The 93,243-nt window shown below is 47.2% G+C and carries 98 protein-coding genes; 52 read left to right on the top strand and 46 right to left on the bottom strand.

Annotated elements, in window-relative coordinates; genetic code table 11:
• Positions 1–102 precede the first annotated feature (102 nt).
• Positions 103–357, top strand: coding sequence for a hypothetical protein (locus ACQ4M5_RS29725; RefSeq protein ID WP_430679405.1), 255 nt, complete (start codon positions 103–105; stop codon positions 355–357).
• 7 nt (positions 358–364) lie between these two features.
• Here ACQ4M5_RS29725 and ruvX read toward each other — a convergent pair whose 3' ends face one another.
• From ruvX to ACQ4M5_RS29710, 3 genes are all read right to left on the bottom strand, one after another.
• A complete protein-coding gene (ruvX, locus tag ACQ4M5_RS29720) occupies positions 365–820 on the bottom strand; it encodes a Holliday junction resolvase RuvX (protein WP_430679404.1) in 456 nt (151 codons plus the stop codon).
• Positions 820–2,064, bottom strand: a complete 1,245-nt coding sequence (locus ACQ4M5_RS29715) for a GNAT family N-acetyltransferase (RefSeq protein WP_430679403.1) — start codon at positions 2,062–2,064, stop codon at positions 820–822. Before ACQ4M5_RS29715 ends, ruvX begins: the two co-directional genes overlap by 1 nt.
• A 76-nt stretch (positions 2,065–2,140) precedes the next feature.
• On the bottom strand, positions 2,141–3,355 hold the full coding sequence (locus ACQ4M5_RS29710) for a F420-0:Gamma-glutamyl ligase (protein ID WP_430679402.1): 1,215 nt from the start codon (positions 3,353–3,355) through the stop codon (positions 2,141–2,143).
• A 243-nt stretch (positions 3,356–3,598) separates the two neighbouring features.
• Here ACQ4M5_RS29710 and ACQ4M5_RS29705 point away from each other — a divergent pair, with 243 nt between their 5' ends.
• The 4 genes from ACQ4M5_RS29705 to ACQ4M5_RS29690 all read left to right on the top strand — a co-directional run bounded on the left by ACQ4M5_RS29705 (position 3,599) and on the right by ACQ4M5_RS29690 (position 6,508).
• A complete protein-coding gene (locus ACQ4M5_RS29705; protein WP_430679401.1) occupies positions 3,599–4,015 on the top strand; it encodes a hypothetical protein in 417 nt (138 codons plus the stop codon).
• Positions 4,005–5,657: a caspase, EACC1-associated type gene (locus tag ACQ4M5_RS29700; RefSeq protein ID WP_430679400.1), complete on the top strand. Its 1,653-nt coding sequence runs from the start codon at positions 4,005–4,007 to the stop codon at positions 5,655–5,657. The genes ACQ4M5_RS29705 and ACQ4M5_RS29700 overlap by 11 nt, the downstream gene beginning before the upstream one ends.
• A 183-nt stretch (positions 5,658–5,840) precedes the next feature.
• The gene (locus ACQ4M5_RS29695; RefSeq protein ID WP_430679399.1) at positions 5,841–6,161 is read left to right on the top strand and encodes a DUF433 domain-containing protein; all 321 of its coding nucleotides are present in this window, start codon (positions 5,841–5,843) and stop codon (positions 6,159–6,161) included.
• On the top strand, positions 6,158–6,508 hold the full coding sequence (locus tag ACQ4M5_RS29690) for a DUF5615 family PIN-like protein (RefSeq protein ID WP_430679398.1): 351 nt from the start codon (positions 6,158–6,160) through the stop codon (positions 6,506–6,508). The genes ACQ4M5_RS29695 and ACQ4M5_RS29690 overlap by 4 nt, the downstream gene beginning before the upstream one ends.
• A gap of 68 nt (positions 6,509–6,576) precedes the next feature.
• On the opposite strand, the gene ACQ4M5_RS29685 is transcribed toward ACQ4M5_RS29690, so the two are convergent.
• Complete coding sequence (locus ACQ4M5_RS29685; protein WP_430679397.1) at positions 6,577–7,497, bottom strand: DNA-methyltransferase; 921 nt, start codon at positions 7,495–7,497, stop codon at positions 6,577–6,579.
• Between the two features lie 61 nt (positions 7,498–7,558).
• Here ACQ4M5_RS29685 and ACQ4M5_RS29680 point away from each other — a divergent pair, with 61 nt between their 5' ends.
• Positions 7,559–8,032, top strand: coding sequence for a hypothetical protein (locus ACQ4M5_RS29680; protein ID WP_430679396.1), 474 nt, complete (start codon positions 7,559–7,561; stop codon positions 8,030–8,032).
• On the opposite strand, the gene ACQ4M5_RS29675 is transcribed toward ACQ4M5_RS29680, so the two are convergent.
• From ACQ4M5_RS29675 to smc, 3 genes are all read right to left on the bottom strand, one after another.
• Positions 7,939–8,340 (bottom strand): hypothetical protein, encoded by a 402-nt coding sequence (locus ACQ4M5_RS29675; protein ID WP_430679395.1) that lies wholly within the window; start codon positions 8,338–8,340, stop codon positions 7,939–7,941. The two genes, ACQ4M5_RS29680 and ACQ4M5_RS29675, sit on opposite strands and share 94 nt — an antisense overlap.
• 5 nt (positions 8,341–8,345) lie before the next feature.
• A complete protein-coding gene (locus tag ACQ4M5_RS29670; RefSeq protein WP_430679394.1) occupies positions 8,346–9,464 on the bottom strand; it encodes a PRC-barrel domain-containing protein in 1,119 nt (372 codons plus the stop codon).
• A gap of 91 nt (positions 9,465–9,555) precedes the next feature.
• Positions 9,556–13,227, bottom strand: a complete 3,672-nt coding sequence (gene smc / locus ACQ4M5_RS29665) for a chromosome segregation protein SMC (RefSeq protein ID WP_430679393.1) — start codon at positions 13,225–13,227, stop codon at positions 9,556–9,558.
• A 186-nt stretch (positions 13,228–13,413) separates the two neighbouring features.
• Here smc and ACQ4M5_RS29660 point away from each other — a divergent pair, with 186 nt between their 5' ends.
• Positions 13,414–13,626, top strand: a complete 213-nt coding sequence (locus ACQ4M5_RS29660; RefSeq protein ID WP_430679392.1) for a type II toxin-antitoxin system HicA family toxin — start codon at positions 13,414–13,416, stop codon at positions 13,624–13,626.
• Complete coding sequence (locus tag ACQ4M5_RS29655) at positions 13,626–13,835, top strand: type II toxin-antitoxin system HicB family antitoxin (RefSeq protein WP_430679391.1); 210 nt, start codon at positions 13,626–13,628, stop codon at positions 13,833–13,835. The genes ACQ4M5_RS29660 and ACQ4M5_RS29655 overlap by 1 nt, the downstream gene beginning before the upstream one ends.
• Before the next feature lie 52 nt (positions 13,836–13,887).
• Here ACQ4M5_RS29655 and ACQ4M5_RS29650 read toward each other — a convergent pair whose 3' ends face one another.
• From ACQ4M5_RS29650 to ACQ4M5_RS29640, 3 genes are read right to left on the bottom strand one after another with little or no spacing between them, the layout of a single operon-like run.
• Positions 13,888–14,505, bottom strand: coding sequence for a cytochrome c oxidase subunit 3 (locus ACQ4M5_RS29650; protein WP_430679390.1), 618 nt, complete (start codon positions 14,503–14,505; stop codon positions 13,888–13,890).
• A gap of 53 nt (positions 14,506–14,558) precedes the next feature.
• Positions 14,559–16,319: a cytochrome c oxidase subunit I gene (gene ctaD / locus ACQ4M5_RS29645; RefSeq protein ID WP_430679389.1), complete on the bottom strand. Its 1,761-nt coding sequence runs from the start codon at positions 16,317–16,319 to the stop codon at positions 14,559–14,561.
• Positions 16,320–16,374: 55 nt separating this feature from the next.
• Positions 16,375–17,442 carry a cytochrome c oxidase subunit II gene (locus ACQ4M5_RS29640; protein WP_430679388.1) on the bottom strand — a complete coding sequence of 356 codons (1,068 nt, stop codon included), beginning with the start codon at positions 17,440–17,442 and terminating at the stop codon, positions 16,375–16,377.
• Between the two features lie 412 nt (positions 17,443–17,854).
• On the opposite strand from ACQ4M5_RS29640, the gene ACQ4M5_RS29635 reads away from it, so the two are divergent.
• A complete protein-coding gene (locus tag ACQ4M5_RS29635; protein WP_430679387.1) occupies positions 17,855–18,781 on the top strand; it encodes a COX15/CtaA family protein in 927 nt (308 codons plus the stop codon).
• A 35-nt stretch (positions 18,782–18,816) separates the two neighbouring features.
• Positions 18,817–19,788 (top strand): heme o synthase, encoded by a 972-nt coding sequence (locus ACQ4M5_RS29630; protein ID WP_430679386.1) that lies wholly within the window; start codon positions 18,817–18,819, stop codon positions 19,786–19,788.
• Positions 19,789–19,918: 130 nt separating this feature from the next.
• On the opposite strand, the gene ACQ4M5_RS29625 is transcribed toward ACQ4M5_RS29630, so the two are convergent.
• From ACQ4M5_RS29625 to ACQ4M5_RS29610, 4 genes are all read right to left on the bottom strand, one after another.
• A complete protein-coding gene (locus tag ACQ4M5_RS29625; protein WP_430679385.1) occupies positions 19,919–20,689 on the bottom strand; it encodes a WecB/TagA/CpsF family glycosyltransferase in 771 nt (256 codons plus the stop codon).
• 37 nt (positions 20,690–20,726) lie between these two features.
• Positions 20,727–21,830 (bottom strand): glutamate 5-kinase, encoded by a 1,104-nt coding sequence (gene proB, locus ACQ4M5_RS29620; protein ID WP_430679384.1) that lies wholly within the window; start codon positions 21,828–21,830, stop codon positions 20,727–20,729.
• Positions 21,831–21,870: 40 nt separating this feature from the next.
• The gene (locus ACQ4M5_RS29615) at positions 21,871–25,788 is read right to left on the bottom strand and encodes an NB-ARC domain-containing protein (RefSeq protein WP_430679383.1); all 3,918 of its coding nucleotides are present in this window, start codon (positions 25,786–25,788) and stop codon (positions 21,871–21,873) included.
• Positions 25,789–26,293: 505 nt separating this feature from the next.
• Positions 26,294–27,232: an RNA polymerase sigma factor gene (locus ACQ4M5_RS29610; protein ID WP_430679407.1), complete on the bottom strand. Its 939-nt coding sequence runs from the start codon at positions 27,230–27,232 to the stop codon at positions 26,294–26,296.
• A gap of 375 nt (positions 27,233–27,607) precedes the next feature.
• On the opposite strand from ACQ4M5_RS29610, the gene ACQ4M5_RS29605 reads away from it, so the two are divergent.
• From ACQ4M5_RS29605 to ACQ4M5_RS29585, 5 genes are read left to right on the top strand one after another with little or no spacing between them, the layout of a single operon-like run.
• Complete coding sequence (locus ACQ4M5_RS29605; RefSeq protein WP_430679382.1) at positions 27,608–28,306, top strand: hypothetical protein; 699 nt, start codon at positions 27,608–27,610, stop codon at positions 28,304–28,306.
• A 17-nt stretch (positions 28,307–28,323) separates the two neighbouring features.
• Positions 28,324–28,767 (top strand): hypothetical protein, encoded by a 444-nt coding sequence (locus tag ACQ4M5_RS29600; protein ID WP_430679381.1) that lies wholly within the window; start codon positions 28,324–28,326, stop codon positions 28,765–28,767.
• Entirely contained in the window at positions 28,754–29,059 is a 306-nt protein-coding gene (locus tag ACQ4M5_RS29595) for a hypothetical protein (RefSeq protein WP_430679380.1), read from the top strand. The genes ACQ4M5_RS29600 and ACQ4M5_RS29595 overlap by 14 nt, the downstream gene beginning before the upstream one ends.
• On the top strand, positions 29,043–29,549 hold the full coding sequence (locus ACQ4M5_RS29590) for a hypothetical protein (RefSeq protein ID WP_430679379.1): 507 nt from the start codon (positions 29,043–29,045) through the stop codon (positions 29,547–29,549). Before ACQ4M5_RS29595 ends, ACQ4M5_RS29590 begins: the two co-directional genes overlap by 17 nt.
• Positions 29,546–29,857 carry a hypothetical protein gene (locus tag ACQ4M5_RS29585; RefSeq protein ID WP_430679378.1) on the top strand — a complete coding sequence of 104 codons (312 nt, stop codon included), beginning with the start codon at positions 29,546–29,548 and terminating at the stop codon, positions 29,855–29,857. The genes ACQ4M5_RS29590 and ACQ4M5_RS29585 overlap by 4 nt, the downstream gene beginning before the upstream one ends.
• Positions 29,858–29,895: 38 nt before the next feature.
• On the opposite strand, the gene ACQ4M5_RS29580 is transcribed toward ACQ4M5_RS29585, so the two are convergent.
• The 4 genes from ACQ4M5_RS29580 to ACQ4M5_RS29565 form a co-directional block, all read right to left on the bottom strand.
• Positions 29,896–30,591 carry a hypothetical protein gene (locus ACQ4M5_RS29580; protein ID WP_430679377.1) on the bottom strand — a complete coding sequence of 232 codons (696 nt, stop codon included), beginning with the start codon at positions 30,589–30,591 and terminating at the stop codon, positions 29,896–29,898.
• Positions 30,546–31,664: a carboxynorspermidine decarboxylase gene (gene nspC, locus ACQ4M5_RS29575; protein WP_430679376.1), complete on the bottom strand. Its 1,119-nt coding sequence runs from the start codon at positions 31,662–31,664 to the stop codon at positions 30,546–30,548. The genes ACQ4M5_RS29580 and nspC overlap by 46 nt, the downstream gene beginning before the upstream one ends.
• A gap of 3 nt (positions 31,665–31,667) precedes the next feature.
• Positions 31,668–32,933 carry a saccharopine dehydrogenase C-terminal domain-containing protein gene (locus tag ACQ4M5_RS29570; protein ID WP_430679374.1) on the bottom strand — a complete coding sequence of 422 codons (1,266 nt, stop codon included), beginning with the start codon at positions 32,931–32,933 and terminating at the stop codon, positions 31,668–31,670.
• A 70-nt stretch (positions 32,934–33,003) separates the two neighbouring features.
• Entirely contained in the window at positions 33,004–33,741 is a 738-nt protein-coding gene (locus tag ACQ4M5_RS29565) for a Uma2 family endonuclease (RefSeq protein ID WP_430679373.1), read from the bottom strand.
• A 177-nt stretch (positions 33,742–33,918) separates the two neighbouring features.
• On the opposite strand from ACQ4M5_RS29565, the gene ACQ4M5_RS29560 reads away from it, so the two are divergent.
• Positions 33,919–35,253 (top strand): class I SAM-dependent methyltransferase, encoded by a 1,335-nt coding sequence (locus ACQ4M5_RS29560; protein WP_430679371.1) that lies wholly within the window; start codon positions 33,919–33,921, stop codon positions 35,251–35,253.
• A 112-nt stretch (positions 35,254–35,365) separates the two neighbouring features.
• Complete coding sequence (locus tag ACQ4M5_RS29555) at positions 35,366–35,887, top strand: type IV pilin-like G/H family protein (protein ID WP_430679370.1); 522 nt, start codon at positions 35,366–35,368, stop codon at positions 35,885–35,887.
• Positions 35,888–36,141: 254 nt separating this feature from the next.
• Here ACQ4M5_RS29555 and ACQ4M5_RS29550 read toward each other — a convergent pair whose 3' ends face one another.
• Positions 36,142–37,047 (bottom strand): hypothetical protein, encoded by a 906-nt coding sequence (locus ACQ4M5_RS29550; protein ID WP_430679369.1) that lies wholly within the window; start codon positions 37,045–37,047, stop codon positions 36,142–36,144.
• Between the two features lie 53 nt (positions 37,048–37,100).
• Positions 37,101–37,781, bottom strand: a complete 681-nt coding sequence (rppA, locus tag ACQ4M5_RS29545; RefSeq protein WP_430679368.1) for a two-component system response regulator RppA — start codon at positions 37,779–37,781, stop codon at positions 37,101–37,103.
• A 314-nt stretch (positions 37,782–38,095) separates the two neighbouring features.
• On the opposite strand from rppA, the gene hisG reads away from it, so the two are divergent.
• Positions 38,096–38,743 (top strand): ATP phosphoribosyltransferase, encoded by a 648-nt coding sequence (gene hisG, locus ACQ4M5_RS29540; protein ID WP_430679367.1) that lies wholly within the window; start codon positions 38,096–38,098, stop codon positions 38,741–38,743.
• The gene (locus tag ACQ4M5_RS29535) at positions 38,740–40,539 is read left to right on the top strand and encodes an ABC transporter ATP-binding protein (protein ID WP_430679366.1); all 1,800 of its coding nucleotides are present in this window, start codon (positions 38,740–38,742) and stop codon (positions 40,537–40,539) included. The genes hisG and ACQ4M5_RS29535 overlap by 4 nt, the downstream gene beginning before the upstream one ends.
• Here ACQ4M5_RS29535 and ACQ4M5_RS29530 read toward each other — a convergent pair.
• The 4 genes from ACQ4M5_RS29530 to ACQ4M5_RS29515 all read right to left on the bottom strand — a co-directional run bounded on the left by ACQ4M5_RS29530 (position 40,536) and on the right by ACQ4M5_RS29515 (position 43,638).
• On the bottom strand, positions 40,536–41,396 hold the full coding sequence (locus ACQ4M5_RS29530) for a hypothetical protein (protein WP_430679365.1): 861 nt from the start codon (positions 41,394–41,396) through the stop codon (positions 40,536–40,538). The genes ACQ4M5_RS29535 and ACQ4M5_RS29530 overlap by 4 nt on opposite strands.
• Before the next feature lie 61 nt (positions 41,397–41,457).
• Positions 41,458–42,108, bottom strand: a complete 651-nt coding sequence (locus ACQ4M5_RS29525) for an SOS response-associated peptidase (protein ID WP_430679364.1) — start codon at positions 42,106–42,108, stop codon at positions 41,458–41,460.
• An 81-nt stretch (positions 42,109–42,189) separates the two neighbouring features.
• A complete protein-coding gene (locus ACQ4M5_RS29520; protein WP_430679363.1) occupies positions 42,190–42,681 on the bottom strand; it encodes a rhodanese-like domain-containing protein in 492 nt (163 codons plus the stop codon).
• Between the two features lie 108 nt (positions 42,682–42,789).
• Positions 42,790–43,638, bottom strand: coding sequence for a M23 family metallopeptidase (locus tag ACQ4M5_RS29515; protein WP_430679362.1), 849 nt, complete (start codon positions 43,636–43,638; stop codon positions 42,790–42,792).
• Positions 43,639–43,712: 74 nt separating this feature from the next.
• Between ACQ4M5_RS29515 and ACQ4M5_RS29510 the strand changes: the two genes are divergently transcribed.
• The 5 genes from ACQ4M5_RS29510 to ACQ4M5_RS29490 all read left to right on the top strand — a co-directional run bounded on the left by ACQ4M5_RS29510 (position 43,713) and on the right by ACQ4M5_RS29490 (position 47,941).
• A complete protein-coding gene (locus tag ACQ4M5_RS29510; RefSeq protein ID WP_430679361.1) occupies positions 43,713–44,414 on the top strand; it encodes a class I SAM-dependent methyltransferase in 702 nt (233 codons plus the stop codon).
• Between the two features lie 56 nt (positions 44,415–44,470).
• Positions 44,471–45,079 carry a hypothetical protein gene (locus tag ACQ4M5_RS29505; protein WP_430679360.1) on the top strand — a complete coding sequence of 203 codons (609 nt, stop codon included), beginning with the start codon at positions 44,471–44,473 and terminating at the stop codon, positions 45,077–45,079.
• A gap of 35 nt (positions 45,080–45,114) precedes the next feature.
• Positions 45,115–46,356 (top strand): tryptophan synthase subunit beta, encoded by a 1,242-nt coding sequence (gene trpB, locus ACQ4M5_RS29500; RefSeq protein WP_430679359.1) that lies wholly within the window; start codon positions 45,115–45,117, stop codon positions 46,354–46,356.
• A 105-nt stretch (positions 46,357–46,461) separates the two neighbouring features.
• Entirely contained in the window at positions 46,462–47,634 is a 1,173-nt protein-coding gene (dxr, locus tag ACQ4M5_RS29495) for a 1-deoxy-D-xylulose-5-phosphate reductoisomerase (protein WP_430679358.1), read from the top strand.
• Between the two features lie 85 nt (positions 47,635–47,719).
• Positions 47,720–47,941 (top strand): type II toxin-antitoxin system HicB family antitoxin, encoded by a 222-nt coding sequence (locus tag ACQ4M5_RS29490; protein ID WP_430679357.1) that lies wholly within the window; start codon positions 47,720–47,722, stop codon positions 47,939–47,941.
• On the opposite strand, the gene dtd is transcribed toward ACQ4M5_RS29490, so the two are convergent.
• From dtd to ACQ4M5_RS29475, 3 genes are all read right to left on the bottom strand, one after another.
• Positions 47,938–48,372, bottom strand: a complete 435-nt coding sequence (gene dtd, locus ACQ4M5_RS29485; RefSeq protein WP_430679356.1) for a D-aminoacyl-tRNA deacylase — start codon at positions 48,370–48,372, stop codon at positions 47,938–47,940. The genes ACQ4M5_RS29490 and dtd overlap by 4 nt on opposite strands.
• A 3-nt stretch (positions 48,373–48,375) precedes the next feature.
• Positions 48,376–48,669, bottom strand: a complete 294-nt coding sequence (locus ACQ4M5_RS29480) for a (2Fe-2S) ferredoxin domain-containing protein (protein ID WP_430679355.1) — start codon at positions 48,667–48,669, stop codon at positions 48,376–48,378.
• A gap of 62 nt (positions 48,670–48,731) precedes the next feature.
• Positions 48,732–49,868, bottom strand: coding sequence for a CobW family GTP-binding protein (locus ACQ4M5_RS29475; protein ID WP_430679354.1), 1,137 nt, complete (start codon positions 49,866–49,868; stop codon positions 48,732–48,734).
• 90 nt (positions 49,869–49,958) lie between these two features.
• Between ACQ4M5_RS29475 and cysS the strand changes: the two genes are divergently transcribed.
• From cysS to ACQ4M5_RS29460, 3 genes are all read left to right on the top strand, one after another.
• Positions 49,959–51,383 carry a cysteine--tRNA ligase gene (cysS, locus tag ACQ4M5_RS29470; RefSeq protein ID WP_430679353.1) on the top strand — a complete coding sequence of 475 codons (1,425 nt, stop codon included), beginning with the start codon at positions 49,959–49,961 and terminating at the stop codon, positions 51,381–51,383.
• A gap of 92 nt (positions 51,384–51,475) precedes the next feature.
• Complete coding sequence (locus tag ACQ4M5_RS29465) at positions 51,476–52,915, top strand: TldD/PmbA family protein (protein WP_430679352.1); 1,440 nt, start codon at positions 51,476–51,478, stop codon at positions 52,913–52,915.
• On the top strand, positions 52,915–54,240 hold the full coding sequence (locus ACQ4M5_RS29460; protein WP_430679351.1) for a TldD/PmbA family protein: 1,326 nt from the start codon (positions 52,915–52,917) through the stop codon (positions 54,238–54,240). Before ACQ4M5_RS29465 ends, ACQ4M5_RS29460 begins: the two co-directional genes overlap by 1 nt.
• 11 nt (positions 54,241–54,251) lie before the next feature.
• Here the strand turns inward: ACQ4M5_RS29460 and ACQ4M5_RS29455 are convergent, their stop codons facing one another.
• Complete coding sequence (locus tag ACQ4M5_RS29455; RefSeq protein ID WP_430679350.1) at positions 54,252–57,008, bottom strand: toll/interleukin-1 receptor domain-containing protein; 2,757 nt, start codon at positions 57,006–57,008, stop codon at positions 54,252–54,254.
• Between the two features lie 137 nt (positions 57,009–57,145).
• Positions 57,146–57,511: a hypothetical protein gene (locus tag ACQ4M5_RS29450; protein WP_430679349.1), complete on the bottom strand. Its 366-nt coding sequence runs from the start codon at positions 57,509–57,511 to the stop codon at positions 57,146–57,148.
• A 667-nt stretch (positions 57,512–58,178) separates the two neighbouring features.
• Between ACQ4M5_RS29450 and ACQ4M5_RS29445 the strand changes: the two genes are divergently transcribed.
• Entirely contained in the window at positions 58,179–59,849 is a 1,671-nt protein-coding gene (locus ACQ4M5_RS29445; protein WP_430679348.1) for a hypothetical protein, read from the top strand.
• Here ACQ4M5_RS29445 and ACQ4M5_RS29440 read toward each other — a convergent pair.
• Positions 59,836–60,210 carry a hypothetical protein gene (locus tag ACQ4M5_RS29440; RefSeq protein WP_430679347.1) on the bottom strand — a complete coding sequence of 125 codons (375 nt, stop codon included), beginning with the start codon at positions 60,208–60,210 and terminating at the stop codon, positions 59,836–59,838. The genes ACQ4M5_RS29445 and ACQ4M5_RS29440 overlap by 14 nt on opposite strands.
• A 184-nt stretch (positions 60,211–60,394) precedes the next feature.
• Here ACQ4M5_RS29440 and ACQ4M5_RS29435 point away from each other — a divergent pair, with 184 nt between their 5' ends.
• The 6 genes from ACQ4M5_RS29435 to ACQ4M5_RS29410 all read left to right on the top strand — a co-directional run bounded on the left by ACQ4M5_RS29435 (position 60,395) and on the right by ACQ4M5_RS29410 (position 67,110).
• Positions 60,395–60,646: a TM2 domain-containing protein gene (locus tag ACQ4M5_RS29435; RefSeq protein WP_430679346.1), complete on the top strand. Its 252-nt coding sequence runs from the start codon at positions 60,395–60,397 to the stop codon at positions 60,644–60,646.
• A 298-nt stretch (positions 60,647–60,944) separates the two neighbouring features.
• Positions 60,945–61,127, top strand: a complete 183-nt coding sequence (locus ACQ4M5_RS29430; RefSeq protein ID WP_430679345.1) for a hypothetical protein — start codon at positions 60,945–60,947, stop codon at positions 61,125–61,127.
• An 84-nt stretch (positions 61,128–61,211) separates the two neighbouring features.
• On the top strand, positions 61,212–63,530 hold the full coding sequence (locus tag ACQ4M5_RS29425; RefSeq protein ID WP_430679344.1) for a heavy metal translocating P-type ATPase: 2,319 nt from the start codon (positions 61,212–61,214) through the stop codon (positions 63,528–63,530).
• A gap of 183 nt (positions 63,531–63,713) precedes the next feature.
• Positions 63,714–64,142: an FHA domain-containing protein gene (locus ACQ4M5_RS29420; protein ID WP_430679406.1), complete on the top strand. Its 429-nt coding sequence runs from the start codon at positions 63,714–63,716 to the stop codon at positions 64,140–64,142.
• A 182-nt stretch (positions 64,143–64,324) separates the two neighbouring features.
• The gene (gene crtO / locus ACQ4M5_RS29415; RefSeq protein WP_430679343.1) at positions 64,325–66,022 is read left to right on the top strand and encodes a beta-carotene ketolase CrtO; all 1,698 of its coding nucleotides are present in this window, start codon (positions 64,325–64,327) and stop codon (positions 66,020–66,022) included.
• Positions 66,023–66,441: 419 nt separating this feature from the next.
• A complete protein-coding gene (locus tag ACQ4M5_RS29410; RefSeq protein WP_430679342.1) occupies positions 66,442–67,110 on the top strand; it encodes a hypothetical protein in 669 nt (222 codons plus the stop codon).
• A gap of 410 nt (positions 67,111–67,520) precedes the next feature.
• Here ACQ4M5_RS29410 and ACQ4M5_RS29405 read toward each other — a convergent pair whose 3' ends face one another.
• From ACQ4M5_RS29405 to ACQ4M5_RS29390, 4 genes are all read right to left on the bottom strand, one after another.
• The gene (locus tag ACQ4M5_RS29405) at positions 67,521–68,771 is read right to left on the bottom strand and encodes an MFS transporter (protein ID WP_430679341.1); all 1,251 of its coding nucleotides are present in this window, start codon (positions 68,769–68,771) and stop codon (positions 67,521–67,523) included.
• Positions 68,772–68,814: 43 nt separating this feature from the next.
• Positions 68,815–69,234, bottom strand: a complete 420-nt coding sequence (locus ACQ4M5_RS29400) for a fasciclin domain-containing protein (RefSeq protein ID WP_430679340.1) — start codon at positions 69,232–69,234, stop codon at positions 68,815–68,817.
• A 74-nt stretch (positions 69,235–69,308) separates the two neighbouring features.
• Complete coding sequence (locus ACQ4M5_RS29395) at positions 69,309–69,566, bottom strand: DUF7219 family protein (RefSeq protein ID WP_430679339.1); 258 nt, start codon at positions 69,564–69,566, stop codon at positions 69,309–69,311.
• 74 nt (positions 69,567–69,640) lie between these two features.
• Entirely contained in the window at positions 69,641–70,135 is a 495-nt protein-coding gene (locus tag ACQ4M5_RS29390) for a cytochrome (RefSeq protein WP_430679338.1), read from the bottom strand.
• Positions 70,136–70,168: 33 nt separating this feature from the next.
• On the opposite strand from ACQ4M5_RS29390, the gene ACQ4M5_RS29385 reads away from it, so the two are divergent.
• Together ACQ4M5_RS29385 and ACQ4M5_RS29380 are read left to right on the top strand one after the other, a co-directional pair.
• Positions 70,169–71,110, top strand: coding sequence for a glycosyltransferase (locus tag ACQ4M5_RS29385; protein ID WP_430679337.1), 942 nt, complete (start codon positions 70,169–70,171; stop codon positions 71,108–71,110).
• A 226-nt stretch (positions 71,111–71,336) separates the two neighbouring features.
• A complete protein-coding gene (locus ACQ4M5_RS29380; RefSeq protein ID WP_430679336.1) occupies positions 71,337–72,053 on the top strand; it encodes a response regulator transcription factor in 717 nt (238 codons plus the stop codon).
• Here ACQ4M5_RS29380 and ACQ4M5_RS29375 read toward each other — a convergent pair.
• Positions 72,016–72,861, bottom strand: a complete 846-nt coding sequence (locus tag ACQ4M5_RS29375) for a sensor histidine kinase (protein ID WP_430679335.1) — start codon at positions 72,859–72,861, stop codon at positions 72,016–72,018. The two genes, ACQ4M5_RS29380 and ACQ4M5_RS29375, sit on opposite strands and share 38 nt — an antisense overlap.
• Positions 72,862–73,234: 373 nt before the next feature.
• Here ACQ4M5_RS29375 and ACQ4M5_RS29370 point away from each other — a divergent pair, with 373 nt between their 5' ends.
• Positions 73,235–73,930 (top strand): PHP domain-containing protein, encoded by a 696-nt coding sequence (locus ACQ4M5_RS29370; RefSeq protein ID WP_430679334.1) that lies wholly within the window; start codon positions 73,235–73,237, stop codon positions 73,928–73,930.
• Here the strand turns inward: ACQ4M5_RS29370 and ACQ4M5_RS29365 are convergent.
• Positions 73,916–74,518 (bottom strand): YdeI/OmpD-associated family protein, encoded by a 603-nt coding sequence (locus tag ACQ4M5_RS29365; protein ID WP_430679333.1) that lies wholly within the window; start codon positions 74,516–74,518, stop codon positions 73,916–73,918. The two genes, ACQ4M5_RS29370 and ACQ4M5_RS29365, sit on opposite strands and share 15 nt — an antisense overlap.
• 362 nt (positions 74,519–74,880) lie before the next feature.
• Between ACQ4M5_RS29365 and ntcA the strand changes: the two genes are divergently transcribed.
• From ntcA to ACQ4M5_RS29345, 4 genes are all read left to right on the top strand, one after another.
• Complete coding sequence (gene ntcA / locus ACQ4M5_RS29360; RefSeq protein WP_430679332.1) at positions 74,881–75,519, top strand: global nitrogen regulator NtcA; 639 nt, start codon at positions 74,881–74,883, stop codon at positions 75,517–75,519.
• 117 nt (positions 75,520–75,636) lie between these two features.
• Positions 75,637–77,052 carry a DUF3084 domain-containing protein gene (locus ACQ4M5_RS29355; protein WP_430679331.1) on the top strand — a complete coding sequence of 472 codons (1,416 nt, stop codon included), beginning with the start codon at positions 75,637–75,639 and terminating at the stop codon, positions 77,050–77,052.
• Between the two features lie 24 nt (positions 77,053–77,076).
• A complete protein-coding gene (locus ACQ4M5_RS29350; protein WP_430679330.1) occupies positions 77,077–77,490 on the top strand; it encodes a pre-16S rRNA-processing nuclease YqgF in 414 nt (137 codons plus the stop codon).
• Positions 77,491–77,565: 75 nt separating this feature from the next.
• Positions 77,566–80,094 carry a sigma 54-interacting transcriptional regulator gene (locus ACQ4M5_RS29345; protein ID WP_430679328.1) on the top strand — a complete coding sequence of 843 codons (2,529 nt, stop codon included), beginning with the start codon at positions 77,566–77,568 and terminating at the stop codon, positions 80,092–80,094.
• 20 nt (positions 80,095–80,114) lie between these two features.
• On the opposite strand, the gene ACQ4M5_RS29340 is transcribed toward ACQ4M5_RS29345, so the two are convergent.
• On the bottom strand, positions 80,115–80,525 hold the full coding sequence (locus tag ACQ4M5_RS29340; RefSeq protein ID WP_430679327.1) for a hypothetical protein: 411 nt from the start codon (positions 80,523–80,525) through the stop codon (positions 80,115–80,117).
• A gap of 540 nt (positions 80,526–81,065) precedes the next feature.
• On the opposite strand from ACQ4M5_RS29340, the gene ACQ4M5_RS29335 reads away from it, so the two are divergent.
• Positions 81,066–81,299, top strand: coding sequence for a DUF433 domain-containing protein (locus tag ACQ4M5_RS29335; RefSeq protein ID WP_430679326.1), 234 nt, complete (start codon positions 81,066–81,068; stop codon positions 81,297–81,299).
• Positions 81,296–81,637 (top strand): DUF5615 family PIN-like protein, encoded by a 342-nt coding sequence (locus ACQ4M5_RS29330; RefSeq protein WP_430679325.1) that lies wholly within the window; start codon positions 81,296–81,298, stop codon positions 81,635–81,637. The genes ACQ4M5_RS29335 and ACQ4M5_RS29330 overlap by 4 nt, the downstream gene beginning before the upstream one ends.
• Here ACQ4M5_RS29330 and ACQ4M5_RS29325 read toward each other — a convergent pair.
• From ACQ4M5_RS29325 to ACQ4M5_RS29305, 5 genes are all read right to left on the bottom strand, one after another.
• Positions 81,621–81,857, bottom strand: coding sequence for a DUF433 domain-containing protein (locus tag ACQ4M5_RS29325; protein WP_430679324.1), 237 nt, complete (start codon positions 81,855–81,857; stop codon positions 81,621–81,623). The two genes, ACQ4M5_RS29330 and ACQ4M5_RS29325, sit on opposite strands and share 17 nt — an antisense overlap.
• Before the next feature lie 66 nt (positions 81,858–81,923).
• The gene (locus ACQ4M5_RS29320; RefSeq protein ID WP_430679323.1) at positions 81,924–82,475 is read right to left on the bottom strand and encodes a type II toxin-antitoxin system VapC family toxin; all 552 of its coding nucleotides are present in this window, start codon (positions 82,473–82,475) and stop codon (positions 81,924–81,926) included.
• 10 nt (positions 82,476–82,485) lie between these two features.
• The gene (locus ACQ4M5_RS29315) at positions 82,486–82,932 is read right to left on the bottom strand and encodes a type II toxin-antitoxin system VapC family toxin (protein ID WP_430679322.1); all 447 of its coding nucleotides are present in this window, start codon (positions 82,930–82,932) and stop codon (positions 82,486–82,488) included.
• 92 nt (positions 82,933–83,024) lie between these two features.
• Entirely contained in the window at positions 83,025–83,189 is a 165-nt protein-coding gene (locus ACQ4M5_RS29310; protein ID WP_430679321.1) for a type II toxin-antitoxin system HicB family antitoxin, read from the bottom strand.
• Positions 83,190–83,311: 122 nt separating this feature from the next.
• The gene (locus tag ACQ4M5_RS29305) at positions 83,312–84,508 is read right to left on the bottom strand and encodes a hypothetical protein (RefSeq protein ID WP_430679320.1); all 1,197 of its coding nucleotides are present in this window, start codon (positions 84,506–84,508) and stop codon (positions 83,312–83,314) included.
• Positions 84,509–84,842: 334 nt separating this feature from the next.
• Here ACQ4M5_RS29305 and ACQ4M5_RS29300 point away from each other — a divergent pair, with 334 nt between their 5' ends.
• From ACQ4M5_RS29300 to ACQ4M5_RS29265, 8 genes are all read left to right on the top strand, one after another.
• Positions 84,843–85,253 carry an ATP synthase subunit I gene (locus ACQ4M5_RS29300; protein WP_430679319.1) on the top strand — a complete coding sequence of 137 codons (411 nt, stop codon included), beginning with the start codon at positions 84,843–84,845 and terminating at the stop codon, positions 85,251–85,253.
• Between the two features lie 60 nt (positions 85,254–85,313).
• A complete protein-coding gene (gene atpB, locus ACQ4M5_RS29295) occupies positions 85,314–86,066 on the top strand; it encodes a F0F1 ATP synthase subunit A (RefSeq protein ID WP_430679318.1) in 753 nt (250 codons plus the stop codon).
• 42 nt (positions 86,067–86,108) lie between these two features.
• On the top strand, positions 86,109–86,354 hold the full coding sequence (gene atpE / locus ACQ4M5_RS29290) for an ATP synthase F0 subunit C (RefSeq protein WP_017289641.1): 246 nt from the start codon (positions 86,109–86,111) through the stop codon (positions 86,352–86,354).
• A gap of 71 nt (positions 86,355–86,425) precedes the next feature.
• Positions 86,426–86,848, top strand: coding sequence for a F0F1 ATP synthase subunit B' (locus ACQ4M5_RS29285; RefSeq protein WP_430679317.1), 423 nt, complete (start codon positions 86,426–86,428; stop codon positions 86,846–86,848).
• Between the two features lie 89 nt (positions 86,849–86,937).
• Complete coding sequence (locus ACQ4M5_RS29280) at positions 86,938–87,483, top strand: F0F1 ATP synthase subunit B (protein WP_430679315.1); 546 nt, start codon at positions 86,938–86,940, stop codon at positions 87,481–87,483.
• Complete coding sequence (gene atpH / locus ACQ4M5_RS29275) at positions 87,484–88,041, top strand: ATP synthase F1 subunit delta (RefSeq protein ID WP_430679314.1); 558 nt, start codon at positions 87,484–87,486, stop codon at positions 88,039–88,041. It begins immediately after the preceding gene.
• 46 nt (positions 88,042–88,087) lie between these two features.
• Positions 88,088–89,605, top strand: coding sequence for a F0F1 ATP synthase subunit alpha (atpA, locus tag ACQ4M5_RS29270; RefSeq protein WP_430679313.1), 1,518 nt, complete (start codon positions 88,088–88,090; stop codon positions 89,603–89,605).
• Positions 89,606–89,942: 337 nt separating this feature from the next.
• Positions 89,943–90,893 carry a F0F1 ATP synthase subunit gamma gene (locus ACQ4M5_RS29265; RefSeq protein ID WP_430679312.1) on the top strand — a complete coding sequence of 317 codons (951 nt, stop codon included), beginning with the start codon at positions 89,943–89,945 and terminating at the stop codon, positions 90,891–90,893.
• Positions 90,894–90,966: 73 nt separating this feature from the next.
• On the opposite strand, the gene ACQ4M5_RS29260 is transcribed toward ACQ4M5_RS29265, so the two are convergent.
• On the bottom strand, positions 90,967–91,422 hold the full coding sequence (locus ACQ4M5_RS29260; RefSeq protein WP_430679311.1) for a hypothetical protein: 456 nt from the start codon (positions 91,420–91,422) through the stop codon (positions 90,967–90,969).
• A gap of 135 nt (positions 91,423–91,557) precedes the next feature.
• Here ACQ4M5_RS29260 and ACQ4M5_RS29255 point away from each other — a divergent pair, with 135 nt between their 5' ends.
• Entirely contained in the window at positions 91,558–91,782 is a 225-nt protein-coding gene (locus tag ACQ4M5_RS29255; RefSeq protein ID WP_430679310.1) for a hypothetical protein, read from the top strand.
• Positions 91,783–91,821: 39 nt separating this feature from the next.
• Here ACQ4M5_RS29255 and ACQ4M5_RS29250 read toward each other — a convergent pair whose 3' ends face one another.
• The 3 genes from ACQ4M5_RS29250 to ACQ4M5_RS29240 form a co-directional block, all read right to left on the bottom strand.
• Positions 91,822–92,634 carry an ISL3 family transposase gene (locus ACQ4M5_RS29250; protein WP_430679309.1) on the bottom strand — a complete coding sequence of 271 codons (813 nt, stop codon included), beginning with the start codon at positions 92,632–92,634 and terminating at the stop codon, positions 91,822–91,824.
• Positions 92,579–93,037, bottom strand: coding sequence for a transposase family protein (locus tag ACQ4M5_RS29245; RefSeq protein WP_430679308.1), 459 nt, complete (start codon positions 93,035–93,037; stop codon positions 92,579–92,581). The genes ACQ4M5_RS29250 and ACQ4M5_RS29245 overlap by 56 nt, the downstream gene beginning before the upstream one ends.
• A 26-nt stretch (positions 93,038–93,063) precedes the next feature.
• A partial coding sequence (locus ACQ4M5_RS29240; RefSeq protein ID WP_430679307.1) for a hypothetical protein occupies positions 93,064–93,243 on the bottom strand: 180 nt, incomplete at its 5' end.

The raw sequence follows: 93,243 nt of genomic DNA, 5'->3' as shown, positions 1-93,243 counted from the left end.
GTAAAGCGCAATGCTCGCACGTAAAGCGCAATGCTCTACACCAGACGCGCAGCAATCGCTGCGCTGGTTTCTTTGCGCTCATCGATACAAAGTTTCTCTGGCTTGCCTAACCCGCAACTTGGGTTAGTAGAGACTTCTGGGACTGATGACTTTGAATACGTTCGTGCGTTTTATCGAAAGAACGGTTACGACGAGGAAGCGAGAATTCGAGAATTTTACTGTGCAGGAGCCGACAAAATCATTTTTCGTAAGGCACTTCCTCAGCGATCGCAAAATAAGCTAATCGCAGCAGCGCGGAAAGCGAAACAGGAGATTGCAGAAGGTCTATCGATGCCAATGGACTACGAGCAGCTATAAGGGCTGCTTAATCAGAATTTGCAAGGCGCTCTAGGTTCCGTTTCGCTCGTCGATCGTCAAGCCATTGCTGGAGAATGACGGCAGCGGCTCTACGATCGATCACTCCCCTATTTTTCCGCAGCGAAATCCCATCCGCAATCATCGATTGTTCCGCCTGATAGCTCGTTAATCGCTCGTCTACATAGTCGATCGGTAACGATAATGCTTTGGAAATCGTTTCTCCAAATTTTTGCACGTGAATGGCTTGTTTCCCGATCGAGCCATCCATTGAATAGGGCAGTCCGAGCACGAGAATTTCGACATTGCGATCGAGGACAATTTGACGCAAATCCTCGATCGTCTGTGGGTAAGATTTGCGCGTAATCGTGGTCAGTCCGGTTGCAATTAATCCAGTTCCGTCACAGCCTGCAACGCCGATGCGTTTTTTTCCCACATCTAGCCCCAGGGCTGCAACTCTTTCCATTAGCAGCAGGGATCTTCGCTAGGGGGTTCTTGTGCTGCTTTCATCAACTCTTGAACGGTTGGTTTATCCGTTTCTTGAGCTTTCTGATCGGGTGTAGGAAGTTTGACCGATTTCAGCATCGAGATTCGTCCCGGTACTGGTTTACGAGCGGGTTGGAGGTTTTGCAGCATTTCTGCGAGTTGCAGACCTTCCGCGATCGATTTTGTCTCTCGAACTTTGTGCCAGACAGAACGAGACATCAAGAGCGTGTGACCAATGCGATCGGCTCCGATGCTGTCGAGATATGCCTCGCGTTCGGGCTGATAATCTGGGGATGCCATCTGTAAGGATTGGGCGGGAAGATCCTGCATGATCCGCGCCATCTGTGCCATCAGTTCGGGATAGAGCCAGGTGTAGGCTGGATTCACCGTCAGATGGGCGATGTGAGGCTGTGAACCGTCGCGGCATAAGTGCAGTTGGAAATACCCGATCGCTGCTTTTCGTTGCGGTTCAAATACATAGCCGCTTACAACTTCGGTGCGGGTGAGGACTTGTTTTGCCCATTCGACCAGGCTACCGAAGACGCTGGTTTTGAAATCTTGAACGTGTCGATCGAACACTTGCCTTACTAGAGGCGGCATTGCCATCGTATCGAGTTGATACAGCAATTGGGCATCGGCGTTACTGACCGGAAGCAAATTCGGCAGATCGGGTTCTCGTTCTGCAAGTTCTTGAAGTTGCTCAGGGGAAATTGCCCAGTAGGTCATATTCGCCAAAGGCTGAAACCCGTTGTGGCGGTAGAGATCTAGAGCGGCTTTATCGTTGACATCGATTTCGAGAACCCAAGTACGCGCTTGCCAGATTCGTTCGAGACAGAAACGGATTAGCAGCGAACCGAGATCGACCTTGGTTAGAACCTGGGCTTCGGTGTCGTCGGATTTGACAACCGCTGGAGCTACGACGACTCGATCGACGCGCCAAGTGCTGCGAGTGCGGTTGAACGGCGACACCTGAATCATGCCTTGAATCCGTTGATTCACCTCGGCAACGTGGACACAGGGGAGGTTCTGAACGGGATTCGGTAACAGGCTCAGAAGCTTCATCACGCCGAACCAGTGACGAATCGAGACGCTCTTTTCGCGCACAGCAGAACAATGCGGCAATTCATGTTCTGGAGTTTGCTGCGTCAGTTGGTCGATCGCGTCTAAATCCCGGTATTGGACGGGACGGACGAGGGCATTAGAAGTCTGAGGAAGTCGAGGCATAGTGATGAAGGCAGCAGTTCAACCCCAGAGTAAGAATTGAGCGACGGTTTTGGGGTCAACCTTAAGGGGTATTCGTTTAAGGTTGATTGACCGATTGCAGCCCAACGGCAGAGAGTTTCTGATTGGCATCGGTGGGTCGGATGAGAACCACGGGAGTCTGTTCGTTGGCGTTGCCTGCGGGATTCGTAATGAGTGCCTGCTTGAGCAATGCCGTCGAGACACCTTGAGACGCTGCTAATATTTTAACTGCTTTCAAGTCGTTGACATCGACAATTGCCGCAGAAAGTCCTGTTTCTCGATAAATCTTATCCACCACTTCTTGAGAGTTTTCGGGTCCTAAGACGATGAATTGGTCATACGGCGGAATCGTTCCGGTGACATCATCGATTAATCGCGCTTGTTCGCCTGCGAGTTGGTAGAACACGCCTTTTCGACCGAAGAGTTTCGCGATCGAGCCAATGATAAACGCGCCCAACACTCGAACAGATCCTTCGATGTTGATGAGAGTCTGCATTCCGCAAGCGGTCGCCAAACTGGAAGTCGGATGGAACATATAGCAGAGACGAGTCGCCAACCAGCCCGGTTTGATTTCGCGCGGATCGTGATAGCGCCCTTGCATGATTGCGACTGGAGATTCCCCGATCGTGACAATGTCACCCGGTTGCGCGTGAGGCATGACGTACCGTTTCACCACGCTAACGGGATCATCTAAGTGAGTGAGCAAATGCGTTTTGATCGGCAGGATGTCGGAATTGGTTGCGGGTCGCCAGCGTTTGGATTCTTCAACGGATGGAAATTTCAGCGGCACGATGACATGGCGGACTTTGGGCTTCCAGCCTTGGGAACCGTAGGCAACATAATTTAATTGAATCCAAGCGACTTTTAACTGGCTGAGATCGGGACCTTCGATTTCGACAATGACTTCGAGCGGATCACGCGCTTTTAGCTTGACGACGCGCCCTTCCCAGTAGCCGTCTTCTCGACTGTCAGCATCTTTGAAGCGAGGAATGATGCGAGTTTTGACGGTGATATGGTCGAGACTGCCACCTGAAAGAAGTTTGACATCGGCATCCATTCGGGGAGTCATGACTTCTAGGTTGCGAGCTAGATTTTGTAGCTCTAGCTGTCCGGCTAAGACATAGCGTTGCGGCTCATACACTGCCAATTCCCATTTGCCGGACGTGAGTTCTAGCGTGTGGGTGGGGCGCTGCCGATATTGAGCTTCGAGCAGCAACATCACCAGTAAAACAAATCCAACACTGCTTCCGAGTATGGCGATGAGTATGGTCACAAAAGTCTCCTTGGGTCGTTGCCTGAAAAAGATATACGGCAGAGCGTCGATCGTCAACTGGTTTTTCAGATTAACGCTCTATCACTTTGGCTGAACGAGATTCATTAGGGCGATTTCTCGTCCACAACTTCTTCTGAATCCAGTCATAGCGGCATAGAAAAACCTGGTTCAGCTATTCTCTGATAAGGAAGAAGGATAAGCGTTAAAATTTTCCTAGTGCTGCAATCCATTAGACTAGACACGATGGCTATCTCTCAGAAGATTCAACTCTCTTTAGCGTTACAAAATTCTGAATTCGATGCAGAAGATTTAGAAGTCCTGACGCAACAGCTTTACAGTCAAATCGGAGAAATTGCCGAAGAAGTCGATCGTGTTTATCTTCCCTTAGATCCGTCTTTACCGAAAGAGCTTGCACCCAAAGGAGACAAACCTGAACCTGGGCTTTTTGATCTGAAGATCACGTTTAGCAGCCTTGAGACGTTGGTGAAATGGTTGTATCAACGCCTCTTTGGAACACCAACTGAATATTCGATCGAGTACGAAGGCTTAAAGCTGTCTGTCAAGGGAGACAAAGCAGGAACTTTGGATGAAACTTTGGATAGCGCAAGACGGTTTATGGCTGAGGTTGAGGCGCTAAAGAAAGTAAAGCATGACGAGTAAACGGGTGGCGCTCCTGATTGGGGTGAGTGAGTACGGGGATGGCTATGATCCGCTCCCAGGTGTTGTGCGGGATGTGGAAGAGATGCAGCGCGTGTTGCAGGAACGGGGCGAATTTACGATCGAGCCTCCCTTACTCAATCCTGATCCTCAACAAATGCGGGAAAAGATCGATCGCTTTTTTGCCAGCAGTGCTTCCAAGGAAGATGTGTTGCTGCTCTATTTTTCTGGGCATGGCGCATTAGACCGGAATGCGGGAAAGGATCTTTTTCTCACGACTTGCCAAACTCGGAAAGAACAGAATCACTTGGTTGAAGCAACGGCGATCGAGGCAAGTTTCCTGCACCGTCATATGCAAAATAGTCGATCGCGCAAAATCATTGTGATTCTGGATTGCTGCTTTAGCGGCGCGTTTGCGAATTTGTTGAAGAAAGGCGATGACCTCGTTGCTTTTGAGCGGTTGAGCGTCCGGGGCAGCGTTGTTTTAGCGTCTTCTAGCCCAAATGAGGTTTCTTATCAACCGAAAGGAAGTGCGATTGAGGAGCGTCCGTTGTCGCTCTACACGCGATTTTTAATTGAGGGAATGGAGGGTTTGGCGCAGCAGCAGAAGCGGGAATGGATTGTGGCTCAAGATTTGCATGAGTATGCGGTGCGAAAGATTCAGACGGAATATGCTGCGGCAACTCCGCCCAAAATTATTGTGGCAGAAGAGGAAGGGTATCGGCTGCCTATCGTTCGTGCGCCCAAGGCAGATCCGCAAATCGAATACCGTCAATTTGTCGATTCATTGCTGCAAGAACTCGATCGAGATCCGAATTTCGATGGTGAAATTGATCCAGATTCTCTCGATCGCGATCGTCTGGAAATTGAACGAGAACATCTAGGAATTTCCTCAGAGATTGCCGCTCAAATCGAGGCAGAACTTCAGGCACCGTTTCAATCGCGGGCAGAGAAGCGCAAGCGGTATGAGCGATCGCTGCAAATGGCTTTGAAAAATTTTCCCTTTAGCGATCGCGCTCGCAAACAACTCAAGGAAATTCAGGAGCGTCTTAGTTTGACGGATGCGGATGTAGCGGCGATCGAAGCGCGGTTAGTTCCTCAAGCGTCGCAAGTCGTTGAATTGATCACGCCTCCACAACCTATTGAACCCGAAACGACGAAAGCAGTGATTGCGCCTCAATATCAAAAGCTAGAGGAGTATTTGAGCAAGGGGCAATGGAAAGAGGCAGATGATGAGACTTACCGATTGATGATTACTGCTGTTGGAAAGGAGGAGGGTGACTGGTTCGCGAGAGAAGAGTTGCTAAGTTTTCCTTGTGAAGTGTTAAAAGCGATCAATGGTCTATGGGTGAAATATAGTAATGGTCACTTTGGCTTCAGCATACAAAAGGAAATCTATCTGGAGTGCGGTGGCGTTCTGGATGGGCAGCAGCATCAGGAAGCGTGGGACAAATTCTGTCACGCAAATGGCTGGAAAGTGAACAATAAGTATGTTGATGTAGCTCATAGCACTTCTTCGCCACGGGGACACTTCCCCACATCCCGTTGGGTTTTGGGTGGTTTTGTTTGGGGTTGGGTTCTCTTCTCTCGCATTGAGGCTTGTAAAGCGAATGTAAGAATCTATAAACCTTCCAAGCGGTCTTAAAGATCTATCTTTAGCTTCAAACCCTGTAAGACGCGAGAACACGATCGCAATAGCCAGGTTTAAAAATGCGAGGAGAGCGATGTATTTCGCGATATTGCATTGATCGATCGTCATTGCGAACAAAGCGCGATCGTGCCGTAAATTTGATAAGTTTGAAAGCGTAGAGCGTTCAGTGAAAAAGCGATGAGTGCTGCTGTCACGACAAAGCAATATGTTGAAGAACGTGAAGGAAGTTACCGAATTTTAGGAAAGCGCGTCTCTCTGGATTCGATCGTTTATGCTTTCTTAGGAGGAGCGTCACCTGAAAGTATTGCTCAATCATTTCCGGTACTGACGCTAGAAGAGATCTACGGAGCGATTACCTTCTACCTTGCGAATCGAAATACGATCGATGCCTACTTGGTAGAAGGGCAAAAAATATTTGAAACGTTGCGGCAGCAATCGAAAGAAACAAATTCCTTGCTTTATCAGAAGCTATATAACGCTCAAGCAAGTGAATCATGAAGATTCTTTTTCAAGCGGATGCCGATCTCAATCAAGCGATCGTTACAGGAGTTTTAAGGCTTGAGCCAGCCCTAGATTTCCAATCAGCAAACGTAGCAGATTTAGCCAGCCTGAGTGATTTAGAAGTTTTGTCATTCGCTGCACAGGAAGGTAGAGTTCTTGTTTCTCATGACCAAAGAACGATGCCAATACACTTTGCTGAGTTTACGACCACTCAAAATAGCTCAGGTGTACTTATTGTGTTGCAAAGTTTCCCGGTTCGTGAGGCGATAGGAGAACTGGTTCAACTTTGGCGGGAATCCGAGGCGGAAGATTGGACTAACCGCATTGCCTACTTACCGCTGTGAATGATGAGCTTGTAACAGTACGGAGAAGCATTATTCCAGCTATTCTCTAACGGGAATGACAGAAGAGGTTAAGGGGATTGACGAACTTTGCAGCGTCGTTCTTCGCGATCGCGATCGTGCCAAAACCATTCTTCATCGCTCCGAAGCTCTGCGGATTCGATTCGTGGGATTGCCCAAGTTAAGTATTCAGCGTGTCGATCGCAACCCAGCCATTTCCGTCCGAGTTGTTCCGCGACGACAGCGGTAGTTCCAGAACCGATGAACGGATCAAGAATGCGATCGCCTCTTTGAGAAGAAGCAAGCACAAATTTTCGGATTAATTCTTCAGGCTTTTGAGTTGGATGCGGTGTTTTCTCGTTCATTCCGTTGCAAGTGGTTGGAATTTCGATCACGTCACGGGGTTTGGCTCCTTTCGGATGGGGATGCCAAAGTTTGGATTTTCCGTTGCCGTATTGACTGGTTAAAGCTTGCGGATGTTCGGGGTACTTTAGGGTGTGATCATTGTAACGAGTGCGGATATTCTCAACAGAAAGCGTGAATTTTTTGGACTTACGAAAATGCAAAATGCTTTCGTGCGATCGACCCCAATCATTCGATAAGTTCGCTTTGTTTTTGTAGTGCCAAATCAGCCAGCGACAGCCTTGGAAAAACTCAGAAGCGGGGAGTTTTAGATCCGCCAAAATCTCTGAAAAGCCGCAGATATAAAACGTTCCAGTTGGCTTTAGAATTCGGGCAACTTGTTCGATCCATTGCATCGACCATTCAATGTACGATCGCTGTGATTCAAATGTATCCCACTCCGCTTTTTTCAAGTTGTAGGGAGGGTCGGAAAACACTAAATCGATCGACTCTGAAGGGAGGGATTTCAGCCATTCCACCGCGTCTCCGAGCCAAAGCTGACCGTTATCATGATCGTAGAAAAGATGAGGATTTTGATTGGAGTCGGTTGACGATTTAAGATGATCAATAGCTGAATCAAATTGCCGCATCTGTAACGGGAAAATTGGTGCATTAGCACTATATCTGATTGTTTCCTTTTTTTAGCTAAATATGCAATATTCTGTCCATCCACCGAGTGAATTTATCGCCGCGCATTCTGAAAAGTTATTGCCAGAATGGTCAGCCCCAATTCGCTCGATCGTGGTGGTTTTTCAGCCTGCCGATCGAGAACTGACTGAACGATGTTGGGAAACCGATTTTCAAAAACAAAAATTGCGATCGCAGTTCCTCGAATTCGGCTTCAAAGTGGCAGAATCGCTCAAAGATCATTTAGTTGAATTATTTGATCCAAAAACGGGATTTCCGGTTTTGTCGGAAGCAGGATCGTTGCGCTTGGATGATGTCGCAGTCGTGCGATCGACGCTTGGATATACGATCGCGCCTGTGGGGAATTGTTTAACGATCGTGCATCCAATGTGGGGAAGCGCCGTTTATCCTTCGATTTTGATGTCTTCAGCCGAAATGAGATTGGTGGAGGCGGCTGTAGCGGGTTTGCTCGAATGCCACCACTCTTTGAGAGGCTGAGGTAATTTAATCCAGTAGAGCGTCAGAACGACAGAATGATGCGCCTCGCGTCCAACGATTTCGACATTGTAAGACGGGCTATTTCGAGACGCTAAATCAACGATAAATCTGCGTCCAATTCGTCGCCAGCTTGGTTCTTTTCCGCGCCATTCGATCCGGCAGCAGGGATAGGGGAGTTGTTCTCGATCGAATAATCGGCAGCAAGGACCGATCACGCGATAGGTGAAATGACCACCGGGGCTGGTGAAGGTGTGCCCATGAGCGAATGGATGAGACATCGTGGACGAATTCAAATCATGGGCAGACATCACAATTAGTAGCCTTCTTCCTCGTATTCAGGTTGTTTTTGTTTCTGAGCTTTAGAAATCGCATTGAGATCGGGTAGAGGTTGACTCTCAGGCTCTTCCGTTTTCTCGATTTCTTCGGCGGTCGGCTCTGCCCAAGGATCTTCGTCGAGATTACCTGGTTCAAAGCTTTCTGGCGGCGCAGATGGCTCGATTTTGACTTCCTCGAATTCTACAGCGATCGCATCGTCGTCTGAATCGACATACGTACCGTCATATTCTTCGTCATCGTACTCAGGCGTATCGTCGGTTCTAGAGAGTCCCCAGTTTTCCGTCTCGCCGTCGTCCTCCCAATTTTCGTCGTCGTCTTCGTCGTTGTAGACGGGAGGTGGCGAATACACTTCCGCTTGCTGATAGCGTTGACGAGGTGGCTCTTCTGGGCGACGAAGTGGAATGGGTTCGGGTTCATCGTAATCTGATTCATCCGGGTCCCAAGTTTGCTCGATCGGTTCTTGAATCCGAGGACGCACTTCCATTGGAGTCGGTTGACCGGAAGGAAGTTGCTTATCCGGTTGAGCGGGTGCGAGATATTGAGCTTCTTCGCGCTCCCACGGGGCTTTGCCGATTCCCAAACGTTCCAGGACACCGACACTAAGCTGATTCATCCGATTCTCAGAACCTTCGATCACGATAATGCGATCGGTTCCGCTGCTCACAATTTCGGTAACAGGTAATTCGTAAGTGCTGACGACTTGATCGGGAATGAGGGGAAGCCCGATCGACGCGATCACCAAATTATCGAGTTTGCCTGTATCGATATTGAATCGGAAACCGCGCACTTTACCAAGCAGTTCTCCGTTCTCGGTAATTACTTCGCAGCCGATCAAATTGCTGTAGCTTTCCAGATCGATATCTTCGATCACGTCTTCGTCATCGACCAGGATCACATCCCCGATCTGGCGAATGCTGGAGAGCATCATGGGTTGAGCCGTGCCGTACAACAGATTCGGGCGCAAACTAAGGGCGACGACTTCCTGAGAGTCAATATCGACCCAAAGCTGACTCACCACGCCGAGCCGCTTTCCGTTGCTGCGAGTAATCACCTGAGTTCCAAGAAGGTCGGAGCGTTGGCGAAATTCTTCTGTCATTGAGTCCCGAATCCTATTGCTTACACTTTTTTCTAATTATCAAATCATATCGAGGATCGATCGATACGGAATGCCGAACGCTTTTCGCGGGTTAAACGCTCTGAGGCAGCTTAATTCCCAGAACTTGGGTGAAGGCTCCTCGCGCTTGTGTAACCCCGATCGTGCGCTGGGCTGATTCGATCATCGGTCGCCGCAAGCTGACCACAATAAATTGTGCTTGTTGTGCTTGCTGCTTGATCATTTTAGCTAATCGCTCCACGTTTGCTCCGTCAAGGAACATATCTACCTCATCGAATGCGTAAAACGGTGAGGGTCGATACCGCTGTAGCGCGAAAATGAAACTTAGCGCAGTAAGGGATTTTTCACCCCCAGACATGGAGGCTAATCGCTGAACTGGCTTGCCTTTCGGATGCGCGATTAAGTTCAAACCGCCGTTAAAGGGATCGTTCGGATCTTCAAGCTGAAGCCGTCCGTCTCCATCGGATAAGGTGGCAAAGATTTTTTGGAAGTTGATATCTACAGCTTCGTAGGCTTCCATAAAGGCGCGTTGTCTCAGCGTTGTAAAGTTCTCGATTCGCAGTAAAAGTTCGGTGCGTTCTTCTTGTAGCGTTTCGAGTTTCTCGGTGAGTTCGTCTAAACGGGCTTGAGTTCGATCGTATTCTTCCAATGCCAACATATTGACAGGTTCCATTGCCTGTAATCGTTTTTGCATCGATCGAATTTCGTGCTGAAGTTGTCCCAGATCGCGAGTGATCCCTTCAGGAATTTCAGGAATCGGATCGGGAAGTTCAGCACTTTGAGTCGCGAGTTGTGCCTGCTCGATTACAAGCTGTTCGCGACGGGCTTGGACGGTTTCATGATTTTGGTCGCGCTGCCAAATGTGCTGCTGGCGGCGATTCTGAAGTTCGCGTAGTTGTCGATCGACTGCATCGCGGTTGGTTCTTGCTTCGCCCAGTGTTTTATCCAGTTCTGCCATCTGATTTCGCAGTTCGGTTATCTGGGTATTCACGACGGTTTGTTGAGCCGAATTTTCTGATCCCTGTTGCAATTGAACTGTTTGTTGCGATCGCGCTTCTTGAATCCGAAGTTGTCCTTGCTCGATTTTTTCTTGCAGGCGTTGATAACGAGCTTCGAGATCGAGCGATCGCTGCTCAATCGCTCTAACTGCAAGTTCTTTTTCGCTGAGACTAGATTCTAGCGATCGTAATTCCGCTTGAATTTGCTGCCATTCGCTGTGACCTTGAGCCTGTTCAAGTTCAGCCAGATTTGTTCTTAATCGATCTAATTGCGTTTCTTGAGTGGGAATTTCAGAATCGAGAATTTGCAGCCGAGATTGAGCCGCAGACAGTTCTTGTTGGTTTTTCTCTAAAGCACCTGTAAGTTGAATTTGCTCAGTCTCAAACCGTTTAAGGTCTTTTTTGACTTGTTCAAGTTTGAGTTCTAATTCTCGATGCTGTTGGCGAGTTTCAGTTAGCGCTCTCGTGCGATCAGTATGTGCGATCGAAGCTTTCGCGATCGCGCCTTCACAATGACCAAGAATTTGATCAACCTCTTGCAATCGGCGGCGTAATGCAGCTAATTCTGGGGATTCTGCGGCGTGACCTGTCCCAAATCTCAACGACGATCGCTGCCCGCTACTTCCCCCGGTCATGGCTCCACTTGATTCAAGCAATTCCCCATCTAGGGTCACGATCCGATACTGCCCGATGTGTCTCCGAGCATCGTTTAGCGTTTCAAACACAACCGTTGTGCCGAACACATAAGCGAAGACATCGTGATAGCGCTCTTCAAACTCGATTAAATTGATGGCATAACCGATACAACCTTGCATCGATCGCATTGTGGCTCGATTTGGAATGTGCGGCGGATTGAGTTTGTTCAGCGGTAGAAATGTTGCACGTCCGGCGCGTCTTTGTTTGAGAATGTCGATCGCTGCTGCTGCGATCGCGTCATCTTCGACCACAATATTCGCTAATCTCGCGCCCGCTGCGGTTTCGAGAGCAAGCTGATAGCGCGAATCCACCTGTCCCAACTCTGCGACCAGTCCGCAAATTCCGGTCAATCCCATTTTGAGAATGACTTGTGAGGCTTGTGTTCCTTGCGCTTCTTGAACCGCTTGCGTTTGTGCTTCTAACTTATCTAATTTGCGCTGTTTATCCCGTTGTTCTTCGATTAATCGAGTTTGGGTTTGGCGTTGGATTTGTAATTCTTGTTCGACTTCTGAAAGTGCTACCGCTCCTGATTGAATTTGTACCATTGCAGTATTCAATCGCTCTGATAAATCGCTTTCTTCGATCTGTTTCTCATTCAATTGAGCCGTTGTTGTTCTGAGTGATTCCGTTTGCTCTTGAACTTTTTGACCGAGTTGGTTTGTTTTCTCTTGTAGTGCAGCTTGTTCTGTCCGCTGTGGCTCTAAAGATTTTGCCAGCGTATCGATGTGATGGTGTAACTGAGTTTGTTCTTGCACCCACGCATCCGCATTCGCAGCCGAAGCATTGGCTTCATCGCGTTTACGATCGAGCAATTCCCGCGCCTGATCCCGTTCTTGGGTCGCTCGAATTAGCTCTTGAGTCTCGATCGACTGTTTCTCCTGAATGAGTGCCGCTAAAGCTTGCTGATTTTCCTGAAGTTCTAGCTGATACTTACTCAGATTTTTGATCAGGTCTTCACTCGCTTTCTGTAAATCTTCTTGTTGCCGTTCGAGTTGACGCAATTCAGCTTCTCGTGTCGCGATCGTCGATTGCAAAGCGAGCAGTTCTTCTTCACCGAGCGATCGTACATGAGCATTGAGCCGTTCTAATTCAGCCTCGATCGTGCCGATTTGAATGTCGATCGCGGCAACTTGCTCAGTCAAATCCGCGATTTCTTTTTCGCCTGAGTGAATTTGTTCTTGTAATTTCCGAACGCCTTGAGCCGCTTGCTCGTAGCGAATCACGATTTCCCACTGTTCTTTTGCTTGAACTTCAGAGCGGAGTTTCTTATATTTCTCGGCTTTGATGCGATCTTGCGCTAATCGATCGCGCTGTTCGATCAATTCCCGTTCAACAATGTGAAATTTATCTTCTTGATCTTTGACCGCATCGAGTTTGTCTTTCGCTTGATTAATTTTACGATCGAACGATGCCACTCCCGCCAATTCATCAATAATCTCACGCCGTTCCCGCCCATTCATCGAAATGATTCGAGTGACATCCCCCTGAAGTACAACATTGTATCCTTCGGGATAAATTCTCATCCGTTCTAGCTGTTCATGTAATTCAGTTAGCGTACAAGGTTCACCATTAATGTAATAGTTCGACGTATATGTTCCTTGTTGTGTTACCCTTAGCTTCCGCGTCACGCTCCATTCTGCATTGGTCGAACCGTTTCCATTCCCATTCAATTCATAAACGGTATCCGGTTCATGACCATTACCATTTCCATTCGCCGGCTCATTCAGCGAGACATCTGCGTTTTCCTCATTCGGATTCGTCAACGCCTGAAGCAGATCTAACTCATCAGACAAATCAAACACCGTAGTTACGGCAGCTTCGACTGTCGATCGACCTTTTGTTGCCTGTGTATGGTTCACCAGATCGGGCAACCGTTCCGCCCGCATTCCCTTCGAGCCTGCCAAACCTAGACAGAACAACAACGCATCGAGCAGATTCGACTTTCCTGAGCCATTCGGTCCTGAAATCACAGTAAATCCAGGCAGCAACGGGATCGGCGTTGTGCCGCCAAAAGATTTGAAGTTAGTCAGTTCAACGCGCTTGACGTACACAGGGGTTCAGTAAAAATCAGTGTTTAGTGTAGCCTGGAATCCGACAACTGAACGACAATCATCGAGTTTCTAACATAGATAGCACACTTAGAACGTCTGATCTACAAAAAATTTGAGATTTTGGGTCGATTAGAATGTTGCGTTGCTTGAACATGACATAATGGCTCACCGATCGTGGAACAAGCCATGAAAGTTAAAGATGTCATCAAACAGTTAGAAGCAGATGGCTGGTATCTAGCTCGAACTAAAGGCAGTCACCGACAGTTCAAGCACTCAGAAAAATCAGGAACCGTTACCGTGTCGGGAAAACCTAGCGTTGATGTTCCGATTGGTACACTGAAAAGTATCTGGCGACAGGCACAAATTCAATCGATTGAACCTGAAGAGGAGCAAAACTAATGCGATATGCGATCGTTATTGAAAAGGGATTAACCAGCTATGGGGCTTATGTTCCCGATCTTCCAGGCTGTGTGGCAGTGGGTGAAACGATCGGGGAAGTCAGAGAACTCATCCAAGAAGCTATTGAGTTTCATCTCGAAGGACTTAAAGAAGATGGCTTACCTGTTCCTGAACCAATTTCTATCTGTGAGTATGTCGAAACTCATTAAAAAACGGACGAGGCAATCACCCCGCCCGTTCTTGAATTGAATTGAATTAAACTTACAAGATGTACAGCAGCAAAAACAGAATAATCCAGATAACATCCACAAAGTGCCAGTAAATTTCTGCGGCTTCAACTCCAAAATGCTTTTCGCTGTTGTAGTGATTTGGTTTTCTCGATCGCCAAAGTACCGCCAAAATCAGAATCAAACCAAAACAAACGTGCAGCCCGTGAAATCCAGTCAGAACATAAAATGTGCTGGCAAAAATGTTTGTTCTCAGCCCAAATTCTAGATGGAAGTACTCATAAAGCTGACCCGCTAAGAAGATTGCGCCCATCGCAGCGGTAATCGCAAACCACAGCCGCAAGCCTTTCACATCGTTCTTTTTAATTGCACTTTCAGCATTGTGGATCACAAAGCTACTGCTAATCAGAATCGCCGTGTTAATTCCAGGCAACAATAATTCCAACTTCGGAGTGCCTGCGGGGGGCCACTCTGGTGTTACCGCCCGAAAAGCAATATACGCCATGAACAGTCCGAGAAAGATCATCGATTCCGCTGCTAGGAACACAATGATGCCTGGAATTCGGAGATCGGGATGCTCGTGATGTTGAGCTTCTGTGGTCGCCTCGTGGTAGTGATTTAGAGAAGTTTTTGCAGGATCGATCGTAGTCATGGTGTTGAAAGAATGAAGGACAAAGGATGAAGTTGGCTCCATCCTTTCAAGAGCTAACGATTGTTACTTTCGGTTCCCCGATCGCTCGGATTTACCGCAACGACTGGATCAGGTTTCGCTCTTAGAGTCGAACTTGGTCCAGCAGAAAGAGCCGGATCATCCGCATCGGAGAAGGGCACATCTACTTCGGTCGATCGAGATCCCATTCCGTAGTCATAAGGACCTGTTGCCAAGACCGGATCAGCATCGAAGTTCTCAACCGGAGGCGGCGAAGTGGTCATCCATTCCAGCGTCAAACCGCGCCAAGGATTGTCTCCAGCAGGTTCACCGCGCAACCAACTCCAAGCTGCATTGACGATGAAAGGAATTGTTGAAATGGCAAGCAGATAAGTCCCGATCGTACAAATCAAGTTCAAAGTCGCGAACTTCGGATCATATTCCGCAATCCGGCGATTCATTCCTTCCAAACCTAATTTGTGCATTGGCATGAATGCGAAGTTAAACCCGACAAAGCTCAACCAGAAGTGAACTTTACCCCAGGCTTCGTCCATCATCCGCCCAGTAATTTTCGGGAACCAGTGATAGAACCCGGCATACAATCCGAATACGCTACCCCCAAACAATACATAGTGCAGGTGAGCGACAACGAAATAAGTATCGTGAACGTGAATATCGAATGGAACAGAAGCAGTCATCACTCCGCTAATACCACCGATTACGAAGAGTGAAATGAATCCCATCGCAAACAGTAGCGCAGAACTGCCGTCTAATTTCCCGCCCCAAAGCGTTGCTAACCAGCTAAACACCTTGATACCTGTTGGAACGGCAATGATCATCGTGGTGATCATGAAGAACATTCGCATCCAAGGCGGCGTTCCACTGGTGAACATGTGGTGAACCCACACAATTAAGCCCAGACCGCAAATAGCGAGACTCGAATAAGCGATCGCTTTATAGCCAAAAATCGGCTTACGAGCGTGAACGGAAATGATGTCCGAGATCATGCCGAACACAGGCAAGATCATGATGTACACCGCTGGATGCGAGTAGAACCAGAACAAGTGCTGATATACGATCGGGTCGCCGCCGCCAGTGGGATTAAAAAACGCCGTCCCAATCAAAACATCGAACGACAGCAGAATCAACGCACCTGCTAATACCGGAGTCGCGATCACTGCCAGAATCGAAGTGGCGAACATCGCCCAACAGAAGAGCGGCATTTGATTCCAGCCCATTCCGGGGGTTCGCATCTTCCAAATTGTTACTAGGAAGTTCACTGCCGCCAGAATCGACGAGGTTCCCAGCAGTAGCACGCTGAGAATCCAAATCATTTCCCCCGCTTTCCCACTCAGCAAACTCAGCGGCGGATAGTTCGTCCATCCCGCACCAGGCGCACCCACTAAGAAGCTACTGATCAACAGAATTCCAGCAGGCGGAATGATCCAGAATGCTAGTGCGTTGAGCTTCGGAAACGCCATGTCTCGCGCCCCGATCATCAAGGGCACAAGATAGTTTCCAAAGCCACCCGTTCCCGCAGGCACAATCCACAAAAAGATCATGACTGTCGCGTGAACGGTAAACAGACTGTTATAAACTTCGCGGCTGACAAAATCAGATTCGGGTGTGGCTAACTCAGTCCGAATTAGGGATGCCAACACACCACCAACTAGATAAAAGAAAAACGTTGTGACCAGGTATTGAATCCCGATCACTTTATGGTCAGTACTAAACGTAAAATAGCGTTTCCAGTCGCCCGGTTCTTGACCGTGAGCCGGACGATTCGCTTGTTCTTGAAATTGGGCTGCTTGTGTCATAGCAAGTTTTTAAGAAAAAGAGCGGCTCCACATCAGAGCAATTCAGTCAGCGCAATTAACTCATCGAATGAAGCTGATGCAGCGTTTCGGGCGTAATACCCATTTCTTTGGCGTAAGGAGCGAGGTATTCTCGATCGGTCATTTGTGCTGGATTCAGAGCAACGGTTTGCGCTTGTCCTTTGGCTTGAGCCACTTTCAAGCTCTGTAGCCATTCTTCGTAAGCTTCAGACGACTCCACCACCACATGCGTTTTCATTGCACCATGATACGCGCCACACAGTTCCGCACAAATTACCGGATAGTCCCCTTCTTTGGTCGGTGTAAAGCGAATTTCAGATTGCCGACCCGGAACGGCATCCTGTTTTAGTCGGAACTCTGGAACCCAGAAGGCATGAAGCACATCATTCGCGGTGATGTTCATTACAACCGGACGACCGATAGGCAAGTGCAATTCTCCCGTAATCACTTCTTCAGGATAGGTAAACAACCAGGCGTACTGCATTCCTGCGGCATTAATTACCAAAGGTTCCTGAGTGTTGTTTGGAGAAATCGAACCTGCTCTGGGCGAAACGACTCCAGGAATCGGTGCATCTTTGCGAACGGGGATGTCTTCTTCGATCGCATTCGTCGCTGCGTTTTTGCGAATTTCTTCCGTGATTGCAATATTCGGATCAGTGTCCGCAATCAATGGGGCAGCGATCGCAGATCCTTTCTGAACATGAGCGACTTGAGGATGACCATGTGCCGCCATTGAATGATCCATTGGATTCATTCCGCCTTCAGTGTTGTAGATTTCAAAGCTAAACACCGAAATACCCAACACAATCACAGCTGGAATTGCTGTCCAAAGGATTTCGAGTGGGATGTTGCCATGAACAGGAGGACCATCGCTCGTGTCACCTGGCTTGCGGCGGAAACGAAAGGCAGAATAGACCAGCACAAAGCTCACCAAGAGAAAAATGCCAGTCCCGATCGTCAGCATCGCATTAAATAACTGATCAATCAGTGGGGCTGCTTCGGAAGCAGCAACCGGGAGCAGATTATGGTTCTGACCGTACCACAGGCTTACGAGTGTCAGAACGATACCCGCGAGGAGAGTTGAAATTTGACTAGGAATATTCACGGCTCACCAATCTTGCCTATTACTACTACAAGGGTTCTAGATCCTGGATATTGGGTAAACAGCATTTGGGTAGAGATTTAGTAGAGATTTTGCTGTTTATCTTTGCCGTTAAGACATGAATTTCAACACTCAGAAAGAATTCTTTGCTTATAGAGTGCTTGCTCAATACCAGTCCTTCTCCAAGGTAGGGCAGGTTTCATCTTTCGGGCGATCGAAAACCTTGAAGCTTAACGTTTTCTTTGGGATCGAACCTTTGTTAGATGCGATGTATCTTAAGTTTTGTCGAAATCGAAAGAATTTCCGAAACAAATAGTCGATTCTGATTTACATCACTAAAGTAGAACTTAGAGCAGATGCTTTAGTGTTGATGAACTTTTATTTCTAGAAAACGACTATCCGCTTTTCAGAACTTATGGCAGATTCATTGTTTAATTCTTCCACACTTGCTCATCCGACTCAAGCTCGGAGCTGGATCACTCGACTCGTGTTTGCACTGGCAGTTTCGACCTTGTTTTTAATGGCGTTGGGTAGTGCAACGCGAGTGATGAATGCAGGCTTATCTTGCCCAGATTGGCCGCTTTGTTACGGCGAGATTGTGCCGCGTGAGCAAATGAATCTCGAAGTCTTTTTGGAATGGTTCCATCGATTGATTGCAACGACGATCGGGTTTGGTGCGATCGCTTTAGTTGCAGTGTCCTGGTGGTTCCGTCGTGACTTACCAAAATGGACTCCTTGGGCAACCCTATTCGCATTGTTTTTAGTGGTCTTCCAAGGTGTGTTAGGGGGTTTAACTGTTACACAACTGTTACGTTTCGACATTGTGACCGCACATTTGGGAACGGGACTATTGTTCTTTAGTACCTTGTTAGCGATCGGAACTATGTTGATGCCGTATCAAGGAACCGGAACTGTTGGAAAGCTTCGGTTAGTTGGACTGGCTGCGACCGGATTTGTGTACCTCCAAAGTATCCTGGGCGGATTGGTTTCGTCCCAGTGGGCTTTACATCAATGCTTTGGACAATCACAACTTTGTACCGTGATGAATAGTCACATTGCAGGCATTGTTCCTCCGACGCTTTCTGTGTTGGCATTGGTGATTTTGGCTTGGCGAACTCCCGCACTTCATCCGTTGTTACGCCGCTTGATTAGTGTTGCTGGATTGTTGTTGGTGCTTCAAATTTCTTTAGGTGTCGCAACATTCAAACTTCGGTTACAGGTTGAACCGCTAACGGTTGCTCACCAAGCGACTGGAGCCGCACTCCTTGGGACATTACTGGTATTTACTGTTCTAGCTTTGCGCGATTCTGCTGAAGGTCAGATCGTCAAAGTTGAAGCTTAGACCTTCTACCTACTCTCTCGTTTGACCAAGATAAAATGCAAAATACAGCCACAGGCGCGATTCGCCACAATCAAGATTTTCTACAAGTCATTAAAAGCTACTGGCAACTGACAAAACCTCGCATTATTCTCTTGCTCTTGATTACGACTGCTGGAGGAATGTGGATCGCAGCGCAAGGACAAGTTGATCCGATCCTGTTAATCGTGACGCTGATTAGTGGTACATTTGCCGCCGGATCAGCGAACACGATTAATTGTTTATACGATCGAGATATTGACTACATTATGGAACGGACTCGCAGCCGCCCGCTTCCTTCTGGTCGGGTGAGTCCGCGTGATGCGTTAATTTTCGCGATCGTATTAGCGGTCACATCATTCGGTTTATTGACGTATTTTGCCAATTTACTGAGTGCGTGTTTAGCCATGTCCGGCATTTTCTTCTATGTGGTGGTCTACACGCATTGGCTGAAACGGCATAGCACTCAAAATATTGTGATCGGTGGTGCTGCGGGCGCGATTCCGCCGCTTGTCGGTTGGGCTGCGGTCACAGGTGATCTCAGTTGGGCAGCTTGGGTTTTATTCGCGATCGTATTCCTCTGGACTCCGCCGCATTTCTGGGCATTGGCAATCATGATTCGCGAAGATTATGCCAAAGTTGGTGTTCCGATGTTGCCTGTAATTGATGGCAATGAGCCGACCAGTAAGCAGATTTTTTACTACACGCTGTCATTAATTCCAGTGTCGCTGTTGTTGGTTTATCCGCTGCATGTGATGGGCGCGGTGTACGCAGCGATCGCACTTTTCTTGGGCGGTATTTTTGTGCAGAAAGCTTGGAAATTGATGCAGGCTCCGTCGGATTTGATGGAAGCTCGATCGACTTTCAAATACTCGATTCTTTACATGATGTTACTTTGTGCGGGAATGGGAATCGATTCTTTGCCTGCAACCCATGAGCTTGTAAGTTCTCTGATTGAACACGCACAAACAATTATTGGAATGGTGTTCTAGGTCTATCTTAAGAGCGATTTACCCATATCAGAGCTAAATTACTCTACTTTCATTGGGAACTTAGTTAGTCGCAGCGATGCGCCTACAGAATAAAACACTCCAATCGGATCGTTGGGGTGTTTTTAATTTTTTAGCGGCTCACCGGATTTCGCTTGGTCAAACGATAAACGATCGCTCTCATCGCAAATTTCGGCAAAGCAGTCATCCGCTTCCATCGCCACGGTTCTTGATACAGTCGATACAACCATTCCAGGTGATTATCACAGAACCATTTTGGCGCACGTTCTTTCGTTCCCGCCCACACATCAAAACTGCCACCGACACCAATCCAAACCGAATTCGGGCAGACATGACGATGCTGGGAAATCCACAATTCTTGTCGCGGTACACCTAGCCCAACATAGATTAATCGAGGCTGTAGCGTCTTCAATCGGTCTAGAAATTCGGATTCATCTTCGGGCTTAAGATAGCCGTTTTGAATTCCAACGATCGAGATTTCTGGAACGTTCTGCCGCCAATTTTGCGCTGCCGTTTCCGCCACTCCAGGCGCACCTCCGAAGAAAAAGATCGACCAAGGTTCGCCAAATTGCGTCGATCGCTCTAACAATGTTTGCGCCAGTTCAATTCCTGGAGTGCGCTTCACTCGTTTTCCATGCAGCCGCATATACAGCACGATTCCAGAGCCATCAGGAATGACTAACTCCGCTTGGTGAATGATATTTGCCAAAGCTGGATTTTGTTCTGCCTGCATCGTCATTTCCGCATTCAGCGTAATCACATGACAACCAAGCCGCTGTTCAATACGATGAGTCAACCAGCGATCGTAATCATTCACTAAGTGCATCGGCAGTCCCAAAACGGAAAAGGGCTGCAAAGAATCAGAGTAAGGAACGTGAGTCACAAGCTTTCTCGGCAGGGATGATTCGGGATGAATTGTATCAGGAAAGAACTAAATTATCGCGGTGTACGACAGTTTCTTCTCCCGCATATCCAAGAATTCCGGGAATTTCATCAGATTGCCGACCGCGAATTTTCTCTAATTCATCGCTGTTGTAGTTGACAATTCCACGGGCGATCTCTTCACCAGAGCGATCGCAGATTTTCACCGCGTTCTGACTATCAAACTCACCTTCGACCTGAATAATTCCTGCTGCTAATAACGATCGACCGGAGTTCCGAATGGCTTTCACTGCTCCCTCATCCAAATACAACTGTCCAACCGGAACTAATCCATGAGCGATCCAACGCTGTCGAGCATTAAACGGACGCGGTTGCGGTTCAAACTGAGTTCCAATGAACTCACCGGAGAGAATTTTTAGAAGGTTATGCGGCGATCGACCTTGAGTAATCACCGTTCTCACGCCTGCTCCCGTCGCAATTCGAGCGGCTTGAATCTTCGTCACCATTCCACCTGTGCCCCATTGGGTTCCAGAGCTTCCAGTTTGGACTTCTGACAGTTCATCTAGATTCTTAACGATCGTAATTGGTTGAGCATCTGGATTACTTCGGGGATCAGCAGAATATAAGCGATCGACATCGGTTAGCAAAAACAGCCAATCCGCATCGACCACACTAGCAACTAAAGCCGAAAGCGTATCATTATCGCCAAACTTCAACTCATCGACGGAAACCGTATCGTTCTCATTCACGATCGGGATCACGCCCAGATTCAATAGCTCTTGAAACGTGCGGAGAACATTCACATAGCGATTTCTCTGAATCAGATCGCCACGAGTGAGAAGTACTTGGGCGATCGGTTGTTGAAGTGCGGTGAAAAAATCATCATAAATCCGCATCAATCGACCTTGACCCACAGCCGCGATCGCTTGTTTAAGCGCCATTGATTTCGGACGCTCGATCAATCCCAACCGCGCACATCCGACCCCAACCGCGCCAGAAGAAACTAACACCACGCGATTTCCTTGTTGGCGAAGCTGGCTGAGGACTTCGACTAGAGAAGCGATCGTTGAAAGTGCCAATTGTCCCGAATCTGGCTGAGTCAGGCTAGAAGTTCCGATTTTTACAACGATCGTTTGAGACATGGATAATTATGATTCGCGCAAACGATCTACTATCCTACCGTTAGCCGCCTGCATCGATCGCACCCAACAGTTGCAGCGCAGACCGTTCTTCATCAGAGAGTCCAATCACACCTGTAATGATGGTTTGCTGATAGGGTTTTGGATTGCGGCACTCGTCGAGAATTGTGTCTGTTTGCCAATCCCAAGTTTGCACCGTTTCATCTTCTGCACCACTCATCACCAAGCTTCCATCTGGGCTAAACGCCACCGATCGAATCCAATTTTGATGAAGTGCTCGCTGCTTGATTTGTTTTCCGGTCGTCAGATCCCAGACGCGAACGGTAAAATCCTCGCTTCCACTAACTAAGTAGTCACCTGTTAAATCAAACGCGATCGACTGTACCCAGCGACGATGCCCTTGAAGTGTAGCAATACAGCGACCCGTCTCCAACTCCCAAAGTCGAATGAGCTTATCCGCTCCAGCACTTGCAAATCGCGTTCCAGACGGGTCAAATCGCACTGCACTCAGTGGGCATCCAGCCGCGATCGATTCTCGACAGTTGCCAGATTCCACATCCCAAACTCGAATCGTTTGGTCGGGACTGCCACTAATCAACGTGCGTCCATCCGGACTAAAAGACAGCGATCGAATACAACCTTCATGTCCAGTAAGGACTTTAAGCGGTTGACCTGTCTGCACATCCCAGAGGCGAATTTCCTTATCGTGTCCGCCCGTTGCTAATACTTTGCCATCAGGACTGAAACAAACGGCTCGAACGCGATGCTGATGTCCGGGCAGCTTTCTAATACAGGTTCCAGTGCTCACCTCCCAGAGTCGCACGGTCTGATCATGCGCCCCGCTTGCCAGTAGCTTTCCATCCGGGCTGAAATGTACCGATCGCACCCAGCCTGTATGTCCTTTTAGCTCCAGTTCACATTTCCCAGTTCTCACCCGCCACAGCCGAATTTTATGGTCTTCGCCTGCACTTGCCATCAGTTCCCCCTCTGGATGAACCGCGATCGACCAAATTCGCCGAGCATATCCTTGGAAAGTCCGAATACATTGTCCTTCTTGCAGACTCCAGAGCTTGATGCGATGATCGCTTCCACCGCTTGCCAGCATTCCTGCCGAATTAAACGCGATCGTTCTTACCCAACTGGTATGCGTTTGGTCGAGCTTCTTCAATTCCTGAAGCGTTGCCATGCTCCATATTTTCAATGTCGTATCTTCGCTACCGCTCACCAGAATGGTTCCATCTGGACTAAACGAGATCGTGCGAACGGTACGATCGTGCGCCTGAATCGTGCGATGAGTTCCTTGGTCGAGGTTCCAAATTCGTACCGTTCCATCTCCGCCCGCAGAAGCGAGGTGTTGACGATCGGGAGAAAATGCGATCGTGAAAACTCGATCTTCATGTCCTGCCAACGTTTTAATGTACTCTCCGGAGCTGTTCCAGAGTCGAATGCACTGATCGTCACTTGCACTCGCAATCATGCGGTCGTCGGGAGAAAACGCCACGGCTCGAATCCGCTTCAGATGTTCCTCTAGGGTGTTGATCGGCTTGCGGCTCTCCACATCCCAAAGGTGAATGATTTTATCTTCTCCACCACTAATCAAGCGGCGACTGTCATGACTAAAAGCAACCGATCGGATCGCGTCGGAATGTGCTCGCAAGACTTTAAGACATCGACCCGTTTCGAGGCTCCAGAGTCGAACGGTTCTGCCATCTCCCGCACTCGCCAGCAATTTTCCATCGGGACTAAAGCAGACCGATCGCAGCCATCCCCCCGGATGTTTCTCGCGGAGCAAGAGTTCTCCATCGGGAACTTGCCAGATCCGCAGATTTCCATCTTTGTCACCCGTTGCTAAACGTTGTCCATCCGGGTGAAATGCGATCGTCAAAATACTGCTCAATGTTTTTGTAAACACCGAGTTCGACAGTTCAGAAAACGATAGGTTTGTTTCATTTAAGTCAACGCCCTGAAAATCGGCTTGCCAAATTGCTAAACCAGAAAAATTGTAGTGGTTTAGATCAGACTTGAACTGCCGTAGAAGCGCGATCGTATTCGCTGCTAGATATCCAGGTCTGACAGAGGGAGCTTCTTGGAGTGCAGATAGCACTTGAACACAGCGATCGTTGAATTGCTCATCTGAAACATAGATTGTTCTAAGTTGATGATAGAGCGGTTGTAAAATTTGCTGGCGTTGATTCTGTTGAATATAGTCTTTTGATTGTGCTTTGACTAAAGCGTGATGATTTAACAGCGTGGGAGATTGACTTGTATCTTGAAATTCTGCAACGGCTCGATCAATAAATAGCTCAGTCACCCACTCCATGATCACAGGCTGGAGAGTGAATTGATCGTTACTTCGCTCAATGAGCGATCGCTGTTCGAGAAAACCAATGACTTCAAGCAGATCCTCAGTAGGTGTGAGATTTGCAATATCGTCGCGCAATTGCTCGATTGTGACCCATTGGCGGTTAATCGCTAACCAATACATCACAGACTGTGCCAGACCACAAAGCTGATCAAACTGTCTCTGAAGTGAGTCTTGAATGTCTTGAAACTCTCCTCCCTGTTCAGCTTGTGCTAAAAATCGCCCTACAGCATTATCAAAATTCTCTTTGATGATGCTGGCGGCAATTTTGAGTGCTAAGGGATTCCCGTGATACAGTCCATTGAGTTCTGTCAACTCATGTTTTGTTCCTTCAAGTCCTTCTGATTTAAGGATTTGCACTCCTGCGATCGGCTTTAATTCCTTTAAAGACAGCGATCGTGCTAACTGCGATCGTTCTACCACATCCGGTGGATTAGACCGACTGGTGAGAATTACACAGCTTTCATGGGTACTCGATTGAATCTGGTCCAGGAGTTGACAGTAACCTCTGTAATGTTTAGAAGCGTTTGGATCATTGATTGGAACAGAATCAAAATTATCGAGAATAACGAGGCAAGAGTTCTGCTGTAGATAGTGAATTAGCTCTTCCGTCGAATCTCGATTCGAGTCATTCAAGCTCCGACTACTCTCACGCCCGTCGGAAAGGATCCCAATGATATCTCTAACAATCTCTTGAATCTTTGGAGCATTGCGTAAAGACTGCCAAATTACGTACTTAAATCGATTTTCAGCTTCCTCAGCGAACTTTGCAGCTAACACTGATTTACCAATTCCTCCATTCCCGGAGATGGTAACAACCTTACAGTGCTCTTTGAAGACCCAATCCTGCAAAGTTTTCAGTTCTGGATTTCGTACAAATCGTCCCCGTAAGCAAGGAGCTTCTTTCAGGTGCACAACAGAGTGTAAAGCTAGATTTGGTTCAGATTTAGCCGAAACTTGCAGCGCTAGACTGATCGAACTCATCGATCGTAGATAGTTCTCATGTTCATCGATCGAGATTTTTAGCAAATCAGACCAGCATTGTTCTTGTTCACGAAATCGCTCGATCTGATGTTGTTGCTGATGTGTCAGATTCCTCTGACTAATCAATCCTGCTGCTTCAATCGTTTGAAGTTCAGGTTGCATCTTTGTTAGTTCATAATAACTATCTCCTACATCCATCATGAGGTTGTAAGTTGCTTGATCAAAGCGAATTCCAACTCTTTCCGATAGATAAGACACAGGAATCAAAAAGGTGTGCCACGTCTCAGCTAACACATCTCGATCGAGTTCCGAAATTGCTTTAGGGACAACGAGATCATAGTCACTCACAAACTCAGTTCTCGACGACAGTGGCAGAACCGTCACCTCATTCGAGCCATGATCAGGTTCTCGAACAATCATGACAAAATCGGGCAGATCGATCGATTGCCAATACCGATTTTGTGTAGAGCTTTGTTTTGTGGTAGCGCGGACTTCTTGTTGATAACGGTTCAGATTGCGATAAAACTCAGGACTGAGCCGCCAAATCTGACCCGGAGCGATGGACGTTCCATTGGAAGAGGGAGGAACGGGAGCGGTTGACCTGAATACGTCCATAACCTTGCTCCTTTAGCCTTGAATTATCTAGGTTCTGCATTCTTTAACTTAGTAAATCGGGAGGATTATGTCTCTACCTGAAGAAACAGCGCAGGATCGCGCACGATAGATCGCGATCGAGTGACTTGTCGCATGAGTCGAGAATGAAGCGAGTCGATCCGTGCGGAAACGGTGAGAGTTTCTAGTCTACCCGATTTCGACGCGATACCGGACTGCTCCGTAAAGACTTGTATAATACCTTGCCAGATTTTATTTGTATTCCTTGCAACGTTCGACAAAAACTTCATCAATTGCCTACATTGATGCCGCCTCAGCCAGGAAGTTCCCCAACAGTTGCGGCAAGTGGGAAAAGTTATAGTCTTTAAGATTTGCGTCGAACTGTAACAAATTAGTAATTTTTTCATGGCTGAAACTCTAGAACGAGAACTGTACAGAAGCAGTCCTTACGGATCAGCACCGAGATTTATCTGAAATATCTAGTATATTCGTTTAGCAGAGTATTGTATCACGAATCGTAGTCTGTCTGCGATCGTCGTCTTCGTTGTTGAGCAGAATTATCTTCTGGAATTTGCACTCCCAATTTTCCTAGGCATTGAAGAATCTTCTGTTTCAACTTTGTATTTCGCCGACTGATCGTGCTTTCAGCTAAATTCCACTCATCTGCAACTTGTTTTTTCGTTTTACCCTGTACGTACAGTTCTTCGTATAAATCGCTGTAGCGTTGATCAGGAGATAAGAGATTGATTTGTTGAAGACATCGAATCGCCTGCTGCCTCAGTTGTTCTCGATCGATCTCTTCTTCAAGGTCTCGATTGGTGTCTTCAGCGGGAATAGAATCAATCAACGGATTTTTCATTCGATCAAGTCGATCAAGACTCAGTAACGCTTGACCTTGATATCGTCGAAAACAATCGCGAATTTTGTTTCTAGCAACCGAGTAATGCCAAGCATAGAACTCGTCCAATGTAGTCGGGCAGACTCCATCTTCTCCTAACGCAAGTTCGATCACAGCTTTCCGCAGTGGATGATCCGAAGTCAAGAGGGTTACAGACTGCCCTGCATCATTGAACTCCTGACAGAAACAAAATGCACCACAAGCAATCTCGATTCCTTGCTCTGAACCAAGTTGACTCGCTCGTTCTAGAATTGCGGGCGGAATTTTGTTAATTCGATGCGGCGAGTTCGGTTTGCGATTAACCTTTCCTCCCTGCTTCCTAAGCACTTTGCAGAACAAAGCTGCGAGAAATTCATGTTGGCGAGCTTTTCCTAGTGTGTGTACCTCTGCTTCTTGGACTGCATCCTCTAAATATTGCGGAAACGAGCTATTGAAAAGTCCTCTAGCAACTTGGTGAATCTTCTCTCGATATTCCCTTTGTGTTAACAGTCTTTGCCCCGCCTCGATGTTATCCCTGAGTAAATATTGTTCTAAATCGCTTACCGACATCGACACCGCATCTCCTTCAGCGCCACAGATTTGGAGAGCAAGAAATTGATAGGTATTGTTACAGAAAGTTCATATATGAGCAAGTTTAGAGCTACGCCTGCGTTAGGGAAAACAGAGGAGTGGTTCAGTGTGTTTGTCATAGTTTCTTGAAATTTATGCAAGATTGACTCCGCTGCCGCGTTTGATTCATCAAGACGATTTGAGTGAGCCAATCTAACCGCGACTAAATCTGAGGTCACATTCATCACAGGAACGATCGCTCCTTCCACAACAAATGGGTCTCTTCAGTCACCCGGCTAGTCGATTCAGCGGATACGAGACTGCTTTTTGCGATGAAGACTCGCATTATCTCACAAAATCTCTCTGGAGTTGAAAATGAAACTCAGCGATCGACCGAACACTCACTCGATTCCCAATCCTCCCGTTTGGAAATCTCCTCTAATTTTATTCACGCTCGGATTCTTATTTGTTCTCATTAGTTCATCCCTGTTTCTTAAGCCTCCAGTCGTTACGAGTACGTTGTATGTCGATGTATCCGCATCTAATCAACCGTTCAAAGCTGAGGTGATTCATCTCTGTCGGCAGCGGTTGACCTTTCTCAAGCCGAAAGATGCGATCGTAGATGCTCAATTTGCAGATCGAACGGTACTGTGGCAAAACACAACCTATCAACCGCAAGAGCAGAATAATTTGCGAAGTCGCTGCGATCGCATTCTTGATCCTGAATCGAGTCTGGGACGTGCTCCTGGAACAGCGCTAATGAGTGCCATTCAGAATTGGTCAGCACAGGTACAACACTTGCAATTACAGAATCAAGCTCCAGTTGTTGCAATTTTTGTGATTCAAGCAGCGGAAGTTGCAGACGGACAAAGCGCGATCGATTGGCAGCAGATCAAACAGTGGATTCAGGAGCGAATTGCTCAACGAGGAGTGGTCTTGATTGTGGGTTCGGAAGCAACACTTCAAAGCCAGTGGATTACAGCACTGAAAGAGAGTCCGACAACTCGAATTGTTCCTTATCGCGATAGTGATAGCGGGCTGAAATGGGCATTTGATCTGGCACGTAAATCCTAGATTTTGGAGATAGCTCAATGATCGATCGACGAACACGTTTGGCATGGTGGCGCAAGCTTTCACCCGAAATCATCTTGGCGCTTCCAGATGACTATCGAGCACATGTTTTTGCTGCACTTGCACAAGAAGCCCGAAGACAATTTGCACAGTCACGCATTGAGGAATTAGAAGCACTGAGCTTGAAACGGTTAACGCGAGATCAGCGAATCTGCTTGAAGCTGCTGGTTTTTGCATTAGGAGCATTTACGTTCAGTTTGGCTCCTCGGTTGTTAGCACAACAAGCGGGAGGAGATGAGTTTGCTTTCTCGATCGGGCTACTTGGCGGCGGAGTGGCTTGCTATTTCACTCAGGCAGCGGCGGCAGAAGTGTTGACCGATTTGAAGCTCAGACAGAATACGAACCAATTTCGCAGCATCTTGTTCTCTCGCTTATCACCGGAGAATTCCAATGGAGAAGCTTAATCCTGATCATTGGCACACCCAAGTTCAACTCGAACTGCTCGAAGAGGTGGAGGCGAAACATCAACTCAGACCTGCTCTATTCACGATCGTGTTTGCCATTGGATCAACTTTGATCGAAGGCGCGATCGCGTTCAAGCTGCTCGAACAAGAGAACCAACTAGTGGGCGCGATCGTTGCTCTGTTTTCTGTGACCTTGCTGTGGTTGATTGCGAACTATCAAGCCAAGTATGTGAATGCACCCGACCGTTTCGACGAATTAAAGGAGCAATATCGCCATGAACTCGATCGTTAGAACGCTTGAGGACTTGAAATTGATTCCCAGTGGTTTGGAACTGAAGGAATTCAAGATTGACCACTATATCAATTGGTTGACTCAGGACAATCCGGATACCAGTCTGACCACCAAAGAAATGATCGAACTTGATGCTGAAGTTTGTTTTCTTCAACAGCGACGACAACAGTTAGCCCAAGAGTGCGATCGCTTATTGTCTGAATGTTTCGAGCAGTTCAAACAGGATGCGATCGTATTACGGCAAACGAAGCCACCTGTGGTCAGAATCGGTGCGCCTCACCAAGTCGAAGCCCGTGAGCAGCAATGGTTTGAGACGCAACTCAACCGTTTAGAAACAACCTGCAACCAAGAGTTAAACGTGATTCGGGGACGCTATGTTGCCTTGATTCAGGAGTGTGATCATTGGCTCGATCGAACTCAGAACCGTTTAACAAAACTTCAGCACCGTCCATCGAATGCTCTTGACCAACCTACCGGAGAATCATCATGAAATCACTGTTACTTGGAGTCTCGATCGTGGCTACGATGTTGGCAATGGTGAACCGTCCTTCAAAAGAGGCTTACGCGGAGTATTTGATTCAAAATTGGCAGAGTCGGGTTTGTACTCAGCCGAATCTATCTGCTGACCAGAAGATGATGTGTGATGTGGGTGGAGTGGTTCCGATTGTGGTCAAAAAGGCTATTGCTCAAGGGTATATTACGGAGAAAAATCACGTCTTTTTCACCGTTTACCAATTTAATTTGGGCGCGATCGAGAATCGCACGATTAGTATTGGCGGTCAGTTCGTCAATCTCTAGAACCGTGAACCTGCTTTGGGACTGAACTCAGAGCAGGTTTAATCTGGCAGCGCAAATCCGGTTCTCGGATCACGAATGTACAGTCCCAACACTAGCGAATTCATAACCTCATCCCAAACTGGAGTCAGCTTTTCCGCCTGATCTGCCCAATAATCAAACGTGATCAAACATTGAATATTTGAGCCAAGCCCGACACAGATTCGAGAATACGCCTCTCGATCCTCGTTAGCATCGATGAACTTGATTTGTATCCAAGCAATTCGGGCGGTTTGGCGTTTTGCCTTTACGATTTCTCCAACTTCGATCACATCTCGTCGATCGGCAGTTGCAACTTTTTTCACCGTATGTTCCAGCGGAAATAAACTCCAATCTTGTTTCGGCAAGTGATTGTAAGACACTTCTAGCCGACAATCATCATTCGGGGGTGGCGCGTCATGAAATCGAAACGACTTCTCATCGGGTTCAAAGTGCCAGTTCTGCGGAATATCAAATCTCACCGCGCCTCGTCCCGCGACGAAAATCTTATAGCCCGGTTTCGACTGCCAGCCATGATTTTTATCAATTTCCAGGGTTTCTTTGATCCACTCTGGTTTTCCTTTCTTGTTCTTACCCATAGAAAAAATCCACGATCGCATTAAACCAAATGGTAAAACATGATTTTCGCGATCGTGGATTCCGTCTATTTTCTTTAACCGACTCTCGATCGATAGTCCTCGTAGCCAAATTCCCGCCACAGTTCAAATGAGCCATCTTTCTTGAGACAGCCGATCGCGGGATGCGCCACACCGTTGAACATTGTGCTTTTCACCATTGTGTAGTGCATCATGTCCTTGAAGACGAGTCGATCGCCGATCGATAATGGTCGATCGAATCCATAATCACCCAGGAAATCTCCAGCTAAACAGCTTGATCCTCCCAAGCGATAGTCTCCAGACTGTGATGCTCCTTCGATCTCCGGTTGATAAGGCATCTCCAAACAATCGGGCATGTGGGCTGTGAAAGACACATCCAGCATCACATGGGTGAAATCGGAAGTTGGAATCAGATCGAGAACAGTCCCAACTAAATCGCCTGTTTGCCAAACGATCGCGCTTCCCGGTTCTAGATACAACTGCAAATGAGGATAACGATCGTGAAACGCTTTGAGAACTGCGATCGCGTGATCGACATCATAGTTCTCATGCGTCATCAGATGTCCGCCACCCAAATTCAACCATTGAATCTGAGGCAACAAGTGACCATAGTGCTGCTCAATCTGCTGAAGCGTCTTTTCTAATGCAAAAGAATCGCTCTCACAGAGATTATGAGACAGAAAGCCACTGATTCCTTCAGGAAGTCGATCGCCTAATTGCTCCGGTTGAACACCGAGCCGCGATCCAGGCTGGCAAGGATTGTACAGAGCAGTTTCGACCGGGGAATAAAGTGGATTGATCCGAACTCCGATCGACGCTGATCCTTTTGGCGATCTTTCCCACTGACTCAGCGAATTGAAGGTCACATGAGTAGCTCGATCGAGCAATTCCGGTAAATCCTGATCTCGATAAGCAGGCGAATAGACATGCAATGCACCTCCAAATTCTTCTGCTGCTAACCGAGCTTCCCAAAGTGAACTTGCCGAAGCTCCCGATAACGTTTTACTGATTAGCGGAAACGAATGAAACAGGGCATACGCTTTTAACGCCAAGAGCACCTTGACGGGGGCGGCTTGCTGAACTCGATCGAAGATCTGCAAATTCCGTTCCAGTCGTGCTTCATCCAGCACAAAACAGGGCGACGGAATTGCCGTCATCACTGCATCATTGATCATGTCTTACACTCCAGCGAACGGGGAAGACTGACCAATCACCTCATGCCAAGGCAGACCCATCGCCCCCAATTGTTCCAGGAACGGATCAGGATCAAGCTGCTCGACGTTAAAGACTCCTGGTTTTTGCCAAGTTCCATTCGCCACCATCAGCGCACCCAAAGCAGCGGGTACACCTGTCGTGTAAGAGATCGCTTGCGCTCCCACTTCTTGATAAGACTTGGCATGATCACAGTTGTTGTAGATGTAATACTGCTGCGGTTGACCATTCTTGATCCCGCGCAGATGACACCCGATCGAGGTTTGTCCCGTATAAGTCGCCGCCAACGAAGACGGATCAGGCAATAGCTTTTTCAGGAGTTTCAATGGCACAACTGGAGTCCCGTGGTAATCGATCGGATCAATCCGCGTCAATCCCAGCGTTTCCAGCACTCGGAGATACATCAAATAATTCTCCGAAAACGTCATCCAGAATCGCGCTCGTTTCAGCGTCGGAATGTGTTTCACCAACGATTCAAGCTCTTCGTGATAGAGAAGATACGATTCTCGATCGCCAATTTCGGGATAGTCCACAGGCTGATGAATCGAGAGTGGTGGAACCGTCACCCATTCGCCATTTTCGTAATAGCGACCCGGCTGCGTGATCTCACGAATATTGATTTCTGGGTTGAAATTGGTGGCAAACGCCCGACCGTGGCTGCCTGCATTGCAATCCACGATATCGAGTTCGTGAATTTCATCAAAATGATGTTTGAGCGCGTAAGCGGTGAAGATCCCCGTTACGCCAGGATCGAACCCACAGCCCAGAATTGCCGTCAATCCCGCATCAAAAAAGCGTTCTTGATATGCCCACTGCCAGCGATACTCGAATTTCGGATCATCAGGAGGCTCATAGTTTGCCGTGTCGAGATAGTTCACTCCTGCTTCGAGACAGGCATCCATCAGCGACAGATCTTGATAAGGCAGAGCCACATTGACCAGAATATCGGGGCGAAACGCTTTTAGCAGCTTGACGGTTTCGGGCACGTTATCCGCATCCAATTGTGCGGTCTGAATGGACTTGGACGATATACTTTGCGCGATCGTGTTACATCGTTCCAATGTCCTGCTGGCGAGTAGAATTTCTTCAAACTCTTCCAGTGCAGCAAGTTTGTGAGTTACAACGCGGCTCACTCCACCCGCTCCAACGACCATCACTCGTGCCATTTTTTCTCCTTCAAATAAGTGGTTGGGAGTGCTATCTTTTCCCCTACGGATTTTCAGCCTCACCATTATGGCACGTGATTTTCTTAGGTGTTGGATTTCTAGATTGCAGTCTTGAAATTTCCTACTATCGGTCTAGTTACGGGTCTAGTTCTCCGAAGCGGTCACTTTCAAGTGTGCCGAAGGCATCGCGATATTGTTGCAGTAATCTTTCCATTTCTGCTGCACGTTGTTCGGATTCTTCTGCTCTTCGTCGTTCCTCTTCTGCTCTTTGCCGCTCCTGTTCGGTTCGCTGACGTTCTTGGTCGAGCATCTGATTGATTTGAGCAAATGAGAAAAAAGGCACTCCATCGGGTCGATATAGCTGCAATTCTTCACCGGGTTGAAGTCGAATGCCCAATCGGGGACTAATCCATCCGTCGATCGATTCAATTTGATCCAGGAGTCCATCTTCCGATCGATACCATCCTTCTAATTGATTTCGATCTGGATCATAGATGTAGTATTCTTCCACACCGTATGTGTTGTAGAACACCAATTTTCGACCCATTTCGCGAGGCGTATTGCCTGGAGACAGAATCTCAAAAACTACCTGCGGCGGTAGATTCTCCTCTTTCCATTGCAGATAAGAACCTCGGTCGCCCTTGGGTCTACCAAAGACCACCATCGCATCTGGAGCCGTGCATAATCGATTATTGCCCTCGACCGGATACCACAGAAGATCGCCTGCTACAAATACGTTCGGATCATCTGCAAACAGCCATTCTAGATTCTGTTCAATCACCACGATCCAGCGAAATTGTTTTGTGTTGTCCGCCATCGGCTTTCCATCGCTTTCCGGGTAAATGATTTCATTGAGTTGCGGTTGAGTGACCATCGATCGAGCCTCCTGCAACGGGATTTTCTGATTTCAGTATAAAGGTTCTAATTCCGTGAAAAGCGCGATCGACAATTTCCCTTTTCTGATTGCCCCGCATCATTACGGAGGTCAATTTGAATCGTGCAGGCATATTGAAAGGAATTTTCGACTTCAACCTTCCATTCGAGGAAACGTATGAGCAAAGCATCCTCAGAGCAACTTGAAAAAATTCGGCAGCAGTTCGAGTTTGAACCTTACCCACAAACACCGATCGACTACTCTCCAAAAGAGAACGCGAATCTGATGTTTATTCATAATCTAGGGAATCCCTACTACTTGAGGGATCGGACAGTGATCGACTCGCGGAATAGAGTCATTCTGGATGCGGGATGTGGCACAGGTAGTAAGTGCCTTGCGCTTGCTCAGGCGAATCCTGGTGCGAAAATTATTGGGATTGATTTATCTGAGAAGTCGATCGAGTTTGCAAAGAAGCGCTTGGAGTATCACGGAATTGAGAATGCTGAATTTCATGTGTTAGGGATCGAGGATTTGCCTCAGCTTGGGATTGAGTTCGACTACATCAACTGCGATGAAGTGCTCTACTTATTTCCAGACATTGCGAATGGACTACGGGCAATGAAAGCCGTGCTGAAGCCTCAAGGAATTATTCGCAGCAATCTGCATAGCGAACTTCAGCGATATCTGTATTTCCGGGCGCAGAAGCTGTTTGGTCTGATGGGATTGATGGACGGAAATCCAGAAGATCTAGAAATTGAAATCGCGATCGATATCTTGAAGGCATTGAAGCCGAACGTCCAGCTAAAACAGACGTTGCGTCCCAGCGCAGAGGGTGAAAACCGCAATGAATGGGTTCTGATGAACTTGCTGTTCCAAGAAGATAAGGGCTATACGATTCCAGACTTGTTCGATGGGCTTCGCCGCGCTGATTTGGAATTTGTCAGTATGGTGAATTGGCAACAGTGGGACTTGATGACGTTGTTTGAAGACTCAGACAACTTGCCCCCTTTTCTGGCAATGGGTTTGCCAGGATGTTCAACTGAGCAACAGCTACATTTGTATGAACTATTTAATGCAAGACATCGGCTGCTAGATTTTTGGTGCGGTCATCCGAATCAGGCGAAACCTAGACAATCGATCGGAGAATGGGACATTGCAGACTGGAAAAATACAACGGTTCATTTGCACCCACAGCTTAAAACTTCAGAAGTGCGAGAAGGTCTGACGCGCAGTTTAGAGCAACAAGCTCCTTTCTTGATTACGCGATATCTTGGTGCTTCTGTGCCTGAAGGAGAGAGTCTGTTTATTGATGGTGCGATCGCATCTGCAATGCTTCCTCTCTGGGATAGTTCACAACCTTTTACAGCACTGCTCGATCGCTATTTGAAACTTAAACCTGTTGATGCTGTGACCTTAGATCCAATTTCAGTGACGACTGCAATCGAGCAACTACAACTCGTGTTTCAGCAGCTTGAATCTTACTTATATCTCTTGCTGGACTCTCAAGAATGAGCAGATCGAAGATCTTTCGTGGCAGTGATATGAAATGAGAATTTGCTGGGCAGATTAGATTCAGGCGTTAGAAGTTCAAACAAACCGCACCTTAATAGGAGAAACGTTTCTCATGAAATCCGAACTGAAGGCAAAATTTCTCAACCATCTGCTATCGAAGAAGAAAGATCAAGGTTTCACCCTGATTGAATTGCTCGTTGTGATCATCATCATCGGGATTCTGTCAGCGATCGCGCTTCCTTCGTTCCTTAACCAAGCGAACAAAGGTAAGCAGTCTGAAGCAAAAACCTATGTTGGTACCTTGAACCGAACTCAGCAAGCTTACTTCTTGGAAAAGGGCAAGTTTGCTGCTAGTTTGGATGAGATGTCTAAGCCCGTTGCTGCTGCAACTGAAAACTATACTTACTCTTCAGCACCACCAGATAAGGTTACAGACAAAGTATTGAGCCTTGGAACAAGCAAGGGCGCGGCTCTGCGCTCTTACGGTGGAACTGTGTTTCTTGAAGTTGACTCAGCCTCCGGGGAAGCCAACACGAACGGAATTCTCTGTGAAAATACCAAGCCCGGAACAACCGCAGTCGCAATTGCTGAATCTGCAACCAAGTGTGGCAAAGACAGTTCACAGGTTAAGTAGTCTAACTTAGACAAACCTCTTCATGTTGAGTGGGTAAGCTAACTTACCCACTTTTTTGTTGCTTTTGTAGCATGAGCAACGATTGTATTTAACTGCATAATGAAGTACAAAACGAAACTTGCTCTCTAAAGCTAGAATTTTAAGATTCAGGGGTTTGTGCAATTCTGTTTGGTGGAAGTAACTCTAGTCAAGTAGCCAGAGCCGTGAGACTAATTGCCTTGATTGAAGTATCAGTACGGATTGTTCAGCGAAAGCTATGCTTGTAGATACTGCTTAAAGTTGAAGAACTCTAGCAACTCTGTCAACGAAGACTGATCGCTAATTGGTGTCATTTTTTCAACCTCTTGAACGGTCTCAGGTTTTAAGTACTGAAACACCTCTCGACGTAGCTTCTCGATCGCACTTTTCGGAAATGGCTCAATTTCATCTTCAAATCTTGCTAACCGACTTTTCGCAAAGTTCACTTGAAATTGAGAGCGCTTCAATAACCGTTGTCGAATGTTTTCAGCCAGAGAAGAATCTATCGTTTCCAACTGTTCAATCTCGCCTGTGGTTAACAATGGAACGACATCTAGATTCTCTTCCAGAAACAATAAGCTTCCTTCACGGTTGTACATTTCGATTCCATCAATTCCCAATGCACCTAAATCCGCTAGAGCTAAAATTCGAGCGACGATCGACAAATTTGGATCATCTAAGGCAGGTTGATAGATTGCCTGTTCTGCTGGATCATACGCGCAAATCGTAGCATCGATCGCCGATCGCACAATCGCACGATCGACTTCTGTAAAAACTCCCGAACAATATGAATTAATCAGATCGAGCAGTTGATCGATCGTTGCATTTTCGCTGACACCCATCGATCGCTGTCTGGTTGCATGGGGTTGCGGTTGTGCCTGAAAGATTTGAATCATGTCGTGAGTGACGACGCAGAGATCGAGCAATCGTTCAGCTTGAGCAATCTCATCCAGGCTCAAATCTGCGCGAATCGTTGTGAAAATCAACTGCGATCGACGTTGAACCTGAACAATGTGATCATGCGTGTGATAGTACAACTGATGCGATTGAATTTGTCGATCGAACTCTTGTAGCGCAAAGGTTTTTACTTGATCAATACAATCTGTCAATTCCTCAGATTGCTGCTGTGTTTCACAACTCATCGAACGGGATAAAGTTAAGGAGTATACAAATTCTAATCGATTAGCTGAAGATCTCAAGGACTTCCAAAGCGATAACCTTTTCCATACACGGTGGTAATTAAAGGTGTCTCTCCTTTGGCTTCGATTTTTCGTCGTAGTAATCGAATCTGTGCAACTAAAGCATTACTCGTCGGCTTCTCAGTTTCACTCCAAAGGTATTGCGAAATCTGTTCATGCGTGAGTAGCTGATTCGGTTGTCGCATTAGATAAGCTAAAAGCTGACTTTCTTTTTCTGAAAGCTCGATCGATCTTCCATTGCGATAGGCAACTTGATTTTGTAAGTCTAATTCCAAATCTTCGACTTTTAATCGTGCGATTGGAACAGGCTCGATCGTCGTGGGTCGGCGCAATAATGCTCTGACTCGCGCCAATAATTCTCGCAGTTCAAAGGGTTTGACAATGTAATCATCGGCTCCTGCATCGAGTCCTTGAACGCGATCGTCGATCGTATCTTTGGCGGTGAGAAATAAAACGGGAGTGGCATCTCCGCGCGATCGTAAACTTTGGCAGATGTCTAAGCCGGATTTGCCAGGGAGCATCCAATCGAGAATGAGAAGATCGTAAGGGTGACTGGCAGCCAGTTGTAAACCGCGATCGCCATCTTGCGCGACATCGACTTCATAGCCTTCGCGTGTCAGCAAACGGCTTAACGGTTCCGCCATTTCGAGTTCATCGTCCACCAACAGAATTTTCATCGAAACCTCCGAGGGTCTACCGTGTACACACAAGTCTTAGATCGCTTCGTTTCAGTCGGCTTCAGCCCCCTAAATCCCCCAAAATTGGGGGACTTTGACCTAGAAAAAGTTCTCCAATTCCAGAAAGGGTTCGTCCTTCAAAGTCCCCCAGAATTGGGGGATTTAGGGGGCGAAAGACTTCAGCAATGACCGATCCATCAACTTGTGTGTACACGGTAGAGCTTTAGCTACGGGGTTCCTTACGCCATTCGACTGAAGGAAAAATTGAGCGTCCAAGATCTAATATAGAGATTCCTTCGTTTATTTTTCTCGATATGTTGACGGTCGCATTGCCGAAAGGCGCACTCTTGAAAGATAGTATTCGGTTATTTAAAGCGATCGGGCTAGATTTTAGCGCGTTTCTCGAATCCGGCAATCGCCAACTGCAAATTACTGATCCAACCGGGACGGCAAAAGCGCTCTTGGTGCGAAATTCGGATGTTCCGGTGTATGTGGAATACGGACAGGCACAGCTTGGAATTGTGGGCTATGACGTGCTGAAAGAAAAAGCTCCAAACGTGGCGCATTTAATCGATTTGGGGTTTGGACAGTGCCGGATGTCGGTGGCAGTGAAGGCTTCGAGTTCTTATCGATCGTCGTTGGAGTTGCCGCTGCATGGTCGGGTGGCTTCCAAGTTTGTTCACTGTGCGCGAGAGTACTTTGAGAACTTAGATTTGCCTGTGGAAATTGTGCCGCTGTATGGATCAGTTGAACTGGGTCCGATCACGGGAATGTCAGAAGCGATCGTGGATTTAGTCGCGACTGGAAACACGCTAAGAGAGAATGGCTTGATTGAAATTGATGTGCTGTTTCAAAGTACTGCCCGATTGATTGCTCATCCGCTGAGTTATCGATTGGATACGGACGATATCAGCCAACATATCGAAAATATTCGGAATCAAATTACTGCATCGATCGTATGATTTCTTCTCGTCGCCCTAAAGAAACTGACTGGCGTTTGTTCCTTAGCCTCGCACCTTACGCCCGTCGGAATGTTCGATTGTTGTTATTGTCGATGGTTTTTTTAGTGCCATCTGCGATCGCGACTACGGTTCAGCCAATTCTCATCGGAAAAGCTGTCTCTCTTCTTAAGCAAGAACCTTCTGCTTCTGATTTTCCATTTGGTTTTTTGCGTGGCTTGCCGTTGAGCGAAGGACTAAACGTTTTAACGCTATTGTTATTAGCAACAGTTGTGCTTCGGTTGTTTTTTGATGCGTCTCAAGGCTTTATAGTGCAGAATGTCGGTCAGCGGATCACTGCAAATATTCGGAATGATTTGTTTGATCATGTGACTTCGTTGGCGGTGCGATTCTTCGATCGAACTCCGGTCGGAAAGTTGATCACGCGCTTAACCAGTGATGTGGAAGCTTTGGGAGAAGTTTTTTCAACTGGTGCGATCGGCGTTGTGGGCGATTTGCTCACAATGCTGGTGATAACAGGTGCAATGTTCCTGTATCAGTGGCAGCTTGCGTTGCTGTTAGTTTTGATGCTGATTCCGGTGACAGTATTGATTGTTTATTTTCAGCAGCAGTATCGGAAAGCGAACTATCGAGCGCGTGAAGAACTCTCAGAGTTGAACTCGATGCTGCAAGAGAACATTACTGGAATTGGTGTCGTGCAACTGTTTCGACGCGAGAAGTTTAACAGCGATCTTTATCGCCAAGTGAACAATCGGTATGTCAAAGAAGTCGATCGAACAATTTTCCACGATTCCGCTGTTTCTGCAACATTGGAATGGGTTTCGCTGGTTGCAATTTCTGGTGTTCTCGGTGTTGGTGGATGGCTCGTTACAGGTGGAAATCTAAACTTCGGGGTGCTTTCGACTTTTATTTTGTATGCTCAACGATTGTTTGATCCATTGCGTCAATTTGCCGAAAAGTTCACTGCGATTCAGGCTGGATTTACCGCAGTAGAACGGGTGAGCGAGATTTTGAATGAACCGATCGAGATTCGCGATCGAGCAGACGGGCATATTCCTCCTTCTTCCAAAGCAGGCGAAATTCGATTTGAAAATGTCTCGTTTGCTTACAAGGCAGATGAATATGTCTTGCAAAACCTCGATTTTACGATTCGTCCAGGTGAGCAAGTGGCGTTAGTTGGACCGACTGGAGCCGGAAAAAGCTCGATCATTCGCTTGCTCAGTCGATTGTACGATCCAACCAAAGGCAGAATTTTACTCGATGGCGTGGACATTCGAGACTTACCTCAAGCAGAATTGCGCCGACGAATGGCGATTATTTTGCAAGATGGCTTTTTGTTTGCTGGCGATGTCAAAGGCAATATAACTTTGGGTGAATCGTACAGCTTTGAGCAAGTTCGATCGGCGGCTGAGCAAACGAATGTCGATCGCTTTATTGAACAGTTGCCTCAAGGCTACGACACCATGCTGCGAGAACGCGGAACTAATCTATCGGGTGGACAAAAACAGTTACTTGCATTTGCTCGTGCCGCCATTCGCGATCCGAGAATTCTGGTTCTAGATGAAGCAACTGCCAGCTTAGATGTCGGTACTGAAGCGCTGATCCAGGATGCGTTAGAGCGATTGTTAGAACATCGAACGGCGATTATTATTGCTCACCGACTGTCTACGATTCGGAATGTCGATCGTATTCTCGTTCTCAAACGCGGTCAGCTTGTCGAATCCGGAACGCATGAAGAGCTTCTGAACTTGGGCGGACTCTATGCAAGTCTGTATCACTTACAGATGCTCGAAAGCTAAGGATTCGAGAACGTATTGAAATTACCGCCGCCGATCGCTCTTCCAGGAATCGGTCTTGGAACAGTGAACGGTTGCTGATTTACAACAGGTGCAGGCTGTTGAATGACTCCGAAATCTGAAGGCTGAATTGGTTGTGGAGCAACTGTTTGAACTGAGGTATTCATTGGAGGCGCGATCGGTGACGGTGCAGAAATCACTGGAGCCGTTCCCGGTGCGATCGGTTGAACGCCTTCAACTAATGCGGAAAAAGAATTCGTTGGTGCGGCATTAATCGGATTGTCTAGACGAATCGTGCCTTCGATCGGGGCTTGAGCAATCGGACGATTTTCGGTTGCTAACTTGTCGATCGCTTCTTGTAATCGATTTGCAGGCAGGGGAGCGGGAATTGTTGGATCAGGCTGTGTTGTGCTCGTCAGTCCGAGTTGGGTGCTTAATGCGTTTGTAAACGCTCCAAATACGCCTTGACCGGATGGAGTTTGAACTGATTGTGGAGGGGTAACAGATTCAGGCACAGTGGAAAAAAGCCGATTGGTTGGCGTTGGATTGGGTGCAGTGGGATTTGCTTGCGTTGCTGGTCTCCCTGGGGTTTGAGTGGCTTGCGATCGAGAGTTCACCTGGATGTCGTTCATCAATAGCGAGAGCGAATCGATATCGGCTCCGATCGCTTGCTCTTCAGAGGATAGCGTTTCGTTTGAATTGGAAATGCCGAGATTGGTTGCAAGTTCTGGACGACTGAAGAACTCCCAGGCAAATAGTATGAGGAATAAAAGCGCGATCGAGGGTCCCCAAAATACGGGACGACCGAGCGGACGCAACCGAGCTAATCCATACCGAACCCAAGACGACTGACGACGCATAATCCACATCTCCGAGCACTTACCGCCGATTGTATTCGATCGAACCAAATCGGCATCTATTTTAGTTTTCCCCAATGTTCACCAGACAATCCGGAGCATCGTGGGCAGGACTATTCACCGAAAGTGGAACGGGATAGGCTTGCATCGAATCAGTATAGGGATGTAGTAAGGATTGCGCGTCTTTGAAAGTCGGATCGAGCCAGCGATCGTAGTTTTCTTGACTCAAGATGACGGGCATTCGATCGTGAACGGTTGCCGCGAGTTGATTCGGCTCAGTGGTAATAATCGTACAGGTTTCAATAGGTTCACCGTCTAAAGAATTCCAGCGCTCCCAAAGTCCTGCAAATGCGAACGGTTCGTGATTTTCTAATTGAAAGTAGAACGGTTGCTTTTTGCTGCCTTGCTTTTTCCATTCGTAGTAACCATCCGCGACGATCAGACAGCGACGACGTTTGAAGGCATCGCGGAAAGAGGGCTTTTCGTGGACGGTTTCGGCGCGGGCGTTGATCAATTTATTGCCGATCGCGGGATCTTTTGACCAAGATGGAATTAAGCCCCAACGTAAAAGTTTGAGGTGATGCGGTTCAACGATCGCTGGAATTGATTGGGTGGGTGCAATGTTATAACGCGGTTGCCAGGCTGGAACTTCATTGAGGTCAAACATTGCGGCAAGTTCAGCAGCAGAATGGGTTTGGGTAAATCTTCCACACATAAGAGATCACTGAAAATGAGAAAACCCCAACTTTGGTTAAAAGCTGGAGTTCCAATGTTCTAGCTTACCGAACTCGATCGACTATAGCTTTTCAAAATCGATCTCTTGGCGTTCAAAGTGGTTTTTCACGTTATCAACCACGTTGTACGCATTCTTGCCCGGTTCTGCACGAGTTTCGTCGATACCTTCGGTCGAACCTGCAACTTCCTTCCAAGCTTCCAGTCCGCCTTTCAGTTCAGCAATGTTCTTGAAACCCGCTTGACGCAGCATTCTTGCAGCTTCAGCAGTTTCTTGATCGGTTGCACCATAAACATAGATATCGCGCTCTGGCTCGTAGTTGCTTTTGGTCAGTTCGACCACTTCGTTCATCGGAAAACAGAGTGCGCCCATGATGTGTCCGTGATTGTAAATATCTCGGTTCCGCACATCAATGATCGATAATCCAGGCTCGCCCCATTCGAGGCGAGATTTCAGATCATGCACAGAAGATTCTGTTTTTAATCCATGTGGGGTCGGAGTAATGTTGGGAAGGGCTTCTTTAGCTTTTTCAATTGCATCTTCTAGAATAGACATAATAAGTACTTCCTGTAGAGGTCATGATTAATCTAACGGGAAGCTTAGAAATGACTAATCTAGCTGTGGTCAGAAGCCTTTAGTCGTCGCAAGGTAGATTAGTGAAACTTATTCAAACGTTTTTGTCCGCCAAGGAGTTGGATCAACGGCGGCTCCATGTACGAAAAAGCCCCAATGTAAGTGCGGTCCAGTCGCAGATCCGGTAGAGCCGATCGCTCCAATTCGCTGCCCTGGTTTCACTAAATCGCCTTCTTTGACATCAATCCGACTCATGTGAATGTAGATCGTTTCAACTCCCTGACCGTGATCGAGTCCGACACAGTTTCCATGTACTCGAAACCCTTGAGATTCCCGTCCCACCAGAACAACTCGACCCGCAGCAGGAGCGACGATCGCTGATCCAGATCCGCCTGCGTAATCAATGCCTCGGTGATAGTAATCCTTCGCGAACACGCCGTTGTAATAGCGGCGAATTCCATACCCAGAAGTCACTGCACCGTTACTCGGACGAGCGAATTTACCTGACCATAATTTTTCAGGAGAGACGATCGCTTTAAACGCATCAATGCGATCGAATTCCCGATCATCACCATTGCTATCTTTTCCAGGTGGCAACCAAATGCTTTGAGTCGGAAACGATCGATTTCTCAAAGTGACCGGAATTGTTTGTGTGTCTGAACCTGAAGCAATTTGAACTGATAAGCGACCGGGACGATCAAGCGGCGTTGTTGGTAGTAACGTCCGATAGCGATTATTGCCTAAATCGAACGATGGATAGTTCTTTCCGTTAAAGCTGACTGTCGGAGCAGATTCAGCGCGGGTGATAACTGCGATCGTGTCTCCGAGAGCGGGAGATTGAGGCGCGATTTGGGCTTGGAGGGCGCGAGAAGGCGTTGCGAAAACGAGAAGGAGCGCAATAGCAATTCCAATGAGAGTAAAACGCTTTGTCAGGAACACGGCACTACGATTGATACAAGACAGACAACAGTTTACAGTTTGTCAGGGATAAGAAATGTATCGAGAGGCGTGGAATGTTTTGGAGAAAGGTTGCGGCGGTTCTAGCAATTTGGCTGTTTCTAAGTTTGCCTGTATTGGCAGATGACTATCAGTTTCAGACGAATCACGATCGGGATGGAATTGGCAAGATTTATATGGGGCGCGAGATTGCTGAAGTGATGGGACATCAGGGCGCGGGATGGTTAGAACGATCGAGTCGCACTTCTGAAGAACAACCCGAAAAAGCGATCGCGGCTTTACAACTCAAACCCGATAGCGTTGTTGCGGATATTGGAGCGGGAACTGGATATTTCAGCTTTAGAATTGCGCCACAAGTTTCAAAAGTTTATGCAGTCGATGTTCAGCCTGAAATGATTGAGATTCTGAACTATCTCAAAGACGAGAAGAAGATTGCGAATGTCGAACCGATTTTAGGGAGTGAAACCGAGCCGAATTTGCCAGAAAACAGCGTTGATTTAGCCTTGTTGGTCGATGCCTATCACGAGTTTGAATATCCTAAGGAAATGATGGCGGGAATTCGTCGATCGCTTAAATCTCACGGGCGCGTTGTCCTACTCGAATACAGAGGTGAGAATCCATTCGTATTCATCAAACCGCTGCACAAAATGACTCAAAAGCAAGTTCGGCAAGAAATGACCGCTGCCGGATTGAACTATGTTGAAACTCGAAATGGACTTCCGCAGCAGCACATTTTGATTTTTGAAAAGGCAGGTTAGGAAACATACCAGAACGTTCTATCTTCATAAGGGCAAGTTAGACGTGAGCGATCGAGATGAGAACGTTAATTTTTGGGATGTTGCTGCTTGCGTCGCCTGGATTTGCGGCAGATTTTGACCTTGATCCAAAAGTGATTCAAAACAGTCCCGTTCTACAACGCTGGCAAAAACAGATTCCAAATGTAACCGAAGAGATCAAAACCGATCCGAGTTTTCGCCCAAGAGTTCGAGTCGGTTACTCTGCTTCAGAATTGCAGCTTGGAATCGAAGATTTGCGAATCGATCGGACAAATTTCACCGCTAGTGCAAACTATCAATATTCTAATTGGGGTGCAGATCTTCGCTATTACGTTCGCCCCTTGGGAAGCTATGTCAACGTTGCACCTGTGATCGGATATCGGCATTTACAAGTCCAAGGACAATCGATCGACGGTGCAAATATTGGAATCAGAGCTTTGTTCGTTCTCTCGCGTGGAGGTGGAGCCGATATTAGCCTCACTCAAAGTTGGGTTGCTCCCTTTAGTGCGGATGAAACGGGATTAACGACTTTAGCGATCGGGTACGCGCTCACGCACAATCTGAGGCTTTCGACAGAATTTCAGAGACAGAATTCTTCGATCGAAAAATCGAGCCGAATCGGAATTGGGATCGAATGGATGCCTTAAGATAAAAGATGTTCTGAAATATTGAAAGTGCGATCGTGACTATTACTCCGCTTCCCCCCAATCGTTCTGTTTCGATTGAAAACCGTCCAGATGCGCTCGGCAGATTTGGCAAATTCGGCGGTAAATATGTACCCGAAACCCTGATGCCCGCATTAGCAGAACTCGAAGCTGCTTACAAACAGTACAGTCAAGATCCAGCCTTTCAAGCAGAACTTCAAGGGCTTTTGAAAGATTACGTCGGTCGTCCTAGTCCGCTGTATTTTGCAGAACGACTGACCGAACACTACGCCAAACCGGATGGAACAGGCGCACAGATTTATCTCAAGCGCGAAGACTTGAACCACACAGGAGCGCACAAGATCAATAATGCGATCGCTCAAGCCCTCCTCGCGAAACGGATGGGTAAACAGCGCGTGATTGCTGAGACGGGAGCCGGACAGCATGGAGTCGCGACTGCTACGGCTTGCGCTCGATTTGGCTTACAGTGCGTCGTGTACATGGGCGTTCACGATATGGAGCGTCAGGCACTCAATGTCTTTAGAATGCGCTTAATGGGTGCGGAAGTGCGCCCCGTTGCGGCTGGAACCGGAACCCTCAAAGACGCGACCTCCGAAGCAATTCGCGATTGGGTGACGAATGTTGAAACCACGCATTACATTCTCGGATCGGTTGCAGGTCCTCATCCTTATCCGATGATCGTTCGTGATTTTCATGCCATTATCGGTCAAGAAACCCGCGCTCAATGTCAGGAAAAATGGGGCGGACTGCCAGACATTCTCTTGGCTTGCGTGGGTGGCGGCTCGAATGCGATGGGGCTGTTTCACGAATTTGTCGAAGAGTCGAGCGTTCGGATGATCGGAGTCGAAGCGGCTGGTCATGGTGTGGAAACCGACAAACACGCAGCAACTTTGACCAAAGGGCGTGTTGGAGTGCTTCACGGTGCAATGAGTTATCTATTGCAAGATGAAGATGGACAGGTGATCGAGCCGCATTCAGTCAGTGCAGGTTTGGACTATCCGGGAGTGGGTCCTGAACATAGCTATCTGATGGAAGCAGGACGAGCGGAATACTACGCGGTAACGGATGAGCAAGCGTTAGCAGCATTTCAAAAGCTGTCGCAGTTAGAGGGAATTATTCCAGCACTCGAAACGGCTCATGCGATCGCGTATCTTGATGCCCTTTGCCCCCAACTTTCCGGCAGTCCTCGCATCGTGATCAACTGTTCAGGACGTGGCGATAAAGATGTCCTAAGCGTCTCGAAAATTCTCAATCCTTAGGGATGTCTGCCCGTTTGGAACGAAACCCAGACGGGCATTTATCTAAAGCGTTATTTGATCCCCTGTTCCCCGTAAGATATGGGTGAAGTGTCAAACAAATAACCCGTGAAAGCAATCACCCTTCTTGGTTCAACCGGATCGATCGGGACACAAACGCTGGATATTGTTTCTCAGCATCCCGATCAGTTTCGTATCGTCGGTATGGCAGCGGGACGCAATGTGGAGTTATTCGCGCAGCAGATTCGCACATTTCGACCGGAAATCGTCGCAATTTGTGAAGAAAGTAAACTGGCAGAATTGAAAGACGCGATCGCAGATCTCGATCCACAACCGATCATTCTCTCTGGCGAGGCTGGCATCGTTGAAGTTGCCCGTTACGGAGATGCGGAATCGGTAGTGAGTGGGATTGTCGGCTGTGCAGGATTGTTGCCCACGATCGCGGCAATTGAAGCTAAGAAAAATATCGCTTTAGCAAACAAAGAAACGATTATCGCGGGTGCGCCCGTTGTTCTGCCTCTGATGCAAAAACATGGGGTGAAAATGCTTCCCGCAGATTCGGAACATTCTGCGATTTTCCAATGTTTGCAGGGCGTTCCGAATGGTGGATTGAAAAAAATTATTTTGACGGCTAGTGGTGGATCGTTCCGCGATTTGCCTGTGGAGAAGTTGGCATCGGTGACGGTAGCAGATGCGCTGAAACATCCGAATTGGACAATGGGACGCAAGATCACGATCGATTCTGCCACACTGATGAACAAAGGCTTAGAAGTGATCGAAGCACATTACTTATTTGGAGTAGACTACGACGATATTGAAATTGTGATTCACCCACAAAGTATCATTCACTCGCTGATTGAACTGCAAGATACTTCGGTGCTGGCACAGTTGGGATGGGCAGATATGCGGCTGCCGTTGTTGTATTCGTTGTCTTATCCCGATCGAGTTCCGACGACTTGGGAACGGTTGGATCTGGTAAAGCTGGGAACGCTAACTTTCCGAGAGCCGGATCACGCGAAATATCCTTGCATGGAGTTGGCGTATGCAGCGGGTCGAGCGGGTGGCTGTATGCCTGCGGTGCTGAATGCGGCGAATGAACAGGCAGTGGCGCTATTTTTAGAAGAAAAGATTCGGTTCTTGGATATTCCGCGATTGATTGAAGAAACTTGCGATCGCTACACCAATCAGAATCGTTCAAACCCAACGCTAGAAGAGATCCTGGCGGCAGATGAATGGGCGCGTCAGACCGTAGTTTCTGCAAGTCAGTTAGTCGAGGTATAGGGAAAAAGCGCGATCGTTCTGGTTGAGCGATCGCGCTTTATTTCAAATAGGCTAGAGAATTACTTGAGTCATTAGAGCAAGACGAATGACTTATCGATACAGTTTGCTGATCGAGTGGTCAGAAGAAGATCAGCTTTATTTGGTAACAATTCCTGAGTTTGCAGAATTTGTGATGCAGCCTTGTACGGCGGGGAAAAGTTACGAAGAAGCGGTACAGAAAGCGCAAGAAGCGATCGCAAGTTATCTGGAGTATTGCGAAACAGCAGGAATAACGCCACCAGAACCCAGAGTTCCATCAGTAGTTTAACGCTCCAGAATGAGTGTGACAGGTCCATCGTTCTCGATCGACACCTGCATCATCGCGCCAAATTTTCCAGTTTCGATCTTCAGTCCACTTTGGCGCAGTTTTTCAACAAATTGGTTGTAAAGTTGTTCGGCTCGATCGGGTGAAGCGGCTCGATCGAATGAAGGTCTTCGTCCTTTGCGACAATCGCCGTAAAGGGTGAATTGGCTGATGACTAGGATTTCACCGTTGATATCTTGAACCGATTGATCGAATCGTCCTTCGGTTGAAAAAACTCGTAACTCTAAACATTTTCGTGCCATCCAGTCGAGTTCTAATTCGGTATCGGTATCAGCAATTCCGACTAAGAGATTTAAGCCTCGATCGATTTTTCCAATCACTTCCCGATCGACCACGACTTGAGAAGACAGAACTCGCTGGAGCACAACACGCATAAATTACGGAGTCGAATAACTGGGGTGAATTCGGGGATGAAGTAATCGATCGACGGGCTGCTCATTCTGTAAATGAGAGTGTGCGATCGCGTTCACATCAGTCGGTTTGACTCGACAATACCAGATTTCATCCGGTAAAACTCGCACCGTTGCGCCGAGATTGCATTGTCCTTGACACTCGGCAGGCACGATCGACACATCGGAAACAGAACATTCTAAAAAAGCTGCCAGCACCTCGGCTGATCCTTGAGCAAGACAGCTTTGATACTGGCAGATTAAAACCTGTTTAGAAGACATTGAAGAAATAAGCGACGAAGGATGAAAAAACGGAACTTCGTCTGTTATGCCCTAGATTGCCCTTAGCGACCGAAACCTTTTCCCTTATTTTCCGAGGATGGGCATAGACAAGCCTCGATTTGCGATCGTAATTCCGCATGATCCAAGCCTTGTCCGATCAGGACTAACTGATTTTTCGGTGCGCCTTTCCATTCATCGTCATCGAGTGAGAATCGTTTGCCACTGAGATGGAAAATGTGACGCTTCGGGCTTTCATCAAACCAGAGAATGCCTTTGGCGCGGAAGACAGTAGTTGGAATTTGACTGTCTAGGAAGCGCTGGAATTTCCGAATGCTAAACGGTTTGTCGCTCTCGAATGAGATCGAAGTAAAACCATCATTCTCTAAGTGATTCGAGTGATGGTGATGGTCGTGATCATGATCGTGATCGCAATGACCGTGATCATGATCGCAGTTGGAATGATCGTGATGATCGTGGGCGTGATGATCATGATGGTCGTGATCATGATCGTGATGATCGGATTCGGCATCGGGATCGAAGAATTTATCCGACTCGAATAATCCAACGCTCAATAATGCCGCAAGTGGAACTTGACCTTTGACAGTGCGAAGAATTCTCGCGCCTTCTTTGATATCGCGAATCCGAACTTCGAGTGCATCAACGTTGGCTTCATCGACTAAATCAGTTTTGTTCAGCAGAATGATGTCACCGTAAGCGATTTGGCTATAAGCGGCTTCACTGTTGAACAAATCTAAGCTGAAGTTCTCGGAATCAACGACTGTAACGATCGAATCGAGTCGAGTCAGATCGCGTAATTCAGTTCCTAAGAAGGTCAGCGCAACCGGAAGCGGATCAGCGAGTCCAGTTGTTTCAACCACTAAATAATCAATCTGATCCTGACGCTCTAGAACTTTGTAGACCGCATCCACGAGATCATTATTGATCGTGCAACAGATACAACCGTTGCTGAGTTCGACCATGTTGTTATCTTCGTCGGTCTGGATAATCAGTTCGTTATCGATGCCAATTTCACCGAACTCATTCACCAAAACCGCCGTTTTCAAACCTTGCTGATTCGTCAGAATGTGATTGAGCAACGTGGTTTTACCGCTGCCCAAAAATCCTGTGATAATCGTAACCGGAAGCCCAGTTTTGGGCGTATCCATCGTAGATTCGGACTGAGTGCTGACTGATTGCATAGCACGATCGCATCAAATATCTTTTCCCCATTATTGCTGATAAGAATCGATTACGATGGGATATCGATCGTTATTCATTTTGAAAGTTTCATGGCTTTAGTCGTTTACAACACCTTAACTCGCCGCAAAGAACCGTTTGAGCCAATCGAATCGGGTCATGTGAAGATGTATTGCTGTGGCGTAACGGTGTACGACTATTGCCATTTGGGTCATGCTCGATCGTATATCGTCTGGGATACGGTTCGGCGGTATTTGACTTGGCGCGGGTATAACGTGCGCTACGTGCAGAACTTTACGGATATTGATGACAAAATTCTCAATCGAGCGCGAGAAGAAGGATCATCAATGGAAACAGTCGCAGAAACGAATATTCAACGATATTTCGAGGATATGCGGCGTTTAAATATTCTCGATGCGGACGCTTACCCACGAGCAACCGAGACTTTGGACGGCATTAAACGTCTGATTCGTGAGTTAGAAGAAAAAGAATTCGCGTATGCAGCAGATGGCGATGTCTATTATGCAGTTCAGCGAGATAAAGAGTATGGCAAGCTTTCGGGGCGCAAATTAGACGATATGCAGGCGGGCGCTTCGGGACGGGTTGACGAGACAGAACCGAAGAAGCGCTACCCGTCTGATTTTGCTTTGTGGAAGGGCGCGAAACCGGGAGAACCTGCGTGGGAGTCGCCTTGGGGGAAAGGTCGTCCGGGCTGGCATATTGAATGCTCGGCAATGGTACGGGAATTTTTGGGAGAGTCGATCGATATTCACGTCGGCGGCGCAGATCTAGTCTTTCCGCATCACGAGAACGAGATTGCTCAATCGGAACCTGTCACGGGTCGATCGCTTGCCAATTACTGGATGCACAACGGAATGGTGAATGTAGACGGTGAAAAAATGTCGAAATCGCTCGGCAACTTCACCACGATTCGAGATTTGTTAGATAAAAAAGGCGTTGATCCGATGGTGGTTCGATTCTTCGTGCTGCAAGCGAGTTATCGAAAGCCGATCGACTTTACCAAAGATGCCATTACCGCTGCTGAAAATGGTTGGAATACGCTAAAAGATGGCTTGCTGTTTGGGTACAAGCTAGATGCAACACCGGATCAAGCCTTTGAACCTGTTGAATCAATCATTAAAGAATTCCAATTTGCGATGGATGATGATTTCAATACATCTGGTGCATTAGCAGCGTTATTCCCCGTTGCAAAAGAATTACAGCGGCAAGGAAATATTTTCGTACACGAAGGTAAAACAGAATCCGCACCTGAAGTATTACTTCCTCAGTGGAAGACATTGATAGAACTTGCGAAAATTTTGGGATTAGAGGCAGAACCGGAGCTACAGACTTCTAGCGGATTTTCGGACGATCAGATCGAAGCGATGATTCAACAGCGGAAAGATGCGAAGAAAGCGAAGAATTTTGCGGAAGCCGATCGCATTCGTAACGAACTTCAGGCGCAGGGAATCACTCTAATCGACAAACCCGGTAACGAAACCATTTGGCATCGTTAAACTAAGGAATGTGCGTATAATGACTAATCTCCGATGGCAGGTTTTCCGCTGGAGATTCGCGCTCTTTTGTCCTGAATTATCCACACCGCTCCATGATCTCTGAACTATCACAATTCCTGAATGCGATCGACATTCCCGCTGACTGGGTGGGACTGCGAGCGATGAAGGAAGCATCTACCACTCGCTCAGTTCGTGATGGCATTCCCGAAAATAATGGCTCCTCGCTGACTCAAGGCGTAATGGTCGAAGTCTTAGTCAAGGGGCAAATCGGCTATGCTGCCACGAATGTGCTGACCTTAGAAGGCATTCGAGCAGCGGCACAAACGGCATATCGTCAAGCGATCGCGGCTTCGGAATGGAATATTTACTCGACTCCGATTTCAGCCCGTCCGAAAGTCGTTGGACAGTACGTTTCTCCATTGGCAAAGCCGTTTGATGCGCTGAGTCCAGGAGAGATTAATGAAATCCTGACAAAGATTACTCGCGAACTCAAGGTGTCGGATCAAATCGTGCAATCCAGTGCGACCGCATTGACGACTGAGACAGAAACTTGGTTCGTGAGCAGTAATGGATCGGAAGTGTACCAGCATTTCTTTCGGATTGGGACGGATTATTCTGCGACGGCTCAAGAAGGTGGCGTGGTACAACGTCGATCGAATAATGGCTGGCTTGCAAGCTGCTATCAGGGCGGATTAGAGTATTTCATTACTCCAGATTTGTGGGCGCGGGTTCAACAAATTGGAGCACAAGCGATCGAGCTTTTGACGGCTGAGGATTGTCCGAGTGAGACGACGACACTGGTTCTTGCGCCGGATCAAATGCTGCTACAGATTCACGAAAGCGTTGGGCATCCATTGGAACTCGATCGTATTTTAGGCGATGAGCGGAACTATGCAGGCGGAAGCTTTGTGAAACTCCAAGACTTCGGAAACTTAGTCTATGGTTCTCCGTTGATGAACATTACGTTTGATCCAACGGTTTCTGGAGAGTTCGCAAGCTATAACTTTGATGACACTGGCGCACCCGCAACCCGTGAATATTTGATCAAAGAAGGCATTTTGCAGCGTGGAGTTGGAAGCCTCGAAAGTCAAGCGAGAACGGGTGTAAAAGGTGTTGCTTGTGCGCGAGCATCTTCTTGGAATCGACCGCCGATCGATAGAATGGCGAATCTGAACCTTGAACCTGGAGATAAGAGCTTTGAGGAACTGATTGCAGGAATCGATCGCGGAATTTATATGGAATCGAATCGCTCTTGGTCGATCGATGATCAGCGGCATAAATTCCAGTTCAGTTGTGAATATGCCAAACGCATCGAAAACGGTAAGTTGACAACGACTTTGAGAAATCCGAACTATCGCAGCATTACGCCTCAGTTCTGGGGTGGATTGGTTGCAGTCGGAGATCGATCAACTTGGCAAATGTATGGCACACCAATGTGCGGAAAGGGTGAACCGAATCAAGCGATCACCGTAGGGCATGGTTCCCCGATCGCGGTGTTTGCCAATATTGAAGTGTTTGGCGGTGGAGAATAATGTTAGAACAAAGCTTTAATCAATTGGTCGATGAGATTCGGAGCCAATTGAAGCCAGATGAACAATTCACACTCACATTAGAGAGTGAGCAGAGCCAGTTTACTCGGTTCAATCATGCGAAGGTTCGCCAAACGGGAACCGTGAATGATGGGAACTTGCAGTTAGTGTTAATGCACAATCAGCGGAGTAGCTATCGAGAGTTTCCCTTTACTGGAGATTTCGAGAGCGATCGACAAACCGCGAAAACCGCGATCGAGACTCTGCGCGAAGAAGTTGCACAACTGCCAAAAAATCCGTTTCTTGTGCTTCCTGCTGGTCACAATACGAGCCGCGAAGTTCACACAGGTCAGTTGCTTGAACCGGATGAAGTCGTTTCGACTCTATTACCTGTTGTTTCTGATCTAGATTTCACAGGCATCTATGCGGCTGGATCAATGATTCGAGCTTATGCGGATTCAGTGGGACAAACACATTGGTTTGCAACGGATTCTTATTCGCTTGATTACTCATTGTTTACTGATGATGGACAAGCAGTAAAAGGAACATTCGCCGGATCGAATTGGGATAGTTCAGCTTACAAAGCGAAAATCGAAGAATCTCGATCGCAGTTAGCTCGAATGGCTCAACCACCAAAATCCATTCAGCGCGGACAGTATCGAACCTATCTTGCGCCTGCTGCTGTTTCGGAACTCATGACGATGCTTTCCTGGGGTGGGATTAGTGAAGCTTCTCATCAACAAGGTGGAAGCTGTTTTAGTGCAATGCGACGAGGGGAAAAGAAGCTATCTCCGAAGTTCACGCTAAAAGAAAACTTCAAATCAGGATTAGTTCCTAGATTCAATGAACTGGGTGAAATTGCACCTCTAGAACTTTCGCTGATTGAATCCGGTGAATTGATTAATATGCTCACTTCATCGCGAACTGCGAAAGAATACGGGCTTGGATCGAATGGTGCAACAGGTGGCGAAGAACTACGATCGCCGGAAATTCTCGCAGGCGATTTAGAACACGATCGAACCCTTGCAGAACTGGGGACAGGATTGTATCTCTCAAATCTGCACTATCTCAATTGGAGCGATCGACCGACTGGACGAATTACCGGAATGACTCGGTATGCTTGCTTCTGGGTTGAGAATGGTGAAATTGTTGCCCCGATCGAGAATCTTCGATTTGATGATAGTCTCTATCAATTCTGGGGCGAGAACTTGATCGCGCTCACGAGCTTCCGAGAGTTTATTCCTGATGTTGGAACATACAGCCATCGAAATCTAGGAGGCTTTCTGACTCCTGGGATGCTAGTCGAGAACTTCACATACACACTGTAGAGCGATGATCATTACTCACGATTGATCATCTGCTGACAAAACTCACGATCGCTCTGATCCGCATTCGGATTGTTCTGAAGATAATCTCCTGCCCATTTACAGCTTCGCTTTAATAGGGTATCTAAGTCTAAATCAGTCAAATCCCACGCGGTGACGCGGCGATCGTCGCTGGCAGTGTACAAGGTTTTACCGTCCGGGCTGAAGTCTAAACCGTACACACTATCTTCGTATCCGGTGAGTACTGCGATCGGAGTTCCATCTCGCTTCCACAATCGAACCGTTTGATCATCACCTGACGATGCCAGGATTTGACCATCCGGGCTAAATTGCACATTCGTTACTAAATCAGTGTGTCCAAGCAGGGGAGGTCGAATCAGTTTGCCATCGATCGTCCACAGCTTCACGGTTTTATCATCGCCTGATGAAGCCAAAATCTGACCATCTGGACTAAAACTGATTCCTCGCACACCGCCTGTATGAGCATCAGCAATCTCTCTAATCAGGGTGCCGTCTCGCTTCCACAGGCGAATCGATTGATCTTCACTCGCAGATGCGATCGTTTGTCCGTCGGAGCTAAATCTGACGCGCCATAGAATTCCGGTGTGTCCCTTTAGCGGTTTTGATTGTCCTGAAAGCGTCCAAAGCCTCACGGTTTGATCATTACTACCGGAAGCAAGTAATTGTCCATCGGGGCTGAATTGAACCTCATTGATCACGTGCGTGTGACCGCTGAATGGTTTTAGCTGAGTTCCATCTTTTTTCCAACGAAAGATAATTCCGTTTCTGCCCGTTGCTGCGATCGTTTGTCCATCCGGGCTGAGACTCGCCGAATACAGTTTATCGGTTGCTCCTTTGAGGGTGCGAATGATCTGACCATTGCGCTGCCAAAGAATGACGGCTGTATCATGACTCGCAGAAGCCAAAAACTGACCATCTCGGCTCACTTTCACGCTGTTCACATCCGCCGTGTGCCCAGTAAAAATCGTCATCCTGGAGCTAGAAGGTTGCCAGAGTCGAATCGTTTTATCTTGACCTGAAGATGCGATCGTTTGACTGTCTCGACTAAAACTCACCCCATTCACGAGGCTGTTATGTCCGTTGAGAACTGCGATCTCGACTCCATTTGGTTTCCACAATCGAATAGTTTTATCTGCGCTCGCTGTTGCAATCATCTGACCATCTGGACTGAAACTCACTTGATAAACGGTGCTGCGGTGTCCTTGTAAGCGACCAATCTGCTTTCCTTCCAGCGTCCAGAGCTTCACCTCACCCTCATTCACTTCCGCAGACGCGATCGTTTGTCCATCCGGACTGAAATCAATGTCGATCGCGCTATTTTGATGAGCATTGATCTCTCGAATCTTGGTTCCATCTGGCTTCCACAGGTATATCTTTCCATCGATACTCGCAGTTGCGATCGTGTTTCCATCCGGGCTAAACTTTGCCGACTCAACCGGATCTTGACTCGCTGTAAATTGCGCGATCTGGGTTCCATCTTGCTTCCAGAGTCGAGCAGTTGCATCATCACTGCTCGATAGTAACATTTGTCCATCGGGGCTAAAACTTACACTGGAGAGTCGGTCAGTATGTCCCTGAATTGTTCTGATTAATGTGCCATCTGCTGTCCAAAGTCTGATTGTGCGATCGCTACTTGCAGACACCAGCATCTTTCCGTCGGGGCTGAAGTTTACATCCCGCACGGCTGCTGTGTGACCTTTCAAAGTCCGAATCAACGTTCCGTTCCGCTGCCAAAGCTTGATGGTCTTGTCTCCACTTGCAGATGCGATCGTTTGTCCATTGGGGCTAAAGACCGCTCGCCTGACCCAGTGATTGTGTCCTTCTAGGCGATTGTGTTCTCGAATTCGGTAAATTGCTTTGCCTAATGTAGACATCACATCGAGCCGAGTTGCGCGATCGAGCCACGGTGTTTTTTGCAGCAATCGACCGGCTCGGATTCCTTGTAAAAGCGCTTGAAACTCTTGTCGAGGAAACAAAGCATCTGAGGACACCGTTAAGGCTTTGATTTCGCCAGCTTGAGCAATCTTATGACTCGCTTCGGCAGCTTGATACTGCCAATATGCCACGATCCCTAGAATTGAGGTCAGAATGAACCCTGCGCTCACACCTGCGATCGTTCGATGTTGGAGCTTAGATTCTGCCTTACGACTTGCCGCGACGTATTCCCGATGCAGCAGTGATGGAATGGGTTGTTTTTCCGCTGCTTGCACGAGCCAATTTTCCGCTGCTTCTAGACTTTGACCCCGCAGCAGTAAGCTTGGATCGCGATCGTGCTGTTGCCAATCGTGAGCACGAATGAGCCAGCGAGTGTGAATTTGAGCGTGGTCGAGATCGGTGTTAATCGCTTCAGTCAGTCGGTGTAGCGCTTGATCGGTGGAGTCAGAAGAGCGCATGAAGATCCAGTTCAATGCGGCAAGCGCGGGATGCGTCTCAGCAGGATTCACATCGCGGCAAACGACTCCGATCAACCGTTTGCGGTGTTCGATCGCGTATTCGAGTTCTTTACGGCATTCTTCAGACGCGATCGAATCTGGGCTGAGCAAGAACAAAAACGTATGTGCTGTGATGATTCCGTCTCGAATGGCGGCTCGCCAATCGGCATTCGGGGGAATATCTTCCCAATCGATCCAGGTTGATTGTTGCTGTCGATCGAGTGCGGTAATGAGTGTTTTCGCACAGGCTTGATCGCGGCGGGAGTAAGACACAAAAATTTTGAGCTTGATCGCTTCGATAGAGCTTAAGGAGGTCATGCACCTAATGAGGATAGATAGTAGATAGCAATCCCGACGAGTGTTGCTGTGTGAAGCATCGCGACAGTTGTGAAAGTTTATTTCGGGTCAGTCCACCTGCAACAGTGGGCTTATTTGAAATTCACTAAAATGACGATTTAGAAGCGTCTTGGTCTAGGAGAGGGCTTCGGATTTGGGGTAGGAGAGATCTTAGGCTCTGGGTCGTTAGGTCCTTGAGCCGATTGTATGCCACCTATACTTCCGGGGCGCGGAAGCCTTAAAGGAACGGGACTATCGGCTAGTGTGAACGCGATCGTGCAATCCGCATGAATAAACCACTCTGTTTGATCATCCAGGGGAGCACTCAGTGTAATTTGCAGAAAAGCTTCGTCGATCTGGCAAGCTTCGATCGAGTATTCCGAATTCGCAGAGATGGGAGCCTTTTCTGAGTCTGATAACTCTGTTGGATCTGCTTTCCGTTGTAGCAACCAAGTGTCCTTCGCGGTTTTAAGAATGAGCGTCATGAGATTTCCCCTGATAATGATGCGAGACTGCGATCGAGGCAATGTAGAACGTTCGTTGCGTCTTGAGTTCTGCTCAAAAATTATGTAAGACAATGATGCTGTAAGTCAGATTTTTAACCTTTCTTACAAAATTAGGCAAGTTTAGGAACCGGAAACGCATTTTTCCAGAGCTTCACCGCTTTATTTTTTCGTCACAATAATGCCCCTAGCTGTAGTCAGCCTGCTTGAAAATTTTCAAGTTTCAATCTAGAGCTTTATCTAAGAGGGTGTTTGAGAAGTAATCGTTGATCGCATTCACCCGCCCGGAGATTCATTTCCGGGCGAACTCGCAACGCAGCAAAGCCGCTTTTTATACTTTTCAAACACCCTCTAAGCGTTATATGCAAACATTATGTCTTTTCAAGTTGTTTCAGTTGCAAATGTAACTTGCAAATTACAGAGAGTAATTAAATTTTCTAAGCTTCCAAAGTTAGAAATACTACTTTGCAAGTTCTTAAAATGAATCTTCTCAGCGACTCTACTTTTAATCTAGTAGTATTAGAAACGCTACAATCCAAGTTGTTCTCAACAGTATCTAGTGATAGATTGCTTTTCACCTCGTGAATCAATCTGCACTCACTCAAGAAGATTGTGATTGAGTTGCATTTCTCTTCCGGATTTTCTATCAATGCTCATTTCGCGCATCCATCGATTCCTAATTCCGTCTGGTCAAAAGATCGATCGATTGTCGATCGTACTTTGGTTCAGTCTCTCTCTAGGCTTTGCTCTGTTCTATGGCGCTCTCGCACTTCAAAAAGCTTTTCGCGCTGAATACGTAGTCCAGGACGATGCAAGAGAATATGTCTTTTGGATGCAGCGATTCATTGATCCGTCCTTGTTACCGAATGATCTAATTGCTCAGTATTTCAGATCAATTACGCCGCCTGGATATGCTGCAATCTATCAATTGATGGCAATGTTTGGAATCGAGCCGCTTTGGTTTAGTAAAGTGCTTCCAGTTGGCTTAGGACTGATTGCAACACTCTACAGTTTTGCAATTTGCTTGCGATTGTTCCCGATTCCGATCGCTGCTTTTACCTCAACGCTGCTTCTCAATCAAAGCTTATGGTTTCGAGATGATCTGAGTTCTGCAACACCGAGATCGTTTGTGACTCCGCTCTTTTTAGCGTTTCTCTATGCACTTATTCGGAATCAGCGATCGAGCCTCATTGTGGTATTAATTCTCCAAGCGCTAATCTATCCACCGCTTGTATTCATTACTCTTATCCTTTTATCTCTCAAGCTCTGGCACTGGGAATCTGGAAAGCTTCGATTTCAAGCGAATCTAACTGTGTTTATTGGAATTGGATTAAGCGCGATCGCATTGATTCCCTATGCGCTTTCGTCTGCGGAATTTGCGCCACTAATTACGCGATCGCAAGCGTTGACGATACCCGAACTCTATCCAGGTGGCAGACACCCTTTCTTTAATCCGAATCCTTGGAAATTCTGGCTTATCGGTGAACATAGTGGAATCATTCCGCCCTTGATGCCGCCGTTAATTTGGCTAGGATTGTTATTACCTACTTTGATGCGATATCGATCGAGATTTCCGCTAGTGCAGCGAATTAACGATCGAATCTCAGTTCTTCCTAAAATTATCTGGGTGTCTTTGGGACTTTATACAGCGGCTCATTTACTGTTACTAAGATTATTTTTTCCAACTCGATACACCACTCATAGTTTTCGGATTGTTTTAGCGATCGCTGCTGGAATCGTATTCACGCTTCTACTTGATGCTGCTTTTCGATCCACTGTGACTAAGCTAAGTTTAGTGCTTGTTCTCGGTATCGTTCTGCTGCTGTATCCTCAAGTTTCGAGTAGCTTTCCAAGCACGAATTATCGAGTGAGCAACAATGCAGCCCTTTATCAATTTCTGCGATCGCAGCCCAAAGATACATTAGTTGCTACATTATCAGACGAGGCAAATAACATTTCAACGTTTGCTCAACGATCGGTTTTATTTAGTCGAGAACATTCGCTTCCCTTTCATCTTGGATACTACAATCAAATTCGGCAGCGGATTATTGACGTGATGCAAGCGCAGTATAGTTCTGATTTAACTTTGGCGAAAAGCGCGATCGACCAATACCAAATCAAATTCTGGCTCCTTGAGAATACAACCTTCACGTCTGAATTTTTACAAAAAGCGGATTGGCTCGAAAGCTTTCAGCCCGCCTATACGAATGCTCTCAACAATCTAGAAAAAACTCCAGCCCTCAGTAAACTTTCACGCTGTTCAGTCTTTAATAGCGATCGATTCACGCTATTAGATGCTGCTTGTATCAAGGCTTCCTAGTAGCTTTGACGAATGCGATCGTACCGAGAAACAATCCGCACAAAGCTACAGCGACGATCGTTTCTTGAATTCGTGGCGATATTACTACAAAGAATCCTTGCTCTTTGATCAGTGCCGAAAAGCTAGACACACAGAACGGCATCAAATAAAGCCGAAAAACTTGCCAAAAGTCTCGACCTTGAGCAGAAACACTGAGGAGCAACGCCGTTCCGACCACTGCACTAATCCCGATCGAGTTCGCCCAAATTTTCGGTGACGGATCGAAATAAAAGTAAACCGTCACCAGATACCAAATCAGATAGCACCAGAGAATTGCTTTGCTCGGTCTGATGTTGTAGAGATAGTTAGCCAGTCGCTTCATAATGACTGATCATTGCATCGATCGTGCTTCCTCAACTGTCTCAGTAATTACGGTACAGATCTAAACTCTTATAGGAAATCATTCAGTAATTCTACGCTCTCAAATGTAAAGTTTGTATCCATAACTCCTGATGCTGGGGTACACTGCCAGCAGAACTGATGAGCTTCAAAAGGAAATTAAATACATGACAGGTAATACATCGGGCGATGCAAGTAAGAAGGTCGCAGCAGGAATTTGCGGCATTTTGTTGGGCGGATTTGGCGTACACAAGTTTATCTTAGGCTACACAACCGAAGGCATTATTATGCTGGTAGCTTTCTTTCCAACCTGCGGCTTAACCGGAATTCTGGGCTTGGTCGAAGGAATCATCTATCTCACCAAGAGCGATGATGAGTTTATCAATACCTACATCAACAACAAAAAAGGTTGGCTCTAACGAAATGCAGTCTAATGTCGTGCGATCGATATTAGGAGATTTCTACGAAAGAGCTTACCGCTTGAAAGACTGCCCTTCGGCTTCGCTCAGGGCGCGATCTCTAGCTGACTGAGCGAAGCCGAAGACAGCGGGTAATTTGTTTTCGATCAATCTCCTTAGAGGATGCTTGAAAAGGATAAAAAGCCTCTTCACTTCGTTTAATTCCGCTCCGGAATGGAATTCTGGGGCGGGTTAATGCGGTGAACGATACGTTTCAAACACCCTCTTAGGCTGCGGATTGCTCTCTATCACTTTCGCTATGCAAAACTTTTCAAAATCCTCGCGCCTCTTCTTGTACAGCATTCTAGGAATGGGCTACTTCAATGCTTTTTCCTCGATCGATATCAATCCTTTTCTAAAAAACTATCTGATCCTCGTTCCGGTTCAGATTGGTCTAGTACTCTACTTCCTCTGGTTCCGTCGTGACACGCTGAAAGACTAAAAAACTTGAAACTTCTTAACCAATCCGGCGAAACATCTTCTACGCTCAAGAAAGGAGATGTTTTTTTGATCGGAGCGTTTGATTTTGTCTCAAACCGTTTTACCCCCTACAACTGAAACGACTGAAACTGTTACGCTCGATGTCACCGGAATGAAGTGTGCCGGATGCGTCCGAGCCGTCGAAAAACAACTCACCCAGCAACCGGGTGTCAAGTCCGCTACGGTGAATTTGGTCACAGAACTCGCCACAGTCGAATGCGATCGCTCGATCGATCCTCAAATTCTCGCCGCCAAACTCACCGAAGCAGGCTTCCCCAGCGAACCCCGCACTGCTGATCAATTCGAGGTTCCTGACCTCACCGAACGCCGCCAAGCCGAAATGCAGCGGCAAACTCGACAGTTAGCGATCGCCATTCTTCTCCTCGCTTTTTCTACGATCGGTCATCTTCACGTCGATTTTCTCGGTCTTAGCAATGTTTGGTTTCACTGCGGACTCGCGATCGCGGCTCTGGTTTTCCCTGGTCGATCGATGATCGTGGACGGTTGGCAAGGTCTTCGCCGCAATGCCCCAAACATGAATACACTCGTGAGTTTGGGAACGCTCACTGCCTTTACCGCGAGTTTCGTCGCCTTAATCTTTCCTCAGTTGGGATGGGAATGTTTCTTCGATGAACCTGTGATGCTGGTTGGTTTCATCCTGCTTGGTAGAACGCTCGAACAACGCGCACGAGGACAAGCCGCCGCAGCCCTTCAATCTTTAGCCGCTCTCCAACCTCGATCGGCAAGACTCATCGGTAAAGATGGCGCAACTCAAACCGGAATCGATATTCCGATCGCTCATGTTCGCATTGGTGAATGGCTCCAAGTTCTCCCCGGTGAGCAAATTCCAGTCGATGCCGAAATCGTGAATGGTGAAACGACGATCGACGAATCCCTACTCACAGGCGAATCGATTCCTGTTCAAAAACAACCCGGTGATCTGGTCGCAGCAGGAACGATCAATCAATCCGGTGCGATCGTGCTTCAAGTCACCCGCGTTGGAAAAGATACAACTCTGGCGCGAATTATCGATTTAGTTGAATCGGCTCAAGCTCGTAAAGCTCCGATTCAGAAGTTAGCCGATACGATCGCGGGTTACTTCACTTATGGAGTGTTGTCGATCGCGCTTTGCACGTTCCTTTTCTGGGAGTTCATCGGCACAAAGATTTGGACAAATTTACCGCAATGGACGATCGGTTTAGAACACGCTCACGATATGGGCATGATGGCGCATCCTTCCCCGATGCTGCTCAGTTTGAAATTGTCGATCGTAGTTCTCGTCATCGCTTGCCCTTGTGCGCTAGGACTCGCAACTCCGACCGCGATTCTAGTCGGTTCAGGAGTGGGAGCCGAACGCGGATTATTAATTCGAGGCGGTGATGTTTTAGAGCAGGTGCATCATCTCGATACGATCGTCTTTGATAAAACCGGAACTCTGACCACAGGAAAACCCGTTGTCACGAACGTGATTGGAGGCGATCGCATTCTTCAAATTGCTGCCACCGTTGAAAGCGGAACTCAACATCCTTTAGCTGTTGCAATTCTACAAGCTGTCAAAGATCTACCGCTTCTTCCCGCTCAAGATTTCTACACGGAAGCAGGATACGGCGTTTCAGCCAAAGTTGAAATTGATTCGATTCAGCAGCAAGTTTTTCTAGGAACAGCGCAATGGTTAGAGAATAATCAGATTGCAATTCCTGAAACGCTACGATCGCAAGCTGATCAACTCGCTTCCGAAGGGAAAACGATCGTCTACGTCGCTGCCCAATCTTCAGTTGGCATGATTGCCGTTTCCGATGCACTCAGACCGGATGCGAAAAAGACGATCGAAGCTTTGAAAAATCTGAATCTTAGAGTATTAATGCTGAGTGGCGATCGACAAATCACCGCACAAGCGATCGCGAAAGATCTTGGACTCTCAGATGTCTTGGCTGAAATTCCCCCGGATGGAAAAGCGAATACGATCGCCCAACTCCAAGCCGAAGGACATCGAGTTGGAATGGTCGGAGATGGAATCAACGACGCGCCTGCACTGGCTCAAGCTGATGTCGGAATCGCTCTCAAATCTGGAACCGATGTCGCGATCGAAACTGCGGGAATCGTTTTAATGCGCGATCGACTCGGCGATGTCGTCGAATCCATCCGTCTCAGTCGAGCTACTTTTGCCAAAATCCAGCAAAACTTGTTCTGGGCATTCGCCTACAACTTACTCGGAATCCCGATCGCCGCAGGCATACTCCTTCCATCATTCGGAATTCTACTGAGTCCTGCCGCAGCGGGCGCATTCATGGCATTTAGCTCCGTGAGTGTCGTCACCAACTCGCTATTGTTACGACGCTTTGCAAAATCGCCACGGGTGCAATAATCGGTTAGATTAGGTGAGGTTTAAATCGATCTCTGATCGATTTGATTGACTACAATAAAACTCCAACACTTACGAGTATCAAACAATGTCGGTACTCATACTGTGTTCCTCCAAGCAAGCTCGATCTATCTTGTCTAGGTCCAGTCCATTACCGTTTACCCACCCCTTTTAATTCGAGTGTCAATGCCCTCAGAACCGCATCAAAACCACCTTATCATTATCGAAGACGATAAAGGTCGCCGGGAGTTTGTGTTAGATGCCCCGGTTTATTCGATCGGTCGCGATCCGAAGTGCGATATCCGTCTCGTGTCCCAATTTGTCTCTCGTCGTCACGCCACCCTGCTCCAATTGCCCAACGAAGACGGCACTCACTACTACCGAATCGTTGATGGCAATCTCAAGGGCAAACCGAGTGCGAATGGTTTGTTGATCAACGGTCGCAAGCTGCAACACTGCGATCTCCGCAACCAAGACGAGATTGTATTTGGTCCACAAGTCCGGGCGATTTACTATTTACTCAAGCGTGATGCGGTACTAACGGTTCCCCCCGATGAATTCGACATTACGTTAATCAGCCCGAACATGGTGGGCGATCCAGAAGATGACGATTAGATCTGAAGGTTTTATGACTACTTCCAAGTGGAATGTTTTGGTAGATCACTGAATAGAAAAAAGGCTTGCTGCTACCTTCTATTCGTCCAAGCACACAGCAAAACTCAAAGCCTAACTTAAGGCTGAAGTCATCCAGAACTGTTTTGTTTACCGTGAGCAAGGGCGGATTCTTGGTATGCGATATGAACAGCTATGACTTTATATTGATTGGTGCGGGACATAATAGCTTGGTGTGTGCGGCTTACTTGCTGAAAGCAGGCTATAAAGTTCTACTGCTCGAAAAAAATCCGTTTCCGGGTGGAGCAGCCACCACTGAGCCATTAATGCCGGATGTTGTTTCTGGCTTTAAGTTTAATCCTTGCGCGATCGATCATCTCTTCATCCATCTCGGTCCTGTCGTTCGCGAACTAGAACTCGAAAAATACGGCTTAGAATACCTCTGGTGTGATCACGTGGTGTTCTGCCCGCATCCCGATGGTAAGTACTTTTTCGCGCATCGATCAGTTGAAAAAACTTGCGAGGAAATTGCTCGATATAGTCCGCGTGATGCTGAGAAATACGCTGAATTTAATGATTTCTGGCAGCGTGTGATTGGCTTTTTGACTCCGACTTTCAATGCGCCACCGAAGTCGATCGTAGATATTTTAGGGAACTACGATGTTGCTAAAATCAAAGACTTACTATCATTGGTGGGATCTGCCGACGAGACTTTGGATTTTGTTCGATCGATGTTCACCAGTCCGATGGACATTATTGACGAGTACTTCGATTCAGAATTTCTCAAGGCTCCCTTAGCAAGACTTGCCGCTGAACTCAGTACGCCACCTTCACAGAAAAATATGTCGGTGGGTTCGATCATGATGGCAATGCGTCACAATCCCGGAATGGCACGTCCGAAAGGGGGAACGGGAGCGCTCACCGATGCTTTGGTGCGATGTGTGAAGGATCTGGGCGGCGAGATTCTAACGGAGCAACCTGTTAAAAGTATTCTGATTGATGACAATTGTGCAGAAGGCGTTCGAGTGTCGAATGGTCAGGAATATCGGGCGAAAGTAGGTGTCATTTCGAGCTTAGATGCTCAGCGATTATTCTTGCACTTAGTTGAGCCGAGTGATTTAGACAAAGCTGATCCAAAATTACGCGATCGAGTTGCTAGACGCATCACGAACCACAATGAAGCGATTCTAAAAATCGATTGTGCGTTGTCCGAAGCTCCCAGATTTGAACATCACAATCACCAAGACGAATACTTAATTGGATCAGTGCTAATCGCGGATTCAGTCGCTCAAGTTGAACTCGCACATACCGATCCGAACATTGGTAGAATTCCGCTGGAAGATCCTTCAATGTATGCGGTTGTTCCGAGTATGCGCGATCCGTCACTTGCTCCAGAAGGTCAACATGTTCTGTGGATCGAGTACTTTGTGCCGTATCAAATTGCAGGCGCAAAAGGAACAGGTCTAAAAGGAACAGGCTGGACAGAAGAACTAAAAAATCAAGTAGCAGATCGCGTTCTTGATAAACTAGCGGACTATGCCCCGAATGTGAAATCCTCGATTTTGGCGCGTCGAATTGAAAGTCCTCCTGAACTTGAAGAACGCATTGGAGTTCTCAAGGGCAACTACTATCACTTAGACATGACCTTTGATCAAATGATGTTCTTCCGTCCATTACCAGAGTTAGCGAACTATAAAACGCCGATCGACAATCTCTATCTCACGGGAGCCGGAACGCATCCCGGCGGTTCGATCTCTGGAATGCCCGGACGAAATGCAGCGCGAGTGATTTTACAATCTCAGCGATCGCTCTCTCATGCTTTATCTGAGGCAGGCGATAGTCTCAAAACTGCTGCACAGTCCTTGTTCCGAATTGCAGAGTAAATCTCTTGGACAAATCGAAAATGCCTGCCGAATTCTATTCGTCCAGGCATTTAGGCAAGAAGTCTAGTAAAGACACAACGCAGCCATTAGAGGGTGTTTGAAAAGTATAAAAAGCGGCTTTGCTGCGTTGCCAGTCCGCCCGGAAATAAATCTCCGGGCTAATGGAAGAAACCCCGCTGAAGCGGACTGGGAGAATCATTCGGAGTTCTTAGCCCAGTTGAGTGGGCTTCCCTGATTAGCCCGGAGATTCATTTCCGGGCGGGTGAATGCGATGAACGATTACTTTTCAAACACCCTCTTAGATTCAGTATATGTTCTGTGTTGTCTCGAAAGATTAGAGGAAAACGTGAGTAGAACTGTGGATGCCGCAGATTTAGCGATCGGCAAAATAGTTGTATTTTCTTGATCCAGTAACAGAAATGAATTCTATTTTGAAGAGTGCGATCGCGGCTCAAATTGGAGCGGCAGTCATGATGTCGATCGTTGAGAGTAAACCTGTTCATGCCTTGGCGATTAATGGCGCAGCGACCGGAATTGCTTCTCCAGCCCAAACGATTAATTTCGACGATTTGACTGCTCCTGATGGAACAGCAGTGACGACTCAATATCCAGGAATCACATTCTCTAATCTTTTCCTTGCAGCTCCTAGTCCTTTCCCTAACTTTAGCGGTAGGATGGTCACGAATTTTTCAGGTGGCGCATTTGGCGCTCCAGCACTGAATCCGTTTTCTATCCAGTTCAGCACGACCCAAACTCGTGCATCTCTCGCGCTAGTCACCAATATCGGTGGGACGACAACCTTCACCGCTCTACTCAACGGAGCGGTAGTAGAAAGTTTTACGGCAAATACGGATTTCGATTCAAACAACAACTTCTATGGATTTACAGGAAGTAGTGGATTCAATGAAATTCAAGTTTCTGTGATCAGCAGTGATAATGGCGCGGTCATTGACAATCTTCAAATCGGAACCACAGCAACGCCTATTCCCTTCGGATTCACGCCGCTTCCGGGGTTAGCTGTTTCTGGTCTGTTGTGTGGGGCGAATCGTCTGCGGAAGCGATTTGCCAAGGAGCAGATCGAAGCTTAAATCAATCAGAGGAGCGATCGCACTCAAGAAGCGAGTCGAAATTAATCAAAGCTCAGTTTCTTAAGCGCGATCGTTCTTAAGAAAAGCTCAACGTCGATCGAAAAACACGGTACGTTGCACTGTTTTAGTGCGTCGATCGGCAAAAATAGTGCAACGGATCACTAAAATAGCCCATCGGATCACTAAAACAGTGCAACGGATCGACTAAAACAGCCCATCGGATCACTAAAACAGCGCAACGATCAACAAAAATTGCCCAATGGATCACTAAAACAACGCATCGGATCACTAAAACAGCGCAACGATCGACAAAAATTGCTCAACGGATCACTAAAACAGCCCATCGGATCACTAAAACAGTACAACGATCGACAAAAATTGCTCAACGGATTACGATCGCGACTGATCGATCAAACTTTGATCAATAACTCATCTTTTGGAATCGCATACGGATCTTTGCCGTATCCCAATGCAAACCGGAACGAGTGAGCGACACTTTTACTTGAAAGCGTCATGAATACAACCAAAGCAGAGAACGCCACGATCGCAGCCACGCCATAAAGTCCTCGATACCCGATCGCATTCGAGACAATCCCTAAAATCGGACCCGCTAACGCAATTCCCAGATCAAATCCACCGACAAACAGCCCGAAAATTCGTCCCCGTTCATAAGGCTGGCATCGATCGGCAACCAGCGCGATCATAATCGGTAGAAAAGTTCCACCTCCCAAGCCTTCCAACGCTCCAGCGAGTAAAAACCAATTCGCAGAATTCGCCAACGACAACACAATCAGCGAAATCGCATAACTGAGCAAACCGATCGAGATAAATCGTCCCCGTCCATAGCGATCGCTCGCCTTCCCCGAAACGAATCGCGTGATAAAACTCATCACTGCCGCAGCGGTGTAGAACAGTCCCGAATTTAGCCCGACATTCGATGCTTTGATGTGCAGCGGAACAAAAGTCGCGATCGCACCAAAAGCAATTCCAACCAGCAACATTGTGATCGTCGGAATCCGAATACGATCGCTGATTAACAATCGCCAAAACACCCGCTCAGAGGAGCGATCTTGAGGTTGGTGCTGCACTGCTGGAGCTTTCACAAACATGGCACAAGTCATACTAACCATGCCAAGCAATGAACTCATCACGAACACAGGCGCGTAAGTCGTTAACTCTTGCAAATAGCCGCCGAGCGCTGGACCTAATGCCATTCCGATCGGATTGACCAAACTCATGTAGCCGATCAATTCGCCACGATTCTCAGGGGGTGCAATGTCTACTACAAGCGAACTATACGCCGTTGTGAATGCAGCAATACTAATTCCGTGAAAGGCTCGAACAATCATCAAAATCGGAATCGATTGCGTCAACAAATGACACACCGGAGCGAGTGCTGCTACTGAAATACCAATCAACAGAACAATCTTGCGACCTTGCTGATCTGCCATCTTGCCCGCTTGGGGACGAAACAGCAGAAGCCCGATCGCAAATGATCCCATCACAATTCCAAGCTGATGATCCGGTGCGCCGATCGAGTTAACATACAGCGGCAAAATCGGCAGCAAACTTGCCAAACTTGCCCAAAACAACAATCCCGCAGTAAAGAGAACGCCCAGATTTTGCTTCGTCTGAGCGCTTAACTTGGCAAAAGTACTCAATGCCCGATTCCTGATGAAGAGAGATCTTAGAATATCAAACTTGTTAGCTTCCCGCGAGAAGGGCAGGCATGAGCACACCATCGATCGCATGAATCACGCCATTGTCCGCGAGAATATCCGCTTGCGTAACGGGCACATCGTTCACTTTAATGCCACCTTCGTGATCGACTGCAATGATTGATCCTTCCAGCGTTGGAGCTTCAAAAATTTCGGTCAAATCTTCAAACCTAACATCGCCATCTAGAACGTGATAGCTCAAGACACGACGCAGTTTGGGTAAGTCTTCGAGCAGTGCGTTCAGTTTGTCTTCAGGCAGTTTAGAAAATGCTTCATCCGTGGGAGCCAGCAGCGTGAATGAACCCTCTGTATTTTCGAGTTCTGCGGAGATCCCTGCTTTCTCGATCGCGCTCAATAATGTTTTAAATGATCCTGCTTCAGATGCAGTTTGTAGAAGATTTGGCATAGTTATGTCCTGTTCGATTCCTCTTCTAAGAAAAGAACAGTATGGTCGAATTTACATCGGACGAAAGAGAGAAATTAGCTGTCTTCCGGGCTGGTTCGATCGAGTAAATTTTTCTTCGATTCTTTCAACTCATGCCAAAGGGCTTTGATTTGTCTGTACGCATCACCGGGCGGAATCTTACCCGAAGTCTCTAATCCACACAGCAAAGAGACCCGCTGAGCAAACTCTTGAAGATTGGCATTAAACGCTAGGTTCTCAGGCGTAAACTCCCCTCGGTAGTGCGCGGATGGGTAAAGGAAGTCTTCTTTTTGTTGCTCTGGCGTTTTGTCCACAGTTTTACCCTAATGTTGATTAATCGTGTTCTTCATTGTATGTTGGCAATTCTGTGCTGAAAAGCGAGACTGATTTATTCTTGTGTCGTAAGAATCACCTCAAGTTGATTCAGTGCCATCTCTACACTTTCTGCGACGCTGACTAACTTAGGATTCAGCGATCGTAAAAACATTTGAGCCTCCAAATTCTCAGTCAATAAAATCACACGCTTCCTCGCTTTAATCGCCAAAGCAATTTCCGAAACAGTTCCCGCTCCGATTCCACAAGCCACGATCGCACCACTCGATAACACATTGATATTGTTCCGAGCATTTCCCATGTCGGTAATGATAGGAATATCGATCGCTTCTGAAACTTCCGAATCGACGTGCGGCAAAATCCCGATCGTCATTCCCCCAACACTTTTCGCGCCACGACTCACCGCATCCATCACGCCCACATTCCGCCCACCGCTTAAGACAACCCATCCTGCTTGAGCGATCCGCTGTCCCAATTCATACGCAGTCTGAATCTCTTGTGGAGTCGCCTGTTCTCCAACTCCCATGACTCCCACGATCGTTTTGGGCATTTTGACATCAGAATCGAATTCTGCAATCTGGATATGAGTTTTTTACCATCCGTTTCGGTGATTGTGCCAATCTACAACGGTGAATCAGATTTACCTGCGCTGCTCGACTGTTTGAATGCTCAAACTTACCCAAATTTTGAATGCGTCTTGGTCGATAACAATAGCAACGATCGCACCACTGAATTATTACAAGCCGCCGTATCCGATCGAATTCGAGTCTTCAACCAATCCCAAATCCAAAGTTCCTACGCCGCTCGAAATCTAGGGATTCAGAACGCGACTGGAGAAATTCTTGCCTTCACCGATGCCGATTGTCGCCCCGAACCGAACTGGCTCAATGATTTGATTCAACCGTTCCTCGATCGAGCAGTCGGCTTAGTCGCAGGAGAAATCAAAGCGCTTCCCGGAAACAGCTTGCTCGAACAATACGCCGATCGACAAGAAACCCTGTCTCAAAAACACACGCTGAATCATCCCTTTTGCGCCTACGGTCAAACCGCAAACCTCGCCATCCGCCTAGAAGCCTTCAAACAAGTCGGCTTATTCCGCCCCTATCTCACCACAGGCGGCGACGCAGATATTTGCTGGAGAATCTTGCGCGAAACGGTTTGGGAATTACGATTTGCCGAAACCGCGATCGTCTGTCACCGTCATCGCGCCACGCTCACCGAACTCAAGAGCCAATGGCGCAGATATGGACGCTCAAACCGCTATCTGCATGAACTCCACGGAATCGATTTAATGCGCGAACCGAATCCGTCCGAATACCGCTATCGACTCATACGCTGGATGGTTAAAGAATTACCGATCGCATCTCTAAAACTGCTGGCAGGCAAAGCGACTCTCGTTGATCTGATCCAAACTCCGATCGGGCTTTTCTGTCTCCAAGCGCGGTCAGAAGGACAACGAGAAGCAACACTTTCCAATGAAGCACGAACGATCGAACCTCTACCAATTCCTACGGTTCAATCCTAATGCGGCAAAATTCGCTAAATTTGAATAACTGTAAGTTCGATTGCGTGTTTCGCTTCGGTGACAAACCTTTGAAGCTTCTTAAATCCCCCACAAACGGGGTACTTCAAGCCTAGAGAGGTTTTGATTTTCAAAGTCCCCCAGAATGGGCGATTTAGGGGGCACAACTCCCCAACAACGAAGCGCACACTCGAACTTACATCCAATCAATCTGTCAGAGGATCGAATTATGCCGGAGCAACTCCTATTAGTCGATGATGAACCTGGACTCCGGGAAGCGGTACAAGCTTATCTCGAAGACAGCGGTTATACAGTCCATACCGCCACCAATGGGCGCGAAGGCTGGGAAGCATTACAGCGAATTCAACCCGATTTGGTGATCACCGATGTGATGATGCCCCAGGCAAACGGCTATGAATTCCTCAAGCAACTTCGGGATGATGCCCGTTTCAAAACCTTGCCTGTGATTTTCTTAACCGCACGAGGCATGAAAAGCGATCGTATTCAAGGGTACGATGCGGGCTGTGATGCGTACTTGCCAAAACCCTTTGACCCCGATGAACTCGTTGCGATCGTCACTCGCTTACTCAGACAACGCGCAGACATCAAAGCCACCAGCACCGATGACAATGTAAATTTGGCAGATCTTTCTCGCCAAATTGCGGCAATTCAAGCTGAACTGAAAGGACGAGGCGCGATCGTTCAAACGCCCGCCCCGATGAAGCTCGATTTCACTCCTAGAGAACAGAGCGTTTTAGATCTCGTGGTTGATGGCTTGATGAACAAAGAAATTGCTCGTCGGCTTGAAACCAGTGTCCGCAACGTGGAAAAGTACGTCAGTCGCCTCTTCAGCAAAACCGGAACCAATAGCCGGACAGAATTGGTTCGATTTGCGCTCGAACATGGACTCACGACTCCGAATCAGCAGCGTCAAACTGGATCGTAATCGCAGTTCTGGAAGTTCGATCGACGCTCAAAGTTGCGTCCAATTGCTGCACAAGGGAATTGATAATCTGAAATCCCAAAGTTTGCGGCGTGTTCAGGTCAAAATTCGCAGGAAGCCGATTTCCGGTGTCACTTACCGTCAGTGTGACCTGCGAATTTTCAACCCGCAACAAGACCGCGATTTCGCCCTCTCGATTCACCAGTCCATGCCGCAACGCATTCGAGATCAACTCATTCAGAATCAATCCCACTGGAACCACTCGATTCGCAGATAGTTCAATCTCGCCACTGATTGCCGTTCTGAGCGTGATTTGATTAGGTTCGATCGCATAAGTTTGCACCAGCATCGGAACCAAACTCTGCACATACTCACCTAAGCGAATCGAATTCTGATTGCCTAACTGCGACAATCGATCGTGAACCAGTGCGATCGAACTAATTCGACTCTGATTGCTGCGTAACAGGGCTTGAACGTCTGTATCCTGCACCCTCATCACCTGCAAATCGAGCAAACTCGTCACCACCTGCAAATTATTTTTAATCCGGTGATGAATCTCACGCAGAAGAATCTCTTTTTCGCGCACCGAGGCTCGTAACTGCTCGATCGTCGAACTTGATTCCGCCTGCTGAATCACGGTTCGTGCCGTCTGCAAAACCTCGATCGCGGACTGTAACTCTTGCTGAATCTCAACTTGGACTGGGGAACTCACGGTAGACTGAGCCAAAAGGCGATCGCGAATTGAAGCCAGACGCTGCCGAATTGCTTCTACCTGTTGGGCGAACCCGCCATTATTCGTACTAGAAATCATGTTTTCAGGAACTCAACCAAAATCAGCCGATATGCCGCTGCGAGGACGATTGAGAGGGGCGACATCAATTCGTCCCGCAGAGTGCTCCAAGGAATGCACTGCATAAAATTGCAACTCACAACAGGAACACGACTACGGGCGGGAACTCACTTGAATCAATGCAACTAAAATGCAACTAGGGGGGATTGGCTATATACCCTATCATCGAATGCGGTGCCGCACAAATCGCAGATGTGCCACTTTTGCTCATGTGACTAATGAATGACATCAGGTATACTCAATACCCTGAGTGTTTAATACTGAAACGATTTTTTAAGCAGTGCATTACATTAGATGTAGTCCCGTGACATGGCAGTGACGTTTGAGGCGATTTATGACTGCTCATCTTGCTTCGAGTTCGACAATGACCCCCCAAGCCGCGCAGGATGCGGTAGCGCTACGACAGGTTTTTGCATCGCTGACGGCTAAAAGTTGCCCGCTCACCTACAATTTCCACATGCACACGACGCATTCGGATGGGCAGCTACACCCTGAAGCGTTAGCACAACAAGCGATCGATCTTTCGCTCAAAGGATTCGCGATTACGGATCACCATCAGATCAGCGGATACCAAATGGCACAGCGCTATATGGAGACGCAATCAGGGACAGAGTTGCCGCAGTTGTGGACGGGAACCGAGATTACGTCTCGCTTGCTCGAAACTGAGGTACATATTCTCGGATTTGCGTTTGATCCAAATCATGCGGCGATCGCGTCTTATCTCCAAGGTTCTGCGCCTCAAGGCGATCGCGCTCAAGCAGCACGAGTGATCAGTGCGATTCAGCAAGCAGGCGGGATTGCGGTGTTGGCACATCCAGCGCGATATCGTCGATCGGTGGATGAGTTGATTCCAGCAGCGGCAATGGTGGGAATTGATGGGGTGGAAGCGTTTTACGCCTACAACAATCCAAAGCCGTGGATGCCGAGTCCAAAAGAGACGGCACGGGTGACAGAGTTGCAGGCTACGTTTGGATTGCTCAGTTCTTGTGGAACCGATACGCATGGGATGAACTTGCTACAGCGGCTTTGAAGATGCCTGATCGAGCGGTGATCGCTTTTCAACCGCAGCCATCACCGTTTTTTCGATTCGATTCTGTCGAGTTTCAGAACGTTTGGCACTCTCGATCCAATAGAGAATTACTTTCTTGGTCGAGTTGCTGAACGTCTGAAAATTTTGTTGTGCGATCGCGTTCTTTTCCAATGCGTCAATCAAATCGGGCGGCATGATCAAAGCCTCGATCGCATCCAAAGAAGTCCAAGATCCGTCGAGTTTTGCCGCTTCAATTTTTCTGATCCCCGCCTCGGTCATTAATCCTTCGGCAATTAACTCCTCAATGTATTGCTTGTTGAGTTTCGACCAAACGCTTTTCGGTTTTCGGGGCGTAAAAATCTGCATATAGCGATCGTCATCCAACGATTTCGCTTTGCTATCAATCCACCCAAAACAGAGTGCTTCTTTCACCGCTTCACTGTATCGAATACTTGGCTTTCCGCTTTTTACTTTGTAGTAGATTAGCCAAATTCCGATCGCGGTTTCATAATTTTGTTTGAGCCAATTTCGCCAAGCGACTCTGTCGATCGCTTCGGTTTTGTCTAGCTGATCTTCAAACTTCGGCATCGCTAAATGGCTAAAAGGTGATTCTCTTTATTCAAATCATTAACATTTCCTTAACACTTCCCTCTGAATCCTGGTTGCTTTCACGCTATGATGTGTGGAAATTATTGAGAATCTTTAAAACAAGATCCCAATAGTACTGAAAAAAACCGGTCTAAACTTAGAAATTTTACAGAGATTTTCAGAATCAAAGCGAAAATGTAGCGCAGCGTACAAAAACCATTTGATGAGTCAGTTTTAGTGGTCTAAAGTCATCGATTGTTCACAAAGTGCACATCGCGTTACTGACTCGGTAAACTGCTCCAGTTTCACTCGATACGACAAGGAAAGAAATGGTAGTGACCAAGGATAGACCGCTCGCAACAATGTTTCGTCAGATCGGAGGAGGCGCGTATCCTCCCGTTATTGAGACGTTTGAACGCGGCAAAACAATCTTTTTTCCGGGTGATCCAGCCGAACGAGTCTATTTCCTGGTTAAAGGAGCCGTCAAGCTCTCACGAGTGTATGAAGCAGGGGAAGAAATCACCGTTGCGCTGTTAAGAGAAAATAGTGTATTCGGCGTGTTATCACTGATTACCGGACAACGCGCCGATCGCTTTTATCACGCAGTCGCATTTACGCCAGTCGAATTGCTTTCAGTGCCGATCGAACAAGTCGAAAAAGCACTCAAAGAAAATCCGGAACTCTCGATGTTGATGCTGAAAGGCTTATCGTCGCGGATTCTCCAAACCGAGATGATGATCGAAACCCTGGCGCATCGAGATATGGGATCGCGCTTGGTAAGTTTTCTATTGATTCTCTGTCGCGACTTCGGAGTGCCTTCGCAAGAGGGGATCATGATCGATCTGAAGCTGTCGCATCAAGCGATCGCAGAAGCGATTGGATCAACTCGCGTCACTGTGACTCGCTTACTCGGTGATTTGCGTCAGGACAAAATGATCTCGATTCACAAGAAAAAAATCACCGTTCACAATCCTGTAACGCTGAGTCAACAATTCACTTAATTCGCTTAGAATTCTTTCCTGAAAGACGCGCCCGAAGTTTAGAGCGAACAGGCATAATGAAAGGCGAGTCTGGAATTGTCTTAGACCGTCTGGGGCTAGGGTTGTCTTGGGAGTGATATGTCCGATGTCGGGCTGATTTTAATTTTGGTGGTGTTGGTGTTGGGAGGAGCGATCGCGACAATTGGCGATCGTTTGGGGACTCGCGTGGGAAAAGCCCGCCTGAGTCTGTTCAATCTCCGTCCTAAGCAAACCGCTGTCGTGGTGACAATTTTGACCGGAACGCTGATCTCAGCTTCAACGCTTGGCATATTGTTGCTGGCAAGTAAGACGTTTCGTGAAATGTTACTGAACTTCGGGCGGATTCAGACAGAACTGCGCGATCGAGGACGCGACCTTGAAAAAGTGTCCGCTGATTTGAAAGCGACCGATGCTCAGAAGGCGCAAGTCGAAAAGCAATTGGCAGAAGCGCGATCGGAACGTGCTCAAGTCGAAGAGCAATTAAAACGAATTAACGCGAATTTGCAAACCTCGATCAATCGACAACGAGAAACGAATGCTCAACTCCGAACGACAGAAGCGCAGCGAGATGCGACTCGCCAACAATTGGTTGCGGTGTCTGAACAAGCGTTAACGTTACGAACAGGGATCGAGCAACTGCAAGCCGAGCAGCAAAAATTAATCGAGCAGCGTGATCAGGTGAAGGCTCAAATTGCGGAGCGAGATGAAGAAATTGCCGAACGCACGAGCGTGATCGAACAGCGCGATCGAGAAATTAGCGAACGCGATCGGGTCATTGCTCAACGCGGTACAGAGTTGGAAAAATTAGAATCTCAGCTTAAAGAACTAGCCTCTCAACAAGCAGCACTAACTGAAACACTCGGACGATTTGAACGAGATGTTAAGCTGATTCGGAGCGGCGATCTCGCGCTTTATCGAACTCAAGTCTTGTCTTCGGGTGTTGTGCGAGTCGTGGAACCGAGAGGTGCAAGAGTCGCAGTTGATCAATTATTGCAATATGCGAATCAGTCCGCGATTCAAGCGCTTCAACTTGGACGCAATGACCAATTGGTGCAAATTCCAACAGCGGAAGTGGAATCTTTAATCAGCCAGATTAGTGACGGTCAGGATTACCTGGTGCGTGTACAAGCTCGTGCGAATTATGTGAAAGGCGAAAATCGAGGCGTGTCCGTGTACATGAGTGCGGTTCCGAATCGAATTGTGTTTCTGGCGGGAGATACGATCGCGGCTCAAACGATCGATCCGTCTAAACTGTCGGCACAAGATTTTCAGAAATCGATTCAGGATCTCTTCGCAGCATCTAATTCTCGTGCGCGTGTGGCGGGTGTGCTGAATGACAATATCGAAATCGAGAAACTGTTGACTCTTGGATCATTCATTGAGCAGTTACGCCGTTTTCCGACTCCGGTTGAACTTAGAGCAGTCGCATCACAAAACACTTACACGTCAGGACCACTCAAAATAGAATTAGTGGCAGTGCAGAACGGGCAAATCGTATTGAGAGCATCGAGTTAATCTTCTTGAGGGTAGAGGCGTATCATGGCGGAACAGCCCGTGATTTTGGGATTCGATCCAGGGCGGCAAAAATGTGGTCTAGCTGTCATGGGAGTCGATCGACGAGTCTATTATCACGAGGTGATTAGTGCAGATGCCGCGATCGCTTCGATTCAATCTTTGCGCGATCGCTTTCCAGTTTCGCTCTTAGTGATGGGTGATCAGACTTCATCAAAGGAATGGAAACGAAGATTAGAAGAGGAATTGACGGATTTGCGAGTGGTCACAGTCGATGAGCGTAATAGTTCGTTAGAGGCACGCGATCGATTCTGGATCATGTATCCACCCAAAGGATTGAGCAAACTGATTCCTGAAGGAATGCGAACACCACCGAGACCGATCGATGATATTGTGGCGATTTTGTTAATCGAACGCTACTTAGAACGTTTGGTGAGTTAAGTTTCTCTATCAATTCGTCTCGATCGAAACAATCCTAGTTCTACGATAGAGTTCGCGAACTCAGTCGAGGCGAGTATGGACGTTTTAGAGCGGGTGGAATGGTTGCGGAAATGGACAGCGTTTTCGAGCTTGTCTCTGGAAGCCTTAACCGCGATCGCGCATCAAATCCAGGAGCAATCGATCCAAGAGAATCGACGAATCGGACTGGAAGACATTCAGCCTGAAGCGCTCTACATTCTCTACGATGGGCACTTAGAGAGCTACCGCACGAGTAAAACGACTGTAGCAAAAGTTACGAGTTTGATTCCCGGTGCAATCGTGTATCTCAAGGAATTATTGCTCGATCGAGTGGCAGAAGAAACCACAATCACGCTGAATGATTGTGTGATCTGGGCAATTCCAAGAACTGAATTTTTAGCGATCGCTCAACAGTTCCCAGAGATTGCTCAAAGTGTGTCCCAACAGCTTGCACTCCAATTAGAACAGGTTGCTTCTGAACTTGCTTATGAGCGCGATCGACAGATTGCATTGCGTTCGTATCTTGTCCCAAAAGTAAAACGTGGAATTGTAGGAACCAGCCGATACGCGGTTCGATTGCGCCAAGACATTAAGAAAGCTTCGAGCGATCGCGGTTCTGTTCTGATTTTTGGAGAGCCTGGATTAGAGAAAGACAATACTGGAGCATTGATTCACTTTGGATCACGCGATCGCAAAGAACCTTTGATCAAAGTGAATTGCAATACCTTACAGCCTGTGGAATTGTTTGGACGATCGGATAAGCCCGGATTGCTGGATTGGATGGGTCGCGGAACATTGATGCTAAACAATCTCGAAGACATTTCCCCAGAGTTTGAAGAGAAGCTAGTTCAACTGTTAAAGACCGGGAAGTTTACGCCGATCGCACGAGCAGGAGAACAAGCGCCAGAACCTCGATCGTATGAAGCTCGAATTCTCATGACTTCTGAAAAGGTTCTACCCAGACTAGAAAAATGTAAGCTCATTGCTCATGTGATCAAAGTGCCACCGTTGCGAGTGAGAAAATCGGACATTGCAATTCAAGCAGAATACTATCTCAGTTTGATTTCTCGATCGCGTGGAATTGCTAAACCGAAGATTACTCCCGAAGCAATGCGAAGACTTCAGGGCTATGACTTTCCAGGCAATCATGTAGAACTAGAAAGCTTACTCGGACGAGCAATTCAACAAGCAGAATGCTCAGAACTGACTGAAGAGGTTTTTTGGTCAACTGGCGATAAAAACCGTCGATTTCGCCTCAATTTGCTCAATGCTTATCCAAAGTTGCGACAGTTCCTCAGAAGTCCTTGGTGGACCGATCGACTGAACTATGGTTTTACGTTAGGTGTGTTTGCAGTCGTGGTTACTGTCTTAATGGTTGCACCTCAGAGCCGCGATCGTAACTTTGCGCTCAATTTCTTTTGGGCTTGGTGGTGGATGTTCATTCTAATCTCATTCCCTTTTGTGGGGCGGCTTTGGTGTGCAGTCTGTCCATTCATGATTTACGGTGAGCTTGCACAAAAAATTTCACTCTGGCTCTATCCTCGTAAGCTACAACCTTGGGCAAGACAATCAGCCGAAAAGTGGGGCGGATGGTTCCTCTTCGGTATGTTCACGCTGATTTTGCTATGGGAAGAACTTTGGAATTTAGAAAATACAGCTTACCTATCCGGTTGTTTATTGTTGTTAATTACTGCTGGAGCCGTCGTTTTTTCTGTGCTATTTGAGCGACGATTTTGGTGTCGATATCTTTGTCCGATCGGTGGCATGAATGGTTTATTTGCTAAATTGTCGATGATTGAACTTCGGGCACAGCAAGGAATCTGTTCAGCATCTTGTACAACGTATCAATGCTACAAAGGCGGACCACAAAAAGGGGAAGGAATGGAAACGGGTGGCTGTCCAGTCTATTCGCATCCTGCACAGCTTCAGGACAATCGTGACTGTGTGTTATGTATGACCTGTCTCAAAGCTTGCCCACATCGATCGGTCGAACTGAATCTGCGTCCTCCCGGAATTGAACTTTGGACAACGCACAATCCGAGCTATCCCGAAGTTTGCTTAATGTTTTTATTGTTTGGAGCCGTGTTTTTGCATCGACTTCCAGAGATTGAACAAGTGTTGGGGATTAATCTGCATCTCGATCGCTTTCTTGATCACACGATCGTATCAATCCTCGCATTGTTATTTCCTGGAGTTGTTGCAGTGTTCTTTCATCAAATTCTGCGATTGTTCAATTCTCGATCGCGCTCTTTTCTCGAACTTGCCTACGGCTATCTTCCACTCGTTCTCGGTGTAAGTCTCGCTCATTATTTGCATCTAGGACTGACCGAAGCGGGACGAATCTTACCTGTCACAGTAGCAACCTTCGGAGGCAGTTCGGAACTGATGGCAGCTTTACCGATCGCAGTGGCTCATCCCGCTGTGATTGAATTTCTCCAAGCTTGCACCATTATTGTTACCTTCTGGCTCAGTGTATTTCTGACACAAAAAATTGCCCGTCAACCAATTCGCAACGTAATGCCGCAACATCTAGCACTGGTAATTCTCGGATCAGTTCTATGGGCATTGATCATTACTTCCAAATGATACCTGGTGCTAGTTCTTCTCTACTTTCTCGCAGCAATTCCTCCAAGTAAAGCACTCGGAATGGTTAAAACCAATGATGCTGCAATGAACCAGAAAGGATACTCTTTAGGAACATACAACGATCCTAGAACGAATGCGATCGCGCCAACGATTCCAGAATGGGTCAGTGCTAATCGGTTCGCAATCCGCGCTGCTACAAAACTTCCCAAGAACGTGAACCCAAGACCGACAATCAGGCTCAGAATCAGAAAACCAGGACTCAGAACCGCTTGATTCAGCAACGATTCAAAATCGGTTTGCGATCGCGACTGAGTAGCGAGTCCGATACCCAGTATGAATCCAAGCGTCATTCCGACTACAAGAGTGCCAACAATATCCACAACGAGACCGATCAAAATTGCCTTGATGCTGATCTTAGAGAACTGATTCATGTTGCTGTCCTACATTCATGCTACAGAGTCTTACAAAGAGGGTAAGCATTACACTTCCGTAGCGCCCCGGAATTCAGCATTTGTTCGATTCAGATTGTGTATATTTTATGTAGAAATACGGGAAATTAAATCAATGATCAGATAACTCATCTAGTTCTGCAATTGAAACACTGAGCCAAGTTAATTAAACGATCGCTTTCCTAAATTGAACGATAAGACAAGTCAATTGAATCACAATCAACTCAGATTAAACTCACACTCACCTGAGTTAAACACTCATTCAATTGAGGAAACCGATCGGTTAATAAGGGAAACCAGCCGTTTCATCAAGGAAAGCGATCGCTCAATTAAGGAATTTGACTGCTCTCCTAAATTGAACACTTGCTCAAGTCGATGTAGCGATCGCTTTCCTCAATGGAACACTAATTTTATTGATTCTTGTCGAAACGTCGATCGAGCAACTTCCAATTCATCAGAAGCGTTGCCCCGATGACAAGTCGATCGGTAGAATTGAAGCAGACGAAAATATTCTGGAGCCTCATGAATTCAAGCGCTGCTTTACTGAGCCGTATCACTCAAACACCTGGGCAGTGTGGCGGTCGCCCCTGCATTCGAGGAATGAGAATTCGAGTCGTTGACATTCTAGAGATGCTGGCTGAAAACGTGAGCGTCGATGAAATTCTAGAAGACTTTCCTGACTTAGAACTTGCAGATATTCAAGCTTGTTTACTATTTGCGGCACGTCGGACTGATTTTCCCAGACTGACCGCATGAAGATTTGGGTTGATGCTCAACTGCCTCCAACTTTAGCGAATTGGCTGACCGCAACTTTTGGCGTAGAGGCTTCTGCTCTGCGCGACTTATCGCTTCGAGATGCCCAAGATATCGAAATCTTTGAAGCTGCACGATCGCAGAATGCTGTAATTCTGACAAAAGACAGCGATTTTATTGATTTGGTCTGTCGCTTGGGAACACCACCCCAAATCTTATGGCTAACTTGCGGGAATGTGACCAACCGCAATCTAAGACAATTACTATCCGCGACTTTGCTTGATGCTTTAGAACGGTTGCGGCAAGGCGAAACGATTGTAGAAATTAGCAATGCTTCCTAAGCCCTGCCCGAACTTGTAAACAAGCTGCGACCCTTGCGGTATCTGTGAAGCAGCACGCTTGTTCTCGACTAACACTTGGAAAATGATCGAGAAAGACCTCTAGTGAATCTCCTGCCTCCAAATAATCTAAAAGCGTCTTCACTGGCACACGAGTCCCAACAAAAACGGGGGTTCCGCCTAAGATATCGGGGTCGCTATGAACGATACAAGATGAAACCATAATAATTACAGCCAAAGGATTGCAAGCTTTATTCGTAATTGTATTGTGATGAGAACTCGATCGCTGCTACAGAATTGTCAATGCAATATCCGTATCACAGAACTTGATAGGCGCTCCACTCTTGTTTACAATCGCACCATCTAGTTTAAGAACATCTTCATCCACAGAAATCAAAACTTCTGCATCGAACTCGATCGCACTAGCAACATGAAGCGCATCAGCCGCTCGTACTCCTCTTACATATAATTCCACGTTGTTTAGCTGTGCCTCTACTGTTGTAGCTGTCAGATCAAGCACTCCAAGGCTAAAGAAGCGAACTGCTGTAATCGTTTGCGGAACGATAGATCGGGCTGCAAGCACTCGAATCGTACTCGCATTTGCCATTCCTGTCGCAACCGATGTAAGTTGTCTAAATAAAGCCTCTTCAACTTCGTAATAAGTCAAACTTGATGTTGCTCCTGTATGTGAAGAGGCAATCTTTTTAAGCACATTTTCTGCATCTTCAAACAATTTTCCTGGAGTACGACCTCGACGAACAGCAGATCTCAAACTTGATCCAGCGATCGCCTGTGAGCTGAGGTAATCAATAAAAACACCTGTATCGATGTAAACCTTCACCTGGCAACCTCTAAACCTTGGCTGTGAGTTGGGAGATTAGCTGTTCAGGTGTAACAACTTCTGGTTTGCCAGTTGACAATGAGGCAAGTGTTTTCTTTAATGCCTGGTCATAGGTCACAAGGTAGTCGCAGTCTGAAGCACTGCTTAAAATTAAAACATCATTTGAATGAGCAATGCGATTGCGAAGATCTGCTGCCTGTTTAAGATACTCCTCTGCTTTCTCAAGGTTTAAAGGTAGTAGCGTTACCTCTTGCTGAATCTCATCAAGTGCTTCGGGACGATCGCGAGTTTCCGAGAGCAGAAAGAGTTCTTGAAGTACAACAGGATTTATAGCAAGATGAACCTTATCGATAATGTCATGAGAGAATAGACGCGAACTTGGTGACTCGCCACGTAAGTACGAAACCACCACATTTGTATCGAGAAAGACAAGAGGCTTGCCGTTAGATGTTTGCACTGTTGCTGCGTCTCTTGATAAGGTATTTCTTCCAATTCTAAGTAATAAAGCGCAAGATAGCCAAACCTGCGCCCCGATCGAGCAACTTCCAATCAGTTGCGAGAGAACTCCTTTAAATAAAGTCGTGTTGCTTCCTTCAAACCCGCGATCGCTTGTTCAATCGTCTCGCCCTGATCCACAGTGCCCACTTCTGGACACTCAGCGATGTACATCTCGTCTTCTTTGTAAACAATCACTGTAAAGGCACAGCTTTTCATCGGTCTTTGTTTCTACGATCGCTTTTTCCCAAGATAACATCGACTCGATCGAGCAACTTCTAATCAATCAAGAGCATTGAACACCGAGAATTCTTCTGCTGAGTAGTAAATTAATACTTCAGTTAACCAGCAAATTTAGTCCGAATAAAAGCACTTTTTCGGTCTATCACAGTCTCAAGCCGAGTCATCAAGTAATAATCAAAATGATTAAAGCTGCTGCTACAACCAATCAGAGTTCGGAGTTCTTGTAAATCAAGGATATGTATCATTGAATTGCTTTCTAATGCTGTCTTCATCAAGCATATTGTGATTTCATCCCAATTTATGAAAGGAAACATTTCGGAGATGACCACAACACCATGTGGAACAATCTCCCGATTGAAATTTAGTTCAACTCCGGACTTAGTGACTATTTTCTGACCGCTCCTAACTGTCTTGATCGCACCGCGTAATTGTCTAAGCGCCTTTTCAATTTGGCTCTCTATGTTTTTTGCCCTGCGTTCGGTACTTCTTTCTAGAGAAGTATTGAGAACTGAGGAAACTTTAGTTTCAAAAAGAAAAATACCTTGATTAGTAAAACAAAAGATGTCAGTAAGTTCGCGAATCTTTCCGTTATCACTTAGAACCTGTGGCGACCTATATATCTGATCAATAAACAGACTTTCTAGCAACTGCCATGTAGATTGTTCAAGCCCTCCACCTTCGTCCTCACTAAGAGCATTAAACATCTGTATTTTGTCATTAACACCGTAAACGTAAACGTCTATAGTGTTGAAGCTGGCTGACGTAAGTTCTACTTGCTCAGAATTTAGTAGAGCAGCTTGGGCAACACTATTTGGAACTAAACTGCTTTGAAGATTATCCAGAGCAGACTGTACATCTTTCGTAGAGACTCCAGCATAAAAAGACTCAAATGATAATATCAACTGAGAAACTCTATCTACTGCGTTGCCCCAGGAAGTTTCTGCCCATGCAACATTTCGGATAAGTTCATCATAGAGAAATAATGGAGTAGATCTCCGATTCAGAATTTCGGGTAATGCACTGTGTTCAGCTTGATTAATATGAGATCCAAACACCATGAATGGTGCATCTTTGCCATCGTAAATCTGAACACAGCTTGTAAGAATGGGAGGATACGCTGACTGATCAACAGTAAAGGACACTTTTACTGTGCATCCCGCCATGATCGCTTTTAGTACATTTGTGGGCGCTTTCAGCAATATTGCGTGTGAATCAGTGCCAACAGAACGAACAAACCAAATGCCTGCCGATTCATGAAATATCTCTCTGTAAATTTCTTCAGAAGGAATGTGCATAACTGGTTTTTAGTAGAATCAAGCAGTCAGGATCGTTTAGGGAAATTCTGTTGCTAAGGTAATGAGCGTACGCCCAGTTAAATAATTAAGTCTAATCGTACTGCACCTTAAATCTACTGACCTACACAGCACACTCTGGTCACTTTTGATCACCGATCGATTAGAGATCCTTTTATTGTGAATCAATAAAATCCCCCTGCCAAAAGTCATTAAGTATTATTACCTCCACATGATATGATGACACCTGGTTCAGCATTGTCGGGATCGCTCGGATATCCAACGACTTCGATCGCTATCATGGCAATGTAGACCTAACTTTGGAGCCGCGCCTGCTATGGAAGAAACGATCCAAACTGGTACAGAAAAACCAGAACCGAGTGCATCAATGGACGACTATTATCGACTCCAAAACGAGTTGCTAATTACGACCATCATTCTCACCGGGTTGATCTTCTTTCCCGTCTGGTATTTCTATTCGCTGAACACTGCTCTGAATTATTTAATTGGAGCGTGTACAGGTGTGGTTTACTTAAAGTTATTGGCACGAAACGTAGAGCGCCTGGGTACCGAGAAACAACAGATCAGCAAAACACATTTAGCCGTCTTTGCCGGGGTGATCATCGTCGCCACACAAGCAAAACAGCTTCATGTCCTTCCTGTTTTTCTGGGATTTCTCACGTACAAAGGAACCCTACTCGTGTATACCCTGCGGACTCTATTCACGCCTGATCAAACTCAGAGTTAAAAAATAGAAATTCGCAAAAAATATTGCTCCTTGAATCTGGGAAAAGCCGCCTGAACTGAAATGCTAAATTTCCTCGACGCTCCCAACGTTTTACCGATCGCCAACCTAGAGGTGGGTCATCATCTCTATTGGCAAATTGGCAATCTAAAGATTCATGGGCAGGTTTTTATCGTCTCCTGGATTGTAATCGGGCTGTTAGTTGGCGCTTCGGTGCTGGCAACCCGCAACCCGCAACGCATTCCAAAAGGCGTTCAGAACCTGATGGAGTACGCGCTGGAGTATGTGCGGGAGTTGACCAAGAACCAACTCGGTGAAAAAGAGTACCGTCCCTGGGTTCCCTTCGTTGGAACACTGTTTCTGTTCATCTTTGTCTCGAACTGGTCGGGCGCACTCGTCCCCTGGAAGCTAATCAAGCTCCCAGAAGGCGAACTCGCTGCCCCAACAAACGACATCAACACGACTGTCGCCCTAGCGCTCTTAGTATCGCTGGCATACTTCTACGCGGGCTTCAGTAAAAAAGGGTTGGGCTACTTCGCGAAGTACGTTCAGCCGACTCCGGTTCTCCTGCCCATTGCGATTCTAGAGGACTTCACCAAGCCGCTTTCCCTCAGCTTCCGACTTTTTGGTAACATCTTGGCGGATGAGTTGGTGGTCGGTGTATTGGTGCTTCTAGTGCCGCTGTTTGTGCCGCTGCCTGTGATGCTGCTGGGGTTATTCACCAGCGCAATTCAGGCACTCGTGTTTGCGACTCTCGCGGGTGCTTATATTCATGAAGCACTCGAAGGTCACGGCGAAGAAGAACACGCGCCGTAGATCCGATTTCTGTTCACCGTATTCAACTCAAAGGAAACAACTATGAACCCTACCGTTGCTGCTGCTTCTGTGATCGCTGCTGCTCTTGCGATCGGTCTTGCTGCAATTGGACCTGGTATCGGTCAAGGTAACGCTTCGGGAGAAGCTGTTGCAGGGATCGCTCGTCAGCCTGAAGCAGAAGGAAAAATCCGTGGTACGTTGCTTCTGACCCTCGCGTTCATGGAATCGCTGACCATCTACGGTCTTGTGATCGCGCTGGTTCTGCTGTTCGCGAACCCCTTCGCATAAGTATGAAGCTTTGAGATCTGGAGTGCATTCCGGATCTCACTTTCTTATTCATCTTCATCCTTCTCCTAATCATGTTTGATTTTGATGCAACGCTGCCAGTTATGGCGGTGCAATTTTTACTGTTGGTTGCAGTGCTGAACGCTGTGTTCTTTAAACCGTTGACGAAAGTGGTTGAAGACCGCAACGATTTCATCCGAGGCACTGAGGCAGATGCGAAAGAGCGATTGGCAAAGTCGGAAGCGTTAGCGAAACAGTATGAAACTGATCTCGCTGAATCGCGTCGGGCTTATCAAGCGACGATCGCCAAAGCTCAAGCCGAAGCGAACCAAATTGCAGCTCAGAAAATTGCAGCGGCACAACAAGAAGCACAACAACAGCGGGAACAAACTCAACGGGAGTTAGACCAGCAGAAACAAGAAGCTCTTTCAACCTTAGAGCAACAAGTGGAAGCATTAAGCCGTGAAATTCTAGATAAATTATTAGCTGGAGTTTAACGAGGCTGCTGGTTAATCAAGGCTCCCGATCGAGTATTTAATTCCCCGTCCAGTTTGGGATTAGTCACGCGCAGTTTTGGAAGAATGTCATGGAAATGTATTTGCGACTAGCCAGCGGAGTGAATCTCCTGGCTGAAGCAGAGGGGGGCGGTTTCGGATTCAACTTCGATATTCTCGAAACCAACCTGATTAACCTCAGCATCGTGATTGCGATCGTCGTTTATTTTGGACGTGGTTTCTTAGGGAAAGCGCTAACCGAACGCCGAACCGCGATCGAGACTGCGATTTCAGAAGCAGAAGCCCGTAAGAAGACTGCTGCCGGAAAACTCGCTGAACAACAGCAGAAACTCGCTCAGGCTCAACAAGAAGCCGCGAAGATTCGATCGGATGCGGAAACTGCCGCGAAGAAGTCGAGTGATGACATTCTCGCGAAAGCAGAACAAGACATCATTCGGATGCGTGAAACCGCAGCGGCAGATCTTTCATCCGAGCAAGAACGCATCATCAACGAACTGCGTCAGCGAGTGGCAGCAATGGCACTTCAACGCGCCGAAGGTGAATTGCCGGGACGCTTGAATGATGAATCTCAGCAGCGATTAGTCGATCGCAGTATTGCGTTATTGAGCGAGGGATAAATGGCAGACAATATTTTAAGGTCAGAAGTTTTAGATCCCTACGCTCAGGCGTTGATGTCTTTGGGAAAGTCGAATGATCTGACCGATCGTTTTGCTGAAGATGTCGGCAACATTCTCGATACGTTGAACGGTTCGCAAGAATTGAAGGACTTCATCGCGAATCCTTTGGCAAAAGGCGATCTCAAGCGAGAAGTTTTGTCTCAGGTGTTCGGTGAAGCAGTGCATCCGTTCACGCGGAATTTCATTATGTTGCTCATCGATCGTCGTCGCGTGATGTTTCTCGAAGGCATCTGTCAGCAGTATCAGAGACTTTACCGGAAGCTGAAGCAAGCCGTTTTAGCAGAAGTCACTTCGACGGTTGACCTGAACGACGATCAGAAGAATGCGATTCGCGAGAAAGTCATTGCGATGACGAATGCGAACTCTGTCGAAATCGAAACTAAGATCGATCCAGACTTGATCGGTGGTGTGATCATCAAAGTTGGTTCACAAGTGATTGATGCGAGTCTGCGCGGTCAGTTGCGGCGGATTACGCTACGTTTGACCAGTTCAAACTAAACCCCCTTTTTCCCTTTCATCTCTCATCCTTTAACAGAGGTTTCCAATGGCAGCAATCAGACCAGACGAAATTAGTAACATTATTCGCCAGCAGATCGAAACCTACGATCAAGGCGTGAAAGTGGCAAACGTAGGAACCGTGCTGCAAGTCGGCGACGGTATCGCCCGGATCTATGGCTTGGAAAAGTGCATGTCCGGTGAACTGGTGCAATTTGAAGATGGTTCCGTCGGTATGGCGTTGAACTTGGAAGAAGATAACGTCGGTGCAGTATTGATGTCCGACGGTCGCAGCATCCAAGAGGGAAGCTCTGTGACTTCCACCGGACGGATTGCTCAAATTCCCGTGGGCGATGCGATGATCGGTCGCGTCGTCGATGCTCTGGCACGTCCTCTAGACGGAAAAGGCGACATCAATACGACCGAATCTCGCCTAATCGAGTCGATGGCTCCAGGTATCATTGCGCGGAAGTCGGTTTGTGAGCCGATGCAAACGGGCATTACCGCGATCGATTCAATGATTCCGATCGGTCGGGGACAGCGTGAATTGATTATTGGCGATCGTCAAACCGGAAAGACTTCGGTTGCAGTAGACACGATTCTGAACCAAGCAGGTGAAGATGTGATCTGTGTGTATGTTGCGATCGGACAAAAAGCTTCGACCGTGGCGAACATTGTTCAAGTGCTGCAAGATCGGGGCGCGATGGAATATACGATCGTTGTTGCTGCAAACGCAAACGATCCCGCAACCCTGCAATATTTCGCACCCTACACGGGTGCAGCTTTGGCTGAGTACTTCATGTACAAAGGCAAAGCAACCTTGGTGATCTACGATGACTTGTCGAAGCAAGCTCAAGCTTACCGTCAAATGTCGCTCTTGCTGCGTCGTCCGCCGGGACGTGAAGCATATCCGGGAGATGTGTTCTACGTTCACTCTCGCTTGCTCGAACGTGCTGCAAAACTCAGTGATGAATTGGGCGGCGGTAGCATGACTGCATTGCCAATCATCGAAACTCAAGCAGGCGACGTTTCGGCGTACATTCCGACCAACGTAATCTCGATTACCGATGGTCAAATCTTCTTGTCGTCTGACTTGTTCAACGCAGGTCTACGTCCGGCTGTGAACGCAGGTATTTCGGTATCGCGTGTGGGTTCAGCAGCACAAACCAAAGCAATGAAGAAAGTTGCGGGTAAGGTGAAGCTTGAGCTTGCCCAGTTCGCTGAATTGGAAGCATTTGCACAGTTCGCATCTGACTTGGATAAGTCCACCCAAAACCAACTGGCGCGGGGTGTGCGTCTGCGTGAGATTCTCAAACAGCCGCAATATTCACCGCTGTCTGTTGCAGAACAAGTTGCTGTGATTTACTCCGGCATTAACGGCTACTTGGATGATATTCCGGTTGATAAGATCACGACGTTTGTGAAGAGCTTGCGTGACTATCTGAAGACGGGTAAGCCGAAGTATGTCGAAATCGTTCAAGGTCAGAAAGTATTGAGCGATGAAGCTGAAGGTCTGCTGAAAGAAGCGATCAACGAGACGAAGCAAACCATGATGGCTGCTGCTTAGTTAGAAGTGCGATCGAGTTTGTTGCTCGGTTTGGGACAGAATTGGAAATCGATCGTTCATTGTTCAATTCTGTTTCAGATTTAGAGTTGGTCGTTCATCGTCCAAACCCGCCCCGGATTGAAAATCGGGGCTAACAGTACGAAGTCCCTGAAGGGACTGTTAGATTAAAACTTCTTAGTCCCCTTTAGTGGACTTTGTACTGTTAGCCCGGAATTCTATTCACGGGCGGGTGAGCAACAAAGCGAAAAGCCTTTTATTACTCTCTGAAACAGCTTCGGATTTTGGATTTTAGATTGATCCAGAATCCAAAATCTAAACTCTAAAATCGTTTCAAACTATGGCAAACCTAAAATTTATTCGCGATCGTATTCAGTCGGTCAAGAACACCAAAAAGATTACCGAAGCGATGCGGCTCGTGGCAGCAGCAAAAGTGCGTCGGGCACAAGAACAAGTCACTGCAACTCGTCCGTTTGCCGATCGCCTAGCGCAAGTGCTATACGGCTTACAAGCGCGATTGAGATTTGAAGAAGCAGACTTACCGTTGCTGAGAAAGCGCGAAGTCAATACCGTTGGATTGCTCGTGATTTCGGGCGATCGCGGATTGTGCGGCGGCTATAATGCCAACGTGATTCGTCGGGCGGAAATTCGCGCTAAAGAACTCCAAGCAGAAGGCATCGACTACAAAATGGTTGTGGTTGGGCGGAAGGCGGCACAGTATTTTCAGCGTCGGGATTATCCGATCGTGGAAAGCTATGCAGGCTTAGAGCAAATTCCGACCGCAGCAGAAGCGGCACAAATCGCGGATGTGGTGCTGTCGCAGTTTTTGTCGGATAGTGTCGATCGAGTCGAGCTAATCTACACCAAGTTCGTGTCGTTGATTGCGTCTCGTCCGGTAGTGCAAACACTGTTACCGCTCGATCCGCAAGGGTTAGAGGTTTCAGATGATGAAATCTTCCGCTTGACGACTCGCGGCGGACAGTTCCAAGTCGAGCGTGAGAAAGTAGCGGCTCCTGAAGCTCAAAGCTTCCCGCAAGATATGATCTTCGAGCAAGATCCGGTGCAAATTCTCGATGCGCTGTTGCCGTTGTATCTGAATAACCAATTGCTCAGAGCGCTGCAAGAGGCGGCGGCGAGTGAGTTGGCGGCTCGGATGACCGCAATGAATAACGCAAGTGATAACGCGAAGAATTTGATCGGTTCGCTTACGTTGTCCTATAACAAGGCACGTCAGGCGGCAATTACTCAAGAACTGCTGGAAGTGGTTGCGGGTGCAGATGCACTAACTTAAGATTGTTCTCGAAATTCTTTAGAGCGTCCAGGGAAACTTGGGCGCTCTTTTGTTGAATTGCTCAGAGTTCTCCCTAGAAAGTTTCTGGAAATGGGCGTTTACAGAGTATTTCAAGCAACCGAACTTGTTCAGTAGCGTTCATTCTTAAAATCATCGTAATGAGCAATTCTTCTACATCAGTAATAGATGCTCCTGAAGCTTTGAGTTCTTGCTGCAAAACAAGCATCTTACGAGTTACAAGTACATCGCTTGGAATGCCACTAAATGAGGTGCGCGATTGTTGTTGATTTCTAATTTGCTGTTTCTTCTTCCACGCCTTTTCTTCTTCCTGCCATTGTTTCTCTAAAACTTCTTCTACAAGGGAATTCCATCCGTACTTAAATCCTAATATTGAAGAGAGCGAATTCAATTCTTCATCGGAAAGCTTAAATTCTTGTTTGAGTTGCCCGTAAATCCACCCGTCCTTCCATCCTTCTACGGCTCTTTGCTTGATAAGCGATCGTAAGCGGTCTTTAACTTCTTGACGCATAGAATGAGTACAGATTAATCGTCGCTTACTAACGTTCCCACAATGAGTTTAGCGATCGCCTCGGCATAGATTGGGTGGAAACTCGATCGCAAAGCAAAAAGATAAAATCACCTTAGTAGCATGAGGATAGATTCGATGACCCCTCAACTTGAAAATGCGATCGCGATCGCTCAATCTCTCTCGATTGAAGAACAACGCGAATTACTCGATGTTCTCTCTGAGTTAGTGAACGAACCTGAAGAAGATGTCGAGCCAAGCGCTGATGAAATTGCAGCCAGTCTTCAAAGAGCGCTACACGAAGTCAAAACTGGACAAACTAAGCCCATTTCTCAACTCTGGGACAGTTTGGATGCAGAATGAATCGTCGATCGTGCAAGTCGAGTGGGTCTATCGCCTGAATTATGCGGAGGTAAAATCTAAGTGCCAGCAAATGAGACAGCGCAACTCAAAATTGGCAAAGTTTCTGAATCCATAGCCAGACCGCTTAATCAACTTGAGCTTGTTGTTAATGCCTTCCACCGCTCCACGGGTCGTATGATCCTCAAAATAGTTGGTCACTTCTTCAAACCAGCGATCAATTGTCGCCACACTCTCCTGGAAGGTCGTTTGTGCCTGAGCTAACCACTGAGCTAGGCGAGTCATGCCGTCTTCCCAATCGGTTGCGGTTTCAAAAATGTCTCGAAACTCCTCTTTTTGATGATGCAGGTGTGCCAGGGTCGGTGAGATGGATTTCACCTGCTCCAGTGTCGCTTTCTGCTTGTCGGTCAAGTTCGCTTCTGGCTTCAGCAGGGCATACTTGCTCGATTTCAACAGCTTTGCCATCTCGGTGCGCTCGGCTTCGTCCGCGTGGGCAGCAATGGCGCGAATTTCTTGATTGCGAAGGGTATTCAATTCCTTGTTAATCAACTGCATGACATGGAATCGGTCTGCCACAATTCGAGCATTTGGCATTTCCTTTTGTACTAAACCTCGATAGTTGCCGGACAGGTCAATGCTAACCTCGACGATTTGATGGAGGACTCCACTTCCCCACCCGTCTAGCACCTGTTTGATATCGACTTGCTTGCGCGAGGGAGCCATCTCAATCAACGCATTGCGATCTAAATCTACCAACACCACGGCAAAATCTTTCTGCCCCTTTCGTAAAGCAATTTCATCAATTCCCAGCCGCCGCAGCCCGCTCACGTCCACTCGCATTTTTTTTACTGACATACTGCACCATTGATGCCACTTGCTCATCGGTTAAGCCATGATTTACCCCAACATTGTGCATGTCGCTATGTCGCACTTGCTGAACAATCATTTCCGCAAAGCGGTCGGTATACTCCCGCCGTTTGCCCACAAACTCAAATGCCTCACTGAACGGCTTTCGACATTCAGCGCATTTGAACTGCCTTCGATTCAGTTTCAGAAACACCCGATGTTGGCTGAGGCTCAAATCTCGCACCCGATGCCGATGATTTTGATGCAACTGCGTACTTTCCTGTCCACATCGAGGACAAACGGCTCGTGTACTGTCTGCTCTTATCTCTAGAATCAGCGCGTCGTCTGTATTGTGGTAGTCTTCGACTTCCATGCCGGGGATATCTAGGAGTTGAGTCAGAAGCGGTTGCATAGATCGCAGGATAAGGGTCTCAACTTCTAGCATAACTCAGCCGATAGACCCTCCAATTCTGTAAACTGAGGGGCGGATGGCTCACTCCAACGCTGCGTCGGCTTCAATTGATACGCCAGTTCGTACTGCTGCTGCTCGAATTCACACCGGCGATAGTGCATCGGATTGCCTGGAATTAATTGAGAGATCGCCGCTCCGATCGATCT

Origin of the sequence: Leptolyngbya sp. AN10, assembly GCF_050565645.1 — a bacterium.
Taxonomy (GTDB): domain Bacteria; phylum Cyanobacteriota; class Cyanobacteriia; order Leptolyngbyales; family Leptolyngbyaceae; genus Leptolyngbya.
Note: the sequence above shows the minus strand (reverse complement) of the source record. Positions and strands in the feature narration are given on the sequence as shown.

Bases quoted from the DNA above. Each gene is read 5' to 3' on its own strand.
- ruvX (WP_430679404.1), bottom strand. From the start codon at position 820: ATGGAAAGAGTTGCAGCCCTGGGGCTAGATGTGGGAAAAAAACGCATC.
- ACQ4M5_RS29715 (WP_430679403.1), bottom strand. From the start codon at position 2,064: ATGCCTCGACTTCCTCAGACTTCTAATGCCCTCGTCCGTCCCGTCCAA.
- ACQ4M5_RS29705 (WP_430679401.1), top strand. From the start codon at position 3,599: ATGGCTATCTCTCAGAAGATTCAACTCTCTTTAGCGTTACAAAATTCT.
- ACQ4M5_RS29700 (WP_430679400.1), top strand. From the start codon at position 4,005: ATGACGAGTAAACGGGTGGCGCTCCTGATTGGGGTGAGTGAGTACGGG.
- ACQ4M5_RS29695 (WP_430679399.1), top strand. From the start codon at position 5,841: ATGAGTGCTGCTGTCACGACAAAGCAATATGTTGAAGAACGTGAAGGA.
- ACQ4M5_RS29690 (WP_430679398.1), top strand. From the start codon at position 6,158: ATGAAGATTCTTTTTCAAGCGGATGCCGATCTCAATCAAGCGATCGTT.
- ACQ4M5_RS29685 (WP_430679397.1), bottom strand. From the start codon at position 7,497: ATGCGGCAATTTGATTCAGCTATTGATCATCTTAAATCGTCAACCGAC.
- ACQ4M5_RS29680 (WP_430679396.1), top strand. From the start codon at position 7,559: ATGCAATATTCTGTCCATCCACCGAGTGAATTTATCGCCGCGCATTCT.
- ACQ4M5_RS29675 (WP_430679395.1), bottom strand. From the start codon at position 8,340: ATGTCTGCCCATGATTTGAATTCGTCCACGATGTCTCATCCATTCGCT.
- ACQ4M5_RS29670 (WP_430679394.1), bottom strand. From the start codon at position 9,464: ATGACAGAAGAATTTCGCCAACGCTCCGACCTTCTTGGAACTCAGGTG.
- ACQ4M5_RS29660 (WP_430679392.1), top strand. From the start codon at position 13,414: ATGAAAGTTAAAGATGTCATCAAACAGTTAGAAGCAGATGGCTGGTAT.
- ACQ4M5_RS29655 (WP_430679391.1), top strand. From the start codon at position 13,626: ATGCGATATGCGATCGTTATTGAAAAGGGATTAACCAGCTATGGGGCT.
- ACQ4M5_RS29650 (WP_430679390.1), bottom strand. From the start codon at position 14,505: ATGACTACGATCGATCCTGCAAAAACTTCTCTAAATCACTACCACGAG.
- ctaD (WP_430679389.1), bottom strand. From the start codon at position 16,319: ATGACACAAGCAGCCCAATTTCAAGAACAAGCGAATCGTCCGGCTCAC.
- ACQ4M5_RS29635 (WP_430679387.1), top strand. From the start codon at position 17,855: ATGGCAGATTCATTGTTTAATTCTTCCACACTTGCTCATCCGACTCAA.
- ACQ4M5_RS29630 (WP_430679386.1), top strand. From the start codon at position 18,817: ATGCAAAATACAGCCACAGGCGCGATTCGCCACAATCAAGATTTTCTA.
- proB (WP_430679384.1), bottom strand. From the start codon at position 21,830: ATGTCTCAAACGATCGTTGTAAAAATCGGAACTTCTAGCCTGACTCAG.
- ACQ4M5_RS29615 (WP_430679383.1), bottom strand. From the start codon at position 25,788: ATGGACGTATTCAGGTCAACCGCTCCCGTTCCTCCCTCTTCCAATGGA.
- ACQ4M5_RS29610 (WP_430679407.1), bottom strand. From the start codon at position 27,232: ATGTCGGTAAGCGATTTAGAACAATATTTACTCAGGGATAACATCGAG.
- ACQ4M5_RS29605 (WP_430679382.1), top strand. From the start codon at position 27,608: ATGAAACTCAGCGATCGACCGAACACTCACTCGATTCCCAATCCTCCC.
- ACQ4M5_RS29600 (WP_430679381.1), top strand. From the start codon at position 28,324: ATGATCGATCGACGAACACGTTTGGCATGGTGGCGCAAGCTTTCACCC.
- ACQ4M5_RS29595 (WP_430679380.1), top strand. From the start codon at position 28,754: ATGGAGAAGCTTAATCCTGATCATTGGCACACCCAAGTTCAACTCGAA.
- ACQ4M5_RS29590 (WP_430679379.1), top strand. From the start codon at position 29,043: ATGAACTCGATCGTTAGAACGCTTGAGGACTTGAAATTGATTCCCAGT.
- ACQ4M5_RS29585 (WP_430679378.1), top strand. From the start codon at position 29,546: ATGAAATCACTGTTACTTGGAGTCTCGATCGTGGCTACGATGTTGGCA.
- nspC (WP_430679376.1), bottom strand. From the start codon at position 31,664: ATGATCAATGATGCAGTGATGACGGCAATTCCGTCGCCCTGTTTTGTG.
- ACQ4M5_RS29570 (WP_430679374.1), bottom strand. From the start codon at position 32,933: ATGGTGAGGCTGAAAATCCGTAGGGGAAAAGATAGCACTCCCAACCAC.
- ACQ4M5_RS29565 (WP_430679373.1), bottom strand. From the start codon at position 33,741: ATGGTCACTCAACCGCAACTCAATGAAATCATTTACCCGGAAAGCGAT.
- ACQ4M5_RS29560 (WP_430679371.1), top strand. From the start codon at position 33,919: ATGAGCAAAGCATCCTCAGAGCAACTTGAAAAAATTCGGCAGCAGTTC.
- ACQ4M5_RS29555 (WP_430679370.1), top strand. From the start codon at position 35,366: ATGAAATCCGAACTGAAGGCAAAATTTCTCAACCATCTGCTATCGAAG.
- ACQ4M5_RS29550 (WP_430679369.1), bottom strand. From the start codon at position 37,047: ATGAGTTGTGAAACACAGCAGCAATCTGAGGAATTGACAGATTGTATT.
- rppA (WP_430679368.1), bottom strand. From the start codon at position 37,781: ATGAAAATTCTGTTGGTGGACGATGAACTCGAAATGGCGGAACCGTTA.
- hisG (WP_430679367.1), top strand. From the start codon at position 38,096: ATGTTGACGGTCGCATTGCCGAAAGGCGCACTCTTGAAAGATAGTATT.
- ACQ4M5_RS29535 (WP_430679366.1), top strand. From the start codon at position 38,740: ATGATTTCTTCTCGTCGCCCTAAAGAAACTGACTGGCGTTTGTTCCTT.
- ACQ4M5_RS29530 (WP_430679365.1), bottom strand. From the start codon at position 41,396: ATGCGTCGTCAGTCGTCTTGGGTTCGGTATGGATTAGCTCGGTTGCGT.
- ACQ4M5_RS29525 (WP_430679364.1), bottom strand. From the start codon at position 42,108: ATGTGTGGAAGATTTACCCAAACCCATTCTGCTGCTGAACTTGCCGCA.
- ACQ4M5_RS29520 (WP_430679363.1), bottom strand. From the start codon at position 42,681: ATGTCTATTCTAGAAGATGCAATTGAAAAAGCTAAAGAAGCCCTTCCC.
- ACQ4M5_RS29510 (WP_430679361.1), top strand. From the start codon at position 43,713: ATGTTTTGGAGAAAGGTTGCGGCGGTTCTAGCAATTTGGCTGTTTCTA.
- ACQ4M5_RS29505 (WP_430679360.1), top strand. From the start codon at position 44,471: ATGAGAACGTTAATTTTTGGGATGTTGCTGCTTGCGTCGCCTGGATTT.
- ACQ4M5_RS29490 (WP_430679357.1), top strand. From the start codon at position 47,720: ATGACTTATCGATACAGTTTGCTGATCGAGTGGTCAGAAGAAGATCAG.
- dtd (WP_430679356.1), bottom strand. From the start codon at position 48,372: ATGCGTGTTGTGCTCCAGCGAGTTCTGTCTTCTCAAGTCGTGGTCGAT.
- ACQ4M5_RS29480 (WP_430679355.1), bottom strand. From the start codon at position 48,669: ATGTCTTCTAAACAGGTTTTAATCTGCCAGTATCAAAGCTGTCTTGCT.
- ACQ4M5_RS29475 (WP_430679354.1), bottom strand. From the start codon at position 49,868: ATGCAATCAGTCAGCACTCAGTCCGAATCTACGATGGATACGCCCAAA.
- cysS (WP_430679353.1), top strand. From the start codon at position 49,959: ATGGCTTTAGTCGTTTACAACACCTTAACTCGCCGCAAAGAACCGTTT.
- ACQ4M5_RS29465 (WP_430679352.1), top strand. From the start codon at position 51,476: ATGATCTCTGAACTATCACAATTCCTGAATGCGATCGACATTCCCGCT.
- ACQ4M5_RS29460 (WP_430679351.1), top strand. From the start codon at position 52,915: ATGTTAGAACAAAGCTTTAATCAATTGGTCGATGAGATTCGGAGCCAA.
- ACQ4M5_RS29455 (WP_430679350.1), bottom strand. From the start codon at position 57,008: ATGACCTCCTTAAGCTCTATCGAAGCGATCAAGCTCAAAATTTTTGTG.
- ACQ4M5_RS29450 (WP_430679349.1), bottom strand. From the start codon at position 57,511: ATGACGCTCATTCTTAAAACCGCGAAGGACACTTGGTTGCTACAACGG.
- ACQ4M5_RS29445 (WP_430679348.1), top strand. From the start codon at position 58,179: ATGCTCATTTCGCGCATCCATCGATTCCTAATTCCGTCTGGTCAAAAG.
- ACQ4M5_RS29440 (WP_430679347.1), bottom strand. From the start codon at position 60,210: ATGAAGCGACTGGCTAACTATCTCTACAACATCAGACCGAGCAAAGCA.
- ACQ4M5_RS29435 (WP_430679346.1), top strand. From the start codon at position 60,395: ATGACAGGTAATACATCGGGCGATGCAAGTAAGAAGGTCGCAGCAGGA.
- ACQ4M5_RS29430 (WP_430679345.1), top strand. From the start codon at position 60,945: ATGCAAAACTTTTCAAAATCCTCGCGCCTCTTCTTGTACAGCATTCTA.
- ACQ4M5_RS29420 (WP_430679406.1), top strand. From the start codon at position 63,714: ATGCCCTCAGAACCGCATCAAAACCACCTTATCATTATCGAAGACGAT.
- crtO (WP_430679343.1), top strand. From the start codon at position 64,325: ATGAACAGCTATGACTTTATATTGATTGGTGCGGGACATAATAGCTTG.
- ACQ4M5_RS29410 (WP_430679342.1), top strand. From the start codon at position 66,442: ATGAATTCTATTTTGAAGAGTGCGATCGCGGCTCAAATTGGAGCGGCA.
- ACQ4M5_RS29400 (WP_430679340.1), bottom strand. From the start codon at position 69,234: ATGCCAAATCTTCTACAAACTGCATCTGAAGCAGGATCATTTAAAACA.
- ACQ4M5_RS29390 (WP_430679338.1), bottom strand. From the start codon at position 70,135: ATGCCCAAAACGATCGTGGGAGTCATGGGAGTTGGAGAACAGGCGACT.
- ACQ4M5_RS29385 (WP_430679337.1), top strand. From the start codon at position 70,169: ATGAGTTTTTTACCATCCGTTTCGGTGATTGTGCCAATCTACAACGGT.
- ACQ4M5_RS29380 (WP_430679336.1), top strand. From the start codon at position 71,337: ATGCCGGAGCAACTCCTATTAGTCGATGATGAACCTGGACTCCGGGAA.
- ACQ4M5_RS29375 (WP_430679335.1), bottom strand. From the start codon at position 72,861: ATGATTTCTAGTACGAATAATGGCGGGTTCGCCCAACAGGTAGAAGCA.
- ACQ4M5_RS29370 (WP_430679334.1), top strand. From the start codon at position 73,235: ATGACTGCTCATCTTGCTTCGAGTTCGACAATGACCCCCCAAGCCGCG.
- ACQ4M5_RS29365 (WP_430679333.1), bottom strand. From the start codon at position 74,518: ATGCCGAAGTTTGAAGATCAGCTAGACAAAACCGAAGCGATCGACAGA.
- ntcA (WP_430679332.1), top strand. From the start codon at position 74,881: ATGTTTCGTCAGATCGGAGGAGGCGCGTATCCTCCCGTTATTGAGACG.
- ACQ4M5_RS29355 (WP_430679331.1), top strand. From the start codon at position 75,637: ATGTCCGATGTCGGGCTGATTTTAATTTTGGTGGTGTTGGTGTTGGGA.
- ACQ4M5_RS29350 (WP_430679330.1), top strand. From the start codon at position 77,077: ATGGCGGAACAGCCCGTGATTTTGGGATTCGATCCAGGGCGGCAAAAA.
- ACQ4M5_RS29345 (WP_430679328.1), top strand. From the start codon at position 77,566: ATGGACGTTTTAGAGCGGGTGGAATGGTTGCGGAAATGGACAGCGTTT.
- ACQ4M5_RS29340 (WP_430679327.1), bottom strand. From the start codon at position 80,525: ATGAATCAGTTCTCTAAGATCAGCATCAAGGCAATTTTGATCGGTCTC.
- ACQ4M5_RS29335 (WP_430679326.1), top strand. From the start codon at position 81,066: ATGAATTCAAGCGCTGCTTTACTGAGCCGTATCACTCAAACACCTGGG.
- ACQ4M5_RS29330 (WP_430679325.1), top strand. From the start codon at position 81,296: ATGAAGATTTGGGTTGATGCTCAACTGCCTCCAACTTTAGCGAATTGG.
- ACQ4M5_RS29325 (WP_430679324.1), bottom strand. From the start codon at position 81,857: ATGGTTTCATCTTGTATCGTTCATAGCGACCCCGATATCTTAGGCGGA.
- ACQ4M5_RS29310 (WP_430679321.1), bottom strand. From the start codon at position 83,189: ATGAAAAGCTGTGCCTTTACAGTGATTGTTTACAAAGAAGACGAGATG.
- ACQ4M5_RS29305 (WP_430679320.1), bottom strand. From the start codon at position 84,508: ATGCACATTCCTTCTGAAGAAATTTACAGAGAGATATTTCATGAATCG.
- ACQ4M5_RS29300 (WP_430679319.1), top strand. From the start codon at position 84,843: ATGGAAGAAACGATCCAAACTGGTACAGAAAAACCAGAACCGAGTGCA.
- atpB (WP_430679318.1), top strand. From the start codon at position 85,314: ATGCTAAATTTCCTCGACGCTCCCAACGTTTTACCGATCGCCAACCTA.
- atpE (WP_017289641.1), top strand. From the start codon at position 86,109: ATGAACCCTACCGTTGCTGCTGCTTCTGTGATCGCTGCTGCTCTTGCG.
- ACQ4M5_RS29285 (WP_430679317.1), top strand. From the start codon at position 86,426: ATGTTTGATTTTGATGCAACGCTGCCAGTTATGGCGGTGCAATTTTTA.
- ACQ4M5_RS29280 (WP_430679315.1), top strand. From the start codon at position 86,938: ATGGAAATGTATTTGCGACTAGCCAGCGGAGTGAATCTCCTGGCTGAA.
- atpH (WP_430679314.1), top strand. From the start codon at position 87,484: ATGGCAGACAATATTTTAAGGTCAGAAGTTTTAGATCCCTACGCTCAG.
- atpA (WP_430679313.1), top strand. From the start codon at position 88,088: ATGGCAGCAATCAGACCAGACGAAATTAGTAACATTATTCGCCAGCAG.
- ACQ4M5_RS29265 (WP_430679312.1), top strand. From the start codon at position 89,943: ATGGCAAACCTAAAATTTATTCGCGATCGTATTCAGTCGGTCAAGAAC.
- ACQ4M5_RS29260 (WP_430679311.1), bottom strand. From the start codon at position 91,422: ATGCGTCAAGAAGTTAAAGACCGCTTACGATCGCTTATCAAGCAAAGA.
- ACQ4M5_RS29255 (WP_430679310.1), top strand. From the start codon at position 91,558: ATGACCCCTCAACTTGAAAATGCGATCGCGATCGCTCAATCTCTCTCG.
- ACQ4M5_RS29250 (WP_430679309.1), bottom strand. From the start codon at position 92,634: ATGTCAGTAAAAAAAATGCGAGTGGACGTGAGCGGGCTGCGGCGGCTG.
- ACQ4M5_RS29245 (WP_430679308.1), bottom strand. From the start codon at position 93,037: ATGCAACCGCTTCTGACTCAACTCCTAGATATCCCCGGCATGGAAGTC.